Origin of the sequence: Aeromonas sp. s9 (assembly GCF_040907765.1) — a bacterium.
GTDB lineage: Bacteria > Pseudomonadota > Gammaproteobacteria > Enterobacterales > Aeromonadaceae > Aeromonas > Aeromonas caviae.
This window is the reverse complement of sequence record NZ_JBFOCK010000100.1, coordinates 1-92,826: the sequence shown is the minus strand read 5'-3', so window position 1 is coordinate 92,826 and position 92,826 is coordinate 1. Positions and strand designations below refer to the sequence as shown.

The window sequence follows — 92,826 nt, the reverse complement described above, 5'->3', positions numbered from 1 at the left end:
CAGATTGAGGCGGTGGCGATGGACATGAACACGGCGTTCGACCTGGAGGTGAAGCAACACTGCCCGCAGGCGGAGGTGGTCTACGACCTGTTCCACGTGGTGGCTCGCTATGGCCGAGAGGTGGTGGACCGGGTGCGAGTGGAGCAGGCGAATGCACTGAAAAGCGATAAACCGGCGCGAAAAGTGGTCAAAAGTGCGCGTTGGTTGCTGCTACGTAATCGGACGAAGCTGAGTGAAAAACAGGATGTGAAGTTGCAGGAGCTGTTGGCGGCGAATCAACCGCTGGCGATGGTGTACGTGCTGAAAGAGGCGTTGAAGGGCATCTGGTATGCGCCGAGCGTGTGGGAAGGATGGCGACGATGGCGGAGCTGGATGCGGCAGGTGAAGGAAAGCGGGCTAGCGCCGCTGCAACGATTTGGTCGAAATTTATCGAAATATATGCGGGGGATCCTGGCGAGTGCAAACTACCCGATGCACACGAGTGTGCTGGAAGGGGTGAACAACAAGATCAAAGTGATAAAGCGCATGGCATATGGATTTAGGGACTCAGAATACTTTTTTCTGAAAATCAAGGCGGCCTTCCCCGGAAAGCCGCGATGAACCTTTTTTTATGCCCGTTTTTCGCCATCTCAGGGGAGGGATAGCACCCTCACCCACATGGCCCCCTTGCCCACCTCGCTCCGTGGGCCCGGGGTGAGCTGGCCGCTTTCGGGGTCGATGGCATGCAGCGCCACCTCATGGGATTGCTGCCCGGTCGCGATGAGCCAGTGGCCGCTGTGGTCGATGGCAAAGCCCCGGGGACAGGCCTCGGTCGGGAAGTGGCCGAGGGCGGTGAGGGCGCCATCTTGGGGGGAGACGCCGAACAGGGTGAGCAGGCTGCTGGCCCGTTCGCTGGTGTAGAGAAAACGTCCATCCGGGGTCAGGTGCAGGTCGGCGCCCCAGCGCTCCCCTTCATAGCCTGGGGGCAGCATGTCCAGGCTCTCGCGCGCCACTATCTGTCCGTCCGCCTCCCTGTGGTAGCGATTGAGGGTGGCATCGAGTTCGTTGAGGCAATAGAGATCGCCGTTGTCCGGGTGCAGTGCCAGATGGCGGGGCCCGGCGCCGGGGGCGGTGTGAATGTCCCCCAAGGGATGGGGAACCAGCTTCTCGTCCACCAGGGCAAAGCGGCGCACCCTGTCCTCCTTCAGGCAGGCCACCAGCAGCTCCTGCTCCCCGTTTTGCCCCGCAAGCCAGGTGACCGAGTGGGCCGCCATCAGGTGGTCGAGACGCTGGTGAGGGGGCTGCATCCGGCCCGCCTGATCCTGGCGGGAGACGGTGACGTGGTTGAAGGCGTAGGAGGCGGCAAAGAAGAGGCGGCCGCTCCCATCGGTGCAGGTGTGGGAGGCGCTGCCGAGCAGTGGCGCCGAGGTCGGGGCCCCGAGCCGCCCATCGGCGGCGATGGGGAAGCTCAGCACCCGAAAATCGGGGCGCACCCCCGCATGGAGCCAGCGCCGGTCCGGGGTGATGACCAGGGGCTGCACCTCGCCGCCGGTCTGCACTTCCTGCAGCGGGGCGAGGGTGCCTGCCTCGAGGCGAAACACATGGATCAACCCGCTCACCGGGTTGGCCACATAGACCACTTGTTGCATTGCATCTCCTTTGCGACGGCCGTCCGTCGGGTCAAGGGAAAGGGGAGCCCCGGCGTCTCAGGCGGGGATCAGGATCTCGCGAATGACGGGCACCACTGACAGTGCCAGCAGGGCCGCCATCACCTGGTTGAAGCGGCGACGGGCAAGATCGTTTGCCAGCCAGCGCTTGAGCAGGGAACCGCACAGGAGCCAGAGTCCGACGCAGGGGAAAGAGACGATGAAGAAGGTCAGGGCGATGACGAGGTGCTGCTCAAAGGGGTCGCTCCCCGCGCTGGTGAAGGCGGCGATGGCGCCGGTGGCAACCACCCAGGCCTTGGCATTGACCCACTGGAACAGGGCTCCCTTGAAAAAGCCGAACGGGCGGGCCCCGTTGCTGTCAGCCATCCCGTCCGTCGGGCGGGCGATGAGCCAGGCAAGATAGAGCAGATAGAGGGTGCCCGCGCACTTGATGAACATGTGGAGTTCGGGGAAGCGGGTAAAGAGCTGGCCAAAGCCGAGCCCCACCAGCAACAGCATCAGGGTGAAGCCGACGCAGATCCCCATGAGCAGGGGCAGGCTCTTGCGTATCCCGACGCTGGCGCCGGCGCTCATCACCATGATGTTGTTGGGGCCGGGGGTGACCGATGCCGAGATGGCAAAGAGCACCACGGCGTAGAGCGAGTCCATTGGGTTCCTCGTGCAGACAGTCCGTTGTCTTCCCTATATTGGGGGCGATCTGCGCTTTCCAAGGCGGGGGGCGGGCAGAAAAAAACAGGCCCCGTGAGGGGGCCTGTGACGCGGGCGGGATCAGACGGGCTGGTTCCCCGCCGGCGGCAGCGCCGGGCGGGATTCCACCTTCTGTTCGTCTCCCTGCATGTTCTTGATGTAGACGTCCATCTGGTTGAACGCGATCTCGATGCCATGCTCGCGGAACAGCACGTCGATGCGGCGGTTCAGCTCGTCGATGGCCGGGTTGCGATCCCCCAGCTCGCTCACGAAGAAGCGCAGCTCGTGATCCAGGGTGCTGGGCCCGAAGGTGAGGAAGTAGACGATGGGGGCCGGGTCTTTCAGCACCCGGCTGTTCTCCATGGCGGCCTGCATCAACAGCTTGCGGGTCAGATCCAGATCCGAGCCATAGGCCACCCCGACCCGGGCGATGACCCGGGTGACGGTGTCGGACAGGGACCAGTTGATGAGCCGCTCTATCATCAGCTGCTGGTTCGGGATGATCACCTCCTTGCGGTCGAAGTCGGTGAGGGTGGTGGAGCGGATCCTGATCTTGTTGACCGTGCCCGAGATGGTGCCGATGGTGACGGTGTCGCCGATCCGCACCGGGCGCTCGAACAGGATGATGATGCCCGAGATGAAGTTGGAGACGATCTGCTGCATGCCGAAACCGATACCGACCGAGAGACCGGCGGCCAGCCACTGCAGCTTCTCCCACTGGACCCCCAGCATGGCCAGCGCCGTCAGGCTGCCCACCCCGATCAGGGCGTAGTTGAGCATGGTGGTGAAGGCGTAGGCCGTGCCCTGGGCGAGGCGCAGCTTGGAGAGCACCAGCACCTCCAGCAGGCCCGGCAGGTTGCGGGCCAGCGACAGAGCCGCACCAAACACGAACAGGCCGGTCAGCACGTCGCTCAGGCTGATGGGATAGAGCACGGCGTTGGCCCCGGTCCCCTCGCTCTTGTGCCACAGCACCACGCTGTCGAGGTAGGTGAAGACCGCCACCAGATCAGACCAGAGCCAGTAGAAGGCGACGCCGAACACCAGCAGCAGCATGATGCGGGTCAGACGCAGGGACTGCTGGCTGACCTCTTCCAGATCCATGGGCTGCTCTTCGATGGCTTCGCCCCCTTCCGCATCCTCCTGGGTCTTGTGTTCCCGCTTGGCGACCGCGCGGCGATAGGCCAGACGACGGGCCGCCAGCTCAAGACCGCGCAGGGCGGTGCGATAGACCAGACCCCAGATGATGATGAGGTAGAAGGACTCGATGAGCCTGCCGGTGAGTTTCAGGGCCGTGTAGTAGTAGCCAAGGGCTGCCAGTACCATCAGGGCCACCGGCGCCAGCGCCAGGGAGACGGCGGTCAGGGTCTGCAACATGCTCGCCTCGCCCTTGATGCGGGCGCGGGAGATGGGCAGCACCAGGTAGGCGGTCAGCCCCAGCAGCAGCATGGTCATGCCCTGGCCGATGACGTCGTTGCCAAGGGAGGAGGGTTCCACCACCGCCTTGGTCGACAGCATGATGAGGGGCAGCAGGGGCAGCCAGAGGTAGCGCATGCTGTTGCGCTTGGCCTGCAGCTCGTCCCGCGGCATGCGGAAGTGGGTCTCGCCGATGCCCCCCGGTCGCATCACCGACAGGTAGACGCTGAACACCAGGTAGCCGAGGGCCAGGTTCAGGGTGATCTGGAAGATGAGTTTCGGGCTCAGCAGGCCGCAATAGGCGAGCAGCAGGCCGGCGGCCAGGATGAAGAGGGTGCCCGGCAGGCGTTGCAGCACGGTGAACAGCAGGGCACGGGGGGTGTGCCACTGACTGTCCTGACGAAAACGTCCCAGATCCTTGACGATCTTCTTCTGGCGCTCGAGCAGGGTGCCGCGCTTCCACAGCAGCAGGCCCCCCACCAGCAGCAGGGGCAGTGCCAGCAGAGAGACTGCCAGCAGCATGTCGCCCCAACCGCTCCAGTCCGGTTTCAGCACCCAGTCGGAGGCCTGCTTGAAGGCCTGGGCCGGCCAGGTGATGAACCACTTGGCATCGATGGGCTTGTTGCTGCTCACCCAGAAGATGTGCTGCTGCAGGGTGAACTCGATGGAGGCATAGACCCGGGTGAGCTGCTGTTGGGTCAGCTGCAGGCTGATGGCGTTGGTGAGCTGGGCATCCATCTGGCGGTTGAGCTGATCCAGCAGGCCGATGCGGGTGTCGATGAGCTTGGCAAGGCTGGCCCTGTCTTCGTCGCTCACCGTCTCGCCGCTGCTGGCGATGAGGTTGTCCAGATACTGGTTCTTCTGGAACAGCTGGTCACGCTGCTGGCTCAGTTCGAACTGGGCCAGATGCAGGTCGGCGATCTGCTCCTCCAGGTTCTTCACCAGAGTGGAGGGGGCCGCTTCCAGTTGCTGGTAGAGCTGATAGAGGATGCGCGAGAGCAGCAGGTTGCCCTTGAGCATCTGCACCTGTTCGTTGAGGTTGCGCTCGGTCTGGGTGCCGCGCTCCAGCATGCTCTTCGCCTGCAGGTTCTTCTGGGCCAGGGTGTTGAGGCTGTTGGTGGAGCTGATGAGTTGCTGGCTGAGCTGGTAGTTGAGCTCCTGCTCTTTTTGCACCAGGGGGTTGTCTTCGGCGGCCACCAGTTCGCCGGTCTCTTCGGCGGTCTTCTCGGTATCCCCCAGGCGCTTGGCGCTGCTCTGCTCCTGCAATGCCTGCAGTTTCTGCTCTTCACTGGCGAGACGGGCACTCTGGTAGTCCCGTTGCTTGACCACCAGATCCTGCATGCTGGTGCGGTTGTCCAGCTCCTTTTGCAGGTTGGCCAGTTGCAGATCCAGCAGGGCCAGTTCGGCATTAAGCTTCATTTTCTCGGCGCTGCTCACCCCGTCCCCGGCGTTGAGGCGGGTGCGGATCTCCTGGCTACGCTGATAGGCGCGGCTCATGCTGGCCTGGGCCCGCTCCGGCAGGGTCTGCAGGTTGGTGATCTGGCTGCCGATGGTGCCAAGGGCCTCCTGGGCCGCCTGCATGTTGGCCATGATCTCGGGTTGGCGGGCATCGAGCTCCGCCAGGCTCATGGTGGCGTATTCGCTCTTGAGCTGCTCCGGGCTCTTGCCCTGGGTCAGGGCGTCGAGCTTGGCGCCGATCTCCTTGAGCTCTGCCGGCAGGGTGCGCAGGCGTTCGCTCTGGGTTTTGGCCTTGCTCTTCTCCTTGTCGATGCTGTCGAGGAGGGAGAGGGTATCAGTCAGGAACTTCTGGTCCGCCTGCTGGCTGGCCGTGGGGGTGTCCGACTTGCCGAGGGCATCGAGCGCCCGCTGCACGGTGGCGCGCTGGGGCAGATCCTGCGCCAGGGTGCTCGGGGTCCAGAAGGTGATGAGTAAACAGAGCAGCGGCAGCAGGGTGGCCGAGGCTCTTTTGAAGCGTGTTGAGAGCATAAAGCGTCCGGGTGATTATGCGATGTTCGGGGGATTTTCCACCAGGGTAAAATCCGCGTGGATTCTAGCACCGGCGCAAGAGGGGCAGCAGGGGGAGAGATAAAAAAAAACGGCGCCCGCAGGCGCCGCTTTCATCGGTTCAGGACTGATTACAGTACGTGAACGGAGGCGGTGTTGGTGGTACCGCTCGGTACCAGGGCACCGGAGACCATGACAACCACGTCACCCTTCACGCCCATGCCGATTTCCAGCGCAGCTTCTTTGCCGATGCGATAGAAGTCGTCGGTGGAGGCGATGGAGTCAACCACGTGAGCAACCACACCCTTGGTCAGCACCAGCTGGGCAGCGGTCTTCTTGTTGGTGGTGATGGCTAGGATCCAGGCTTTCGGGAAGTATTTGCGAATGGCCTTGGCAGACTTGCCGCCTTCGGTGGCAACCACGATCAGCGGGGCGTCCAGTTTCTCGGAGGTCTCGACCGCGCCTTTGCAGACCGCTTCGGTGATGCGCAGCTTGTTGCTGTCGTTGGCAGCAGACAGGTTGGAGGGCATCACGGCATCGGTACGCTCGCAGATGGTGGCCATGATGGTCACGGCTTCCAGCGGGTACTTGCCCTTGGCGGACTCACCGGACAGCATGACTGCGTCGGTACCGTCCAGGATGGCGTTGGCCACGTCGCCAGCTTCGGCGCGGGTCGGACGCGGGTTCTTGATCATGGAGTCCAGCATCTGGGTCGCGGTGATGACCACTTTGCGGGCTTTGTTGCACTTCTCGATGATCATCTTCTGGGCGAAGATCACTTCTTCTACCGGGATCTCGACACCCATGTCGCCACGGGCAACCATGATGCCGTCGGAGACAGCCAGGATCTCGTCGAAGTTGTCCAGGCCTTCCTGGTTTTCGATCTTGGAGATGATCTGGATGTTCTCGCCGCCGTGGGCTTTCAGGTGCTCACGGATTTCCAGCACGTCTTCTTTCTTGCGAATGAAGGAAGCGGCAACGAAATCAACGCCTTGCTCGCAACCGAAGATGAGGTCGCGCTTGTCTTTCTCGGCCAGGGCCGGCAGCTTGATGGAGACGCCCGGCAGGTTGATGCCCTTGTTCTCGCCCAGGTCACCGTTGTTGAGCACTTTACAGATCACTTCGCGCTCGGTGATTTCGATGACGTCTAGGCCAATCAGGCCGTCGTCAACCAGGATGCGGTTGCCGACGCGCAGGTCGCTGGCAAAACCGGCATAGGTGACGGCGACTTTGTCTTTGTTGCCCACCACGGTCTGGTCGGTGGTGAAGGTGAAGGTCTGGCCGGCGACCAGGGAGACGTCGTTGCCGCCTTCGAGCTTGATGGTGCGGATTTCCGGACCCTTGGTGTCCAGCAGGATGGCTGCGTGCTTGCCGGTTTCGGCCATGACAGCGCGCAGGTTGCTGATGCGACCACCGTGTTCGGCGTAGTCGCCGTGGGAGAAGTTCAGGCGCATGACGTTCATGCCGGCATCCAGCATCTTGCCCAGCATTTCTTTGGATTCGGTCTTGGGACCGATGGTGCAGACGATTTTGGTCTTTTTCATGTCAGTCTTCATGGTTAAGGAATTTCCGCCGTGCAATATACACCAGTTTTTGGATACTTTTTATGATCCAGAAACAACGTTTTGAGCGAAAACGGCCTCAATTTGAAAGATAACGTTTTCGCTCACAGCTCATTTTAGGGGCTAAAATAATTGATTTTCCGCAACTGAGGCCATTTGGTTCCCATTTCTGGCCCCGCATCCTGCCCGATCCCATGTTGTTAAATGACAAACAACAGGGTCCCCTTGCCGGGGCGATCCGGCCCGATGCCGTTGGCCGTCATCCAGTGTAGTCACTCCCTCCCGCGGCGTCAGGGCGAAGCAATGCAAGGCTGGAGCCGGTTGGCCTACAGCGGAAAAAAACGCCGCCCCTCCCGGCACGCCGGGAGGGGCGGCAGCCCTCTGGATCAGCCGAAGAACCAGTAGCCGCGGTTGACCAGCCGGGTCAGCAGTTGCAGGAAGCCCGCCTGATCGGCCAGTTCCACCAGCGCGTCCTGGGTGATGATGTCCTTGTCGCACAGGAGTGCGATGGCGGCCGGATCCTCGCTTGGCAGGGTCCAGGCTTCGCCGTCGATGTAGCAGGTGCGGCTCTCGCCGCTGAACCAGACGCTGCGCAACCCCGGCACCTTGATGGCGGGCTCCCCCTGGCTCAGCAGGTCGGCCACCTCGTCGGCGCTGTAGTCCGGCTCCACCGGATTGACGTCCAGATCGTGCTTGGCCTCGGAGATCATGGTGCCGAACCACTCCTTGAACAGGGTCTCGTCGTCGAGGGCCTGTTGCATCAGCTCCCGCAGGCGGTGCAGCTCATGGGGCTGGATCTCCCCGTGGCGGGCGCGGGGCTGGAGGTCCGGGTCGCCGTAACGGTCGGTGCGGATCTCGTTGTCGATCAGGTGATCGGCAAAGGAGGAGACAAGGGCCTTGGCGTCCGGCGCGCGGAAACCCACCGAGAAGTTCAGGGAGGGCTCGATGGCGTAGCCCTCGTGGGGGAATCCGGGCGGGATGTAGAGGATATCGCCCGGCTCCATGATGACGTCGATGATCGCCTCGAACGGCTCGCAGTGCAGCAGGGCGGCGTGGGCGGCGAACTCGTTCAAGGGCTTGGCATCGCCGACCCGCCAGTGGCGCTTGCCCTGACCCTGGGTGATGAACACATCGTAGTTGTCGATGTGGGGACCGACCCCGCCGTGAGGGGTGGAGAAGCTCACCATCACATCGTCAAAGCGCCAGCCCGGAATGAACTGGAAGGGCACCGCCAGCTCGTGCACCTCGGGTACCCAGTGGTTGCACGCCTGCACCAGCACGGTCCAGTTCTCTTCCCCCAGGTGATCGTAGGATTCGAAGGGGCCGTGGGCCGCCTCCCACTTGTTGTTGAAGCGGGTGACCAGGCGCGATTCAATCACCTCCTCCATGGCCAGACCCGCCAGCTCGTCCGGGCTGATGGGATCCTGAAAGTCGGTGAAACCGCCCTTGATGAGGAGCGGGCGCTTCTGCCAGTAGTGCTCGAGGAAGTGAGCGATATCCAGATTGAGTTGGTACATGGTGCTTCTCGTATCTTGTGAGAGGGCTTGCCCAAGGCGGGCTTGGGCAAGGGCTCTGAAATGGCCCGATAGAGGGTGATCATATCAAATGGGCCAAAATCAACGGGGGCCCTGCCGTCATGACAGAGCCCCCGCCGGTTCGGTTACATCACTTATTTCAGCAGATCAACCAGACGCTGGGCGTCGCCGATGTAGTTGGCCGGGGTCAGCTTCTTGAGCTCGACCTTGACCGCTTCCGGCAACTCCAGGGTGTCGATGAAGGTGCGCATCCCTTCGGCGTCGACGCGGCGACCACGGGTCAGCTCTTTGAGCTTCTCGTAGGGCTTCTCGATGCCGTAGCGGCGCATCACGGTCTGGATGGGTTCCGCCAGCACTTCCCAGTTGGCGTCCAGATCGGCGGCCATGGCGTCCGCGTTGGCTTCCAGCTTGGAGATGCCCTTCAGGGTCGCCTGATAGGCAATCAGGGAGTAACCCACCGCCACACCCAGGTTGCGCAGCACGGTCGAGTCGGTGAGATCACGCTGCCAGCGGGAGATGGGCAGTTTGCTCGCCAGGTGCTGGAACACGGCGTTGGCCAGACCCAGATTGCCTTCGGAGTTCTCGAAGTCGATGGGGTTGACCTTGTGGGGCATGGTGGAGGAGCCGATTTCGCCGGCGATGGTGCGCTGCTTGAAGTGACCCAGGGAGATGTAACCCCAGACGTCACGGTCAAAGTCGATCAGGATGGTGTTGAAGCGGGCCAGGGCGTCGAACAGCTCGGCGATATAGTCGTGGGGCTCGATCTGGGTGGTGTAGGGGTTCCAGGTCAGGCCCAGGGAGGTGACGAACTCCTCGGAGAACTGGTGCCAGTCCACATCCGGGTAGGCGCTGATGTGAGCGTTGTAGTTGCCCACGGCACCGTTGATCTTGCCCAGCAGCTCCACCGCCATGATCTGCTTGAGCTGGCGCTCCAGACGGTAGGCGACGTTGGCCATCTCCTTGCCCATGGTGCTCGGGGTCGCCGGCTGACCGTGGGTACGGGAGAGCAGCGGCATGTCGCGGTACTCGACGGCCAGGCGCTTGATCTCGCTGATGAGCTTTTCGCAATAAGGCTTGATCACCTCTTCCCGGGCGGTCTTCAGCATCAGGCCGTGGGAGTTGTTGTTGATGTCTTCCGAGGTGCAGGCGAAGTGAATGAATTCGCTGACGGCGGCCAGCTCCGGGTTCACTTCCACCTTCTCTTTCAGGAAGTACTCCACCGCTTTCACATCATGGTTGGTGGTGCGCTCGATCTGTTTGATGCGGGCGGCATCCTGCTCGTTGAAGTTGCTGACGATGCCGTCAAGCACGGCATTGGCTGCCTCGCTCAGGGCAGGGACTTCCGGGATCCCGGCGTGGCTGGCCAGTTTTTGCAACCAGCGCACCTCGACTTCGACGCGAAAACGCAGCAGACCGAATTCGGAGAAGATAGGGCGCAGGGCATCGGCCTTGTCGCCATAACGACCGTCAATCGGGGAAACGGCAGTCAGCGCGGACAGCTCCATGGGGTGAACTCCTGATGATTGGTGTGGGGGTTAAAATCGTTTGGCCAGTTCCACCATCTTCTTGCGGGCGAAGATGATCTGGGTACGGCTGCCGCCGAGCTGGCGCCACAGCACCACGGCGCGGATGCCTGCGAGCAGCAGGGCGCGCACCTTGTGCTGCACCAGGGGCTGCTGCAGGAAGAGCGGGGTGCCCGCCACCTGGATGCGGGGCCCGATGGGGCTGATAAGGTCGCTGTAGATGCTCGCCATGTTGGCCAGGATCTGCTCGTCGAGCAGATCGAAATGCTGTTGCTGGCGGCCGATCTGGCTGATCCGCTCCCCCAGCATGTTGAGGATGTCCTTGCGCTTGGCGAGCTTGCGCTCCAGCGCGATCAGGCTCACCACGTAGCGGGTCAGCTCGGCATTCTTCTGGCTGCCGTCGGCCCCCAGCTGTTCCACCAGGGCGCGATAGCCGTCGCGAATGGCCAGGTGGCTGCCGAACACTTCCAGCGGCTGCGTGGGGTTGGTGACCAGAATGCTTTGCAGGCTCTCGCGCAGGGAGGCTTCGTCGCAGGAGCCGTCACGGGCCACTTTCTGCACCAGATAGGCGGCCTGGCAGATGCCTGCGAAGGCCATGGTTCTGTCTTGGAATTTGTCGCTCATATCTTCATGGCCCTGTTCTGTTCTTTCACCGGCCGATGCCATGATCCGGCCTGGACGTTGCCAATCATGTATCGCTGCCTGGTACTGTTTTTCTTTGTCCCCTCTCCCTCAGGGAGAGGGTCAGGGTGAGGGTGGTTACCCCCTCATCCCCAACCCTTCTCCCACGAGGGGAGAAGGGAGTACAGCGCGGACGCTCGTGAGCGCCCAGCCCTTAGACCGGATGGCTGAAACGTTGTTCGATGATGCCACCGCCCAGACACACTTCCCCGTCGTAGAAGACGGCGGACTGGCCCGGGGTCACCGCAGCCTGTTTCTCGTCGAAGATGACCCGGATGGTCTCATCGTCGATGGGCTGGATCAGGCAGGGGATATCTTCCTGACGGTAACGGGTCTTGACGGTGCAGCGGCGCGGCGCGCGAATGGGGGTGCGATCCACCCAGTGCAGCTGGCTCGCGACCAGGCCGTCGGAGTAGAGGCGGGGGTGTTCCCCTTGTGCCACCACGAGCGTGTTGCGCTCCACCTCTTTGTCCACCACGTACCAGGCCTCTTCGGTGGCATCTTTGCGACCGCCGATGCCAAGCCCCTTGCGCTGGCCCAGGGTGTGGTACATCAGCCCCTGATGCTCGCCGATGATCTTGCCGTCCACGGTTTCGATGGGACCGGGCTGGGCGGGCAGGAACTTGGCCAGGAAGTCCTTGAACTTGCGCTCACCGATGAAGCAGATGCCGGTGGAGTCTTTCTTCTTGGCGGTGATGAGATCCAGCTGCTCGGCGATGCGGCGCACCTCGGGTTTTTCCAGATCCCCGACCGGGAACAGGCTCTGACCCACCTGGGCTTCGCTCAGGGTATAGAGGAAGTAGCTCTGATCCTTGTTGGTATCCAGACCGCGCAGCAGGCGCGGGCGGCCGGTGCTGTCGTCACGGCGCACATAGTGGCCGGTGGCGATGTAGGTGGCCCCCAGCTCTTCGGCGGCAAACTCCAGGAACGCCTTGAACTTGATCTCCTTGTTGCACAGGATGTCCGGGTTCGGAGTGCGACCCGCCTTGTACTCTTCCAGGAAGTGCTCGAACACGTTGTCCCAGTATTCGGCGGCGAAGTTGATGGTGTGGAGTTTCATCCCCAGCTTGTCGCAGACGGCCTTGGCATCAGCCAAATCCTGGGCGGCAGAGCAGTACTCGTCCGTGTCGTCTTCTTCCCAGTTCTTCATGAACAAGCCTTCGACCTGATAGCCCTGCTGCTGGAGCAGGTAGGCCGAGACGGAAGAATCCACGCCGCCGGACATGCCGACGATCACCTTGATTTGGCTGTTGTCTGTCATTAGTCGAAGTTACCAGTTCGTTTAAACGGGGCGTATTCTACCAGAGTTTTGCGCCCCCGGTCACATCTCCCTGCCACCGTTCCCCTTGGAAGCCCGGTGGCGGGAAATCGTTTTTCTTGTCTCGGCCCCATAGCGTCAAAAAGAGCGTCCAATGGCGCTTAGATAAAGGCCTTGAGGGCCGACAGCGGCAGGCGGGTGCCTGCCAGATAGTCCTGGATACACTGCCACACCAATGGGCTTCGCAGGGCGGGCTTGCACTCGGCAATCTCCTCCAGGCTGAGCCAGTGACAGGCCAGTACGTCACCGTCGGGATCCTCTGGATGGTGCTGACCGGGCGACTTTTCAAGGTCGAAGATGACGGCGGTGCGCACAAAGGTGGCCTCGCTGTCCGCCGGTTTGAAGAGGTAGACCCCAAGCCAGCCGGTGGGCGCGGCGGTGAGTCCGGTCTCCTCCTTCAGCTCGCGGCAGGCCGCCTGGATGAGATCTTCTCCCGGCTCCACGTGGCCGGCGGGCTGGTTGAAGCGGCGCTGGCCCGCAATCTCCTCTTCCACCAGCAAGAAACGCCCCTGCCAGTGCACCAGAGCGGCCACGGTGAGGCGGGTGGGCAGCGGTGGGTGATCGCTCATAAGGACTCCTTGTCTTGTTGGCTGTGCCCCGGCAGGGGCGCTCGATGCAGATCCGCTGTCGCCTTCATTCAGAGGGCTTGGTGCGAGCCGGACGGCGGGCGGTGGTGCGCCCGCCGCTGCGATTGCCGGGGCGCGGGTCTGCCCCGCGGCGCTCCCGCCCTTGGCGTGGATCCTGATCTGTTGGCCGGGCGGTGCGGGGGGCGCGGCGGCCAGTGCCCCCGGCTGCGGCGGATGCCCGTGGTTTGCCTTGCGTGGCGGCTGGTCGTGGCGCGGGTGCCAGCTCGGGGGCGGGCAGGGCGCGGCTCTCCCCCGGTGCCAGCCCATCGAGGGTCCACTCCCCGATGGCGTAGCGGATGAGGCGCAAGGTGGGGTGGCCGATGTGGGCGGTCATGCGCCGCACCTGGCGGTTGCGCCCCTCCACGATTGTTATCTCGAGCCAGCAGGTGGGGATCTCTTTGCGCTCGCGTATAGGCGGGTTACGTGGCCACACCGCAGGGTCATCCATGATGCGCGCCCCGGCGGGCAGGGTCATGCCGTCGTTGAGTTCCACACCGGCGCGAAGGGCGGCCAGTTTCTCCTCGCTCGGGATGCCTTCCACCTGCACCCAGTAGGTCTTGGGGGTCTTCTCTCCCGGCTGGGTGAGGCGCGCCTGCAACTTGCCGTCGTTGGTGAGCAGCAAGAGCCCTTCGCTGTCTCGATCCAGCCTGCCCGCGGCATAGATGCCGGGCTCGGTGATGTAATCCTTGAGGGTCTCGCGGCCCGCCTCGTCGGTGAACTGGCAGAGCACCATGTAGGGCTTGTTCAAGAGCAGCAGCTTGCGATCCGCCGGGGCGGGGGCCGGTTTGCGCTCGTTGACTCTCCCTGCGTGCCGGGCCTCCCGGCGTTCGGATAGGTGCACCGTGGTGGGCCCGCTGGCCGTGCGGCCTGCGTCAGGGCGGGCGGAGAGGGAGAGACGGGGACGGGCTGATTTCATCGCATGCCTACCAAAAACAGGGGATGGCGGAGTGTACCACAGGGGGCGGCCATCAGGGGGAGAGCGGGGCTTCCCTCTCGGGTCAGGGGGAGGCGGTGTCCGGCGCCAGTGCAAGGGAGAGGCGCAGCATGTCCTTGTGCTGGATGCCGTGCTCCATCAGGGGCTCGGGATAGTGGATGAGGAAGTGATCCTTCACGACGGCATGGACGCGAAAGCCGTGGCGCTGGTAATAGGTGAGCTGGTGGCCGAAGCTGCCGGTACCGAGTTCGACGCGGCCTATCCCCTTCCCGGTCAGGTTCTCCAGCACGAAGCGCAGCAGGCCGGAGCCGATGCCCTGCTGCTGGCGGTTGGGGGCAACGGCGATGTTGAAGATCTCGGCGGTTTGCTCCCCCACCAGGCCCGCCACGCAGGCCCCCACGACCTCGTTGTCCGCCAGGGCGGCAAAGCCCCAGGCCCCGGGCAGGTAGGCGGCGATGCGCGACGCGGCGGGATCGGCCTCCAGCAGCAGGGCCAGCGGCAGGTGGGCGGGGTTCATCTCGACAAACGTCATCCTTGTTTCTCTCCCTGTTTATGACGGCGCGCGGCGCGCAGCACGATGGCGTGCTTGACCGATGTGGTGGCTCGGGCGGCGTTCCTCTCGTACGGCATCTCGCCCGGTGTGGATGCCATCAGCTGGATCTGGGTCTGCCACTGCTGCTTGCTGTGGGCACGCCCTTGCCCCTGTGTCCCGATGGGGTTCACCCGCGTCTCATTGGGCGTCATGCCGGGGAACAAGGGCGCTGGTCCCCGGGAGCGGCGCCGGGCGGTTGAGCAGGAAGACCACCTCACCCCGGTAGTGGGGGGAGGCGGCCAGTGTTGTCTGCCAGGCGGGATCCCACTCCCCATCCTGCACCAGCCCTACCTTGAACGGGATGGTCAGGTGCGCCATGGCGGGCAGATAGGCCTGATAGCCCGGCACCGTGCGCGTGCCCTGATAGGTCTGGATCACCAGCTCGTCCACGGGCAGGCGATTGAGCTCTGCCACGTCCCCCGTTTTCGCCCAGTCGAGCAGCCCCGTCACGCTGAGCTTGCACCCGGGAGGCAGGGCACGCCGCAGTTGTTGCAGGGCGTTGCCATAGCGATCGAGCTGGCGGGTCGCCGCATCGAAGTCGATCTGGATGCCCGCCACCCTGGCCCCGGCCGCGCGCCACCCCTCGTAGAGGCGCACCAGCACCTGCTCGTGGGCGGGGGAGAGGGGGAGGGCGTTGACACGCACCACCAGCCAGACCTGCCCGGCCTTGAGGGGGAAGGGAACCCGCCCCAGCTTGACGAAGCGGGGGCCGCCGGGTCTGTCCAGGATCTCCCCCTGATGCAGATAGAGGGTGCTGGCCTGTTCCAGTACCGGCTGGTGGCGGGTGGCGGACCAGAGCCAGAAGGCGTCATAGGCGCTGGCATCGACACTGGCCTCAAGGGGGGTGGCCAGGGTCGTCAGCAGCAGCGCCAGCAGGGCGCGTTCAGGGGGGCTGCTCATGGCTCACCAGTAGTATTTGAGGGATCTGGCCCACACCGAGTTGCCATAGCGCTGCTTGAGGGTGTTGAACCAGGCCTGCCGGGTGCGTTTGGGGATCTCCTGGCTGTCGCAGCTGTTGTAGCCGGAGGGGGCATAGCACTGGATGGCGCGATAGAGGGCATAGCTCTTGTCTTCGGGCTCCGCCTTGGGGTTGGCCATCACGGCCTGATAGAGGGCGAGGCGACTCGGGAACGTGGGACGCTCGTCTTGCGCCAGCCCCCAGATCATCTCGCGATCCTGCCACAGGTCGATATGGGGATCCCGGCTGCGCAGGTACTCCCCGAAGCAGTTGAGGGCATGACCATCGTCGGGGCGCTGCACCAGAGTGCCAAGGGTCTGGGCCAGATCCCGGCAGTGGTAGCCCTGGGGCGTCCCCTCTCCGCGCCACTGGAACGCCGAGAGGCGCACATCCCCGTTGGGCACGGGCTCCCAGGGCGCGTCGGCGGGAGGGGTCGCCTCCTTGTAATCGGCGGGGATGAGGGCCACATCCTGCAAGAAGGTGGCCGGGTCGTTGGCGATGAGATCCCGCACCAGCAGGGTATGGAGCGCAATCTGCCGCTCCGCCGCGCTCGGGCCCTGACTGGCTTGCTGGCGCAACAGGGCGGGTTCGGCCTCCTGCTTGAGCACGGCCGCGCGGATGCGCAGCTGGGTGATGGGGCTACCCGGCTGGAAGATGGCGGCCGTGTTGCCGGTGCGTACCCAGTGATCCGCCAGCACGTTCTCCACGAACGCCTGCTGGGCCTGACCCAGGGGGGAGGCCACCAGCGCCATCAGGGCCTGCTCGGCCTTGTCGAAGGCCTTCATGCCCTGCCAGGCCCAGATGCGCAGCATCTGGTGGCTGAATGCCAGGGTGGCGTCCTCCTGCCCGGGGGAGGGCAGGGCCAGCACCTGCTCGAACTGCTTGTCCAAAAAGAGGACGTAGGCCTTGAGATAGGCCGCCTGCGCCTGGTGACCGGTTTTTTGCAGGTGCGCGATGGCGTCGTCCAGCTGGGCATCTTGCCAGTCCCGCGGCCGCTCATAGGTCGGTCTGAGACCCCGCAGGGCATTGACGAACAGCAGCGCCGGCTGGGCCGAGTCCTGATAGGCCGCCTGATGGCGATAGGCATCACCACTGAGCAGGGTGAGATCGATCTCGTTGACCAGAGCCTCCAGCGCCGGCAAGGGCTGGCGGGTTGCCATGGCCTCGTCATAGGCATCCCGCAGGGCGCCGAGATCACCGGACATCCACTGGATGCGTCTGAACAGTCCTCTGGTCGAGCTGGCGTAGCGCCCTTGCGGGTAGGCCACCAGATAGGCCTGACCCTGGGCCATGGCGCGGCGAAGGGCCTCCTTGTCGCTCCTGGTCACGTCCTGATCGCCGTATTCGTCCTTCGCCTCTTTCATCGCGAGGTTGATCTCCGTGCGCATCACCATGTAGGTCGCGCTCTCGGCCACCCAAGGGGCCTTGGCCTGCGGCAAGGCGGCAAAGCCTGCGCGGGCCTCCTCGAAGCGGCTCTCGTAGAAGTGCCGGGCAGCCTGCAGATACCCCTGCCACTCCAGGGCAGCACCGCTCATTTCGGTCGCGGGGGCCGGGCTCTCTTGCTGCCCCAGGATCAGCAGACGGCTTCGCAGCAGCGACGTGCGCTCCGGGGCGGGCACCTCGCTCTGCTCGAGGGCGTCCAGAAACGCGCTGACCGAGGAGAGGGAGTTGGAGATGGCGTGGCCGTAGAGGGAGTCATGGCCCGCGTAGTGCTCGAGCAGCGGGGGGAGGGACGGGTCGTAGGCGGCCAGCCGGCTGCCGAGCTGCTCGCGCAGCGCCGGGTCCTCCACCTCCTCCGGCTGGGGGAGGCGGGTGAGGTAGAACAGCGGCTGGCTGCGCTCGTTCAGCGGAGCTGCCGGCAGGGTGAAGGGGAGGGGGTGATGCTGGGCATCCCCCAGCAGCATCAGCAGGTTGCCCCGGGTGTCGTTCTCGTTGAGATAGAGCGGATAGGTGGGGAGAGGGCAGTCGGTGAGCCAGAAGCCGCACCCGTCACCGTCGCCGGAGGCGAGAGCGGGCAGTGCAACCAGCGTCATCGCCAGCACCGAGCAGTGGGTCAGAGATGTCATGGGATCGCTATCCGTTTGTGGGCCCGCGCCGTGCATGACGCCCGGGCCGGAAAAGGGGGTTCGCAGTGGCGGGCAATAGTACGAAAGAGGGTCACAAACGACAACCAATTCTGACCTGGTCTGCGCTCTCCCTGTCAAGACGCCTGCGCCATGCCCCTGTCCCGAGCGCGTGCTCTTTGCTGCTTTGCAGGTGTCAGCATCTGCCATCGCCATACATCGCCATACAAAAAGGGCGAATGTGGATACTTATATAGGGGGCTCTTCGGTGCGAAAGAGCGCCTTGCCGCAGGCGAGGCAGGTGTGGCGAAAGCGATGATCAGGCCAGCCGGTCTGGGGGTGGCCCAGCACCTTGTCGGAGCCGCAGGCGCAGCAGCGCGCCCCCAGTTCATCGTCGATGGCGCATTCGGGATGCTGGTGCAGGTAGTCGGCGCGGGTAGGCAGACGCAGCCAGTCGGGCTGGGCATGGCGCTGGTTCCAGAAATAGCACCCATAGAAGGTGCCTGCGGCGACGGGCAGGGCAAACCACCAGAAGAGATCCATGTCATGACTCCGACGAGAGGGGATGAGGGCGGCAACAACCCGCTCAGCAGGCGCGGTGCGGCCCCATTTTATCGGGGCGGGAGTGGGGCGGGATATGCCCGGATGGGTAACAAGCGAACCTGCTGGTGGTCGGGCTGGCAAGCCGCAGGGCCGGGGTTGGGGATTATCTATCCATTAAAGAGATGGGTTGCGTCATAACCTATCGCATTTTTGGATGGACAAGGGGGCCTTTCCGGTCGCAAAACCCGGAGAGCGGGGCGTTTTTGTGAAAAAAATGTGCATACACTCATCATGCCGATCTCAAGGGCGTCATTGAGCGAGTGATAAATATCAAGGTATTGATATAAATGGCAAAAATGGTGTTTTTATCAGGCGTTTTCAGGGTGAACGATGGGGTTTCATAAGGAGCTTTAACCCATTTTATAGATTGGTTTTTGCATAATCAATCGTTTATTTTGTTGGACAATTGGGGAAAACCTGGTGTCCAATCGGGTGAGCAGGTTGGCCAAACAGTGCCGTCAGCCAGTGTGTAACCCGAGATGTAAGGAGACATCCTGATGGAAAAACTTGACCAAAAAATCGACACCATGCGCCAGGAATTCGAGTCCCAGGGGCAAAAACAGGCCCAGGACAGATGGCAGGCCAGGGTCGATGAACTGCAACGGGAGCGCAGCGAAGCGCCCCAGCCGGAAGCGGCAGAACACTAGCCCCTGGCGGCCTTGTGGCCACCAAGTGAGCGCATAATGAAAAACCACCGCCCTGTTTGGGGCGGTGGTTTTTTTGCGCAGTGGCTAGAGGCGATAGAGGTTCTGGGCCGCATCGAACAGCTCCGCGCTCTCGCCGGTGCCGCCGTTGAAGACGGTGTGGAAGAAGCGCAGCACCTTCTCGTTGGCGAGGGCATCCCCTTCGAAGTAGGCGTGAGAGTCCCCCACATGGGGCTGATTGGTCACGTCCACATAGGTGGCCGTTCTGGCGTCCAGCCGCCGGGTGTAGTGGCCGAGCCTCACCTTTTGCTGCTCCCCCATCTTCATGCGCGATGCCATCAGGGCACCATCGCGCTCATTGATGGTGATGTAGAGGCGGTTGCGACACTGGATGCGGTCGACCCACTGGGCGTGAAGCTCGTTGTTGGTGTCGGCGGCGGCCATGATGATGTTGTCGAACAGCAGCTGGTTGGCGTGGTAGGTCGTGCTGCCCAGCAGGTGTTTGAACAGGTAGTTGCCCATGCTGTGCAGCAGCAGGTTGATGGTGAAGGGGCAGCGCTTGTTCACCTCCTTGGCGAAGTAGCGATCCCAGGCCTCGCCGTTGTCGGCGAACTTCTTCTGGGCCTTCTCTTCCAGTTGCGTCACATACTGGCCGTTGAACTCGTCGAGCAGCCCCTTCATCTTCTCCAGCACCCGGTCAAGGGCACCGGCCGAGGCCAGGGCATCGCGCTTGTCGCTCTTGTAGCTCAGCACGCCCCGGGCGCCGCCGCCATTGGCGGGCCAGCTGAAGCAGAGCACCTCGACGCCGTACCGGGCCTCGAGCCCCGCGGCCCGTTCCAGCACATCGTCAAGATCGTTGTTGAAGCCGTGTACGAACAGCAGCAGGTGTTTGCCGGTCTTGAGCTTCTGCTTGGCCGTGCTGCCGGTCCCGGCGCAGCGCTCCAGCAGCTTGCGCGCCACATAGGCGCTGGCCGGGTGGGGGAGGTCGGGGTCAAGGCCGACGCTGGCGGCCATCTCGGCGGTGATCTGATCCGGCAGCAGGTCCAGCTGCCACTGCTTGCCCTGACGCCGGGCCTCGGCGAGGCGCAGTTCGTTGGGGCCCTCTGCGGGTTTTTCGCCAAAGATCTCGCTGGGGGTCTTGCCCTGCTCGTTGACCATCCGGTTGGTGACGATAAACATGGTGTTTTCCTTGTTGTCGTGCTCTCTTCATGATCGGCCACGCCCCGGGCGCCCCGATCACTGGCAAAGAGCCTAGTCCGGATCCGGCTGCCTGTCCCCCGGCGCGCCTTGCCTCGCCAAAGGGGTTACGACGATGTAAAGGCGAACGGGATTTGGGGGAATGGCGCCTTCGGGGCGGCGAGGGCAGGGAGAGGCTGTCATCACTAGAGGAAGAGGCCCGGATGGACGGGGCCTGCGCCTCGTCAGGACCAGAGGGCAGCGAGGGAGTAGGGGATCCTCAGGCGCACTGTGATCCACTCCCCGACTATGGTCTGACATGCACGCCCGCTATTTGATTATGCAAATGGATGGGCTTAAGATGGCCGCGCGCAACGATCAGATTGATAACAAACGGAAGTTAGGAGATGCCGATGGAAAGCAAAGTAGTTATCCCGACCCAGGGCCAGAAAATCACAGTCGATGCCAGCGGCAAGCTGCAGGTTCCCCACAACCCCATCATTCCGTTTATCGAAGGGGATGGTATCGGTGTGGACGTGACCCCGGCCATGTTGAATGTGGTGAATGCTGCGGTCGAGAAAGCCTACAAAGGCGAGCGCAAGATCGCCTGGATGGAGATCTATACCGGCGAGAAATCGACTCATGTCTATGGCGAAGGTGCCTGGCTGCCGGCCGAAACCCTGGATTTCATTCGTGAATACTGCGTGGCCATCAAGGGCCCGCTGACCACCCCGGTCGGCGGCGGTATTCGCTCCCTCAACGTGGCCCTGCGCCAGGAGCTGGATCTCTACGTCTGCCTGCGCCCGGTTCGTTACTACGAAGGGACCCCGAGCCCGGTCAAGCACCCCGAGCTGACCGACATGGTGATCTTCCGCGAGAACGCCGAAGACATCTACGCCGGCATCGAGTGGAAGGCGGACAGCGACGAAGCCAAGAAGGTGATCGCTTTCCTGCAAAACGAGATGGGCGTGAAGAAAATTCGCTTCCCCGAGTCCTGCGGCATCGGCATCAAGCCCATGTCCAAGGCCGGTACCGAGCGTCTGGTCCGTGCCGCCATCGAGTACGCCATCGACAACGATCGCGACTCCGTGACCCTGGTGCACAAGGGCAACATCATGAAGTTCACCGAAGGTGCCTTCAAGGATTGGGGCTATGCCCTGGCCCAGAAAGAGTACGATGCCCAGCTCATCGACGGCGGCCCCTGGTGCTCCTTCAAGAACCCGAAGACCGGCAAGACCATCGTGGTCAAGGACGTCATCGCCGATGCCTTCCTGCAACAGATCCTGCTGCGTCCGGCCGAGTATGACGTCATTGCCTGTATGAACCTCAACGGCGACTACATCTCCGACGCGCTGGCGGCCCAGGTCGGCGGCATCGGCATCGCGCCGGGCGCCAACATCGGCGATGGCGTTGCCCTGTTCGAAGCCACCCACGGCACCGCGCCGAAATACGCTGGCCAGGACAAGGTCAACCCGGGCTCCCTCATCCTCTCTGCCGAGATGATGCTGCGCCACCTGGGCTGGACCGAGGCGGCTGACCTCATCGTCAAGGGGATGGAAGCGGCCATCGCCAACAAGACCGTCACCTATGACTTCGAGCGTCTGATGGAAGGCGCCACCCTGCGTTCCTGCTCCCAGTTCGCCCAGGACATGATCGACCAGATGTGATCCGGGTCGTTGAAATGCAAAACCGGCGCCATGAGCGCCGGTTTTTTTATGGAGGAGAGCAGGTCGTCAGGTGGTTTTTTCCACGTGCTGCTCGTAGATCTGCTGCCATTTGCTGGTCTCGGCCTCATCTCCACGGGCCTGCCAGAATTCGCAGATGGAGCTGGCGAGCTCGGATGCCATGGCGTGGTCTCCGTCACGGCGGCTCATCAGATATTGTCCCAACCAGCTTTGATATTGTTTCATCGCCCGATCTCCTTATCTAAGGTGCCCAGAGGGGAGTGCTCCTGGCGTCAAGGTAGCGCAGGAGCGATTCGAACTGGGTACATGTTGTGCTGCGCCCGGCAGGTGTTGGTCGCCGGATCCGGTGGTTATCTCACCGGAAAAAGGGGACAACGGGGCGCAGATGTCAAAAAACGGTCTCTATCGTATCACAAAATAACCAGTCGGTGGGGCTGGATGACAAATCAGGCTGTCCAGCAGTCTGGCCGTCTGTGTCATGGGGGCGAGGGCTGAGGTGCCATCTTGCTGATCTCGCAGCAGAAAAACCCGCCAGGTCGGCGGGTCACGGGGGCGAAAAAAAGATCAGATCCGGGCGCAGGCCAGGTATTTTTCCATCTCCTCGGCGGGCACCATGCCGCCGCCGGTGGCCCACACCAGGTGGGTGGCCCCGGCCATCTTGGCAGCATCCAGTCCCTGCCCACTCTGCCACTCAAGGTTGGCGGCCACTCGCCAGGGGCCTGCCATGCCCGCCAGTGCCGAGGGCTCGAGCCGGATCTCTTCATCCCGGGCCAGGAGCCCCAGCAGGTCGTACATCTCCTGATCCCTCAGGGTGTAGAAGCCCGCAAGCAGGCGTTCCATGGCGCGGCCGACAAAACCGGAGGCGCGTCCCACCGCGAGGCCGTCGGCGGCGGTGAGGTTGTCGATGCCAAGGTCTTGCACCGCAATGGCATCGTGCAACCCGGTGTGGACCCCGAGCAGCATGCAGGGGGAGTGGGTGGGCTCGGCGAAGAAGCAGTGCACGTTGTCCCCGAACGCCAGCTTGAGACCAAAGGCCACTCCGCCCGGGCCACCGCCGACGCCGCAAGGCAGGTAGACGAAGAGCGGATGGTCGGCGTCCACCCTGATGCCCATCTCGTCGAACTGCTTTTTCACCCGCTCGCCCGCCACCGCATAGCCGAGAAACAGGGTGCGGGAGTGCTCGTCATCGATAAAGAAACAGTTGGGGTCGCGCTCGGCCTCCTTGCGTCCCTGCTCCACCGCCACCCCGTAATCCTCGGCATATTCCACCACGATGGCGCCATGTTCGCGCAACTTGCGCTTCTTCCACTCCCGCGCATCGGCGGACATGTGGACGGTGACGCGAAAGCCGAGGCGGGCGCTCATGATGCCGATGGAGAGGCCGAGGTTGCCGGTCGACCCCACCGCGATGCTGTACTGGCTGAAGAAGTGGCGGAACTCGTCCGAGAACAGCGTGCGATAGTCATCCGTCTCGCGCAGCAGCCCAGCCTGGATGGCCAGGTGTTCGGCATGAGCCAGCACCTCGTGGATGCCGCCGCGCGCCTTGATGGAGCCGGAGATGGGCAGATGGCTGTCTTGTTTGAGCAGCAACCTGCCGGTGAGTTCGACGCCGTAGCGCGCATTGAGGGTCCCCAGCAGGGTCGGGATGGCGGCGATCCCGGACTCGATGATGCCGTGGCTGGCGCGGGTTTCGGGGAAGGCCTCGCACAGGTAGGGGGCGAAGCGGGCGAGCCGGGCGGAGGCGGTGGCCACATCGTGCCGGGTGAGCCCCACATGGGGCAATCCTTCCGCGAGGGAGGTGGCCCCCGGATTGAACCAGGTCACAGGGGTGAGGGCGATCAGCGGTTCGAGCAGGGGAAAGCGGGTGATGAGCCCGGCAATGTCGGTGTGTGTCATGAAAGCCTCGCGGGGTGGTGGCGGAATCATCCCATTGAACGGCGCCAGCGTTGCCGTGACAAATGATAAAACGCGTCGCTTGGATGAGCACAGTTGATGCAAATGGTCATCTACCCTGCTGTGTCTTCGCATACGGGTGAGTTGGGTCTTCCTGGTGAATGCAAACCTCGCCCTTCTGGTATCATCTGCCAGATAAAAGAGAGGGAGGCCCAACCATGCAACGCGATGAGCACCCGGGGGTGAGGAGCAAGCTGCTCAGCAGCCATCAGCTCGCCAGGCTCCACACCTTCGAGGCAGCGGCCCGCCACGGCTCCTTTGCGCTCGCCGCCGACGAGCTTTCCTTGAGCCCAAGCGCGGTGAGCCACCGCATCTCGGCCCTGGAAGAGGCGCTCGGGTTTTTGCTGTTCCAGCGCTTTCACCGCAAGGTGGCCTTGACCACGGAGGGGCAGCGCATCTTCTGGGCCCTCACCTCCTCCCTGGAGTTCATCAATCAGGAGGTGCTGGAGATCAGGGAGCAGGCGCTGTCGGGATCTCTGACGCTGCACTCGCGCCCCTCCATCGCCCAGTGCTGGCTGGTGCCAAGGCTCGCCGATTTTTCCCGTCTGCATCCTCACATCGAGCTCAACCTGCTGACGGGCAACGAGCACATAAACCTGCACGGCTACGGCATCGATCTGACCCTCAACTTCGATGCCAGAACCCCGACGGGCCTGGCCATTCACCCTCTGATGGATGAATTCATGGTGCCGGTGTGCAGCCCTCAATACGCCAGCGACCACGGTCTGATGGGGGAGGTGGGGAATCTGCAGCAGTGCCGCCTGCTCCATGACAGGCAGGCCTGGGGCCTGGACACCGACAGCGACGAGTGGCGCACCTGGGGGAGCCACTGGCATCTCTCCCTGGAGGTCTGCTCGTCACACATGGGATTTGATCGAGCGGATCTGGCGATCCTTGCCGCCACCCACCACGCCGGTGTCGCCATGGGGCGCAGGCAACTGGCAAGCCAGGCGCTGGCGAGCGGAGCGCTGGTGATGCCCTTCCCGGATATGGCGGTGCGCTGCGAGCCGCGTTATTACCTGGCGACCCTCCCTCATCGCCAGTGTCCCAAGATCCAGGCATTCATCCGCTGGATACAGGATCAGGCGCAAGGGGCATCCTGAAACGGGACCTAGTTTATTGTCTGCGAAGGTCATGGCCATGAGCGCACTATTTGTACAATAAGGGCCGGCACTGCTGCTAAATGACCTGGCGCAGAGCGACGCGGGTAAGAGATAACACCGTGTGCAACGGATGAGGTGAGCCTGAGATTAACCGGGGAAAATAGAAAATAAAGTCTGTGAGAGTATTCCCAATAAGTATCAGGCAGGGAATTAACCACGGTGAATAATGTCCATATGGTGTCAGAGCGCTGCCGGATGGTATAAAAACATTATGTTGTTATCCAATGGGCATGCTATTCTCAAATCGTGTTATCCCTGTGACATACAAAAATAATTCTGTGAGGAAGTAATGAACGAGTTTCTGAAGGTTCTGCTGAACATTCGCAGCTTGCGCGCTGCCATTCGTGAACTGCCGTTTGAGCAACTGCAAGAAGCGAAAGAAAAGTTTGACCTGGTATATAACGAGCGTGCCGAGTCCGTTGAACAGGAACGCGCCGAACAGGAAGAGCGTCAGCGCAAACTGAATGAATTCACCGAAATGCTGCAACAGGCTGGTATCGATCCCCGTGAGCTGATCGGCAGCGTGGCGGCTCCGGCTGCGGCGGGCACCACCAAGAGCAAGCGTGCTCCCCGTCCTGCGAAGTACAAGTACCAGGAAGACGGTCAGGAGAAGACCTGGACCGGTCAGGGTCGTATGCCCAAGGCCATCGCCGAGCAAGTTGCGCTGGGCAAGGATCTGAACGATTTCCTGATCTGATCGCCGGATCCGATTCTCGATAATGCCGCCTGCAGGGCGGCATTATTATTTTCAGAGTTCAGATGATGTCGCAGTAAAACCCAATTGCGCAGGTTACTCCGGTTAATTGGAGAGCCTCGTCTGGAATAGCCATAACCATCATGTGTCCAATAAAGGTGGCGCATCATCTTCCACGCCACCTCGCCACTTATACGCATTGAGGACTCATACAGCCCGTTTTTCTTCGTCCCTTGTGAGAAACGAACATGGATACCTGCTGTGACAGAATGAAATAGCGGCGGTGGATACTCATCTGTACGCCTGAGCGGCCCGTCACTTTTTCTTGCTGATGCATGACGCCCACCGCCTATTAATTTATCCCCCCTATTTATGGTCTGTTTGACACCGCTCTTCTGCGATATATCCGCACGATGCCGGACAACGTGCGGATGAGGCAGACACGGATTGGTGGCAAACAAATAAACCGAATGCTAGATGACGGGTTGTCCGAGTTCAGACTGAACGGTGTGTGCGTATTTTCTCCGGGTGCGGCGACGGGCCTGGACCGCCTCTGCCAGTATGGCAAGCAGGTGTTCACTCTCTTCCCAGCAGAGGCAGGCATCGGTCACTGACAGACCGTATTGCAGCTCACCCAGAGGAGCCGGTTTCTGGTTTCCCCCCAGCAAGAAGCTCTCGACCATGACGGCGGCGATGGCTTGGCTCCCTTCGCTCAGCTGGCGACAGAGCTCTTTGGCGACCTTCAGCTGGTTCGTGTGCAGCTTCTGGCTGTTGCCATGGCTGCAATCCACCATCAGGCGAGGGGGGAGTCCCTGACGGGTGAGGCGGTCTGCTGCCTCCGCCACATCGCTCTGGTGGTAGTTGGGCAGGGTGCCGCCACGCAGAATGATATGGCCGTCGGGATTGCCTTCGCTCTTGATCACCACCATGCCGCCCTGGCTGCCGGGGGCGGTGAAGAGATGGGAGGCGGTACTGGCCTGGATGGCATCGATGGCGACCCGGATATTGCCGTCCGTACCGTTCTTGAATCCCACGGGGCAGGGCAGTGCGGAGGCCAATTGCCGGTGAACCTGAGACTCCGTGGTGCGTGCCCCGATGGCGCCCCAGCTGACGAGATCGGCGAGATAGAGAAAGCTGGTGGTGTCGAGGAATTCGGTGGCGGTGGCGAGCCCCAGTCCATTGATGTCGAGCAGCACCTGGCGTGCCAGATGCAATCCCCGATTGATGTCGTTGCTGCCGTCCAGGTGCGGATCGAAGACCAGCCCCTTCCAGCCCACCGTGGTGCGCGGCTTTTCAAAATAGGCGCGCATGACTATCTGAAGGCTGTCTTCATAGGCGGTGGCGAGCCGTGCCAGCCGTCCGGCATAGTCCAGGGCCGCGACGGGATCATGGATGGAGCAGGGGCCAATCACGACCAGCAGGCGATCGTCTTCACCTGCCAGGATCCGGCGTGCCTGATGGCGCTGGCTGTCGATGTGCCGGGCCATGTCGGCCGGACAGGGGTGCTGCGCCAGCAGCTCGGCAGGGGTGGGGAGCGCCTCTATGGCGAAGGCGCGCATGACCGAATTCAAAACTGCCATCTGGAGTTACCTTGCTGTGCATGTGTGCGATGGGGAACCCGTATGCGCCATCCCGTTGGGAGCAGACAGGTTCACGGCTCATCGCAGTTGTTGAGAATGATTGTCATTATCTTGGTGTTTGTCTCAAATGCAAGCGCAATGAAATCGCCAGGCGAAGATGGGGGGAGAGAGAACGATGGCGGGGGAACCGCAGCAAAAGCAGGCCGCTCCCCGAGGGAAGAAGCCCGCCAGTCACAAGATAAAGAGGGGGTCAGCTGTCCATCACGGCGTGCCTGTCCTGGTGGTAGGCGTCTTCATCCTTGCCGCTGCGCCAGTAGGGGACTGCGTAGACCCGCTGGCGCTCGGCATTCAGGGTGCGTCTGACGTGGCGGCGCAGCGGCACGACCAGGCTCTCTTCCCCGCCAAACCAGAAATAGCTTCCCTCTGCGACCATGGGCTGGGCGGTGAAATGCGCCACCAGGGTCGCGGCCTGTTCCGGATTGCCCACGAACCAGCGCAGGTCGACGCCGGCCGGCAGCGACAGATCCTGCACGTCGTCCTGATGGGGGACCAGCAGGGCGATATGGCCGAGGGCATGGGCTGGCATCACTTCCACCATGGCGCTGATGGCGGGCAGGGCGGTGAGATCCCCCGCCATGTAATAGTGCTCGGCCATTTGCAGCATGGGGTCGGGGCCGCCCGGGCCCGAGATGGCGAGCCTGTCACCCGGTTTGGCGTGCAGGGCGAAACGACTGGCGGGGCCGGCCTCGCCGTGCAGGGCGAAGTCGATGTCGAGCTCCAGCGCCTCCCGGCGAAACGCACGTATGGTGAAGGTGCGAATGACGGGTTTCTGGGCGGGATCGAGCCAGCGAGGCCCCTTGTCGGTGGGGGTGGGCAACACTATCTCGCGCTGATCCGGTCGGGGCAGCATGATCTTGACATGAGCACCGCCACAGCTGAAGGGGTAGTCCACAAGCTCGGGGCTGGTCAGGCAGATTCGGCGCAGGTGCGGGCTCACATCCTGAACATGCTTGACGGTGAGCAGGCGGGGGCGATTGGCCGGGGCGGGTTGAGACATGGGCATACTCCTGGCTGATGATGGCGCCCATTCTTGATGAAATGAAAATTATTATCAATTGGTTTGTGGGCAGAATGGGTCGCGATTGACCTCCTCTGGATGTCCATCGCGATACCACACTCTCTGCCTGGGTCAGGTTCGATCGCTTCCCCCCAGCGCCCGATAGATGCCTGCCATGTTGTTGAGCTGGGTCTGCTGCTGTGCCAGCAGGGCGAGCTCGGCATCCCACAGGCGGTTCTGCTCATCCAGCCAGGGTTGCACCCCGGTGGCACCGGCCAGGAAACGGGCGCCTGCCAGCCTCTCGGCCTCCCGGGCATAGGCCCTCTGCTGCTCCAGATAGCGCAGCCGCTGATCCCCTTGCTGACGGGCTGCCAGGCCATCCTCCACTTCCAGCAGCGCGGTATAGAGCTGCTTGCGAAACTCGGTTTCGGCAATCTGGTAGTCGATGTCGGCGCTGGCGATGGAGAGCCGGGTCTTGTTGTACTCGAGGAAAGGGAGCGCCAGCGTGGCGCCCAGGGTGCCGACCGGATTTTGCAGCACTTGGGTCAGGGTATCCGAGGTGGTGCTGGCACCGCCGGTCAGGCTCAGGGTGGGATAAAAGCCGGTGCGGATCTCGTCTCCCCTCGCAAGGGTCTTGCGCAGCCTGAGTTCGGCGGCGCGCACATCGGGCCGCCGGGCCAGCACATCGGCGGGAATGCCGGCCGCCAGGGACGGGATCGGGCCCATTACCAGGGCGTCGGGAGCGTCAGCGAGCGGCCCGCTGCTGCGGCCCAGCAGCAGGCGAAGAGCATTGCCCGCCTGTGCCCGCTGCTGGGTGAGGGTGGCGAGCTCCGCCTGCTTGCCTGCCTTCTGCTGGCTGGCCTGTACCAGATCGAGTCGGGTCACGGCGCCCGCCTCGTATTTGGCGCGGGTCAGGCGCTCAATGCGCTCCAGATTGGCCAGTTGCTGGGTGCCCAGGGTAATGGCTGAACCGAGGTAGGCCAGTTGCCAGTATTGCTCCAGGGTCTTGCCGATGAGCAGCAACCGGGTGGCGGCCAGATCCTGTTCGCTGGCCTGTGCTTCCCAGCTTGCCTGATCCCTTGCCGCGGCCAGTCTGCCCCAGAGATCCACCTCGTAGCTGAGGTTGAGGGAAGGGCCCAGGTTGCTGCTGGCGCTGCCATCTTTCATGTTCTTGGTGCCGCTGGCCCCGAGATTGGCGCTGACCGAGGGGGTGAGGTTGGTGTCAGCCAGATCGGCGCCGAGCAGGGCATTCTTGAGCTTGAGCCCGGCCACCCGCATGTCCGGGTTGGCGGCCAGCACCGCCTCGACCAGGCGATCGAGTGCGGGATCCTGGAATCCCTGCCACCAGGGGCCAGCCTGCTGCGCGGTGAGACCCCGGCTCTCCTGCTGCCATGCTGGCGCCACGTCGAGATCGGGTCTGTGATAGGTGCTCTGCTGGCTGCAGGCACCGAGGCTGGCGGTGAGCATCAGGCTTAGCCCGAGCCTTGATAGGTTGTGCATCGTCATTCCCTCGCCAGTGCCTCCACCGGATCGAGCCTGGCCGCATTGCGGGCGGGCAGGTAACCAAACAGGATCCCGATGAGGGAGGAGCACCCGAAGGCCATCAGGATGGAGAAGAGCGAGAAGCGCATCTGGAAGCTTTCCACGAGCAGGGAGAAGAGAGCGCCGATGAGCAGGGCGAGGCCGATACCGAGCAGCCCCCCCAGCAGGCTGACCATCACCGCCTCGATGAGGAACTGTTGCAGTATGTCGGACTGGCGGGCGCCGACGGCGATGCGGATCCCTATCTCCCGGGTGCGCTCCACCACCGAGACCAGCATGATGTTCATCACTCCGACGCCGCCGACGATGAGGGAGATCACCGCGATGGCGGAGACCAGCAGTGTCAGGGTGGCGGTGGTCTTCTCCACCGATTTGACGATGCTGTCGCTGCTGAAGGTGAAGAAGTCCTTCACGCCGTGGCGCTGGGTCAGCAGGGCGACTGCCGCCTGCTCGGCCAGGGCGGGCTGGACGCCGTCTTTGACCCGGATGGTGATCTGGGTGAAGTGCTGCTGGGAGAGGAGACGGCTCATTACGGCGCTGTAGGGGAGCCAGACATTGACCGACTGGCTGCTGCGGCCAAAGCCGGTCTCCTGGGTGACCACCCCCACGATGCGCACCGGCAGGGTGCCGACCAGCACCACCTGGCCGACCGGGTCCACCTTGCCGAGCAGGCTCTCTATGGTCTTGCCATCCACCACGGCGACTGCCGTCCGGTTTCGAATGTCCCGCTCATCGAGCAGGCGCCCCTGGGTGAGCGTCATCCCCTTGACCCGGAAAAAGTCGTTGCCGACCCCGATCACGCTGCCGCTGCTGGTCTTGTTGCGATAGCGAAGCTGGCCCGACGTCGCTATCTGGGGGCTGGCACCCTCCAGATAGGGCTGGCCGAGCAGCGCGTCGAGATCCCGCTCGTTCAGGGTCTGGATGCTGGCGGCCTTCTCGTCTCCCCAGTCCTTGCCGGGGAAGATGTCGATGGTGTTGGTGCCCATGGCGTTGATGTCGTCGATCACCTTGGCGCGCGCCCCCTGACCCAGCGCCACCACGCTGACCACGGCGGCGATGCCGATGATGATGCCGAGCATGGTGAGGAAGGTGCGCATGCGATGGGCCAGCATGGCGTGCAGGGCCATGCGCCCCGCCTCCCGGTAGCGATCCCAGCCCCGGCTTGCGGTGCGGACGGCGGCGCCTGTGCTCTGTGCATCTTGCCCGACAGAGGGAGGAGCCAGCTGGCTGCCGTCACCTGGCTGCGGGTGGGCCGGCGTCCCGGATAGGGAGGGTGAGGCTGCGTTGTCATCGGTCGCCCGATGGCCGCTGTCCTCCACTACCCGCCCGTCACGCAGGGTGATGATGCGATCCGCATGGCTTGCCACCGCCATGTCGTGGGTCACCAGAATGATGGTGTGGCCCTGGGCGTGCAGCTCCTTGAGGATGGTCATCACCTCCTTGCCGCTCTGGCTGTCGAGAGCGCCGGTGGGTTCGTCCGCCAGGATCACCTCGCCGCCGTTGGCGAGCGCCCGGGCAATACTGACCCGCTGCTGCTGACCGCCGGAGAGCTGGCCGGGTCTGTGGTGGCTGCGATCCTGCAGTCCCAGGCGGGTCAGCAAGGTGCGGGCACGGGCCTGGCGATCAAGGCGGGCAGTGCCGGCATAGATGGCGGGGATCTCCACGTTGGCGGCCGCATCCAGATGGGGCAGCAGGTGATAGCGCTGGAAGATGAAGCCGAAGTGGTGGCAGCGCAGCCGTGCCAGGGAGAGGGCATCCAGGGTCGCGGTGTCCTGGCCGCGAAACAGATACTGGCCGCCGCTCGGGCGATCGAGGCAGCCCAGCAGGTTCATCAGGGTTGATTTGCCGGAGCCGGAGGCGCCGACGATGGCCACCATCTCCCCGGCATCGATGGCGAGATCCAGCGGGTGCAGCACGGTCACTTCGTGCTCTCCGCTCTGGTAGCGCCGCTCGATGCCCTTGAGACGGATCAGGGGCTCGCTCACGGCTCCATCTCCCCTTCATCGTGCAGGGCCGGCTTGCCCTGCTCCAGGATCACCTTCTCCTGCTCGGTCAGGCCGCTCACCACCTCAATCTTGATGTCATCCTTCATGCCGGTCTTGATGCGGCGGGTCTCTCTCTGATCCCCCGCCTTGAGCAGGCTGACCTCGTACTCGTTGTCGCCAGTCTTCTTGCCGAGGGCGGTCTGGGGAATGGCCAGTACCTGCTTGCGCTCGCCGAGCACGATGGTGACCTGGGTCGTCATGGCGACCCTCAACTGATGGCCGGGGTTGGGCACATCGAACAGGGCATAGTAGTAGATGGCCGCATTGTTGGTGGCCGTGGTGCTGGCCGTCTGCTCATTGATGTTGGTGGGTGCCAGCTCGACCGTGCGAAGGGTACCGTGGTAGCGAGTATCCGGATCCCCTATCAGGGTGAAATAGACCGGCATGCCCGCCTTGACACGGGTGACGTCCGCTTCGGAGATCTGGGCCTTGACCGTCATGGTGTCGAGATTGGCGAGTTTGAGCAGGGTCGGTACCGTCTGGCTGGCGGCCAGGGTCTGCCCCTGCCGGGTGACGATGGAGACGACGGTACCATCCATGGGGGCCTGAATGCGGTTGTAGCCGAGCTCTGTCTTGGCGCGCTCCACCTTGATGATGGCGTTGTCGATGTCGGCCTGGGCGCTTTGCAGCTCGGCCCGGGTGACGGCAAGCTGGGCTTCGGCGCTCTCCAGATCCGCACGAGAGCTCGCTTCCTGCCGAAACATCTGCTGCTGGCGGCGCCAGGCAAGCTCGTTCTGTTTGAGCTGTGCCTGCTTGATCTTGAGCTGGGCGCGGCGGCTGGCCAGCTCCGCCTCGGCGGTCTTGAGGTTGTTCTGGGCGATCAGGGGATCGATCTCCGCCAGCAGCTCTCCTTGTTTGACCTGTTGACCCGCTTCCACCGCGAGATAGGTGACCTGACCCGAGACCTGAGCCCCCACATCCACCTGCTCGATGGCCTGCAGTACGCCACTGGCGAGCACCGTCTGCTCCACATCCTGTCGGGTAACCGTTGCGGTCAGTACCGGGTCCGGTGTGTTGCCTGGCCAGGCCAGCCAGGTGACGAGAGGGATCAGCACAAGGGCGAGCAGGGCGAGCTTGCCGGGTTTTCGAAGAGCTTTCATTTATCACCTGAACGAAACGAGCGAAGGCGTGCAAGGGCCATATCGTGCAGCAAATGGCCCTCAAAAAGAAGCGAGCAATGTGTAAGAAATCGTGTGGTTCTGGCGGTGACGCAGTGGAGGAGGTCAAGCTGGGGGAGGGTGACGGCGGGGCGTCAGAAACAAGAAGACCCGCTCAGGGAGCGGGTCTTGTGGTGTCAACCGACGGCTTTGAGCAAGGCGGCGTGAGGCTCGTGGCAGATCTGGATATCGAGGGGCAGTTTGTAGAGGAGCAGACGGGCCAGCGAGCCCTCCATCCAGTGATGACGGCTGCCGACCAGCAAGAGGTCGGCGGGGTGAGCGGTCAGCCAGCGCTGGAGATCCGGCACCACGTCATCCACCACCAGGCACTGGTAATCCACCGGATGAGACAGCTGGGTGATGAGTTCACTGATGATCGCCTTGGCATCCAGGGTGCCCTGGGCGCTGCGCTCCTCTTGTGACAGGGACAGACTATTGCGACGGGTCTTGCTGCTGTGGGTCAGGTGCAACAAGGTCAGGTTGGCGCCCAGCCCTTGTGCCAGACGGCTCGCCTTGGCCAGTGTCTCCTGCTCGTAATCCTTGCCTTCCAGCAACAGCACAATATTGGTCGGGCTCATAAGCAGTTCTCCTTGGCAGGTGCGGGTCAGACAGCGGAAGCGCGCTCCCATCCTCCCTTCCCGCGAAATGTCAGCTCAAACGAACCCGGTGTGTTTGCATCAAGCGTCACCTTCTGTCGATGGCAACTGAAGGTACCGAGTCCGTTTACATCATCATAACAGACTGAGTTGAATGGAAAATGAAGGAGTGGGGCCGTTCGATATATGAATGAGTGCAACGAAGATGAGTGGCGTCCTGACCATGGCGATGGAAACCCGACTGGGTGATGACCAGGCTGGCAGGTTCAGACTGAGCATCAAGACACGTGCCGCGGATTAGCCAGGGCAGCCCCTCGTTCTTTCTTGCGGCTCACGGCATGGGTCAACCAGGCCGGCGCCGTCGGCAAGAGGTTTCAACTGGCCAGCGCGATGATGGCACGGTCAATCTGAAAGGGCCGACATGGACGGGAGGGCATCCCTCCCGCCCCGTGGTCAGCTTGCGAGCAACTCACGGGCGTTGGCCAGGGTGTTGTCGGTGATCTGATCGCCCCCCAGCAGGCGGGCCAGTTCGTTGAGCCGGGCACCCGGGGTGAGCGCCTGCATCTGGGTTTCCGTTGTCTTGCCGTCGGTGTGTTTGCTCACCACCATGTGCTGGTGACCCTTGCCTGCCACCTGGGGCAGGTGGGTGACCACCATCACCTGGGTGGATTCGCCGAGCTGGCGCAACAGGCGGCCCACCACGGCGGCGGTCGGGCCGCTGATCCCCACATCCACTTCGTCGAAGATAAGGGTCGGGGTGGAGATCTTGCGTGCACTGATCACCACGATGGCGAGGCTGATACGCGACAGCTCGCCGCCGGAAGCCACCTTGCCAAGGGGTTGGATGGGCTGACCCGGGTTGGTGGTGACCATGAACTCCACCCGATCGATGCCAAGGGGCGAGAGGCTGCTCTGGGCATCGGGTCGCACCTCGATGGCGAAGCGGCCATCTGGCATCGCCAGTTCGTGCATGCTGGCGCTTACCTTTGCGCCCAGCTCCTCGGCATAGCGCTGGCGGCTCTGGCTCAGGGCCTCGGCGGCCTGCACGAAGGCCTGGCGGGCCGAGGCCAGCTCGTCCTCCATCCCCTCGAGTCGCTCCTCGTCGGAGTTGAGGCGGGCCAGATCGGCGGCCAGCTCCTGATGGTGCAGGGCCAGCTCCGCCGGTTTGACATGGTGCTTGCGTGCCAGGTTGATGGCCTTGGAGAGGCGGCTCTCCAGCTCGTTGAAGCGCTCTGGATCCAGTTCCAGCCGGTCGAGATAGCTGCGCAGCTCGCTGTGGCTCTCCTGTACGCCGATCAGCGCTTCGTTGAGCATGCCGAGCACGTTGCCAAGCCGGCTGTCCATGCCGACCAGGGTCTCGGCCCTGTCCACGGCCGTCTGCAGCAGACCGGCGATGGTGGTCTCTTCATTGTCATAGAGCAGATCGAGGCAATACCCGCACTCCTGCATCAGCTCGGTGCCATTGGCGAGCCGCTGATGCTCCTCTTCAATCTCTTCAAACTCTCCCGGCTGAAGGGCAAATTCGTCCAGCTCCTGCACCTGGTATTCGATGAGTTGACGGCGGGCTTCCCGCTGCTGCTGCTCGGCCTTGAGCCGGTTGAGCTCGTTTTGCAACTGGCGCCACTGCTGGTAGTGGCGGCGTACATCGTCGAGGAGCAGATGATGACCGGCGTAGCCGTCCAGCAGGGCGAGCTGGTAATCGGGTTTGAGCAGCATCTGGTGAGCGTGCTGACCGTGGACGTTGACCAGCAGTTGACCCAGGTTCCTGAGCTGGGCGAGGGGGACGGGAACCCCGTTGATATAGCTGCGAGAGCGCCCCTCGGCGGACAGTACCCGCCGGACGATGCACTCACCGTCATTTTCAAGCTCGTTGGTGGCGAGCCAGGCCCGGGCGGCAGGATTACCCTCCAGCAGGAAGCGGGCACTCACCTCGGTCTTGTCGCTGCCCGGGCGCACCATGCTGGCTTCGGCGCGCTCCCCCAGGCACAGCCCCAGAGCATCGATGGCGATGGATTTGCCCGCCCCGGTCTCCCCGGTGATGCAGGTCATCCCCGGTTGCAGATCGAGCTCGAGAAACTTGACGATGGCGAAGTTGTTGACGGTCAGCTGGGTCAGCATGGTCTCATCCTGTATGGGTCAACATTACTGTCTATGCATCCAGTATATACTGGTCTTATATACAGTAAAGTGGGCAGGGAGGATTTTTGCGAAACAGGGGGAGGGCAAGGATGTCAAGGCCGCGGCATGGGTGTGACGCCGATCAGATGGCCTGCAAAATCAACCTGCGTACCTGGCATGGGCTGAGGCGATGCGAGAAGCCACCTTGAGGGGCTCTCTTGTGGTGAGTAGCGGGTTGAGACACACTCGAAACAGTCCTGGTTGAGCCTGGGCTGTGCACAGACCTCTTCGCAAGGATGCGTCACGATGATCCATACCCCGACCCTGCTGCTGATCTCCCTGGCAATCAACCTGATGTCGGGGCTGATCATGTTGTTCATCCACTCCCTGAAGCCGGGTCGAGGCAACTTTCTGTACTGGTCCCTCTCCGCTTTTCTCTTCTCCCTCTCCATCCTGCTGCTCAGTCTGGGGGTGTTGGGCGGCCATCCGGCGCTGGGCATCCGGGTCGGCGGCCTGGTCTCGCTCATGAGCATCCTGCTGTTGCTCGCCGGTTTTTGTGCGCTTTACGAGCGCGCATGGCATCCCCGTGCCGTGGGGGGAGGCGTGGCGGTGTTGCTGCTGCTCTATCTGGGACTGTCCAGCCTCGCCCCCGTGCGCATTGTGCTGGCCCTGATGGAGTCGATGTTGTACCTGTGGTGCGCCTGCCTCATCGTCTCTCTCGGCCGGCAACAGAAGCGGGTGCTCCATGTGGTGGCGCTCATTTACCTGCTGCATTTCACCATCCTGCTGAGTCAGGGGGGGCTGATCTTGCTGGGAGTCGAAGAGCGGATGGGGGACGGAGGTTGGCTCGATCTCATCTTCTTCATGCACATGGTGCTGACCATCGGCTCGGTGTTGTTGCTGCCTCTGGTGGCCTATGTGGAGACGGAGGAGGCATTGCTGGCGCTCTCGGAGCGGGATCCCCTCACCGGGGTACTCAATCGGCGTGGCCTCTTCAGGCAGGGAGAGGGTACTACGCCTGGCCAGACGCGCTGCGTGGTGGTCCTGGACATCGATCACTTCAAGCGGGTCAACGACCAGTTTGGTCACGGCTGCGGGGATGAGGTCATTCGCTATGTGGCCGGGGTGCTGGTGGCCGAGGTACGCAAGGGTGATCTGGTGGGGCGCATCGGTGGCGAGGAGTTCGCCATCATCATGGGGGGCGTGAGCGGCCAGATGGCCCGCGACATCTGTGACCGGATCCGCCGTCAGATAGAGACGGGCTCCCGGCAGGGGGCCTGCCTGCCGTGCGAGGGGGTCACGGTGAGCATGGGGGTCGTGTGCGCCAGTGCCGAGGCTGACCTGGCACTGATGCTGACAAAAGCCGATGCTGCCATGTACCGGGTGAAGGAAGCGGGGAGAAACGGGGTGCATCTGGCATTCGAGCAGGCACCGCCTCGGCTGGTCGAAAGCAGCGAGGGGTAGACCCTCGCCACCGGTGTTGCCTGGCTAGAAGAGCTTGCTGCCCCAACCGAGCTTGTTGCGCAGCACGTGGAAGTAGCTGTAATCCAGCGGATGCACCAGATGCAGCTTGTGGCTGCTCTTCTTGATGAGGATCTCGTCCCCCGGGTGGACCGCCAGGGTGACCTGGCCGTCGCAGCTCACCTGCATGGCGTCGTCCTGGTTGTCCGGCGAGACCAGCAGCCGCACTTCGCTGTCCGCATCCAGCACGATGGGGCGGCTGCTCAGGGTGTGCGGGAACATGGGCACCAGCGTGATGGCGTTTAGTTTGGGGGTGAGAATGGCGCCCCCTGCCGACAGGGAGTAGGCGGTGGAGCCGGTGGGTGTCGCCACTATGATGCCGTCCGAGCGCTGGCTGTACATGAAGCTGCCGTCGATGTAGACCTCGAACTCGATCATGTGGGCGATCTTGCCCGGGTGAAGCACCGCCTCGTTGACCGCGAGGTTGCTCGACTTGCGCTCCCCGTGGCGATAGACGGCGGCCTCCAGCAGGAAGCGATGCTCGCTCTTGAAGTGACCCGAGAGCACCTGCTCCAGGGGCAGCAGATAATCCTGGGGCGAGAGGTCGGTCAGGAAGCCGAGGTTGCCCCGGTTCACCCCGATCACCGCCACATCGAACCGTGACAGCACCCGGGCGGCCCCCAGCATGTTGCCGTCACCGCCGACGACGATGGCGAGATCCGCCTGCTCGCCGAGCTGCACCAGATCCATCACGTTCTCCCCGAGCAGCCCCAGGGTATGGGCCACCCGGCTCTCCAGCAGCACGCGAAAGCCGCGGCTGGTCAGGTACTGGTACAGGCCGGTCAGGGTCTGGTTGGCCCCCTCGTGATGGGGCTTGCCGATGAGGGCAACGGTTTTGAACGGAGAATCCATAGGTTATCGGGTCTGGGAGAGTCTTGGGGGGGAGTATACCGCGCTTTGCCGGGGATTTGTCTGCCTCCGTGGCGGTTGGTGCAATCGGCCCCGAAAAGGGGCTGCCTGGCACGCGGATGGGCGCCATTGTGCCCGATCTGCCCTTTTCCCCTTGAAAGCCGGGGCTGTGTCCCCATAATAGCGCCAACACAGGGTCTGCTGGCGCGTGTCGCTTGTCTGAACGCCAGCCACCCTCACACGCAACCCCTGAATATTGGAGATGTCATGAGCCACGAAGAACAAAAGGTTGAAGCGATGGAGCAAGTGGAAGCCCAGCCAGTCGAGCCGACCGATGTAGACAGTGAAGTGACAGCCGAGCAGGCCCGCATCGCCGAGCTGGAGGCCCAGCTGGAGGCGGCCCAGCAGGCCTCCCTGGAAGAGCGCGAGCGCGCCATTCGCGCCGTCGCCGAGATGGAGAACCTGCGTCGCCGTGCCGCTCAGGACGTGGAGAAAGCCCACAAGTTTGCACTGGAGAAGTTCGCCGCAGAGCTCTTGCCGGTGCTGGACAACCTGGAGCGCGCCATCGAGCTGGCGGACAAGGAGAACGACACCCTCAAGCCGATGATTGAAGGGGTCGAGCTGACCCTGAAATCCATGCAGAGCGGCGTGGCCAAGTTCGGCCTGGTGGCGCTGGACCCGACCAACCAGCCGTTCGACCCCAATGCCCACCAGGCCATGAGCATGGTGCCCAGTGCCGACGTGGCGCCGAACACCGTGATCGCCGTGATGCAGAAGGGCTACGAGCTCAACGGCCGCGTCATCCGTCCGGCCATGGTGATGGTCTCCAAGTCCGCTGACTGATCACGCTGTTCTCACCAAGCCCGCCGCTTGGCGGGCTTTTTGTTGGATGTGGCGCCAAAAAAACGTGTCTGGCGTCATTTGGCTGTCAGGTGGCCTGTATGCAGGTTTTTTCAGGGCCGGACTTGAAGCGCCGACTTGAGACCCCATATAGGTTGCAAGGCCACGGCGGCACAAAAAATTTGATGCCGGGAGCTTGAAAGCCACAGTGGCAGGCCCCACCTAGCCGTTAACGTATCAAGGCGAGCCCCTCGCCAGTTTATTCAAAGTATTTGGAGATTCGTCAAATGGGTAAAATCATCGGTATTGACCTGGGTACTACCAACTCCTGCGTCGCTATTCTGGATGGCGACCATGCTCGCGTGATCGAGAACGCGGAAGGCGACCGTACTACTCCGTCCATCATTGCCTATGCCGATGACGGCGAAATCCTGGTTGGTCAGCCGGCCAAGCGCCAAGCCATCACCAACCCGAAGAACACGCTGTTCGCCATCAAGCGTCTGATCGGCCGTCGTTTCGAAGATGACGAAGTACAACGTGACCTGAAAATCATGCCGTACGCCATCGCCAAGGCCGACAACGGTGACGCCTGGGTTGAAGTGAAAGGCAAGAAAATGGCACCGCCGCAGATCTCTGCCGAAGTGCTGAAAAAGATGAAGAAGACCGCCGAGGACTACCTGGGCGAGCCGGTGACCGAAGCCGTCATCACCGTACCGGCCTACTTCAACGACGCCCAGCGTCAGGCCACCAAGGATGCCGGTCGCATCGCCGGTCTGGATGTAAAACGCATCATCAACGAGCCGACTGCGGCTGCGTTTGCCTACGGCGTCAACAAGGTCAAGGGTGAGCGCAAGGTTGCTGTATATGACTTAGGGGGCGGTACCTTCGATATCTCCATTATCGAGATCGACGAAGTCGAAGGGGAAACCACCTTCGAAGTACTGGCGACCAACGGTAACACCCACCTGGGTGGTGAAGACTTCGACAACCGCGTCATCAACTACCTGGTTGACGAGTTCAAGCGCGAGCAGGGCATTGACCTGCGCAACGACCAGCTGGCTCTGCAACGTCTGAAAGACGCAGCCGAAAAAGCCAAGATCGAACTCTCTTCTGCCCAGCAGACCGACGTGAACCTGCCGTACATCACAGCAGATGCCACCGGTCCGAAGCACATGAACATCAAGGTGACCCGCGCCAAGCTGGAATCCCTGGTGGAAGACATGGTGAAAGACTCCCTGGAGCCGGTTCGTGTCGCCCTGAAAGACTCCGGTCTGGCGGTTGGCGAGATCGACGACGTCATCCTGGTGGGCGGTCAGACCCGTATGCCGCTGGTTCAGAAGACCGTGGCCGACTTCTTCGGCAAAGAGCCGCGCAAAGACGTCAACCCGGACGAAGCCGTGGCCATGGGTGCTGCCATCCAGGGTGCCGTGCTGTCCGGTGACAAGACCGACGTACTGCTGCTGGACGTGACTCCGCTCTCCCTGGGGATCGAGACCATGGGCAGCGTGATGACCGCGCTCATCGAGAAGAACACCACCATTCCGACCAAGAAGTCCCAGGTGTTCTCCACCGCCGAAGACAACCAGTCTGCCGTGACCATTCACGTGCTGCAGGGTGAGCGCAAGCGCGCCAGCGACAACAAGTCCCTGGGCCAGTTCAACCTGGAAGGCATCCGCCCGGCACCGCGCGGTCTGCCGCAGATCGAAGTGACCTTCGACATCGACGCCAACGGCATCCTGCACGTCTCCGCCAAAGACAAGGAGACCAACAAGGAGCAGAAGATCACCATCCAGGCCTCTTCCGGTCTGTCTGATGACGAGATCGAACGCATGGTACGCGAAGCCGAAGCCAACGCGGCCGAGGACAAGAAGTTCGAAGAGCTGGTGCAGGCCCGCAACCAGGCTGACGGTCTGGTCCACTCCGTGCGCAAGCAGGTCACCGAAGCCGGTGAAGCCCTGCCTGCCGACGAGAAGACCAAGATCGAGGCTGCCCTGAGCGAGCTGGAATCCGCCATCAAGGGTGACGACAAGGCTGCCATCGAAGCCAAACAGCAGGCTCTGCTGGAAGCGTCCCAGAAGCTGATGGAAATTGCCCAGCAGCAGGCTCAGGCGCAAGGCGCCGCCGGTGCTGACGCCGGTCAGTCCTCCTCTTCTGCCAAGGCTGACGACGACGTGGTCGACGCCGAGTTCGAAGAAGTGAAAGACGACAAGAAGTAAGCCCGACCCGGATGGGCGAAGTCCGCTTCGCCCATCGGCTCAGAATCTGTTCACGGTCTGTCGCGAGAGGCCGTCAGCAAGGTAAAGAGCAGCGCAGGAACCGGAGCGTATAGATATACGTGAGGATTCCGAGCAGCACATGAGCCTTGATCACGGCTTCGTAGTAAGAGTGTGAGCAGATTCGTCAATGAATTTACGGGCGTTGGGTAACCAACGCCCGTCTGCGTAACTGCTGATATAGCAACAGGATGAGTATGTCGAAGCGCGATTTCTACGAAGTGCTCGGGGTGTCGAAAGGTGCCGACGAGCGCGAGATCAAGAAGGCGTACAAGCGTCTGGCCATGAAGTATCACCCGGATCGCAACCAGGGTGATGCCGGGGCTGAAGAGAAGTTCAAAGAGGTCAAGGAAGCCTACGAGGTCCTGACCGACGAGAACCTGCGTGCCCGTTATGACCAGTACGGTCATGCCGGGGTGGATCCGAGCCAGGGTGGCGGCCACGGCGGCTTTGGCGGTGGTGCCGATTTCGGCGATATCTTCGGCGACGTGTTTGGCGACATCTTCGGTGGTCGCGGGGGCGGTCGTCGCGGCCCGGCCCGTGGCGCCGATCTGCGCTACAACATGGAGTTGACGCTGGAAGAGGCGGTGCGCGGGGTCTCCAAGGAGATCAAGATCCCGACCCAGGTCCACTGCGAAGTGTGCAACGGCTCCGGTGCCCATACCGGAAGCCAGGCCCAGACCTGCCCCACCTGCCACGGCTCCGGCCAGGTGCAGATGCGCCAGGGCTTCTTCGCGGTGCAGCAGCCCTGCCCCCACTGTCACGGTCGCGGCAAGATCATCAAGGATCCGTGCCGCAAGTGCCATGGGGAAGGGCGCTACCAGAAGACCAAGACCCTGTCGGTCAAGATCCCGGCCGGGGTCGATACCGGGGATCGCATCCGTCTCTCCGGCGAAGGGGAAGCGGGGGAAACCGGCGCATCGGCGGGGGATCTCTACGTACAGGTTCATGTGCGCGAGCACGAGATCTTCGTCCGTGACGGCAACGACCTCTACTGCGAAGTGCCCATCAGCTTCACCACGGCGGCGCTCGGCGGCGAGATTGAAGTGCCGACCCTGGATGGCCGGGTCAAGCTCAAGGTGACCCCGGAGACCCAGACCGGCAAGCTGTTCCGCCTGCGGGGCAAGGGCGTCAAGTCCGTGCGCTCCGGCCAGGTAGGGGATCTGATGTGCAAGGTGGTGATCGAGACTCCGGTCAAGCTGACCGAGACCCAGAAAGATCTGCTGCGCCAGCTGGACGACTCCTTCAGCGGCGCCGCTGCCAAGACCCACAAGCCGAAATCCGAAGGCTTCTTCGAAGGGGTGAAACGCTTCTTCGACGACCTGACCAAATAAACGCGACCCGCGTTACCCAAGCCGGCACGGATGTGCCGGCTTTTTTTTTGCCCGCCATCTGGCCTGGATCCCCCCTTATTGAGTGGATCCCGATGAGGGATCCTCCTCACAACTTCCGCCAATTCCCCCTGTACAAATGTTATCCCGCTCACACTCCTGCTGAAACGGTTTAGCTGGCATATTGAGTCAGCTAAAGCGGTTTAGCTATCCTCGGCTTGTCAACAACAACAGAGCCCGGACGGGCGACAGAAGACAGGTGAGGACGATGACGATGTTCAAGAGCAAGTTGGCGCTGGCCGTGGCGCTGGGATTGGGAATGAGCAGCCCGCTGTGGGCGGCGGATGGTGGTATCGAAGCCAGGCTGGCGGCGCTGGAGGCGCGGGTGCAGGCAGCCGAGGCGCGCGCCACCGCTGCCGAAGCGCGGGCCGATGAGGCCCAGAGCAAGGCGAGCGAAGCCCGCGAGACCGCCGCCGTGGCCAAGGCCCAGAGCGAGAAGGTGGACAAGCAGACTGCCGGTGCCCAGGGCTTCGAGTTCCACGGCTATGCCCGCTCGGGCCTGCTGGTGAACGGCAACGGCAACGGTGGCCGCGGCGGCCCCTACATCACCCCGGCCGGCTCGGTGGGCGGCGCCGTGGGTCGCCTTGGCAACGAGGATGACACCTACATGGAGGCCAACCTGCTGAAGACCCAGACCTTCGACGATGGCAGCTGGGCCCGCTACAAGCTGATGCTGGCGGACGGGGTGGAGACCAGCAACGACTGGACCGCCAGCGATTCCAGCCTCAACACCCGCCAGGTGTTTGCCGAAATCGGCGATCTGGCGAGCTTCAGCGGTCCTTTCCAGCACTCGGTGCTCTGGGCGGGCAAGCGCTTTGACCGGGACAACTTCGACATCCACTGGCTCGACTCGGACGTGGTCTTCCTGGCCGGCACCGGCGGCGGCGTCTACGACGTGCAGCTGGCCGACAGCTGGAAGGCAAACTTCTCCCTCTACGGGCGCGACTACGGCGACATCAGCGCGAGCGGTCTCTCCGACATCGAGAGCTACATCCTCACCATGAACAACCGCGTTGGCAACTGGCAGTGGATGCTGAACGGCCTCTCCGCCAAGGACAACGAGGCGCGCATCAATGACGGCGGCGCGGGCAGCGAAGCGGCGAACAAGGGGGCTCACACCCTGCTGGCCTACCACGCCGACAGCTTCTTTGGCATCAACCCCGGTTTCTCCAAGGCGGCGGTGCTGTATGGCCACGGTCTGGGTGCCGAGCTCAAGGGGCTGGGCTCCGACAGCGAGCTGCTGCCGGATGCCGATGCGGTGCGGGTCGCCGTGTTTGGCGCCACCGATCTTGCGCCGCGCTGGCGTGTGGCCCCGGCCCTGCTGGCCGAGCACAGCCAGGATCGTTACGTGAAAGGGGACGAGTACCGCTGGGTGACCCTCAATGGCCGCCTGGCCCAGGTGCTGAGCCAGAACGTCGAGCTGGTCTACGAGGCGACCTGGCAGTACATGGACCTCGATCCCAAGGGCTACAAGGGTCGTCAGGCGGTGAGCGGCGATTTCACCAAGCTCACCTTCGCGCCGACTTTCAAGGCGCAGACCGCCGGTTTCTTCGAGCGGCCCGAGCTTCGGGTGTTCGCCACCTGGATGGACTGGTCCTCCGAGCTCGACAACTACGCCAACTCCGATGCCATGGGCCAGAGCAACTTCACCGCCGGGGGCGAGTGGAACTTCGGCGTGCAGATGGAAACCTGGTTCTAGTTCGTTATCCCGATCACAAAAATGGCAGGCGGCCCCGGGATCTGTTGGTTAGCTAAAACGGTTTAGCTGATAATGCGGACCCAGAACCCGGGGCTGATCCCGGCAAATCCTGTGCAGCAGTGGAGTAGCAACAAGGTGACGAATCGTGTGTGGGTAATGGGGGATGCGGTAGTGGACTTGATCCCGGAAGGGGAGCAGCACTACCTCAAGTGTCCGGGTGGCGCACCGGCCAACGTGGCGGTGGGCGTTGCCCGGCTCGGCGGGGAGTCGGCCTTCATCGGCCGGGTCGGCGCGGATCCCTTCGGCCGCTTCATGGGGGAGACCCTGGCCAGGGAGGGGGTCGACATTCGCTACCTGATCCAGGATCCGGCCCATCGCACCAGCACGGTGCTGGTGGATCTCGATGAGGCGGGGGAGCGTAGCTTCACCTTCATGGTGCGCCCGAGCGCCGATCAGTTCCTGAGCCCCGCCGATCTGCCGGTCTTCCAGGCCGGGCAGTGGCTGCTGACCTGCTCCATTGCGCTCGCCAACGAGCCGGTGCGCAGCAGTTGCCTGCAAGCCATGGCGACCATCCGGGCCGTCGGGGGGCGGGTCTGCTTCGACCCCAACCTGAGGCCAGAGGTGTGGGGCAACCCTGCCGAGATGCTGCCCGTGGTGCGCGAGGCCATGGCCCTTGCAGACGTGGTCAAGCTCTCGGTGGAGGAGCTGCAACTGCTGAGCGGTCTGGACGATCTGGCGGCGGGGCTTGCCACTCTTTCAGGCCCGGCACTGGTGCTGGTGACCCGGGGGGCGGGGGGCGTGGTGGCCCGTCTGGGTGGCGAGTTGCTGGAGTGGGTGGGGCCCAAAGTGACGCCACTCGATACCACGGGGGCGGGGGACGCCTTCGTCGCCGGGCTGCTGGCGGCCTTGGCCGAACGGACCTCGCTGCCGACGCTGGCCGAGCTGCCCGCCATTCTGGCTCAGGCCCACGGCTGCGGGGCGCTCGCCACCACCGCCAAGGGGGCGATGACGGCACTGCCCACCCGCACCCGGCTGGATGAATTTTTGCGATCAGGCGCAGACGGCTGTTGATCTGCGGCTAGAAGCCCGGCTCGACAGCCCCTACTCTCATGTGATAAGGGCCCGCCAGCGTGGCGGGTCATAAGAGGAAGAATATGAATATCAGTGCGATAGCCCAGGATCTGGTGCCCCTGCTCGGGGGCAAGGAGAACATCGTCAGCGCCGCCCACTGCGCCACCCGGCTGCGGCTGGTGCTGGCGGACGACAGCAAGGTGAACAAGGCCGCCATCGACAAGCTGGAAGGGGTCAAGGGGTGCTTCAGCAACGCCGGCCAGATCCAGGTGATCTTCGGCACCGGCCTGGTCAACAAGGTCTATGCGGAGTTCGTCACCCTGACCGGGACCGGCACCGCCAGCAAGGCGGAGCTGACCGACATGGCGACGGCCAAGCTCAACGTGGCCCAGCGTCTGGCGCGGACCCTCTCCAACATCTTCGTACCCATCATTCCGGCCATCGTCGCCTCCGGCCTGCTGATGGGGCTGCTCGGCATGGTGCGCACCTACGGCTGGGTCAACGCCGACAGCGCCCTGTTCGTCATGCTCGACATGTTCAGCTCGGCAGCCTTCATCATCCTGCCGATCCTCATCGGTTTTACGGCGGCGCGCGAATTCGGCGGCAACCCCTATCTGGGGGCGACCCTCGGCGGCATTCTCACCCACCCGGCCCTGACCAACGCCTGGGGCGTGGCCGGGGGTTTCAAGACCATGGATTTCTTCGGCCTGGATGTCGCCATGATCGGCTACCAGGGCACCGTCTTCCCGGTGCTCCTGGCGGTCTGGTTCATGTCCCACCTGGAGAAGCAGCTGCGCAAGCGCATCCCTGACGCACTGGATCTCATCCTCACCCCGTTTTTGACCGTCATCATCACCGGCTTCGTGGCGCTGCTTTTCATCGGCCCCGCCGGACGGGTGCTGGGGGATGGCATCTCGTTCGGTCTGAGCGCCCTCTATGAGCAGGCAGGCTGGCTGGCGGGTCTGGTGTTTGGCGGGACTTATTCCCTTATCGTCATCACCGGCATCCACCACAGCTTCCACGCCATCGAGGCGGGGCTGCTGGCCAACCCTGCCATCGGCGTCAACTTCCTGCTGCCCATCTGGGCCATGGCCAACGTGGCCCAGGGTGGGGCTTGCCTCGCGGTCTACTTCAAGACCCGCGATGTGAAGATCAAGGCCATCACGGTGCCGGCGGCCATGTCCTGCCTGCTCGGCATCACCGAGGCGGCGATCTTCGGGGTCAACCTGCGCTACATCAAGCCCTTCCTGGCCGGTCTGTTCGGCGGGGCCTGCGGCGGCGCCTACGTGGTGGCGGCCAAGGTCGGCATGACGGCGGTGGGCCTGACCGGCATCCCGGGCATGGCCATCGTCCAGCCCATGAGCCTCATCCACTACGTCATCGGTCTGGTGATCGCCTTTGGCGCCGCTTTCGCTGCCTCCTACCTGCTCAAGTACAAGGTGGAGTGATGAAGGAAAGCCATCTCCTGAACCAGGTTGTCCGGTCCCTGCTGGCCGGACAGCTCAAGGCGGCGGCCGATCCCCATCGGCCCCGCTGGCATCTGGCAGCCCCGGTGGGGCTGCTCAACGATCCCAACGGCTTCATCGAGCACGACGGGCGCTACCATCTTTTCTACCAGTGGAACCCGCTCGGTTGCGAGCACCGCAACAAGGGCTGGGGGCATGTCACCTCCACCGATCTGCTGCACTGGCAGCACGAGCCGGTGGCGCTGCTGCCCACCGAGGCCTATGAGAGCCACGGCTGCTATTCGGGCTCGGCGGTGAGCGACGAGCAGGGGAGTCTGACCCTTATCTACACCGGCAACGTCAAATACCCGGACGGCAGCCGCACCGCCTACCAGTGTCTGGCCCGCGCCGACGGTGCGGGGGGCTTTGCCAAGCTGGGCCCTGTGCTGGACCTGCCCGCAGGCTACAGCGGCCATGTGCGCGACCCCAAGGTGTGGCACGACGGTCGGCAGTGGCTGATGGTGCTGGGGGCCCGCACCCTGGACGATCGGGGTGAGGTGCTGCTCTATCGCGGTGACACCCTGGATGCCTGGACGCTGGTGGGTTCCATCGCCGGCAGCGGGCGCGGCGGTCTCGGGGAGTTTGGCTATATGTGGGAGTGCCCGGACCTCTTCCCCCTGGGAGATCGCCATGTGCTGATCAGCTGCCCGCAGGGGATTGCCCCGCAGGGAGAGGATTATCGCAACCTCTACCAGTGCGGCTGGCTGGCGGGTGACTTCGACGGGACGCATTTCGCCCACGGGGCTTTCCATGAACTGGACCGGGGATTCGAGTTCTATGCCCCCCAGACTACCCAGGACAGCCAGGGGCGGCGCCTGCTGTTCGGTTGGCTGGGCTTGCCGGAGGAGAACGAGATGAGCCAGCCCACTCTCGAGCACGGCTGGATCCACCAGATGAGCTGCCCGCGGGAGCTGTTCTGGCAGGATGAGTGGCTCTGCCAGCGGCCGGTGGCTGAGCTGGGCGCCCTGAAAGGGGAGCAGACCCGCTTCGAGGGGGCGCCGGATGAGCTGCCTGCACTGGCCATCGACTCGGCCTGGCTCGATCTGGCGTTGTGCGGTGAAGGGCGCCTCGGGTTCGGGGCCGTGGTCGAGCTGTGCTGGCAGCCGGGGCGTCTTGTGCTGCGTCGCCAGAACTGGCAGAGCGGGGAGTGGGAGGAGCGAAGCGCCCCCTGGCTTGGGGGCAAGATCACCGTCTTGTGTGACCGCTCCAGCCTGGAGTGCTTCGTCGATGGCGGGCGCCAGAGCTTGTCGACCCGTTACTTCCCCGGCGAAAACCCAGTACTTTCCGCACGTTGCGGTGGTGATGGCAGCAAAATTTGCCTCGATCACTGGCCGCTGGCGACCTGCCTAGTACAATAGCCCGGTCTCAGTGTGCCGGGAGGTCAGGTGGAGAAGAAGAAACGGATCACGATTGCCCAGATAGCCACGCTTGCGGGGGTCTCCAAGGCCACCGCCAGTCTGGTGCTCAACGGCAAGAGTGCGGAATACCGCATCGCCGACGATACCCGCAAGCGGATCCAGGCGGTGGCGGACGAGTGCCACTATCAGCCGAGCATCCACGCCCGCTCCCTGCGGGAGGTGCGCAGCTACACCTGGGGGCTGGTGATCCCCGACCTCACCAACTTCGGCTTCGCCAGCATCGCCCGTGCCCTGGAGGCCCGCTGTCGGGAGGCGGGGATCCAGCTGCTCATCGCCTGCTCCGAGGATGATCCCACCCTGGAGCAGCGGGTGGTGGACAACCTCATCAGCCGTCAGGTGGATGGCCTCATCGTCGCCTCCAGCGGCCACAGTGACGACATCTATGCCCGCATCCACGACCGCTTGCCGGTGGTGCAGCTCGACCGCCACATCGGTGAGTCGCGCCTGCCCATGGTGATCTCGGACGCCTGCAAGGCTACCGCCGAGCTGGTGCAGGATATGGCCGAGGATTGCGGGGAGGAGATCTACTACTTCGGCGGTCTGCTGGATCTCTCCCCCAGCCGCCACCGGCTGGCGGGTTACGAGCTCGGATTGCACCGGGCCGGGCTGGAGGCCACTTCAGACCGGGTCCGCCACCGTGACTACCAGCCGAGCTCGGGCTATCAGCTGATGTCTGAGCTGGTGGACGAACTCGGGGCACCGCCGAAGGGGCTTTTTACCGCCTCTTTCACCCTGCTGGAGGGGGTGCTGCGCTACCTCAACGAGGCGGAACTGATGGAGACCGGCATGCGCCTGTGTACCTTCGACGATCACGATCTGCTCGACTGCATCCCCATGCGCATCGATTCCGTGGCCCAGGATTGCCCGGCCCTGGCCCGGGCCGCCTTCGAGATGATGCAGCAACTCATCGCGGGCAATCCCCCTGCCCAGACCGCCCAGGTCATTAACCCCAGGGTGCGCTGGCGCAGCCGCCGCTAGGCACACGGCTTCCCTTTCCTGTGAAAAGCCCCGCCGGGTCCGGCGGGGCTTTTTGTGCTGCGTCTGGTATGAGGGCGTCAATCGGTGATGCTGGCCCGCCAGAAGATCTGCTTGATGTGAGGGTGCTCCCCGAGCGTGTTCATCAGGGCATCGAGCTTGGTGCCATCGATGGCGGTGGCGAGCAGCGCCGCCGAGATCTCGAGATCCTGATCGCCGAAGGGGGTGATGTCGAGCTCGCTCAGGGGGTAGTGGGCCTGCTCCAGCATCTGCTCGAGCCAGGGCAGTACCTCCTTCTGGTGAGCGCGGCCGATGAGAGCGGTCACGTGATAGGTCACTTCGGTGTCCATGTTGTCCACCGGGTCACGGTTTATCTGGTTGACCAGGGGACGCAGCAGGGTGTTGGCGGCCAGCACGAAGAGGGCGCCGAGGATGGCCTCCAGGGCGAACCCGGCGCCGCAGGCGGCCCCGACCGCGGCCACGCCCCACAGGGTGGCCGCTGTGTTGATGCCCCGGATGTTGCCGGATTCCCGCATGATGACGCCGGCGCCGAGAAAACCGATGCCGGAGACGATGTAGGCCACCACGTGGACGACCCCGTAACTGCCGCCATGCAGGTCATAGATGCGCTGGGCCAGGTTGACGAACAGGGCCGCCCCCACGGCGACCAGCACGTTGGTGCGAAGGCCGGCGGTGCGCTGGCGGTACTGGCGCTCCAGGCCGACCAGGCTGCCCAGCACGAAGGCGAGCAGCAGGCTGGCCAGGGTGTCGAGCAGGGCGAGAAAATCGAGTTGTTGCCACATTCTCATGAAGGGTCTCCTTCTGGGGATGCCGACCAGCCTGCTCCCCCGGGTTGCGTGAGAGACGGGGGGCAAGGTCGACATCGTGGTGAATGCAAGGGCGCGACCCGCCTCCTGACGGAGCGGGATGGCGCAGAACAGGGTACAGGCCCTTCACGGTTGCCCGGGAAGGACCCGCCTCATTCGAGGGTCAATGCCTGGTGGCGTCGTCCCCGGCGCGGGGGCGCAGTTCCCAGCGTACCGGGTGGACAGCCCCGACCTGGTGGATGAACTGCACCAGATAGCGGCGCTGGGGCGGCGTGCAGTAGAGGCTCAGCACCAGCACGCGGCCTTCACCGCGCCCGGGCTGCATGGACTGCAGGGGACTGAGTCCGGCCGGTTGCAGGGTGTGGCTCACCGCCGCCAGCACCTGCTCCATGTCGGCTCTGTCTTCGCAGCGGATGTGCAGCCGATAGAGGTGCTGACGCCGTCTGCCACGTTGCCAGAGTGGTCGCAGGCCCCGTCCCAGTCTGCTCAGCAGGGAAGGGGATTTGTCAGCGACAGGGTTGTTTGAAATCAAGCGCATAGCAGCCTCCTTTTGGGAAGCAGAAACTATGCAGGCAAGGTGTCGGGGGATGAGTCCGCGTCACCTGACGTCAAGTGTGAAAAGCGGGGAAAAGAGGGATCCACTTCTCGCAGGGTGGCGAGTCGCGGCAGAGAAAAACCTGCGGCTAGCTCGCGACCAGGGTGCCGACGACGAGGGTCGGCGTGCGTCTGTCACTTGATGAGTTGCCCACCGATGGTCTCCGCTAGTGATAAAGAGGCGACATGGTAGCCGATACGGCGGCCTGGGTAAACCCCGAGCCCTTGATAGCAACATGTTGAAACATAATAAAAAAGAGATGAAAGCGCCGGTGAAGGGAGCCCTTTTCCCTTCACCGGCGGGCCCTTGGGGGGTTACCGGGTCTTGTCGATGCCCAGGTATTTGAGCATCAGTTTTTCATAGATGGGTTCGGTGTCGCCCACCTGCATCTTGTGCAGGAAATACTTCTCGAACGCTATCTTGGCCAGGTGGACCCACTTCCCTTTCTTGAACCAGGCGACGTTGCGCGGCGGGATCTGCGGCATGGCCACGAAGGCGGCCCCTGTGTCCCCCATGTCCGCCAGACAGATGGCATTCCACACCGCCCGGGTGACCGGGGGCTGGCCGTCCAGCTCCGCCTTGATGTTGTGGCTTAAGGTGCGCACCATGGCCTCGATCATGTAGCCGGTCTTGGGCACCCCGGTCGGGACCGGCGTCTTGTGCTGGGGCGGGATGGCGATGCAGACCCCGGCGGCGTAAATCTGCGGGAAGACAGGGTTGCGCTGGTGTTCGTCGACGATGACGAACCCGCGGGGATTGACCAGCCCCTCGAGGCCCCGCAGGGGGCTGATGCCGGCGAAGGCGGGCAGCATCATGGCATGCTTGTAGGGGAGGCTGTGGGTGCGCTTGACGTTGCCATCTTCATCCAGCTCCTCCACCGTCATCACCCCATCCCTGGCCGCCACGGTGCGGGCATTGCAGATCCATTGCATGTCGCGCATGCGCAGCTCGCTCTCCAGCATGCCCTTGGAATCCCCCACGCCGTTGAGGCCGAGGTGACCGATGTAGGGTTCGCTGGTGACGAAGGTCATGGGCACGTCCTTTCTCACCTTCTTGTCGCGCAGGTGGCGATCGAGGATGAAGGCGTATTCGTAGGCCGGGCCGAAGCAGGAGGCGCCGGGCATGGCACCGACGATCACCGGACCCGGTTCGTCGAGCAGCCCGTTGACACTGTGCAGGCACTCCTCTGCGTGGGAGAGGGTGCAGACGCTGGCGGTGCCGCCCGCCGTCGGGCCCGCTCCCTGCACCTCTTCAAAGGCGAGTGCGGGGCCGGTGCAGAGCACCAGAAAGTCGTAGTGCAGGTGCTGGCCATCGGAGAGGCGGATCTGCTGTTCGAGGGGTTGCAACCCGGTCAGGGCGGCGTGGATGAAGCGGATCCCCTTCTTCTTCACATGAGGCTCTATGGGGAGGGAGATATCCTTGCGCTCTCGCCACCGGACCGCAATCCACGGGTTCGAAGGGTTGAATTCAAAGTCGGGTTTGTCGTTCACCAGGATGACGTCGTGCTGCTTGCCGAGTTCGGCCTTGAGCTCGTAGGCGGCCGACATGCCCCCCAACCCTGCCCCGATGATGATGATGGTTGCCATAATGAGCCTCCGCTCTATTACACGGCTCCTGTGAGCCAATATGTCCGCCTGCCTACTTGAGCCCCATTCGCCTGAGCACGGCGGCGGCGGGACAGACCCCGGTGAACGCGCTCTGGATCAGGTTGACCCCGACAAAGACGCTCAACCAGACAAAGCCCGGGTGGACCCAGGCCGTGAGTAGCAGCGACAGCAGCAACATGCCACCCGCGACCACTCTGACTCCGTTATCGATGGTCATTTCTCGTCTCCTTTTTTGTTTAGTGATTGCTAATTTAGCGTTGTTTTATACAATAGAACAAATATCAGCAATTGCTAATTTAATCTTATGAGCCACTTCGACGAGATGAACCGACATGCGACTGCCGCCGCCGGCCTGCTCAAGGCGCTGGCTCATCCCGAACGCCTGATGGTGCTCTGCCAGCTGGTGGAAGGGGAGAAGGGGGTCGGGGAGCTGCTGGCCCACAGCCAGCTCGGGCAGTCGGCCTTCTCCCAGCAACTGTCGGTATTGAAGCGCCAGGGCCTTGTCCGTTCGCGCAAAGTCTCCCAGCAGATCTACTACTCCCTGGTGAGCGAGGCGGCGGCCGATGTGCTGGCGGCGCTGCAAACCCATTTTTGTCACTCAGATGAGGAAATTCGATGATGGAAAGCCAATGGCTGCTCTCGTTGGGGGGCGGCATGCTGGCGGGGCTCTCGGCCCTGATCCTGATGTTGTTCAACGGCCGGGTGGCCGGGATCAGCGGCATTCTGGCCGGTGCAATGCAGTACAAAACCCCCTGGCGGGTGCTGTTTCTGCTGGGATTGGGACTGGGGGCCTGGCTGGCGCTGACCCTGGGTTGGGCCACCATGCCCGCCTTTGATGCCTTGCCCGGCTGGCCCGTGGTGCTGCTGGCCGGCCTGCTGGTGGGCATCGGCACCCGTCTTGGCAATGGCTGCACCAGCGGTCACGGCATCTGCGGCATGGGGCGGCTGTCGACGCGCTCCGTGGTGGCGACGCTCACCTTTATGGGGATGGGCGTGGCGACCGTGTTCTTTACTCACCACATGTTTTGACGGGTTGATTGCCATGAAATTGCTGACAAGTGTGTTTGCGGGTCTGTTGTTCGGGCTGGGAATGGCCCTCTCCGGGATGATGGATCCGGCGCGGGTCACCGGGTTTCTCGATCTGGCCGGTGCCTGGGATCCCAGCCTGGCCTTCGTGATGGGGGGGGCCCTGGCTGTCTTCATGCCGGGCTACTTCCTGCTGGTGAAGCCCCGTCGTCTGAGCCTGCTGGGGGAACCCATGGCCCGGGTTCCCGCTCCCGTGCTGGATCGCCGCCTGATTGGCGGGGCTGCGCTGTTTGGTATCGGTTGGGGCCTGGTCGGCATCTGTCCAGGGCCTGCCTTGAGTCTCATTTCCAGCGGACAGCCCATGATATTGTTGTTCATCGGGGCCATGGCGGCCGGGATCCTGCTGGTGGACAAGGTCTGGAACAGGGTGCTGGAGAAGGCTCGCCAGCCCCGTACTGCCTGAGTTTTCAAGGTGCCCATGAGCCAGGGAAGGAGAATCATGATGAACACAATCCGGTTGCTGGTGACCACCCTGCTGGTCATGACATCCACCCTGGTGGCGGCCGAGGAGGCCAAGGGGCCGCTGACGCTGACCCCGCAGCGCGTCACCGACTGGCTCACCCTGAGCGGTACCGTGAGCGCCATTCATCAGGGGACGGTCGCGGCCCAGACCAGCGGCCGCGTCTCCCGCATGCTGGTGGATGTGAACGACGAGGTACAGGCCGGGCAGCCCCTGCTCGAGATAAGCGGCAAGGAGCAGTCTGCCGCCGTGACCGGCGCCGAGGCGCGGGTGGCCAGGGCCCAGGCCCAGCAGGTGGAGGCCGAGCGCCAGCTCACCCGTTATCAGGCCCTCATCGCCAAGGGGGTGATCACCCGGGCCCAGCTCGACAACGCCCAGGCTACGGATCGGGCCGCCCGCGCCGAGGTCAATGCTGCCGAGGCCGCCCTCATCCAGGCCCGGGAAGCCTACGGCTATACCCGTATCCTCGCCCCCTACGCCGGGGTGGTGACCAGGCGGCTGGTGGAGCTGGGGGAGACGGTGGCCCCCGGTACGCCGCTGCTCTCCGGTTTCTCCCTGGGCGAGCTGAGGGTGGAGCTGGAGCTGCCCCAGTCCGTGCTGGCTCTCGCCGGCCAGCCGTCGGATGTGCAGGTGCTGTTGCCCGGTGGCAAGGCCGTGACTCCCGTCAAGCTGACCCGCTTCAACTACGCCGACAGCCAGAGCCACAGTTTCCGGCTGCGCCTCGATCTGCCGCCGAACACGACAGGGGTGCTGCCCGGCATGTGGCTCAAGGTGCAGCTCAAACAGGGTGAGCGTCAGGTGTTGCAAGTGCCGGAGCCCGCCCTGCTGCGGCAGGGGGAGTTCAACGGCGTCTACCTCAAAGAAGGGGAAGGATGGGCCCTGACCCCGGTGCGGGTCGGCCACTGCGAGGCTGGGCTGTGCGAGGTCCTGGCGGGTCTCAAGGGCGGTGACACCCTGGCCCCCGATGCCTGGAGCCGTCAACAGGAGGTGCCCCATGAGTAGCGAGCTGAACGACAACCATGGCCGCCTGGGGCCGGCGGGTCGGCTGGCGGCCCTGTTTCAGGGCTCGGCCATCACCCCGCTGCTGGCGCTGGTGGGGCTCTTGCTCGGCCTCTTTGCCGTGCTGGTGACCCCCAAGGAGGAGGAGCCCCAGATCGATGTCACCTTCGCCGACGTCTACATTCCCTTCCCGGGGGCCAGCCCGGCAGAGGTGGAATCCCTCGTCACCACCCCTGCCGAGCAGGTGGTCTCCCAGATAAAGGGGATAGATACCCTCTACTCCTTCTCCCAACCCGATGGTGCCCTGCTGGTGGTGGTGTTCAAGGTAGGCGTGAGCCGGGAGCAGGCCATCGTGGATCTCAACAACCAGCTTGACTCCAACCGCGACTGGTTGCCACAGGGGATCGGAGTCGGTCAGCCACTGGTAAAACCCCGGGGGATCGATGATGTGCCCATCGTCAGTCTGACCCTCTGGAGCAAGCAACTGGGGGCCCCCGATCTGACCCGGGTTGCCCATGAGCTGGAGACCGAACTCAAGCGCATTCCCGGTACCCGCGATATCTACACGCTGGGCAGCCAGAGCGCCGTGCTGCGGGTGATGCCGGATCCGGCGGCCCTCAGCGCCCATGGCATCAGCTGGGGCGAGCTGAGCCAGCGTCTCTCGGCCGCCAATCAGGTGGGCAGCGAGCAGACCGTGGTGCAGGACAACCGGGAGATCAAGGTGCAGGTGGGGCAGTTCCTGCAAAGCGAGCAGGAGGCTCGAGAACTGGTGGTGGGGTTGCACGACGGCAAGCCCGTCTATCTCGGTGAGGTGGCCCGGGTGGCGCTTGGGGAAGAGACCCCGGTCCAGCGCAGCTGGATGGGGCAGGGGGATCGCAGTTATCCGGCGGTGACCCTGGCCATCGGCAAGCAGCCGGGGCAGAACGCGGTGGAGGTGGCCAAGCGGGTGGAGGCACGGGTCGAGAGCCTCAGAAACCGGCTCATCCCGGCTGGCGTCGAGGTGACGGTGACCCGTGACTACGGCGTCACCGCCGAGACCAAATCCAACACCCTCATCGGCAAGCTCATCTTTGCCACCACGGCGGTGGTATTGCTGGTGCTGGTGAGCATGGGGTGGCGCGAGGCGCTGGTGGTGGGGGTCGCCATCGTCATCACCCTGGCACTGACCCTCTTTGCCAGCTGGGCGTGGGGCTTTACCCTCAACCGGGTGTCCCTCTTTGCGCTGATCTTCTCCATCGGCATCCTGGTGGATGACGCCATCGTCGTGGTGGAGAACATCCACCGCCATCGCGGCCTGGGCAAGGGTTCCCTCAAGGATCTCATTCCGGGCGCGGTGGACGAGGTGGGGGGGCCGACCATACTGGCGACCCTGACCGTCATCGCGGCCCTGCTGCCCATGGCCTTCGTCAGCGGCCTGATGGGCCCCTACATGAGCCCCATCCCCATCAATGCCAGCATGGGGATGCTCATCTCCCTGCTGGTGGCCTTCATCTTCTCCCCCTGGCTGGCCAATCACCTGCTCAAGCGCGAGGGGCATGTCGCCCACGGGGAGGCCAAGGCCGGGCTCTTTCACCGGCTGATGACCCCCTTCCTGATGGGGGCGGGTGCCAAAAGAGCGAGACACAAGCTCTGGCTGGCCATCCTGCTGCTGGTGGCGGGGGCGGCTGCCATGCCGGTGGTGCAGTGGGTGGTGCTCAAGATGCTCCCCTTTGACAACAAGTCGGAATTCCAGCTGGTGCTCGACATGCCGGAGGGGGCGACCCTGGAGCAGACCGAGCGCACCCTGCTGGCGGTGGGTCGGGAGCTTGCCAGGGTGCCCGAGGTGAAGGATTACCAGATCTACGCCGGCACCGCCGCCCCCATCAATTTCAACGGGCTGGTGCGCCACTACTTCATCCGCAGCGGCGCCAACGTGGGGGACATCCAGGTCAATCTGGTGGACAAGCATGAACGGGATCGCAGCAGTCACGAGATTGCCCGGTCGGTGCGTGCGCCCTTGCAGGCCATCTCCAGTGCGACAGGGGGCAACCTCAAGGTAGTGGAGGTGCCCCCGGGACCGCCTGTCTGGTCACCCATCGTCGCGGAAGTGTATGGCCCGACGCAGGCCGCCCGTGAAGCCGCTGCCCGCGCCGTACAGGCCCGCTTTGTGGCCACGGCGGATCTGGTGGACGTGGACATCTATCTGACCGACCCCCAGCCCAAGTGGCGGCTGGTGGTGGATCGCGCCCAGGCGGCCCTGCTCGGGGTCGATCTCGGGGATCTGGTGAACACCCTCAATGGCGGGGTGGGTTATCAGAATGCGAGCTGGCTGCAAGGGCAAGGCGCCAAGTATCCGGTACCGATCCGCATCGAGCTCGCCCCCGGTGACAAGCGGGATCTGACCGGCATCCTGGCTCTCAAGGTACGCAGCCAGAGCGGCCAGCTGGTGCGGGTCTCCGAGCTGGTGAGCCGTCGTGACGAGGTGGCCCCCAGCTACCTCATGCACAAGAACATGCAGCCCATGGTGATGGTGGTGGCTGACATGGGCGGCCATACCGACAGCCCGCTCTACGGCATGTTTGCCGCCGGTGCCGACATCTCGCTGCCACAGTATTACGTGCATCAGCCCGACAAGCTGGGGGAGGTGGCGCTCTTGTGGGACGGGGAGTGGAAGATAACCTACGAGACCTTCCGCGACATGGGGCTGGCCTACGGGGTGGGGATGATCCTCATCTACCTGCTGGTGGTGGCCCAGTTCCGCTCCTATCTGGTGCCGCTCATCATCATGGCCCCCATTCCGCTCACCCTCATCGGGGTGATGCCGGGTCACGCCCTGCTGGGGGCGCAGTTTACCGCCACCTCGATGATCGGGATGATTGCGCTGGCCGGGATCATCGTGCGCAACAGCATCCTGCTGGTGGATTTCATCGAGCAGCAGCGGGCGAGTGGCATGGCGTTCGAGCAGGCGGTGATCGAGGCGGCGCAGGTGCGAGCCAAACCCATCATGCTGACGGCGCTGGCGGCCATGATAGGGGCGCTTTTCATCCTGGATGACCCCATCTTCAATGGCCTCGCCATCAGCCTGATCTTCGGGATCCTGGTTTCCACCCTGCTCACCCTGGTGGTGATCCCGCTGCTCTACTACAGCCTGCTTGTGCGCCGAAGTCAGAGGTAAACACAGGGGGCCAATGCCCCCTGTTTTCTGGCATCACACCGCCTCGCGGGCATCGCAGGTTTTCATCAGGGGGAAATAACGGCGATCCGCCTGGCTCATGTGACCCACGACCAGCTCCTGGATGATGAAGTTGAGCAGGGCGTCGTTGCCAAGGGTGCCCGCCTGTGCGGCCGCCATCAGCTGACCGGCTTTTTTCAGCAGATGCTGGTGCTCCTGGCGATGGGCCGCCAGCTCCTCATAGCCATATTGCGCGAGGACCTGCTCTTCGAGGAGGAAGTGCTGGCGCGCCATCTCGAATATCTGCGCCATGTCTGCCAGCAAGGCATCCGGATGGATGCCGGGATCCTGCATGTGCTCGAGCAAGCGGTTGGCCAGCAGGTAGAGCTGGCGGTGGTCCGCATCGATGCGGGGGTGGCCGCATGCGTGGGCGGGCTGCCATTGCAGGGTGCCGGGGAGGGGATCCTGCCCGGAGGAAAACAGGCAGACCCTGCCCCGGCCATGGTGCTTGGCTTGATACATGGCCTGATCGGCGTGGTGCATCAGGGTCTTGGGGTCGATGCCGTGATCCGGATAGAGGGCGACCCCTATGCTGCCGGAGATGCGCAGCGCCTGCTGCTCAAGCTGGAAGGGGTGATGCAGGCAGTGGTGCAGCTTGTCGGCGACCGCGAGGGCCGAGGCATCCGTATCGGGCAGCATGATCACGAATTCGTCCCCCCCAAGGCGTGCCACCAGATCTTCTTCCCTGACGCACTCCCCCATGCGCTCGGCCACCAGCTTGAGCAGCAGGTCGCCGGTTTCGTGGCCGAAGGTGTCATTGATGGGCTTGAAGTGGTCGAGATCGATGAAGACCAGGGCCAGGGGCTGCTGGGGAGCCTGCTCCAGGGTCTCCTTGAGCCGCTGTTGCAGCAGGCGGCGGTTGGCCAGGCCGGTGAGGGGGTCATAGAAGGCGAGGCGGCGCATCATCTCCTCCCGGGCCGAACGTTCGGTGACATCCCGGGTCACCCCCAAAATGGCGTCCGGTCTTGTGCTGGCGCTGCCATGCAAGGTGGTGACCGTCTCGATGGCCACCAGATGACCTTGCTTGTGGCGCAGCTGGGAGTGGATGACGCACCGGGTCTGCCCATGATCCCCCCGTTGCCAGGCCTCGAGGGAGGCGGTGATGCCGTCGCGAAGCTGTTTCCAGGACTCATCGGGGAGCAGCTGGCGCAGGGAGAGGGCAAAGAGTTCGGCGGGCTCATAGCCGCTCAGGGATGCGATGGCGGGGCTGATGTAACGAAAACGCAGGCTGTCGGTGTCCATGGTCCAGATCACGTCGCCGCTGTTCTCCGCCACGAAGCGGTAGTGCTGCTCGCGCTGGGCCAGTTCCCGGGTGAGCCGCTGTCGGTCACTGGCCTCTTCCCGCAGACGCAGATAGAGGTGCAGGAAGACGCCGAGCAGGGCCAGCAGGGAGAAGGAGATCAGCATGGCGATGGCCACGCTCCTGTCGAGCAGTTGGCGCTGCTGGCGAAGGCTCGCCTGGGTACTGTTGTAGAGGAAGGGGGTGAGGTTGGGCACCGCCTTGATCATCCCGGCCTCCTGGTAGGTGCGGGCGATCTGCTGCCAGCGATCCTGCTGCATGTAGCCGGGCTCGATGATGTCGGGCTGCATCAGGGCCCGGGTTTCACGGGCCTCGAAGGCGAGCGCCTCGCGCCCGGCCCCGCTGGGGTAGTGCTCCAGGATCAGGTTGATCATCTCCTCGGGATGATCCATGGCATAGCGCCACCCCTTGAGGCTGGCCTGCAAGAAGCGCTGGACCCGCTCCTGCTGGTTGATGACCTCACTCTCCGAGGTGAAGAGGTTGTCTCCGTAGAAGTCGTACCCGATGTCGCGGGGGCTGAACACCCGGTAGGGAATGCCCTGTTGCTGCAGGGTGAAGGGCTCGGTTGTGCTGTAGGCACTGATGGCGTCCGCCTGGCCCCTCAGCAGTGCCTGTACCCCCCGCTCGTAGGGCAGGGTCTCCCACTGCCGGCTGCGAGTGTAGCGATGCAGGTAGGTGAGCAGCTCGTTGGAGCCGGGTTCGAGCATCAGCCGCTTGTTGGCCAGATCGCCCGGAGTCTGGATATCCGGCCGCTCCAGGGTGATGAGCATCAGGGGGGAGTGCTGCAACATGGCGGCGAGCACCACCACAGGGCGACCTGCTGCCCGGGCCAGCAGCAGATCGCTGCCGCGGATGCCGAACTGGGCGCGACCCGTGGTGACTTCATTGATGACGTCGGTGCCCGGCCCCGCCTCCCGCAGGGTGACCTGCAGACCGGCCTCACGGTAGAACCCCTTGGCGATGGCGGCGTAGTAACCGGCAAACTGGAACTGGTGCTGCCAGGGAAGTTGCAGGATGACGCGCTCATCCGCCCTGAGGGGAGCCGTGGTCAGGGTGGCAATCATCACCCAGAAGGGCAGAAGCCAGCGTACAGGCTGGCGAGATGCATCGGACTCCGTCATACCGCTGTTCTCTCGGGAGGTGCTCTTCTGGCTAGAGTCAAACAATTTCCTGTTATTCGCAAGGGGAGCAAGCCCCAATAAGATGGGGCGCGGGAGGCATTAAAAGTCATTTTTGTGTCATTCATCACGTCAATGGGCGTCACGGCTCATTTTGAAACCTTGTCGACTCGTCACCGGCCCGGTGAAAAGGGCATTAGGTGTCATTCCAGGAAGGATGGCTGCCGCCTCTCTTCTCGCCTGTTAATGATAAACTGCGTGTTTTCGGCAATTCCCTCTTGTCTTCTCCTGTCGTATCAGAAGTTGATGCTCTTGTCCGTATCGGGTGTCGACCTGTGGCGGTCGGGGGACGCCTTCCTCCGTTCAGGGTGGTATGGTAGTCATCCGTTTCCTGTTTTCCGAGAAGGTCCTGTCATGTCTTCCTTGCGCCTGCTGCTCTCCGACTCCCACGATCCCCTGTTCAACCTCGCGGTGGAGGAGTGCATCTTTCGCCAGATGGACCCGGCCCAGCGGGTGCTGTTCCTGTGGCGCAACGACAATACGGTGGTGATAGGCCGGGCCCAGAACCCCTGGAAGGAGTGCAACACCCGCCGCATGGAAGAGGACGGGGTGACCCTGGCCCGGCGCAGCAGCGGGGGCGGCGCCGTGTTCCACGACCTTGGCAACAGCTGTTTCACCTTCATGGCGGGCAAGCCCGGCTATGACAAGAGCGTCTCCACCGCCATCGTCATTGATGCCCTCGCCAGACTCGGCGTGAGTGCTTTTGCCTCCGGGCGCAACGACCTGCTGGTGGCGACCCCGGACGGGGATCGCAAGGTGTCGGGTTCGGCCTACCGGGAGACCCATGATCGCGGCTTTCACCACGGTACCCTGCTGCTGGACGCCGATCTCGGCCGCCTCGCCCACTACCTCAATCCCGACCCCAAGAAGCTGGCGGCCAAGGGCATCAGCTCGGTGAGAAGCCGGGTGGCGAACCTTGGCGAGCTGTTGCCTGGCCTGGGTCATGAGCAGGTGGTGCAGGCCCTGTGCGACGCCTTCTTTGCCCATTACGGTGAGGTGGTGCCGCCCGAGCACATCTCCCCCGAGCGGATGCCCGACCTGCCCGGCTTTGCCGAGACTTTTGCCCGCCAACGCAGCTGGGAGTGGAACTTCGGCCATGCTCCCGCCTTCAGCCACCTGCTGGAGGAGCGCTTCCCCTGGGGCGGGGTCGAGCTTCATTTCGACGTGGAGAAGGGGGTGATAGGAAGGGCACAGATCTTCAGTGACACCCTGGACCCTGCGCCCCTGGATGACCTGGCCGCACGCCTGCCCGGGGTGGCCTATCGTCCCGAGGCCATCGACGCGTTGCTGCGTCAGTGGCGGGCGACGTTTTCGGCCAACTCCGAGCTGGAAGGATTCTCGGCATGGCTGCTGACCGCCCTGCGCTGACCTTGCCCATGACCAGGATCACAAGATGAACAGGGGAAAAGAGGGGAGAGGGGGCGCGGCGCCCATCAGGGCGCCAACATGACAAAAAGTAGGGCAGACCATTAGTTATTGTCTCTGTTGATAGAGGTGTCACTGGAGTATAAAAACCGCACCTCAGCAGTATCAATGGTATAAAAATGAATCACTTGGTCTATCTGAAAGATGAGGGCGTCAACGCCGTCTCCCCCGAATTCGCCCGCCGTGTTGCCACCGTCAAAGCCCACTTTTTCTCACGCAACCCCGACCTCTGGCCGGTGTTTCGCGAGCCCGGCTTTGCCACCCTCAACGAATTTCGCGCCCGTGGACTGGCGCCGGATGCGCGGCTCAATGCCTGGCCCGATGGCCGAGCCCGCCTGGCCGATCTCTGCGAAACCATGCCGGTGCCAGCCACCATGCGCACGCCGGGGGAGCCCATGGCGGAGCTGCTGTTTGCCGGCGCCCTGTCAAAGGATTGGGAAAACCCCTCCAGCGTCGAGAACGTCATCACCATGTCGGCGGATCCCGCCATCTATGGCGCCCAGATGGGCATATTGGCCAACCCCAACCTGGTCTACTCCGAATACGCCGGGGTGGCGGAGGAGCTGGAGAAGAAGGTGGTGCGCCAGATAGCGCTGCTGGCGGGTTACGACCCGGGCCGCGCCACCGGCATCTTCACCCAGGGGGGGACGTTTTGTAACCTCTACGGCTACCTGCTCGGCATCCGCAAGAGCCTGCCACAGGCCAAGCACAAGGGGCTAGGCCACTATCAGGATTACCGCATCATCAACTCCCAGGGCGGTCACTACTCCAACATCACCAACCTCTCCCTGCTCGGGGTGGACATCGAGAACAAGACCATCCGCATCCAGGTCGGCGAGAACAACGACATCGATCTCGACCACCTCGAGCGTACCCTGACCGCCTGCTTCGCCCTTCATCACGTGGTGCCCACCATCATGCTGACCATGGGCACCACCGACACCTTCGGGGTGGATAGGGTCAAACCCGTGGTCGAGCTGCGGGATCGCCTCTGCGAGCGCTTCGAGGTGGCGGTCAGGCCCCACATCCACGTGGACGCCGCCATCGGCTGGTCGATGATCTTCTTCCTGGATTACGACTTTGCCGCCAACCCGCTCGCCATCAACGCCGCCACCCTGGCGGGGATCGAGCGCAACGTGAGCCGCTTCGCCGAGCTCAGATATGCCGATTCGTTCACCGTGGACTTCCAGAAGTGGGGCTATGTGCCCTACACCTCCAGCCTGGTGATGATCAAGGAGCAGAGCGATCTCAAGGCGATGGAGAACGACCCGGAGAACTTCTCCTACTTTGAGCGGGACATTCAGGGTCAGACCCACCTGCAGTCCACCATCGAGTGCTCCCGCGGGGCGAGCGGCCTGTTCGGTGCCTATGCGGCCCTCAACTACCTGGGGGTGGAGGGCTATCGCACCGTGCTGGCCCACTGCCTGCAAAACGCCAACTACTTCCGCTTCCGGTTAAGCCAGCTCGGCAACGTCAAGCTGGTGGCCCAGGAGAACCAGGGGCCCAGTGTCGGCTTCAAGATCTACAACCCCGAGTGGGTACAGGACCCCGAGGCGGAGTTCGCCTTCGAGCTGGCCCGCAGCCCGGATGCGGCCTACAAGGCGCGGCTGGCCCGCAACACCGAGTATCACCGCAGCCTGTTCAAGGGACGCGGCAAGGTAGGGCTCTACACCAACTGGGTGGAGGCGGTGGCGCACTCGGAATACGACGAGCGCGGCAAGTATTCCTACATCGCCGGCGAGAAGGCGGTCTTTATGAACCCCGCCTGCGGCCGCGAACAGATCGACGCCTTTATCGCGCATATTCGTGGCTGAAATAGCCACATGTTGTGATGTCATAAATAAAGACGGCGGGATGATCCCGCCGTCTTTTATTGAAATGACTCCGCTTACTGTTTCTGGATGGCGGTCACGGTGAGCTTGCCGGCCGGATTCTCGGCATGAAAGCGCACCGCATCCCCCACCTTCAGATCCTTGAGCAGGGCCGGATCGGCCACTCGAAACACCATGGTCATGGGGGGCATCTTGAGGTTGGTGATCGCTTCGTGCCTGATCCCCAGCTTGCCATTCGCGGCATCAAGGTGGGTGATGGTCCCCTTGATCAGCGTCTGCTCGGTTTGCATGGCGGCCATGTCGTGACCCTCATGGTTCATTCCCTCCATTTGCGCTTGGTGGTTCATCATCTCCTCGGCCTGCAGGCCGGTGTGGGTGGCAAGGCCTAGCAGCAGGGTCAGGGTCAGCGTCTTGTAGTTCATGGTGTTTCCTCGTCGTTGATTCAGATTCTTGGTTGTCAAAAAGGGCGCTGCCACCGGGTTAGCCGGCGGGTTGGTGCTCGGTCGTGCTCAGGTGCCGGCTGCGCCACAGGTAGTAGGCGGCGGGCAGCACCAGGAGGGTCAGACCTAAGGCGCTCACCATGCCGCCAATCATGGGGGCGGCGATGCGCTGCATCACCTCGGAGCCGGTGCCGTGGCTCCACATGATGGGCAACAGGCCAGCGATAATGGTCACCACCGTCATCATCTTGGGGCGCAGGCGCAGGGCGGCGCCGTGGATCACCGCCCGGTGCAGGCCCGCCTGGTCCGGCTTGCCGCTGGCCACGAGGTCATCCCAGGCGTGGTTGAGGTAGACCAGCATCAGGACGCCGGTCTCCACCGCCACCCCCGCCAGGGCGATAAAGCCCACCCCGACCGCCACCGAGAGGTTGAAGTCCAGCAGCCAGAGGGTCCAGATCCCCCCCACCACCGCCAGCGGCAAGGTGGTGAGAATGAGCAACACCTCCTGGAAGCGGCGAAACGCCAGATAGAGCAGCAGCACGATAATGGCGACGGTTAATGGCACTACGTAGGCGAGGCGGGCCTTGGCCCGCTCCATGTACTCGTATTGGCCAGACCAGGTGAGGGCGTAGCCCGCCGGCAACACCAGCTGTTTGTCCACTTGTGCTTTGGCTTCATCAACGAAGGAGCCGATGTCACGGCCACGAATGTCGACGTAGACCCAGCCGTTGAGGCGCGCGTTTTCACTGCGCAGCATGGGGGCCTCGTCGCTGATGTAGACCCGGGCCACGTCCGCCAGGGCGATACGAGCGCCACTCGGAGTGACCACCGGCAACAGCTCGAGGCTCGCCACCGAATCGCGATAGCTCTGGGGGTAGCGCAGGTTGATGGGGTAACGCTCGCGCCCCTCGATGGTCTGGCCCACCTCCATGCCGCCCACTGCGGTGGCGAGCACCGCCTGCACGTCGGCGATATTGAGGCCGTAGCGGGCCGCCTTGAGCCGGTCTATGTCCACCTTCACATAGCGGCCGCCCGCTACCCGCTCGGCGTAGACCGATGAGGCGCCCTCCACCTTGCCGATGATCTGTTCCAGCTGCTGGCCGAGCTGCTGGATCACCTTGAGATCCGGCCCCGCAATCTTGATGCCGACCGGGGTCTTGATGCCGGTGGCCAGCATGTCGATGCGGGTCTTGATGGGGGGCACCCAGGCGTTGGTGAGACCGGGGAAGCGGATGAGGGAGTCTAGCTCCTCCTTGAGCTTTTCCGGGGTCATGCCGGGGCGCCATTGGTCGCGTGGCTTGAGCTGGATGCTGGTCTCCATCATCACCAGGTCTGCAGGGTCTGTGGCCGATTCGGCGCGCCCCGCCTTGCCGAACACGTTCTGCACCTCGGGCACGGTGCGAATGAGCTTGTCGGTCTGCTGCAAAATCTCCCGCGCCTTGCCCACTGAGATATTGGCCGCTGTGGTGGGCATATACATGATGTCCCCCTCATCGAGCGGCGGTATGAACTCAGAGCCCAGGTACTTGAGCGGCCAGAAGCCCGCCACCGTCACCACGGCGGCGATGGCCAGGGTGGTTTTCGGGCGGGCCAGGACGGCCTTGAGCAAAGGCACATAGCCCTGGCTTAGCCAGCGGTTGAGCGGGTTGGCCTGCTCCGCCAGCACCTTGCCACGGATGAAGTAACCCATGATCACCGGCACCAGCGTGATGGCGAGCCCGGCCGCGGCCGCCATGGCGTAGGTCTTGGTGTAGGCGAGCGGGTGGAACATCCGCCCCTCCTGCGCCTCCAGCGCGAACACCGGCAGGAAGCTGATGGTGATGATCAGCAGGGAGAAGAAGATGGCGGGCCCGACCTCGATGCTCGCCGCGGTGATGATGCGCCAGCGGTTCTTGTCGGTGAGCGCCTCCCGCTCCATGTGCTTGTGGACGTTCTCGATCATCACGATGGCGCCATCCACCATGGCGCCGATGGCGATGGCGATGCCGCCGAGGGACATGATGTTGGCGTTGATCCCCTGCAGGTGCATCACGATAAAGGCGGTCAAAATCGCAATAGGGAGGGAGATGACCACCACCAGGGATGAGCGCAGGTGGAACAGGAAGGCGAGGCAGACCAGCACCACCACCGCGAACTCCTCCACCAGCTTGCCGGAGAGGTTGTCGATGGCGCGCTGGATAAGGTCGGATCGATCGTAGACGGTGACCACCTCCACCCCCTCCGGCAGGCTGCTTTTCAGCTGGGCGAGCCGCGCCTTGACCCCGTCGATGGTGTGCTGGGCATTCTCGCCATAGCGCATGACGATGATGCCGCCCACCACTTCCCCTTCGCCGTTGAGCTCGGCCAGACCGCGCCGGCTCTGGGGCCCGGTGACCACATCCGCCACGTCGCCCAGCAGCAGCGGGGCGCCGCGCACAGTGGTACCGAGCGGGATCTGCTTCAGATCCTCCACGCTTTTCAGATAGCCGTTGGAGCGCACCATGTACTCCGCTTCCGCCATCTCGATGACGGAGGCGCCGGTCTCCTGATTACCCTGCTTGATGGCTGTCTCGATAAGGGAGAGCGGGATGCCGTAGGCGCGCAGCTTGTCCGGGTCGACCCGCACCTGATACTGGCGCACCATGCCGCCCACGGTGGCGACTTCGGAGACCCCGTCCACCGTCTGCAACTCGTACTTGAGGAACCAGTTCTGCAGGGAGGTGAGCTCGCTGAGATCATGCTTGCCGGTTTTGTCCACCAGCGCGTACTGATAGACCCAGCCCACCCCGGTGGCATCGGGGCCGAGCTGGGGACGGGCGGAGGCGGGCAGGTTGGGTGAAACCTGGCTCAGGTACTCCAGTACCCGGGCACGGGCCCAGTAGAGGTCGGTGTTGTCGTCAAACAGCACATAGACGAAGGAGTCGCCGAAGAAGGAGTAGCCGCGCACCGTGGTGGCCCCCGGCACCGCCAGCATGGCGGTGGTGAGCGGGTAGGTGACCTGATCCTCAACTACTTGGGGCGCCTGGCCCGGATAGGCCGTCTTGATGATCACCTGCACGTCGGAGAGATCCGGCAGGGCGTCCACCGGGGTCTGTTTGACCGACCAGAGCCCCCAGGCGGTGAGCATAAGGGTCAGCAGCAGCACCAGAAAGCGGTTGCCGATGGACCAGCGAATAATCGACGGGATCATGACTTCTTCTCCATCTCGGGCATCGCCATCTGATGCTGGCTATGGTCCATGCCTTCCATCTTCTCCATCTCATCCGACGCAGGCTTGGTGGTGTCGCCGTTTGCCGGCGCTTGCTCCTGATGGATGCTGGTGATGCGGTACTCATCCCCCTCCTGCATCACCTGCAGGTGCAGGGTCTGCCCCTCGACCAGCTTGCTGATATCGACCCCGTCGGCGACGGTGAACTCCATCTCCATGGCGGGCCACTGCCACTCGGGGATGGGCTGGTGGGAAACCATCAGGGTGCGGTTGGCCAGATCGATGCTTTCAACCTCGCCCTGGGTCCACACCTGGGCAGGGCGCACCGCCGTCATGCGCTGGAAGTCCGAATCGATGGCCGATTCGGAGTCGAGCAGAAACTGGGCCGAGCTGACGATGTTGTCCCCCGCTTCAACTCCCTCCCGGATGGCCACCTTGTCGCCAAACTGGGGGCCCAGGGTGACGGCGACCGACTTGAAGCTGCCATCCCCCAGCGCCAGCACCAGCCTGTCCTGGCTGCCGGTGCGGATCACCGCTTCGCTCGGTACCACCAATTGCGGCTCTCCCTTGCCCGCCTGAATGGTCACCTTGGCGAACATGTTGGGCTTCAGAAACTCGTCCGGGTTGGCGAAGCGCAGCCGCACCTTGAGGGTACGGGTGGCAGCATCCAGAGTTGGGTAGAGGTAATCGACCCGGCCCTGCCAGTGGCGGCCGGGGGCATAGTCGAGGGTCATGGTGACCGGATCGCCCACCTTCAGCTGGGCGGCCTGGCGCTCGAATACCTCGGCACTCACCCACACCTGCTTGAGGGGGCTGATGTTGAAGAGCGCCGCGGCGGGTTCCACATACTGGCCTTCGCGCACTTTGAGCTCGGAAACATAGCCGCTGCTGGGAGCATAGATGCGCACCGTCTCCTGCACCTGACGGCTGCGCTTGAGGGTCGCTATCTGATCCGCCGGTACCTGCAAGGACTTGAGCTTGCCCTCGGCGGCGCGCAGCAGCAGGGGGTTGGCGGTGTTGAGCGCCAGCAGATACTCGTGCTGGGCATTGACCAGATCCGGGGCATAGAGCTCGTAAATCAGGCTCCCCTTGCTCACCTGCTGCCCCTCGCTCTTGATGGCGAGGGTGCGGATCCAGCCCGCCATGCGGGCGTTGACCGCCTCCAGCTTGTCCTCGTCATAGCCAACGTAGCCCACCGTCTCGATCTGCTGGTGGATGGGGAGCTTCTCTACCTTGGCGAGCCGCACCCCCAGGTTCTGCTGGATCTCGGGGCTGATGGTGACGGTGCCCGGCGAGCCGTTTTTTTGTTCCTCATAGACGGGGATAAAGTCCATCCCCATGTTGTCCTTGGCCGGGCCGTCGCGCTTGTCGCGGGGATCCATGGGGTTGACCCAGTAAAGGGGCGTCTTCTCCTTGGCTGCAGTGCCAGCGGAGGTCTGTTTGGCGGCCCAGTAGCCGCCACCGGCGCCGAGGGCCAGCAGCAGGGCGGACATCAACAGTGTCTTGTTCATGACAAGCCTCCGACGCACGGGAGGCGAAGGGGGGACTGGCACGGCCGCGTGCAGGCAGACCGGATAACGGGGGGGAATGACATGGTATCTCTTCTCTTCTGTCAGGCCGCCAGTGTGGTGGTGTGCGCGGGCAGGGCATCACCACGAGGCGGCAAACGGGGCGCAGCTGTGTCAGCGCGCACGGCTCCCTGCGCGCGGGCCGGTTTGGCCGGGGCGCAGGGTCAGGCAAGGCGGCAGAAAACTGGCAAGCCGAGGCTTGTTGCCGCCGCGAGAGAAGCGCTTTCTAGTGGCGCAGCACCGACAACATCAGGTGTCGGCGTGGCCAGGAGGGAGGGTGGGTACCGCGGGATCGCAGGAAGGGATCCCGCAACCAGTTGTCCAGCAGGGGGGCGAGGCGCCACGAAGGGAGCAACAGCAAAGGAAGCAGCAGCAGTGACAGCAGCAGGCCGAGCAGGGGCGGCGCACTGGTGGCGCCGAAGACGCCGCTCTGCATCTGGCACTCCTCCCCGGGCGGGGCCGCCTCACTCTGGGGGCCGCCGTGGCAGGAGAGGGAGGCTGTGTCGGCCTGGTGCATGGCGGTGTGCTGCATCGGCTCGCTCTGGTGCCGTCCATGAGACAGGGGGGACTGCGCCGGAGTCAGGATGGATGCGGATGCGTCACTTGGCAGGGCGGTGGCCGCCCCATGCCAGCCGATGCACAGGGTGAGATTGCAGACGAGCATCAGCCCCAGCAACAGCCGGGCGATGAACGTGGTGGGCAATCTCGATGAGAGCATGGGTGGTTTCCCTGTGACGGATGGGCCGAATCTAAACCTTGCCGAAAGGAGAAGGTCAAGGCCTGGCAAGCGCCGTCTGCCTGGGAATTGACATGGATTAAGAAAGGGCGGGGCAGTGAACAAAAAAAGCCCCCGCATGGGCGGGGGCCGGGGCTTTTGGCGAGGGCTAGTCTGACGTGGGGATCAGGCGAAGCAGGTCCAGATGGGGGCGTGATCCGAGGGCTTGTCGATGCCGCGCAGCTCGTAGTCGATGCCGGTCTCGGTCACTTTGTCCTTGAGGGCGTCGGAGGCCATGATGAGGTCGATGCGCAGGCCCCGGTTCTCGTCAAAGCCCCTGGAGCGGTAGTCGAACCAGGAGAAGCGCTCGCACTCGGTGGGGTTGGCGGCGCGGAAGGTGTCGGTGAGGCCGAACCCCTTGAGGCGCTCCATCCATTCCCGCTCGATGGGCAGGAAGGAGCACTTGCCATCCCGCAGCCAGCGCTTGCGGTTCGCCTCGCCGATGCCGATGTCGAGATCCGTGGGGGAGATGTTCATATCCCCGATCAGCGCAATCTGGTCGTCCGGGGTGTGGTGGGTCTCGAGGTAGTGCTGCAGGTCTTCATAGAACTTCTGCTTGGCCGGGAACTTGGTCTCGTGATCCTGGCTCTCCCCCTGGGGGAAGTAGCCGTTCATCACCTTGATGACGGAGCCGTCTTCCCGCTTGAAGCTGGCCATGATCATGCGGCGCTGGGCATCTTCCGGATCGGTGGGGAAACCCTTTTGCACCTCGATGGGAGCCTGCTTGCTCATGATGGCGACCCCGTAGTGCCCCTTCTGGCCGTGGAAGGCCACGTGGTAGCCCATGGCCTCCACGTCCGCGACCGGGAAGGCTTCGTCGTGCACCTTGATCTCCTGCAGGCCGATCACGTCCGGCTGGTGCTTGTCGATAAGGGCTTGCAACTGATGAAGACGGGCGCGCAGGCCATTGATATTGAAAGAGATGATCTTCATGTTCGGGGTGCTCATGTCGTTTTTGTTCGTCGCTTATTGGACTAGGAATCCGCGATGGATGCAAGTTCGGGGGCTGTGACTGGCGCAGCGGCTCGGGAATCTGTTCACGATCTGTCGCGTGAGGCTGTCAGCAAGGTGACGCGCAGCAGAGGAACCTGAGTGCATATGTATACATGAGAGCGCCTGGCGACACATAAGCGAGCAGCACATGAGCCTTGGAAGCGGCCTCCCAGCAGGATCGTGGACAGGTTTCTAGCGGGTCATCTTCTTGACAAACACCACCACGAACAGTGCCTGCGTGAAGCTGCCGGTAAAGGCTTCGAAGGCGGCGAAGATCCGCGACAACCCCACCGGGGTGAAGTCCCCATACCCCAGCGTGGTGAAGGTCACCACGCTGTAGTAGAGGCACTCCATCAGGAAGATGGCGTTCTGCTCCAGAGGGGCGTCCGGGCGATAGATGAGGTGGGTGCCCGCGAAGTTGAGGCCGCAGAAGAAGTAAAAAATGCTGCAGATGACGATGAGCAGCAGGGAGAAGAGTACCACCCGCATGGGGGCCTCGCCGTAGCCGCAGAAGAGATCCACTATCCAGGAGGCGAAGCGGCGGTAGGACCAGAACGGCATCTGCAGGCGGCGCATGGTGAGCTCCTGCTGGATGTAGCGACCGGACATGGTGAAGATGCCCTGGGCCTCGGAGGCCTTGCGCAGATCCCGGTAGGTCTCCTCCGCCTCCTTGAATCAGACGCGGGCCTGCGCCGGGTCCCGCTCGCGGCGCCCCTTTCTGTCCTGCATCAGTCGCTTGCCCGTCTCCAGGTTGTCGAGGCGGGTGTTCTTCCAGCGGATGCCGAGCAGGTTGACGTCGTGCAGCTCGGCGCAGTGGAGGTTCGCTTCGCTCAGATCGGCCTTCATCAGGCTGCCGCCCTTGATGCGAATGCCGTAGAGATGGGCACCTCGCAGGTTGGCGCGATAGAGGTTGCACTGCTCCAGCAAGAATCCCTCCGGACCCTGCCTGTTCACCAGGTTGAGATCCGCCAGCTCGGCGCGGGCCAGTTGCAGGCCGTGGCACAGGCCTCCCTGGCGCACATAGCGCTCCAGCGCCTCGGCGGTATCAGGGGTGTTGTGGGCCGCAGCGGGGTCGTGCCAGCGGCAGAGATCATGATACCCTGCCTCTTCGGTGCAGTGGCGGCCATCGGCCACTAGGTATCGGCACATTGCCATGGTGTTGCCCCTCCCTTCCCTGAGTCAGTATCAGCATAGGTGAGGGGAGGAGGGGGGATATCAGCTGTGCTGATGATATTCCTGGCGCAGCTTGCGAAAACGTTCCTGCTGGGCGGGGTTGAGGGGGATGCCCTCCAGCACCTCCAGGGTCTCCTTGCACTCGGCGCCAAACTCCGGGCTCTTGCGGTTCTTCTGCATGAGTTGCAGCAGCACCTGGATCTTGTTGAGGGCGGCGCCGGTATTGGCGGGCGCCCGGCGCAGGGCCTCGCGAAAGTGGCCGAGGGCCTGCTCCAGCTCCCCGGCCTGATAGGCCTTGATGCCCAGATCGTTGAGCTGCTGATAGCGCTGGCGCCGCTCCTGCACCGTCTTGTCATCCCGGGTCACCTGGATGCAGGTGGTGAGCAGCCGATCCTCATCCTCCGCCAGCAGGGATTGCAGGCTCTCGGCGTACTCGAACTCCCCGAGCTGATAGAGGGCGAGTATGGTCTCGCCAAGGAGAGCCGGAGGCATGGTGGCGGGCTCGTCCAGCCAGTTCTGGTTGGCGCGATAGAGCATCTTCTTGCCCTTGAGCAGCTCCCCCAGGGCGATGCGCACCCGGGCCTGGCAGATCTGCTCGAACACCGGGTAGTTGAACTCCGACATCATCAGGGAGTCGCGGATGCGCGACAGGGCGGAGTTCACCTGCTTTTGCAGGTTGGCGATGTGGTAGCCGTCGTTGCTGTTGAGGGCGTACAAGGTGAGGGTCTGGATATAGGCCCCGAGATAATGCGGCGTGCGGTGGATCGAGTTGCGCGACAAGTCGATGAGGGCGAGCAGCACGTCCTTGGCCTGGGCGTAGTCGTGCCGTTGCAGGCACACCTCCGCCAGACGGCGGGAGAGCTGCACCGATTGGGGAGAGATGTCCACCGCCCGGCGCAGCTCCTGCTGGGCCTGTTCGTCATTGCCCAGCGCCAGCAGGGACTCCGCGAGCCAGAGGTAGGCCTCCACCATCAGGGGGGTGTGTTTCAGGGTGGCTTGCAGGTGGCTCACCGCCTCCTCGTGCAGACCCAGGGTATGGCACGCCTTGCCCAGGGTGAGGCGAGCCCAGCTGTTCTCCTGCCCCGCCAGCAGCTGGCGCATCAGGCTGCGGGCCTCCTTGGCCTGGCCCAGCTTGAGCTGGGTGTCGGCCTGCAGGCAGCGGCAGAAGTTGGCAAAGCGGGGCACGGCGTCCGCCTGTTTGGCACAGGCCTCCACCAGGGCGGGCAGGTCGTCCCGGGTGAGGGCGCTGAAGACGCTCTCCAGCGCCTGGCGCCGGGCGAGGGCGCGTTTGAGACGAAACGAGAACTGCTCCTGGGAGAAGGGCTTCATCAGGTATTCGTCGGGCTCGGCTTCCAGCGCGCTCAGCACCATGGCGCGGGAGCCGTCGCTGCTGACCATGATCACCACGCTCTGGGGCGGAATGAGTTGCTGATCCCGCAGGCTTTCCAGCAACTGGCGGCCGTTCTCGCCCGCCCCCAGCTCATAGTCGAGCAGATAGATGTCGAAGCTCTCTTTCTGGCAGCGGCGGCGGGCCTCGTCGGCGGAGTTGGTGTAGGTGATGCGGTTGATGCCGATGTTGATCAGCATCGCCTTCATCATCATCTGGAAGGAACGCTGTTCGTTGACCAGCAGGATGCGCTTGGGCTTGGGCTGGGGTTTCTTCTCGGGTACGGAGTCCGGTGTCTGCATCTGTCTGGCATCAAGGCGCTACGGGCTGGTGGGAGAAGTGTGCCACCAAAGTCCGCAGGCAGGCAATTGCACATGGGGAGGCCCCCCGGTTTTTCCCGCAGACCTTGGGTGAAAAAAAGGGTGTCTTGCCTTTGATCCCGGTCAAGGGAAGGCGAGTTGGCACTGGCAGGCGCTGTCCCGGTTTTTAGACTTGAAGAGCGTCAGCATGCGGGAGGCAACAGAGGGCAGGGTGCCCGTCTGCTCCCTTGCCCGCTCACAAGGAGGGATCAGATGAGTTTGCTACCGAGTCGCACCAGCCTGTTTGATGACCTGTTCCACGACATGGCCTCCGGCTTCTACATCCGCCCCCTGCACGGGGACCCGTTGCCCAGCCAGATCAAGCTGGATCTGCGGGAGAGCGGGGATGACTACCTGCTGCAGGCGGAATTGCCCGGGGTGGCGAAGGAGGACATCCACGTGGACGTGCACGGCAAGCTGGTGACCCTGAAGGCGGAGATCCGCCAGTTTGACAGCCAGAACAAGGATGAACGGGCCCTGCGCAGCGAGCGCTATTATGGCAGCGTGTCGCGCAGCGTCGAGCTGCCGGTGGAGGTGTCGCCAGAGCAGGTGAGCGCCCGCTTTGACAACGGCATCCTCACCCTGCGCCTGCCCAAGCAGGCGGCCAGCCCCGCGCCCCACCGCATCCCCATCGAATAGGCGGTCAGTGAACGAGGCCCCGCACTGCGGGGCCTCGTCATTCAGGGCTGCTTGCGCACCAGATAGGGAGCAAACTCGGGGGTGTGGCTGGCGGCAAAGCCCGTGGCGGTCTTCTCGATGAGATAGACCGCCAGCTTGTGCTCCCTGGCAAAGGCCATCGCCCGCTCGGGGCCCATCACCATGAGGGCGGTGTCGAGGGCATCGGCCTCCAGGGCCGTGGGGGTGATGACGGTGGCGGAGACCAGCTTGTGGGTCACGGGCTCGCCGGTGGCAGGATCGATGATGTGGGAGTAGCGCTTGCCGTCGAGCTCGTAATAGTTGCGATAGCTGCCGGCGGTGCTCACCGCCATGCCGTTCGGGGTCACCACATCCTCGATGGCGCCCGGTCTGTCAGAGGGCTCGACGATGGCCACCCGCCAGGGATTGCCCTTGTCGTTGTGCCCCTTGCTGCGCACCGCCCCCGCCACCTCGATGAGGTAGTTGTGGACCCCTTTTTGCTCCAGCAGCCCGGCTATCTCGTCGGAGGCCGCACCCTCGCCCAGGGTGGAGAGATCCAGATAGAGGTCTGGGATGGCCTTGCCGAGCAGGAAGTGATCCCCCTCGGGGGTCAGGGTGAGCTTGTCGATGCCGACCCGCTCCCGCGCCTTGGCGATCTGCTCTGCGCTGGGCCGCCTGACCGGGCGCTTGTCCGGCCCGAATCCCCACAGATTGACCAGGGGGCCCACGGTGACATCGAGAACCCCCCGGGTGAGGTGCCCGGCGTCAATGCCCTGTTGCACAATCTTCGCCATGGTGGCCGGGATGACCTGGGGGGGCAGCCCCGTTCCCTGATTGAAGCGGGAGATGAGGGAGCCCGGATCATAGGTGGAGATCTCCTTGTTCAGGCGTGCCAGCAGCGCCTCCACCTCCTGTTGCAGTGCTCCCTGTCCGCCGGGGAAGGGGTCGCTCAGGGTCACCGCATAATAGGTGCCCATGGTGTTGCCCTGGATGCGGGTCTGGGTCGGGGCCGGCTGGCAGGCGCCAAGCAGCAGGATCAGGGAGAGCAGCAGGGTGCGCGCCAGCGCAGGCGCAAAGGGGAACTTCATCTCTCATTCTCGCGGGAGTCATCGACGGGGGAGCAGCTTAGCCAACGGCTGCGGTGTTGGCGAGTGGCCGTGGGCGGGAAGGCCGCAAATAATTAAGCGGGACGGGGATGTGAGCAACCCGCTTTGGGCCCGGGGTCGGGAGAAAAGAAGTGACCGGGCCCTCAGGCTGGCCCAAAAGCGGTCGTCCTTCGGTGACATTTGAATATAATGAAGATCGATCCTGACAGCATCTTTGCGGGTCGCGCCCACGGGGGCGAGATGCCTGTGCTGTCATCCTTCGTCAATCAAAGGAGAACGTGATGAAAAAGGTGTTAACCCTGCTGCTTCTTGGCTCCCTCGCCACCCCGGTCCTGGCCGACGAGTGCGCACTGGTGATCGAAGGCAATGACGCCATGCAGTTCAACCAGACGGCGATGAGCGTGCCGGCCACCTGCAAGGAGGTGACGGTGACCCTCAATCACACGGGCAAACTGCCGGTGGCCAACATGGGCCACAACTGGGTGCTGGCCAACACCGCCGACTATCAGGCCATCGCCACCGCCGGCATGAGCGCCGGGGTCGATCACGACTACCTGCCCAAGGATGACCCCAGGATCCTGGCCCACACCAAGCTGGTGGGGGGCGGCGAGAGCACCAGCGTTACCTTCAAGACCGACGGCCTGGCGGGCAAGGATCTCACCTTCTTCTGCTCCTTCCCGGGCCACTTCGCCCTGATGAAGGGCAGCTTCAAGGTGGGGTAGTGCCAAGGACCGTGTCGCCGCCAGTACAAGCAAAAGCCGGGAAGGTCCCGGCTTTTTTGTCTTCGCTTGCGCTGCGTCGCGGTGCTTTCATGATCTGGTCTGGGGTGGCAAGGGGATGAGCGGCGTAGAATAGGCCGCAAATGGGCCAGTGGCCCGCCTACGCCCCTTCGGAAAAGAGAGCATGAATGCAGTGAAATGGATGCTTGGCTGTTGCCTGATGCTGCTGTGTGCCATCGCGCTGGCCGCCGAGCCCCCGGTGAAGAAGAGCCGGAGCGGCATCTGTCACCCCAAGGGCGGCACCTACTACAGCCGCACCAGGCACTATACCCCCTATGACACCATGCAGGCCTGCCTCGACAGCGGGGGCCGTGCCCCCCGGCGTTAAACGGCGGCTTGCTTGGGCTGCAGGGTAAAGAAGGCGAGGGTGGTCTTCTTGCCGCACTCGAAGCGGATGTTCTCCTCCCCCTGCACCACCAGGGTCTCGCCCGGTGCGACCTGCTGTCCCTGCACGGTGAGCTGGCCCTCCAGCAGGTGGCAGAGGTAGCACTTGTCCGCCTCCAGGGTGAGGCTGAGGGGGAAGGGCAGGTTCAGCACCCGCACGTTGGCGCTGATGCGCGCCGGGTGGTAGATGAGCCCGAGATCCGTCACCTCTTTTTTCAGCAGCTCGCAGCGGGTCTCGTTATCCCCGCTGAAGTGGGCCGCCTCGAAGGTGGCGTAGGGGTGGCCGTTGAGCACGAAACCGGCACCGCTGACGGGCAGCAGGATGCGCTGGTAGCCGGGAAAGCGGGAGAAACTCCCCGCTTCCTTGATGGGGGCCGAGCTCAGCCGATAGTCAAAGTCGAGCTTGTCCAGGGTCGAACCAGGGGGGGAGATCAGGATCTGGGCCGTGGTGCCCTGCCTGTTCTTCCAGGGCATTTTCAACTGGTCGGACTCTTTAATCAGGGTGATCACGATGGCGCCTCGGCGGGAAGGGGAGAGTGGGGCCAGTGATACCATCTCCGGGAGTGGCTCACAAGGCGCCGCCAGCACAGGCCGCGCTGGTTGGCCACAAATCAGGCAGCGGATCCCCTGACGCTGACCCTAATCGGTCGACTCAAGCCCTTTTTCTATCTTGTCCAGCAGTTGCTGCAACTGCGCTATCTCCGCCGGCGTCAGCAGGGAACACAGCCGTTCGTCGAGCCGTGCTGCCTCCTGCTCCCCCTGGTTGACCCGCTCGCAGGCCAGCGGGGTCAAGGCCAGACAGATGCTGCGTCTGTCAGTGGGATGGGGCCGCTTCTCGATGAGCCCCTGTTTCTCCATCTCCTGCAGCAGGCGCGTCACCTGCGCCTTGTCGCGGCCAGACCGCTGCGCGATGAGCTGCGGCGTGGCGGGATCCAGCGCATGGATCAGTTGCAGCACCTTGTAATGGAGGGGGCTAAGGGCGATCTGCTGTGCCCGGAAATGCTGCGTCATGGCGATTTTGTACTGATCAAGGATCCGGAAGAGGCGGTTTGACAACTTCATGGTTGATAAAGTCAACTTAAAAGGGTTTAATTGATTTTATCAATCATATGGGTAAAAGCCCAGCCCGAGAGGAGATGAAAGATGCCACACACCTATCGTGTACAGGTCCAGGCGCTGGACCGCGAGGTGCCCCCGTTGCAGTTCGACTGCCAGAATCACGACGACATCTTTGCCATCCTGGCGCTCAGCAAGGGGAAGCTGGCCATGTCGGAGCAGGAACATCAGGCGTTTATCGTCGGGTTGAAGCTGTTTGGCGAAGTCATGATGCAACATCGCAAAGAGGAGCTGTTCAAGGGGTTTCTCCCCCATTTCAAGCAATTCATGGGGCAACTGAAACGCACCGCCAGGGGAGAGGAGGCCGTGGTCGCCCCTTCCGAGTGACCCCCAGCCCTGACCCCAAGGGCGAGTGGTCCCGCCAGCATGCCTGATGCAAAGGAAACCCCGAGGTTGTGATCCCGGTGCTGTCAAAGCGGCGACGGCCCGCTACACTGGCAGCTCGTTTCACGGAGGACCCATGACCCACAAGATCATTCTGGATACCGATCCCGGCATCGACGATGCCATGGCCATTCTGTTTGCCGAGGCGCACCCCGCCATCGAATTGCTCGCCATCACCACTGTGTTTGGCAATGCCACCATCGAAAATGGCACCCGCAACGCCCTCTGGCTCAAGCAAAAATATGGCATGAAGGCGGACGTGGCCCGGGGCGCCGCCGCGCCGCTGCTACGCGAGCCCGTGGGCCCGACGACGGTGGTGCACGGCCCGAGCGGGTTTGGCGACGTCCAGGCGGGGGAGGTGACCCTCATTCCGGATCCCCGCCCGGCCTGGCAATACATCGTCGAGACGGTGAAGGCCCATCCCGGCGAGATCACGCTAGTGACCATCGGGCCCCTCACCAACCTGGCGCTGGCGCTCGAGGCGGCCCCCGAGGTAGCCGCCCTGGTGAAAGAAGTGGTCGTGATGGGCGGCGCCTTTGGCGTCAACGGCCATCGCGGCAACGTGACCCCCTATGCCGAGGCCAATATCCACGACGATCCCGATGCGGCGGACCGGGTCTTCACCGCCCCCTGGCCCCTGGTGATCATCGGGCTCGACGTCACCCAGCAGAGCATCTTCACCGCCGACTATCTGGATGCCCTGCGGGACGATGCGGGGGAGCCGGGCCGCTTCCTGTGGGATGTCAGCCGCTTCTACCTGCGCTTCTATTCCGAGCGCATCGGCATGGCGGGGTGCCATGTGCACGACCCCTCCGCCATCGCCTATGTGATCGATCCTGCGCTGTTCACCCTGCGCAAGGGGCCGGTGCGGGTCATCACCGAGGGGCCCGCCATCGGCCATACCCTGCAAAAATTTGACGACACCCGCCATCCCCATGACGAGTGGGCCCACTGCCCGGCCCAGCAGGTCGGGGTCGCGGTGCGGGATCGGGCCCTGCTCGCCCTCTATCGGGATACCCTGGTGGCCTGGGGCAAGGGGCGCCGATAAGGCCCGGCAGTGAGTGAAAGCGTGATGGCGGCCGGGTCATGATGAGGCGCCCCCGGTTATACTGGCGAACATCGGGTTGACGGGAGGAAGACGCAATGGCCTGGTTGTCTCTGTTGGTGGCGATAGCCCTGATCGGGTGGTTGATGACGCTGGGGCGCGGTGCCCTGTTCGAGGTCCGGCTCGCGCCGGGCAAGGTGGTGGTGAAGCGGGGCTCGGTGTCGCCGCGCTTTGTGACCCAGGCGACCCAGATCCTGCACCATGAGGCGGTGCGCGGGCGCATCCTGGGCCTGCGGGACGGCAACGGGGTGAGGCTGGTCTTCTCCCGCTCCATCCCCGAGCCCGTGGCCCAGCGCCTGCGCAACATCTTCCCCTACGGGGATTACCGGGGGCTCTCCCCGAGCCCTGACGGGCGAAAATCACGCTGAGCGGTCGCCGTGGCGACCCTCATTTCCAGACGCCGGGCCCTGTGCCCGGCGTCTGCATTTTCAGCGTTTCGCCAGGTGGCTCTGTTGCGGTCAGCGCGGCCCCTGCAAGGGCCTGATCGCCTCGACCAGAAAGTCGATGAAGGCGCGGGTCTGGGGTTTGAGGAAGCGGCCGCCACGAAACACCGCGTGGATCTCGTCCTGGCGATCCTCGTAGGGGGAGGCGAGCCACTCTGGCAGCAGCGGCAGCAGGGTGCCCTCGTCGATGCTTTGCTGCACCATCCAGCTCGACAGCAGCAGCACGCCGCACCCCGCGAGGGCGGCGCAGAGCAGGGGCGTGCCCCCGACCGAGGCGAGGTTGCCCTGCACCGCCACCTTCTCGCGCTCCGTGCCCTGCTGGAAGTACCAGTGCTGGCGCTGGCGCCCATGGCCGCGAATGAGGCAGTTGTGGTGGGCCAGCTCGGCGGGATGGGCGGGTTCGCCATGGCGGGCCAGATAGGCGGGGGAGGCGACCAGCAGCGAGCGGTTGGTAAGCAGATGGCGAGTGTGCAGGCTGCTGTCGGCGGGCTTGCCGATGCGCACCGCCACGTCCACGTTCTCGGCATCGAGATCCACCATGCGGTTGTCCAGCGCAACCTCCAGGCGCACCCCGGGGTAGCGGGCGAGGAAGTCGGGCAGGCAGGGAGAAAGCCAGGACGCGCCGAAGCTCTCGAACACCGAGACCCGCAGCGGCCCCTCTGGCGCCACCGAGAGGGGTTGCAGGGATTGCACCAGCTGATCCGCCTCCTCCAGCAGGGGCAGGGAGCGGGCGAGAAAATAGGCGCCCTGCTCGGTCAGCACCAGTTGGCGGGTGCTGCGCTTGAAAAGCGGGATCCCGAGCTGCTGCTCCAGGGCGTCGATGGCACGGGTCACGGAGGAGGGGGCCTGGTTGAGGGCGCGGGCGGCACGGGAGAAACTGCCCGATTCCACCACCTGGGCCAGGATGCGGATGCGATCCAGCATGGATTCACCTTTGCGATAAACGCAAAACTGTTGCAGGTTATGACGATATTCTAATCAACAATGGAAAAGTGAACAATCAGCTCACCGCCCCATCCGGGGTCCATCACAGGAGTCTTGCCATGTCACACCGTATCCAGCTCGCCAACCAGGTGCCCGCCGCCGTCTCGGCCATGATGGGCCTCGAGTCCTACCTCGGGGGCACCGACATTCCCCTGTCGCTCAAGGAGCTCATCAAGTTGCGCGCCTCCATGATCAACGGTTGCGCCTACTGCATCGAGATGCACGCCGACGTGGCGATGAAGCACGGGGAGAGCGCCCAGCGTCTGCTGGCGCTGGCCGCCTGGCAGGAGTCGCCGCTGTTCGACGCCCGGGAGCGGGCGGTGCTGGCCCTGACCGACGAGGTGACCCTGATCGCCGACAAGGGGCTCACGACGCAGACCTATGAGGCGGCGCTGGCCCAACTGGGGGAAACCCTGCTGGCCCAGTGCCTGATGCAGGTGGTCACCATCAACGCCTGGAACCGGATCGCCGTGGCGACCCGAATGGAACATGAACACTCCTGACTCCGACTCCGAGGGAGGGAGAGAAAACGATTATCAACGGGCCCGCACAAGGGCCCGTTTTGTTACGAAGTGTGCCTTCTGGCGCCAGGGGTTGCGACCGTTGTCGGGGGGACGGGAAGTTAATCATACATTCGTTTGATTAATTATTTTTTTAATCTTCCCCGAAAAATACCCATCCAGATCAAGGTGTGGAAAAATGACCTGTGAGTCGAAAAGGTGCTGTATGGCTCTTTTTTGATCGCAATGGCGGGTTAAAAACAGACCAGATGGATCTTTTTGGTTAATTGGTGGTCACTTTTGGTGGCGCGAGAGATTAACGGAAGATGAATTGCCGCGGTGTAACTTGAATAAATTGGTCATTGTCAAGGGATTAACATCTGATACCGCTTTCCATCACCTTTTGAACATTTTTGGGATTAATTTTTCATGTTGTTCACATGCCGGTCTGATGCAATAAAATGCTGCATTTTTTTATACCAATAAGCCTTCAAAAGATGAGGACATTGCATGAGACTCTTTGATGTGAAGAGGGGCTTGGGCGCTTTGCTGCTGCTCGCGACCGCCAGCTTGCTGAGTGGCTGCGACATGGCACTGATGAGCCCCAAGGGGCAGGTCGGTATGGAGCAGAAGTCACTGATACTCACCGCACTCGGCTTGATGCTGATCGTGGTGGTGCCCGTGATTGTCATGGCGGTGGCGTTCGCCTACAAATACCGGGCGTCCAACACCAGTGCCACCTATGCGCCGGACTGGGCCCACTCCAACAAGATTGAGGCAGTCGTCTGGACTGTACCCGTCATCATCATCGTCATCCTGGCGGTGATCACCTGGAAAACTTCCCACTCCCTCGACCCCTACAAGCCGCTGGAATCGGACGTCAAACCGGTTCAGGTGGATGTCATTTCCCTGGACTGGAAGTGGTTGTTCGTCTATCCAGAGCTGGGCATTGCGTCGGTCAACGAGCTGGCCTTCCCGGTCAACACCCCGGTCAACTTCCGGGTGACCTCCGACACCGTGATGAACTCCTTCTTCATCCCGCAACTGGGCGGCCAGATCTACGCCATGGCCGGCATGCAGACCAAGCTGCACCTGATTGCCAACGAGGCGGGCGAGTACAAGGGCATCTCCGGCGGTTACAGCGGTGCCGGTTTCTCCGGCATGAAGTTCAAGGCCATCGCGACCCAGGACCAAGCCGGTTTCGACGCCTGGGTAGCCAAGGTGAAGGCCTCTTCCAAGGCCCTGAGCACCATGGATGAGTTCAATGCTCTGGCCAAGAAGAGCGAAAACCACCCGGTGGAGTACTTCGCCAGCGCCGATCCCAAGCTGTTCGTCAACATCATCAACAAGTTCATGGGCGGCATGTCCCATGGTGGTCACGCCACCCCGGCTGCGGGCTCCGCGGATCACGAGGGCATGAACCACGAGGCCATGAACCATGACGCCGCCCCGAAAGCGGGTGCCATGGACCACGAAGGGATGAACCATGAGGCCTCGCAAGAGGACGCCATGGAGAACCAGGCCATGAACCATGACGCCCATGCCGGACACATGGCCATGTCGGCCGACAAGAGTGTGAAAGCAGGATCCGAGGAATAATCGATGTTTGGAAAATTGACACTCGAGGCTATTCCGTACCATGAACCCATCATCATGGTCACGATAGCCGGTATCATTCTGGGGGGCCTGGCCATCGCCGGTCTCATCACTTACTACGGCAAGTGGCAATATCTGTGGAAAGAGTGGCTGACCTCGGTCGACCACAAACGCCTCGGTATCATGTATCTCATTCTGGGCATGGTCATGCTGCTGCGTGGCTTTGCCGACGCCGTGCTGATGCGTGGCCAGCAGGTCATCGCCTCCGGCGGTGGCGAAGGCTACCTGAATGCGCACCACTACGACCAGATTTTCACCGCCCACGGTGTCATCATGATCTTCTTCGTGGCCATGCCGCTGGTGATCGGTCTGATGAACATCGTGGTGCCGCTGCAAATCGGTGCCCGTGACGTGGCCTTCCCCTTCCTGAACAACCTGAGCTTCTGGTTCACCGCCGCGGCCGTGGTGCTGATCAACGTCTCCCTCGGGGTCGGTGAATTCGCCCAGACCGGCTGGCTGGCCTATCCGCCCTTGTCGGGGCTGGAGTTCAGTCCCGGGGTCGGGGTCGATTACTGGATATGGAGTCTGCAGATTTCGGGTCTGGGGACCCTGCTGACCGGCGTGAACTTCTTCGCCACCATCATCCGCATGCGTGCCCCTGGCATGACCATGATGCGCCTGCCGGTCTTCACCTGGACCGCCCTGTGTGCCAACATCCTGATCATCGCCTCCTTCCCGATCCTGACCGTCACCATCGCCCTGCTCACCGCAGACCGCTACCTGGGTACCCATTTCTTTACCAATGACATGGGTGGCAACATGATGATGTACATCAACCTGATCTGGGCCTGGGGTCACCCCGAGGTGTACATCCTGGTGCTGCCGGTGTTCGGGATCTTCTCCGAAGTGGTGGCGACCTTCTGCAAGAAGAAGCTGTTCGGTTACACCTCCCTGGTGTGGGCGACCGTGGCAATCACCGTGCTGTCGTTCATCGTCTGGCTGCACCACTTCTTCACCATGGGGTCCGGCGCCAACGTGAATGCCTTCTTCGGCATCACCACCATGATCATCTCCATCCCGACCGGGGTGAAGATCTTCAACTGGCTGTTCACCATGTACCGCGGTCGCATCGAGTTCACCTCGCCCATGCTGTGGACCGTCGGCTTCATCATCACCTTCACCGTGGGTGGCATGACCGGGGTACTGCTCTCCGTGCCTGCCGCCAACTTCGTGCTGCACAACAGCCTGTTCCTCATCGCCCACTTCCACAACGTCATCATCGGCGGCGTGGTGTTCGGCTGCTTCGCCGGTATCACCTACTGGTTCCCGAAAGCGTTCGGCTTCAAGCTGGATGACGTCTGGGGCAAGCGTGCCTTCTGGTGCTGGATCACCGGCTTCTTCGTGGCCTTCATGCCGCTCTACGTGCTGGGCTTCATGGGCATGACCCGTCGTGTCAGCCAGAACATCGATCCCGAGTTCCACGGCTGGCTGGTGGTCGCCGCCTGCGGCGCCGGTCTGATTGCCCTGGGCGTGCTGTGCCAGGTCATCCAGATCGTGGTCAGCATCCGCGACCGCGAGAAGAACCGCGACCTGACCGGCGATCCCTGGGGTGGCCGTACCCTGGAGTGGGCGACGTCCTCTCCGCCGCCGTTCTACAACTTCGCCATCGAGCCGAAGGTCACCGGTCTGGACGCCTTCTGGGAAGCCAAGGCTGACGGCAGCGCTTACAAGAAGCCTGCCCAGTATGCCCCCATCCACATGCCGAAGAACTCCGGTGCCGGTGTCATCATCGCCGCCTTCAGCGTGGTGTTCGGCTTTGCCATGATCTGGCACATCTGGTGGATGGCCATCGCCGGCTTCATCGGCATGATCGCCACCTGGATCATCCACAGCTTCAACGACGATGTGGACTACTACGTACAGGTTGACGAGATCGAGCGCATCGAAGGTCAGCATTTCGACAACATCAACAAGGTGGCTTAATTCCATGGCGACTGACGTACTACATCACTCTCACGGTGCCCATGAGGATGGGCACCACGATGCCGGTGCCACCAAGGTATTCGGTTTCTGGATCTACCTGATGAGTGACTGCATCCTGTTCGCGACCCTGTTCGCGACCTATGCGGTCCTGGTCAACGGCACTGCCGGCGGCCCCACCGGCAAGGACATCTTCGAACTGCCGTTCGTGTTCGCCGAAACCATGCTGCTGCTGCTGAGCTCCATCACCTTCGGGTTCGGCATGCTGGCCATGAACAAGAACAAGGTCGCGGCGGTCAACACCTGGCTGTTCGTCACCTTCCTGCTGGGTGCCGGCTTCATCGCGATGGAAATCTACGAGTTCCATCACCTGATCGTGCACGAGGCGGGCCCGGATCGCAGCGGCTTCCTCTCTGCCTTCTTCACCCTGGTGGGGACCCACGGTATCCACGTGACCAGCGGCCTGGTCTGGATCATCGTGATGATGGTGTCGATCACCAAGAAGGGGCTGACCGAGCGCAACCGCACTCGCCTGATGTGCCTGAGCCTGTTCTGGCACTTCCTCGACGTGGTATGGATCTGCGTCTTCACCGTGGTCTATCTGATGGGGGTCATGTAAATGAGTCATTCCGTTGACAATCACGGCGCCAGCCACGGCAGCGTCAAGTCCTACATGATCGGCTTCGTGCTGTCACTCATCCTGACCGCCGTGCCGTTCTGGATGGTGATGGACGGCTCCGCCTCCCACGCCGTGGTGCTCGGCACCGTGGTGGCCATGGCGGTGGTGCAGATCTTCGTACACCTGGTCTACTTCCTGCACATGAACACCTCCTCCGAGGAGCGCTGGAACCTGGTGGCACTGGTCTTTACCGTGCTCATCATCGCCATCGTGGTCGTGGGTTCCCTGTGGATCATGTACAACCTCAACATCAACATGATGGTTCACTGAGCGGGTTGATGATGATGAAGCAATACCTGCAAGTGACCAAGCCGGGCATCATCTTCGGCAACCTCATCTCGGTTATCGGGGGATTCCTGCTGGCCTCGAAGGGGAGCCTGGATGTGCCCCTGTTCATCCTGACCATGGTGGGGGTGTCACTGGTGGTGGCCTCCGGTTGCGTGTTCAACAACTACATCGACCGGGACATCGACTGCATCATGGAGCGCACCAAGAACCGCGCCCTGGTGCGGGGGCTCATCGCCCCCGGTGTCTCCCTCTGGTATGCGACGGCGCTGGGCGTTGCGGGCATTGCACTGCTCTACTTTGCGGCCAATCCGTTGGCCGCCTTGCTGGCGGTGCTGGGCTTCCTGGTTTATGTGGGGATCTACAGCCTCTACATGAAGCGCCACTCGGTCTATGGCACCCTGGTCGGCAGCCTCTCCGGCGCCGCGCCGCCGGTCATCGGCTACTGCGCGGTGAGCGGGCAGTTCGACTCGGGGGCCCTGATCCTGCTGGCGATCTTCAGCCTGTGGCAGATGCCGCACTCCTATGCGATCGCCATCTTCCGCTTCAAGGACTACCAGGCTGCCAACATCCCGGTGCTGCCGGTGGTGAAGGGGATCCCGGTGGCCAAGCTCCACATCACCCTCTACATCCTGGCCTTCATGGTGCCGACCCTGATGCTGTTCCTCGGCGGCTACGCCGGGTACAAGTATCTGGTGGTGGCCACCGCGGTGAGCGTCTGGTGGCTGGGGATGGCGCTGTCGGGCTACAAGGCGGCGGTGGACGACTCCCTCTGGGCGCGCAAGCTGTTCATGTTCTCCATCGTCACCATTACTTGCCTGAGCGTGATGATGTCGGTGGACTTCCAGCCGGACGCAGCGCCGGTGCTGGTGAGCATGCTGCCCTGACGCTGGAGCTGACATGTTCTCCATCGTCGTCATCATCTTCACCTGCCTGAGCGTGATGATGTCGGTGGACTTCCAGCCGGACGCAGCGCCGGTACTGGTGAGCATGCTGCCCTGATAGTGTGAACTGCACCCCTGAAATGCATGAAATCCAGAGCCGGGAATCTTCCCGGCTCTGCTATTATGGGCGCCGCCCTGCGAGGGGCATCGCCGATTTTTCGGGGCGGCCGGGCGCCTGTCACCCCTTTCTTTCTCTCTTCTTTTTGACTCATCGAGGCCCTCATGAATGATTTCACCATGACGAGGGGCGAGCGACGCGCGACCTGGGCGCTCGGCTCCGTCTTCTCGCTGCGCATGCTCGGCATGTTTATGGTGCTGCCGGTGCTGACCACCTACGGCATGTCCCTGGCGGGCGCCTCCGAGGCGCTCATCGGGCTTGCCATCGGCATCTACGGCATGACCCAGGCCCTGTTCCAGATCCCCTTCGGCCTGCTCTCCGACAAGGTGGGGCGCAAGCCCCTCATCGTTGGCGGCCTGCTGATGTTTGCCCTTGGCAGCGTCATCGCCGCCCTGAGCGACGCCATCTGGGGGGTCATCGTCGGGCGCGCCCTGCAAGGGAGCGGCGCCATCTCCGCCGCCGTCATGGCGCTCCTGTCGGATCTCACCCGGGAGCAGAATCGCACCAAGGCGATGGCCTTCATCGGGGTGAGCTTTGGCATCACCTTCGCCATCGCCATGGTGACCGGCCCCCTCATCACCCATGCCCTGGGCTTGTCCGGCCTCTTCTGGCTCATCGCCCTGCTGGCCCTGGCCGCCATCGCCATGGTGCTCTGGGTGGTGCCGACCCCGGCGGCCCACCTGCAAAATCGCGAGTCCGCCATGGTGCGAGGCAGCTTTCGTACCGTGCTCACCAACCCTCGCCTGCTCAAGCTCAACCTCGGTATCCTCTGCGTCCACACCCTGCTGATGTCGAGCTTCGTGGCCCTGCCGCCCCTGCTGGAGCGTGCCGGGCTGCCCCGTGACAGCCAGTGGCAGGCCTATCTGTTCACCATGCTGATCGCCTTCGTGAGTGTGGTGCCCTTCATCATCTATGCCGAGAAGCACCGCCGGATGAAGCGGGTCTTCATCGGGTGCGTGGTGGTGATGCTGGCCGCCGAGCTGGTGCTCTGGCAGAGCGGCCAGCAGCTGTGGGGTCTGCTCGCCGGGTTGCAGCTCTTCTTCATCGGCTTCAACGTGATGGAGGCGCTGCTGCCGTCTCTCATCAGCAAGGAGTCCCCGCCGGGCTACAAGGGCACCGCCATGGGGGTCTACTCTACCAGTCAGTTCCTCGGGGTCGCCATCGGCGGCAGTCTCGGCGGCCTGCTCTACAGCCTGGGGGGCGGCCCCCTGGTGTTTGGCGGTTGCGCCGCCCTGGCCCTCGCCTGGCTCGGGGTGAGCCTCACCATGGCCGAGCCCCCCTATGTGAGCAGCCTGCGCATCGTGCTGCCGGAAGGGGTCGAGGCCACCCCGGCTCTGGAGCAGCGGATCCGCGCCTGCGAGGGGGTAAGCGACGTGCTGCTGGTGCGCGAGGAGCACTCCCTCTACGTGAAGGTGGACAGCAAGCGCCTGACCCGCAGCGATCTGGAGCGGCTGGTCTCTTTGTGATGGCTGGCTGCGCGGGGCGGCGCAGAGCGCGGGCTGATGGGCGGCTGCTATGCTGAGATCCTCACTCACAGGAGGAACCTCTGATGTCATACGTGGACGGATTCGTGCTCGCCGTGCCGACGGCCAACAAGCAGGCCCTGATCGATCATGCGGGGCAGTTTGACCCCATCTTCCTCGAATACGGCGCCACCCGGGTGCTGGAGTGCTGGGGGGACGATGTGCCCCACGGCAAGCAGACCGACTTTTACCGGGCGGTGGCGGCCAGGGAGGATGAAACCGTGGTCTTCTCCTGGGTGGAGTGGCCGAGCAAGGCGGTGCGGGACGACGCCATGGGCAAGATGATGCAGGACCCCAGGATGGACCCCGCCAATCCCCTGCACCAGACCATGCCGTTTGATGGCGCCCGCATGATTTTCGGAGGCTTCAACACCGTGCTGGAGCTCAAGGGCTGAGACCGGCCATCGGGGCTTCACCCTGGTGGCCGGAGCGCAAGGGCCGATAGCAACACCCTGGCCCGTCAGATGATGAAAAAGCCCGCCAGCCGGCGGGCTTTTTGCTGGGCGCCATGCCGGGGGATCAGCGCTCCACCAGCGGGGCCGAGCGGTAGCTCCACAGGCCATAGGTGCGCAGGGCGTCCCGGTAGATGCCAAGCAGCTCCTCCGGGCTTGCCTTGGCCAGGGCCGAGAGGGGCTTGTCCGGGTAGGCGACGCTGTCGATGCGGATGTTCGCCGGGCCGCTCTGCCAACAGGCGATTTCCAGCAGGGTCTGGCCCCGGCGCACATGGCTCGCCGAGCTCACCAGGGTGGCGAACTCAATCTCGTGGCGGGCGAGGGCATAGCCGCTGTAGAGGGCGTTCTCCACCGTGCTGGTGGCGTAGTTTTCCTCGATGATGCGGGAGCGGTCGATGCCCTTTTTCGCCAGCCAGTCCGCCATCAGCTTGCCCTCGGTCTGGCGGTTCTGGGGCACGCCGCCGGTGAGGATGACGAGGGCTGCCGGATCGGCCTGGGCCAGGGCGCGGGTGGTCTCGAGGCGTCCCAGCAGAATGTCGTGCATGGAGCCGTCGGGATTGAGGGCATAGCCCAGGGTGACGATGGCGCGGCGCCCCTTCTTCTCGCCCCGTCCCTGACGCTCCTTGAGGGGGGTGGCGACCACCCTGTCCACGGTGGCGAACAGCCGCTGCAAGTCGGCGGCGCGACCGGCATTGAGCTCGCCGACCCGCTTGAGGTAGCCATCGGATTTGGCCTGGTTGCCCTTGAAGCGCAGCCAGGTGGCCAGATAGGTGTTGATGTCCAGATCGTCCGGGGCGGCGGTGAGGGCCTGCTCGAACAGGGCGATGGCCCTGTCCACGTTGCCGTTGTAGATCTGGGCGTTGGCCGCCGAGATGAGCAGATCGGTGCGATAGGGCTCAAGCTGGTGGGCCTCCAGCAGCAGGGTAGTCACCTGCTCCATGTTGCTCGGCATCTTGGCGGTGAAGCCCGCATCGGAGACCCGGGCGGGTGAGTGGAAGATGCGGGCGGCGTCTGCCAGCAGCTGATCCACCACCTGGCGCTTGCTGATGAACTGCTCGTAATTCTGCTCCTTTTGCAGGGAGCGCACCGGGGCGGCCCAGGCATCGGATGAGACAAAGAGTGGCAGCGTCAGCAGGCTGGTGAGGGTCAGAGCAATCGCGGTTTTCTTCATCATGGGGCTCCCTGTGGGGTGCGGGGCGCGATGTCGTGGCTCGTCCCCTGAATGCTTTTCCAATAAAAACAGATGCTTGGTTTGCTGCTTACTCTACTCCCTTCCCGATGAAAAAAACGTGAACCGTTCCGGTTATCCCGATGCCCCCCTCAGCGCAGCCCCAGACGTTCCTGCAGGAAGGCCAGCCAGGCCTCCACCTTGGCGGGCAGGTGGCGGCGCTTGGGATAGACGCACCAGATGCCGTGCTCGGGCAGGGCATGGTCTGGCAGGACGGGCACCAGCCGCCCGATGGCGAGATCCCGCGCCACGATGAAGTCCGGCATGTTGCCGATGCCAAGCCCCGCCAGCAGCGCGGTGTGGATGGCATCGCTGTTGTTGACCTCGAAATTGCCCCTGGGGGTGATGGCCACCTCTCCTTCGGGCCCGTGCAGCCGCCACTGGGTGCCGCCGCGAAACAGGGAGTAGAAGAGGCAGTTGTGGCGCTCGAGATCCGCCGGGGTGCGGGGCGTGCCGGCCTGCGCCAGGTAGGCGGGGGCGGCGCACAGGGTGCTGAGACAGGGGGCGAGGCGGCGGGCGACCAGGCTCGAATCCTCCAGCTCGCCGATGCGCACCGCCACGTCGAACCCCTCGGCCACCAGATCCTGCCGGGCGTCGCTCATCTCCAGCTGCAACTGCACCTCGGGGTGGAGGGCGAGAAACTCGGGGACAAGGGGGACGATGTGGCGCCGGCCATAGACCATGGGCACCGTCACCCGCAGCAGGCCGCGAGGGGCCGATTGCAGGGCGCCGATGGCATCTTCCCCGTCGCTGGCCAGGCGCACTGCATGGCGCACCGTCTCGAAGTAGCGTTCCCCCGCCTCGGTGAGGGTGAGGGAGCGGGTGGTGCGATAGAGGAGCTGGCAGCCGAGGGCCTGCTCAAGCTGGCTCACCTTCTTGCTCAGCACCGACTTGCTGAGACCGAGCTGACGAGCGGCGCCGGAGAAGGTGCCCGACTCCACCACGGCGACGAAGGCCGGGAGCAGGGCGAAGGCTTCCTGGTTCATGTTGTTCTCGATATGGAAACAATTTTGTTCCTTGAGGGTAGATTATCCCCAAATCAAAAACAATTTACCCTGCTCGTCAGTTCAACCAAGGAGCAACCCCATGATCCCCCCGCTTGTTGACCGCGGCCCCGGCCGCCCCGCCCTCGGCCAGACACTTGGCCAGACCCTGGGCGCCCTGGCCGCCTTCGCTGCCGGCCTGCTGCTGGCGCTGATGATCGCCCAGAACGGCGCCCTGTCCCGCGTCACCGACCCCTGGCTCGCGAGCTGGCTGGCCCACGGGGTCGGCAGCCTGGTGGCCGGGCTCCTGTGGTGGCTCTCTCCAAGGCTCCCGACGCCGGAGGCGGCCCCGCCCTGGGCCTGGCTCGGCGGTCTGCCGGGGGCGCTCACCGTGGTGCTGGCGGCCCTCTGCCTCAACTCGCCCCTCGGCATGGCGGGCACCCTGGCCCTGCTGCTGCTCGGCCAGCTGCTGTTTGGTGCCCTGTGCGATGGCCTCGGCTGGCTCGGACTGGCTCGCCGCCGCCCCTCGGGAAAGGACGCGCTCGCCGCCCTGCTGGTGCTGGCCGGCGCCCTGCTTATCGTGCTGCATTAGGAGAGACACCATGACCTTATTGATCCTGCTGGGACTGCTGAACGGCGTGGCGGTGAGCCTGTCGCGCACCCTCAATGGCCGCCTCGCCAGCGCCCGGGGCGCCATGACGGCGTCGCTGGCCAACCACCTGCTCGGCTTCGGGCTGCTCGGCGCCCTGCTCATCCTCAAAGGGGCACCCTGGGAGCGGCTCGCCGGGCTCGATCCCTGGCTGCTGCTCGGCGGGGTGCTGGGGGCGCTGTTCGTCGCCATCAGCAGTTGGGCCATCGGCCGGATCGGCGCCCTGGCCTGCGCCCTGCTCATCGTCACGGGCCAGCTGGCGGGGGGCGCCCTGCTCGATGCCCTGGCCGGACGGCTGGCCGCGAGCGATCTGCTCGGCATCCTGCTGGTGCTGGCGGGGGCTGCGCTGCAACGCTGGCAGGGCGGCAAGTCGCACTCCCGAGGGTGAGTGGGGCGGTGATGGCCTGGGTAAGCCGGCAGGGATGGCAAGAGCGTCGCCCTGCCTGGATGCCAAAGGCGGCTCGCCTGCCGGATCAGGGCCCAGATGAAAAGGAATAAGGCGAAAGAAAGGGAGGGAAAGGAAGAAACAGGAAGGCAACAGAGAGCAAAGAAAGAGAGGCGCCTGTCACCCTGGGCCGCCCTCAACAGCAGAACACCGGCGCAAGGCCGGTGTTCTGAACAGCATGGCGGCGGGCCCGACGGGGCGCGCGGTCAGGGCGGCTTAGGCGTAGAAAGCCTCGACGGTGCCCTTGACGGTGATCAGCATGGGGTTGCCGTAGCGATCCTTGGCCTTGGGGGAGGGGATCTTCACCCAACCTTCGCTGATGCAGTACTCCTCGACATTGGTGCGCTCCTTGCCGTTCACGCGAATGCCGATCTCGTGCTCGAAGCACTCCGCCACATGGTGCGGGCTGCGCGGGTTGGCCGCCAGACGGTCGGGCAGTGCAGGTTTGTTGTCGCTCATTTTATAGACCTGAGAGTGATAAAAAGTGGGTCATTGTAGGCAATGCCCGTCATGGGCTCAAGGCTGGGTTGCGTCTGATTCGGGTGGACAAGGTCCGGCTATAGTTGCTGCCCGGGCAGCGGCTATAGCTAGCTCCGAAAGACGGGGGTTGTCATGTTTTTACTGATTTTCAGTCCAATCATAATTTGCTCTTTATATTTCAGGTTCACACCAAATTGGTTAAAAGAACACCCACCCTTCTATTAGCTAGCCATTGTACGTCTTGCTCAGAAAGATGGGTGTCCAAAATATTATCCGCATAATGCTAGCGTAACAGCTTGCGGAGTTTGAGTTGATGCTTTTGCTAAGGAAGGTGCGAACAAGTCCCTGATATGAGATCATGTTTGTCATCTGGAGCCATGAAAAAGGGTTCATCATGAGTCATCAGCTCACCTTCGCCGACAGTGAATTCAGCAGTAAGCGCCGTCAGACCAGAAAAGAGATTTTCTTGTCCCGCATGGAGCAGATCCTGCCATGGCAAAACATGGTGGAAGTCATCGAGCCGTTTTA

The 92,826-nt window shown here is 63.3% G+C and carries 79 protein-coding genes and 5 pseudogenes; 39 read left to right on the top strand and 45 right to left on the bottom strand.

Features of this window, described 5'->3' with window-relative positions:
- Positions 1-600: pseudogene (locus AB5Y54_RS19365) on the top strand (ISL3-like element ISAeme19 family transposase); the annotation flags it as partial.
- Between the two features lie 29 nt (positions 601-629).
- On the opposite strand, the gene AB5Y54_RS19360 reads toward AB5Y54_RS19365, so the two are convergent.
- The 15 genes from AB5Y54_RS19360 to AB5Y54_RS19290 form a co-directional block, all read right to left on the bottom strand.
- On the bottom strand, positions 630-1,628 hold the full coding sequence (locus AB5Y54_RS19360; RefSeq protein WP_368154210.1) for a beta-propeller fold lactonase family protein: 999 nt from the start codon (positions 1,626-1,628) through the stop codon (positions 630-632).
- Between the two features lie 57 nt (positions 1,629-1,685).
- Entirely contained in the window at positions 1,686-2,294 is a 609-nt protein-coding gene (locus tag AB5Y54_RS19355) for a LysE family translocator (RefSeq protein WP_279976701.1), read from the bottom strand.
- Between the two features lie 120 nt (positions 2,295-2,414).
- Positions 2,415-5,732 carry a mechanosensitive channel MscK gene (gene mscK / locus AB5Y54_RS19350; protein WP_113978176.1) on the bottom strand — a complete coding sequence of 1,106 codons (3,318 nt, stop codon included), beginning with the start codon at positions 5,730-5,732 and terminating at the stop codon, positions 2,415-2,417.
- A gap of 149 nt (positions 5,733-5,881) precedes the next feature.
- Positions 5,882-7,294 carry a pyruvate kinase PykF gene (gene pykF / locus AB5Y54_RS19345; RefSeq protein WP_010673615.1) on the bottom strand — a complete coding sequence of 471 codons (1,413 nt, stop codon included), beginning with the start codon at positions 7,292-7,294 and terminating at the stop codon, positions 5,882-5,884.
- A gap of 404 nt (positions 7,295-7,698) precedes the next feature.
- Positions 7,699-8,829, bottom strand: a complete 1,131-nt coding sequence (locus tag AB5Y54_RS19340; protein WP_102948718.1) for a cupin domain-containing protein — start codon at positions 8,827-8,829, stop codon at positions 7,699-7,701.
- A gap of 152 nt (positions 8,830-8,981) precedes the next feature.
- A complete protein-coding gene (gene purB, locus AB5Y54_RS19335) occupies positions 8,982-10,352 on the bottom strand; it encodes an adenylosuccinate lyase (protein ID WP_010673617.1) in 1,371 nt (456 codons plus the stop codon).
- A 30-nt stretch (positions 10,353-10,382) separates the two neighbouring features.
- Positions 10,383-10,994, bottom strand: a complete 612-nt coding sequence (hflD, locus tag AB5Y54_RS19330; RefSeq protein WP_010673618.1) for a high frequency lysogenization protein HflD — start codon at positions 10,992-10,994, stop codon at positions 10,383-10,385.
- 211 nt (positions 10,995-11,205) lie between these two features.
- Positions 11,206-12,312, bottom strand: a complete 1,107-nt coding sequence (gene mnmA / locus AB5Y54_RS19325) for a tRNA 2-thiouridine(34) synthase MnmA (RefSeq protein WP_010673619.1) — start codon at positions 12,310-12,312, stop codon at positions 11,206-11,208.
- 158 nt (positions 12,313-12,470) lie between these two features.
- Positions 12,471-12,938, bottom strand: a complete 468-nt coding sequence (locus AB5Y54_RS19320) for an NUDIX hydrolase (RefSeq protein ID WP_039039255.1) — start codon at positions 12,936-12,938, stop codon at positions 12,471-12,473.
- 64 nt (positions 12,939-13,002) lie between these two features.
- A complete protein-coding gene (gene rluE / locus AB5Y54_RS19315) occupies positions 13,003-13,911 on the bottom strand; it encodes a 23S rRNA pseudouridine(2457) synthase RluE (RefSeq protein WP_368154209.1) in 909 nt (302 codons plus the stop codon).
- 82 nt (positions 13,912-13,993) lie between these two features.
- Positions 13,994-14,461: a GNAT family N-acetyltransferase gene (locus AB5Y54_RS19310; RefSeq protein WP_323917652.1), complete on the bottom strand. Its 468-nt coding sequence runs from the start codon at positions 14,459-14,461 to the stop codon at positions 13,994-13,996.
- A complete protein-coding gene (locus tag AB5Y54_RS19305) occupies positions 14,458-14,652 on the bottom strand; it encodes a hypothetical protein (RefSeq protein WP_180320999.1) in 195 nt (64 codons plus the stop codon). The genes AB5Y54_RS19310 and AB5Y54_RS19305 overlap by 4 nt, the downstream gene beginning before the upstream one ends.
- 7 nt (positions 14,653-14,659) lie before the next feature.
- Positions 14,660-15,421, bottom strand: a complete 762-nt coding sequence (locus AB5Y54_RS19300) for a DUF3142 domain-containing protein (RefSeq protein ID WP_182957685.1) — start codon at positions 15,419-15,421, stop codon at positions 14,660-14,662.
- Positions 15,422-15,424: 3 nt separating this feature from the next.
- Positions 15,425-17,545, bottom strand: a complete 2,121-nt coding sequence (locus AB5Y54_RS19295; RefSeq protein ID WP_368154207.1) for a hypothetical protein — start codon at positions 17,543-17,545, stop codon at positions 15,425-15,427.
- Between the two features lie 246 nt (positions 17,546-17,791).
- Positions 17,792-18,085 carry a hypothetical protein gene (locus AB5Y54_RS19290; protein ID WP_042879347.1) on the bottom strand — a complete coding sequence of 98 codons (294 nt, stop codon included), beginning with the start codon at positions 18,083-18,085 and terminating at the stop codon, positions 17,792-17,794.
- A 557-nt stretch (positions 18,086-18,642) separates the two neighbouring features.
- Here AB5Y54_RS19290 and AB5Y54_RS19285 point away from each other — a divergent pair.
- The gene (locus AB5Y54_RS19285; RefSeq protein ID WP_010673628.1) at positions 18,643-18,792 is read left to right on the top strand and encodes a hypothetical protein; all 150 of its coding nucleotides are present in this window, start codon (positions 18,643-18,645) and stop codon (positions 18,790-18,792) included.
- 84 nt (positions 18,793-18,876) lie between these two features.
- On the opposite strand, the gene AB5Y54_RS19280 is transcribed toward AB5Y54_RS19285, so the two are convergent.
- A complete protein-coding gene (locus AB5Y54_RS19280) occupies positions 18,877-19,968 on the bottom strand; it encodes an alpha/beta hydrolase (RefSeq protein WP_368154205.1) in 1,092 nt (363 codons plus the stop codon).
- 410 nt (positions 19,969-20,378) lie between these two features.
- Here AB5Y54_RS19280 and icd point away from each other — a divergent pair, with 410 nt between their 5' ends.
- Positions 20,379-21,632: an NADP-dependent isocitrate dehydrogenase gene (gene icd / locus AB5Y54_RS19275; protein ID WP_010673630.1), complete on the top strand. Its 1,254-nt coding sequence runs from the start codon at positions 20,379-20,381 to the stop codon at positions 21,630-21,632.
- Between the two features lie 66 nt (positions 21,633-21,698).
- Here the strand turns inward: icd and AB5Y54_RS19270 are convergent, their stop codons facing one another.
- Together AB5Y54_RS19270 and dsdA are read right to left on the bottom strand one after the other, a co-directional pair.
- The gene (locus AB5Y54_RS19270) at positions 21,699-21,875 is read right to left on the bottom strand and encodes a hypothetical protein (RefSeq protein WP_010673631.1); all 177 of its coding nucleotides are present in this window, start codon (positions 21,873-21,875) and stop codon (positions 21,699-21,701) included.
- 339 nt (positions 21,876-22,214) lie between these two features.
- On the bottom strand, positions 22,215-23,546 hold the full coding sequence (gene dsdA, locus AB5Y54_RS19265; RefSeq protein WP_268426605.1) for a D-serine ammonia-lyase: 1,332 nt from the start codon (positions 23,544-23,546) through the stop codon (positions 22,215-22,217).
- A gap of 215 nt (positions 23,547-23,761) precedes the next feature.
- Between dsdA and dsdC the strand changes: the two genes are divergently transcribed.
- Positions 23,762-24,706 carry a DNA-binding transcriptional regulator DsdC gene (dsdC, locus tag AB5Y54_RS19260; RefSeq protein ID WP_113069943.1) on the top strand — a complete coding sequence of 315 codons (945 nt, stop codon included), beginning with the start codon at positions 23,762-23,764 and terminating at the stop codon, positions 24,704-24,706.
- A gap of 349 nt (positions 24,707-25,055) precedes the next feature.
- Positions 25,056-25,463: an H-NS family nucleoid-associated regulatory protein gene (locus AB5Y54_RS19255; RefSeq protein ID WP_010673634.1), complete on the top strand. Its 408-nt coding sequence runs from the start codon at positions 25,056-25,058 to the stop codon at positions 25,461-25,463.
- A 470-nt stretch (positions 25,464-25,933) separates the two neighbouring features.
- On the opposite strand, the gene AB5Y54_RS19250 is transcribed toward AB5Y54_RS19255, so the two are convergent.
- The 7 genes from AB5Y54_RS19250 to recN form a co-directional block, all read right to left on the bottom strand.
- Complete coding sequence (locus tag AB5Y54_RS19250; protein WP_128274167.1) at positions 25,934-27,040, bottom strand: 3-deoxy-7-phosphoheptulonate synthase; 1,107 nt, start codon at positions 27,038-27,040, stop codon at positions 25,934-25,936.
- Between the two features lie 250 nt (positions 27,041-27,290).
- Positions 27,291-28,097 (bottom strand): siderophore-interacting protein, encoded by an 807-nt coding sequence (locus AB5Y54_RS19245; protein WP_041214796.1) that lies wholly within the window; start codon positions 28,095-28,097, stop codon positions 27,291-27,293.
- Between the two features lie 132 nt (positions 28,098-28,229).
- Entirely contained in the window at positions 28,230-29,603 is a 1,374-nt protein-coding gene (locus AB5Y54_RS19240) for an efflux transporter outer membrane subunit (RefSeq protein WP_201997330.1), read from the bottom strand.
- Positions 29,600-31,624, bottom strand: a complete 2,025-nt coding sequence (locus tag AB5Y54_RS19235; protein ID WP_041213255.1) for a MacB family efflux pump subunit — start codon at positions 31,622-31,624, stop codon at positions 29,600-29,602. Before AB5Y54_RS19235 ends, AB5Y54_RS19240 begins: the two co-directional genes overlap by 4 nt.
- The gene (locus AB5Y54_RS19230; protein ID WP_113069947.1) at positions 31,621-32,784 is read right to left on the bottom strand and encodes an efflux RND transporter periplasmic adaptor subunit; all 1,164 of its coding nucleotides are present in this window, start codon (positions 32,782-32,784) and stop codon (positions 31,621-31,623) included. The genes AB5Y54_RS19235 and AB5Y54_RS19230 overlap by 4 nt, the downstream gene beginning before the upstream one ends.
- Positions 32,785-32,978: 194 nt before the next feature.
- Positions 32,979-33,419 (bottom strand): universal stress protein, encoded by a 441-nt coding sequence (locus AB5Y54_RS19225; RefSeq protein WP_049636816.1) that lies wholly within the window; start codon positions 33,417-33,419, stop codon positions 32,979-32,981.
- A gap of 471 nt (positions 33,420-33,890) precedes the next feature.
- On the bottom strand, positions 33,891-35,555 hold the full coding sequence (gene recN / locus AB5Y54_RS19220) for a DNA repair protein RecN (RefSeq protein ID WP_042014248.1): 1,665 nt from the start codon (positions 35,553-35,555) through the stop codon (positions 33,891-33,893).
- A gap of 306 nt (positions 35,556-35,861) precedes the next feature.
- Here recN and AB5Y54_RS19215 point away from each other — a divergent pair, with 306 nt between their 5' ends.
- Complete coding sequence (locus tag AB5Y54_RS19215) at positions 35,862-37,019, top strand: GGDEF domain-containing protein (RefSeq protein WP_368154201.1); 1,158 nt, start codon at positions 35,862-35,864, stop codon at positions 37,017-37,019.
- Between the two features lie 24 nt (positions 37,020-37,043).
- On the opposite strand, the gene nadK is transcribed toward AB5Y54_RS19215, so the two are convergent.
- On the bottom strand, positions 37,044-37,928 hold the full coding sequence (gene nadK / locus AB5Y54_RS19210; RefSeq protein WP_010673644.1) for an NAD(+) kinase: 885 nt from the start codon (positions 37,926-37,928) through the stop codon (positions 37,044-37,046).
- 264 nt (positions 37,929-38,192) lie between these two features.
- Here nadK and grpE point away from each other — a divergent pair, with 264 nt between their 5' ends.
- The 8 genes from grpE (at position 38,193) to AB5Y54_RS19170 (ending at position 49,100) form a co-directional block, all read left to right on the top strand.
- Positions 38,193-38,768 (top strand): nucleotide exchange factor GrpE, encoded by a 576-nt coding sequence (grpE, locus tag AB5Y54_RS19205; protein WP_029314044.1) that lies wholly within the window; start codon positions 38,193-38,195, stop codon positions 38,766-38,768.
- Between the two features lie 284 nt (positions 38,769-39,052).
- Positions 39,053-40,981, top strand: coding sequence for a molecular chaperone DnaK (gene dnaK / locus AB5Y54_RS19200; RefSeq protein WP_368154199.1), 1,929 nt, complete (start codon positions 39,053-39,055; stop codon positions 40,979-40,981).
- A gap of 254 nt (positions 40,982-41,235) precedes the next feature.
- Positions 41,236-42,372, top strand: coding sequence for a molecular chaperone DnaJ (dnaJ, locus tag AB5Y54_RS19195; protein ID WP_010673647.1), 1,137 nt, complete (start codon positions 41,236-41,238; stop codon positions 42,370-42,372).
- A gap of 265 nt (positions 42,373-42,637) precedes the next feature.
- Positions 42,638-44,128: a carbohydrate porin gene (locus AB5Y54_RS19190; protein ID WP_201933477.1), complete on the top strand. Its 1,491-nt coding sequence runs from the start codon at positions 42,638-42,640 to the stop codon at positions 44,126-44,128.
- Between the two features lie 111 nt (positions 44,129-44,239).
- Positions 44,240-45,199 (top strand): aminoimidazole riboside kinase, encoded by a 960-nt coding sequence (locus tag AB5Y54_RS19185; RefSeq protein WP_368154212.1) that lies wholly within the window; start codon positions 44,240-44,242, stop codon positions 45,197-45,199.
- A gap of 83 nt (positions 45,200-45,282) precedes the next feature.
- Positions 45,283-46,647, top strand: a complete 1,365-nt coding sequence (locus tag AB5Y54_RS19180; RefSeq protein ID WP_041214803.1) for a sucrose-specific PTS transporter subunit IIBC — start codon at positions 45,283-45,285, stop codon at positions 46,645-46,647.
- Complete coding sequence (locus AB5Y54_RS19175; RefSeq protein ID WP_069785325.1) at positions 46,647-48,062, top strand: sucrose-6-phosphate hydrolase; 1,416 nt, start codon at positions 46,647-46,649, stop codon at positions 48,060-48,062. Before AB5Y54_RS19180 ends, AB5Y54_RS19175 begins: the two co-directional genes overlap by 1 nt.
- A 27-nt stretch (positions 48,063-48,089) precedes the next feature.
- The gene (locus AB5Y54_RS19170; RefSeq protein ID WP_041213247.1) at positions 48,090-49,100 is read left to right on the top strand and encodes a substrate-binding domain-containing protein; all 1,011 of its coding nucleotides are present in this window, start codon (positions 48,090-48,092) and stop codon (positions 49,098-49,100) included.
- A 77-nt stretch (positions 49,101-49,177) separates the two neighbouring features.
- Here the strand turns inward: AB5Y54_RS19170 and AB5Y54_RS19165 are convergent, their stop codons facing one another.
- The 4 genes from AB5Y54_RS19165 to AB5Y54_RS19150 all read right to left on the bottom strand — a co-directional run bounded on the left by AB5Y54_RS19165 (position 49,178) and on the right by AB5Y54_RS19150 (position 52,343).
- Entirely contained in the window at positions 49,178-49,906 is a 729-nt protein-coding gene (locus tag AB5Y54_RS19165; RefSeq protein WP_041213246.1) for an MgtC/SapB family protein, read from the bottom strand.
- Between the two features lie 181 nt (positions 49,907-50,087).
- The gene (locus AB5Y54_RS19160; RefSeq protein WP_041214805.1) at positions 50,088-50,462 is read right to left on the bottom strand and encodes a hypothetical protein; all 375 of its coding nucleotides are present in this window, start codon (positions 50,460-50,462) and stop codon (positions 50,088-50,090) included.
- Between the two features lie 371 nt (positions 50,463-50,833).
- Positions 50,834-52,105, bottom strand: a complete 1,272-nt coding sequence (locus AB5Y54_RS19155; protein ID WP_039039227.1) for an NAD(P)/FAD-dependent oxidoreductase — start codon at positions 52,103-52,105, stop codon at positions 50,834-50,836.
- 52 nt (positions 52,106-52,157) lie between these two features.
- Positions 52,158-52,343: a DUF2892 domain-containing protein gene (locus AB5Y54_RS19150; protein ID WP_069785324.1), complete on the bottom strand. Its 186-nt coding sequence runs from the start codon at positions 52,341-52,343 to the stop codon at positions 52,158-52,160.
- An 87-nt stretch (positions 52,344-52,430) separates the two neighbouring features.
- On the opposite strand from AB5Y54_RS19150, the gene AB5Y54_RS19145 reads away from it, so the two are divergent.
- From AB5Y54_RS19145 to AB5Y54_RS19125, 5 genes are read left to right on the top strand one after another with little or no spacing between them, the layout of a single operon-like run.
- The gene (locus tag AB5Y54_RS19145) at positions 52,431-52,745 is read left to right on the top strand and encodes a metalloregulator ArsR/SmtB family transcription factor (RefSeq protein WP_041214807.1); all 315 of its coding nucleotides are present in this window, start codon (positions 52,431-52,433) and stop codon (positions 52,743-52,745) included.
- Positions 52,742-53,155: a YeeE/YedE family protein gene (locus AB5Y54_RS19140; RefSeq protein ID WP_042881673.1), complete on the top strand. Its 414-nt coding sequence runs from the start codon at positions 52,742-52,744 to the stop codon at positions 53,153-53,155. The genes AB5Y54_RS19145 and AB5Y54_RS19140 overlap by 4 nt, the downstream gene beginning before the upstream one ends.
- 13 nt (positions 53,156-53,168) lie before the next feature.
- Positions 53,169-53,615, top strand: coding sequence for a YeeE/YedE family protein (locus AB5Y54_RS19135; RefSeq protein ID WP_069785323.1), 447 nt, complete (start codon positions 53,169-53,171; stop codon positions 53,613-53,615).
- A gap of 39 nt (positions 53,616-53,654) precedes the next feature.
- Positions 53,655-54,674: an efflux RND transporter periplasmic adaptor subunit gene (locus tag AB5Y54_RS19130; protein WP_069785322.1), complete on the top strand. Its 1,020-nt coding sequence runs from the start codon at positions 53,655-53,657 to the stop codon at positions 54,672-54,674.
- The gene (locus AB5Y54_RS19125) at positions 54,667-57,825 is read left to right on the top strand and encodes an efflux RND transporter permease subunit (RefSeq protein ID WP_368154195.1); all 3,159 of its coding nucleotides are present in this window, start codon (positions 54,667-54,669) and stop codon (positions 57,823-57,825) included. The genes AB5Y54_RS19130 and AB5Y54_RS19125 overlap by 8 nt, the downstream gene beginning before the upstream one ends.
- 33 nt (positions 57,826-57,858) lie before the next feature.
- Here the strand turns inward: AB5Y54_RS19125 and AB5Y54_RS19120 are convergent, their stop codons facing one another.
- A complete protein-coding gene (locus AB5Y54_RS19120; RefSeq protein WP_279956044.1) occupies positions 57,859-60,246 on the bottom strand; it encodes a diguanylate cyclase in 2,388 nt (795 codons plus the stop codon).
- A gap of 468 nt (positions 60,247-60,714) precedes the next feature.
- On the opposite strand from AB5Y54_RS19120, the gene AB5Y54_RS19115 reads away from it, so the two are divergent.
- Both AB5Y54_RS19115 and AB5Y54_RS19110 read left to right on the top strand, forming a co-directional pair.
- Entirely contained in the window at positions 60,715-61,728 is a 1,014-nt protein-coding gene (locus AB5Y54_RS19115; protein WP_368154193.1) for a lipoate--protein ligase, read from the top strand.
- A gap of 176 nt (positions 61,729-61,904) precedes the next feature.
- Positions 61,905-63,599 carry an aspartate aminotransferase family protein gene (locus tag AB5Y54_RS19110; RefSeq protein ID WP_368154192.1) on the top strand — a complete coding sequence of 565 codons (1,695 nt, stop codon included), beginning with the start codon at positions 61,905-61,907 and terminating at the stop codon, positions 63,597-63,599.
- Between the two features lie 74 nt (positions 63,600-63,673).
- Here AB5Y54_RS19110 and AB5Y54_RS19105 read toward each other — a convergent pair whose 3' ends face one another.
- The 7 genes and pseudogenes from AB5Y54_RS19105 to AB5Y54_RS19075 all read right to left on the bottom strand — a co-directional run bounded on the left by AB5Y54_RS19105 (position 63,674) and on the right by AB5Y54_RS19075 (position 73,442).
- Positions 63,674-64,039 (bottom strand): copper-binding protein, encoded by a 366-nt coding sequence (locus tag AB5Y54_RS19105; protein ID WP_368154191.1) that lies wholly within the window; start codon positions 64,037-64,039, stop codon positions 63,674-63,676.
- 58 nt (positions 64,040-64,097) lie between these two features.
- Complete coding sequence (locus AB5Y54_RS19100; protein WP_202041557.1) at positions 64,098-67,226, bottom strand: efflux RND transporter permease subunit; 3,129 nt, start codon at positions 67,224-67,226, stop codon at positions 64,098-64,100.
- On the bottom strand, positions 67,223-68,755 hold the full coding sequence (locus AB5Y54_RS19095) for an efflux RND transporter periplasmic adaptor subunit (RefSeq protein ID WP_202041556.1): 1,533 nt from the start codon (positions 68,753-68,755) through the stop codon (positions 67,223-67,225). Before AB5Y54_RS19095 ends, AB5Y54_RS19100 begins: the two co-directional genes overlap by 4 nt.
- 283 nt (positions 68,756-69,038) lie before the next feature.
- Complete coding sequence (locus AB5Y54_RS19090) at positions 69,039-69,530, bottom strand: hypothetical protein (protein WP_223931989.1); 492 nt, start codon at positions 69,528-69,530, stop codon at positions 69,039-69,041.
- A gap of 183 nt (positions 69,531-69,713) precedes the next feature.
- Positions 69,714-70,520: an exodeoxyribonuclease III gene (gene xthA / locus AB5Y54_RS19085; protein WP_368154189.1), complete on the bottom strand. Its 807-nt coding sequence runs from the start codon at positions 70,518-70,520 to the stop codon at positions 69,714-69,716.
- A gap of 252 nt (positions 70,521-70,772) precedes the next feature.
- Positions 70,773-71,735, bottom strand: a pseudogene (locus AB5Y54_RS19080) (ion channel).
- 60 nt (positions 71,736-71,795) lie between these two features.
- Positions 71,796-73,442 (bottom strand): response regulator, encoded by a 1,647-nt coding sequence (locus AB5Y54_RS19075; protein ID WP_042014219.1) that lies wholly within the window; start codon positions 73,440-73,442, stop codon positions 71,796-71,798.
- A gap of 270 nt (positions 73,443-73,712) precedes the next feature.
- Between AB5Y54_RS19075 and AB5Y54_RS19070 the strand changes: the two genes are divergently transcribed.
- Positions 73,713-74,138 (top strand): Hsp20/alpha crystallin family protein, encoded by a 426-nt coding sequence (locus AB5Y54_RS19070; protein ID WP_039039212.1) that lies wholly within the window; start codon positions 73,713-73,715, stop codon positions 74,136-74,138.
- A 41-nt stretch (positions 74,139-74,179) separates the two neighbouring features.
- On the opposite strand, the gene AB5Y54_RS19065 is transcribed toward AB5Y54_RS19070, so the two are convergent.
- A complete protein-coding gene (locus AB5Y54_RS19065; RefSeq protein WP_053288286.1) occupies positions 74,180-75,223 on the bottom strand; it encodes an FAD:protein FMN transferase in 1,044 nt (347 codons plus the stop codon).
- 299 nt (positions 75,224-75,522) lie between these two features.
- Here AB5Y54_RS19065 and azu point away from each other — a divergent pair, with 299 nt between their 5' ends.
- Both azu and AB5Y54_RS19055 read left to right on the top strand, forming a co-directional pair.
- Positions 75,523-75,963: an azurin gene (gene azu, locus AB5Y54_RS19060; RefSeq protein WP_043155526.1), complete on the top strand. Its 441-nt coding sequence runs from the start codon at positions 75,523-75,525 to the stop codon at positions 75,961-75,963.
- A 181-nt stretch (positions 75,964-76,144) separates the two neighbouring features.
- Entirely contained in the window at positions 76,145-76,348 is a 204-nt protein-coding gene (locus tag AB5Y54_RS19055; protein ID WP_039039209.1) for a hypothetical protein, read from the top strand.
- Here AB5Y54_RS19055 and AB5Y54_RS19050 read toward each other — a convergent pair.
- Positions 76,345-76,914 (bottom strand): HutD family protein, encoded by a 570-nt coding sequence (locus AB5Y54_RS19050; protein WP_052815265.1) that lies wholly within the window; start codon positions 76,912-76,914, stop codon positions 76,345-76,347. The two genes, AB5Y54_RS19055 and AB5Y54_RS19050, sit on opposite strands and share 4 nt — an antisense overlap.
- 129 nt (positions 76,915-77,043) lie before the next feature.
- Positions 77,044-77,415: a MarR family winged helix-turn-helix transcriptional regulator gene (locus AB5Y54_RS19045; RefSeq protein WP_270668005.1), complete on the bottom strand. Its 372-nt coding sequence runs from the start codon at positions 77,413-77,415 to the stop codon at positions 77,044-77,046.
- 132 nt (positions 77,416-77,547) lie between these two features.
- On the opposite strand from AB5Y54_RS19045, the gene AB5Y54_RS19040 reads away from it, so the two are divergent.
- The 3 genes from AB5Y54_RS19040 (at position 77,548) to AB5Y54_RS19030 (ending at position 79,377) form a co-directional block, all read left to right on the top strand.
- The gene (locus tag AB5Y54_RS19040; RefSeq protein WP_042014216.1) at positions 77,548-77,847 is read left to right on the top strand and encodes a DUF3861 domain-containing protein; all 300 of its coding nucleotides are present in this window, start codon (positions 77,548-77,550) and stop codon (positions 77,845-77,847) included.
- 133 nt (positions 77,848-77,980) lie between these two features.
- Complete coding sequence (locus AB5Y54_RS19035; RefSeq protein WP_323904147.1) at positions 77,981-78,952, top strand: nucleoside hydrolase; 972 nt, start codon at positions 77,981-77,983, stop codon at positions 78,950-78,952.
- Positions 78,953-79,047: 95 nt separating this feature from the next.
- The gene (locus tag AB5Y54_RS19030) at positions 79,048-79,377 is read left to right on the top strand and encodes a DUF3634 family protein (protein WP_201901332.1); all 330 of its coding nucleotides are present in this window, start codon (positions 79,048-79,050) and stop codon (positions 79,375-79,377) included.
- 90 nt (positions 79,378-79,467) lie between these two features.
- Here AB5Y54_RS19030 and AB5Y54_RS19025 read toward each other — a convergent pair whose 3' ends face one another.
- Positions 79,468-80,376, bottom strand: a complete 909-nt coding sequence (locus tag AB5Y54_RS19025) for a LysR family transcriptional regulator (RefSeq protein WP_368154186.1) — start codon at positions 80,374-80,376, stop codon at positions 79,468-79,470.
- A 119-nt stretch (positions 80,377-80,495) separates the two neighbouring features.
- Between AB5Y54_RS19025 and AB5Y54_RS19020 the strand changes: the two genes are divergently transcribed.
- From AB5Y54_RS19020 to AB5Y54_RS18980, 9 genes and pseudogenes are all read left to right on the top strand, one after another.
- Complete coding sequence (locus AB5Y54_RS19020) at positions 80,496-80,939, top strand: carboxymuconolactone decarboxylase family protein (protein WP_368154185.1); 444 nt, start codon at positions 80,496-80,498, stop codon at positions 80,937-80,939.
- A gap of 507 nt (positions 80,940-81,446) precedes the next feature.
- Complete coding sequence (gene cyoA / locus AB5Y54_RS19015) at positions 81,447-82,535, top strand: cytochrome o ubiquinol oxidase subunit II (RefSeq protein ID WP_080767819.1); 1,089 nt, start codon at positions 81,447-81,449, stop codon at positions 82,533-82,535.
- 3 nt (positions 82,536-82,538) lie between these two features.
- Positions 82,539-84,515, top strand: coding sequence for a cytochrome o ubiquinol oxidase subunit I (gene cyoB / locus AB5Y54_RS19010; protein WP_041211612.1), 1,977 nt, complete (start codon positions 82,539-82,541; stop codon positions 84,513-84,515).
- Positions 84,484-85,131, top strand: a pseudogene (locus AB5Y54_RS19005) (cytochrome o ubiquinol oxidase subunit III); the annotation flags it as partial. The gene cyoB and the pseudogene AB5Y54_RS19005, both read left to right, overlap by 32 nt.
- On the top strand, positions 85,132-85,461 hold the full coding sequence (locus AB5Y54_RS19000) for a cytochrome o ubiquinol oxidase subunit IV (RefSeq protein WP_010673684.1): 330 nt from the start codon (positions 85,132-85,134) through the stop codon (positions 85,459-85,461). It abuts the pseudogene before it with no gap.
- Positions 85,462-85,469: 8 nt separating this feature from the next.
- Positions 85,470-86,363, top strand: a complete 894-nt coding sequence (gene cyoE / locus AB5Y54_RS18995) for a heme o synthase (protein ID WP_119197460.1) — start codon at positions 85,470-85,472, stop codon at positions 86,361-86,363.
- Between the two features lie 13 nt (positions 86,364-86,376).
- A pseudogene (locus AB5Y54_RS18990) lies at positions 86,377-86,478 on the top strand (protoheme IX farnesyltransferase); the annotation flags it as partial.
- A gap of 164 nt (positions 86,479-86,642) precedes the next feature.
- Positions 86,643-88,004: an MFS transporter gene (locus AB5Y54_RS18985; RefSeq protein WP_368154184.1), complete on the top strand. Its 1,362-nt coding sequence runs from the start codon at positions 86,643-86,645 to the stop codon at positions 88,002-88,004.
- Positions 88,005-88,087: 83 nt separating this feature from the next.
- A complete protein-coding gene (locus tag AB5Y54_RS18980) occupies positions 88,088-88,456 on the top strand; it encodes a DUF1428 domain-containing protein (protein ID WP_139736972.1) in 369 nt (122 codons plus the stop codon).
- 124 nt (positions 88,457-88,580) lie between these two features.
- On the opposite strand, the gene AB5Y54_RS18975 is transcribed toward AB5Y54_RS18980, so the two are convergent.
- Together AB5Y54_RS18975 and AB5Y54_RS18970 are read right to left on the bottom strand one after the other, a co-directional pair.
- Positions 88,581-89,684: an ElyC/SanA/YdcF family protein gene (locus AB5Y54_RS18975; RefSeq protein ID WP_368154211.1), complete on the bottom strand. Its 1,104-nt coding sequence runs from the start codon at positions 89,682-89,684 to the stop codon at positions 88,581-88,583.
- 149 nt (positions 89,685-89,833) lie between these two features.
- Positions 89,834-90,727 carry a LysR family transcriptional regulator gene (locus tag AB5Y54_RS18970; RefSeq protein WP_368154183.1) on the bottom strand — a complete coding sequence of 298 codons (894 nt, stop codon included), beginning with the start codon at positions 90,725-90,727 and terminating at the stop codon, positions 89,834-89,836.
- Between the two features lie 100 nt (positions 90,728-90,827).
- Between AB5Y54_RS18970 and AB5Y54_RS18965 the strand changes: the two genes are divergently transcribed.
- Positions 90,828-91,316 carry a DMT family transporter gene (locus AB5Y54_RS18965; protein WP_323920280.1) on the top strand — a complete coding sequence of 163 codons (489 nt, stop codon included), beginning with the start codon at positions 90,828-90,830 and terminating at the stop codon, positions 91,314-91,316.
- A 10-nt stretch (positions 91,317-91,326) separates the two neighbouring features.
- The gene (locus AB5Y54_RS18960; RefSeq protein WP_069785306.1) at positions 91,327-91,761 is read left to right on the top strand and encodes a DMT family transporter; all 435 of its coding nucleotides are present in this window, start codon (positions 91,327-91,329) and stop codon (positions 91,759-91,761) included.
- A gap of 273 nt (positions 91,762-92,034) precedes the next feature.
- Here the strand turns inward: AB5Y54_RS18960 and AB5Y54_RS18955 are convergent, their stop codons facing one another.
- The gene (locus AB5Y54_RS18955) at positions 92,035-92,277 is read right to left on the bottom strand and encodes a DUF3297 family protein (protein WP_010673692.1); all 243 of its coding nucleotides are present in this window, start codon (positions 92,275-92,277) and stop codon (positions 92,035-92,037) included.
- A 415-nt stretch (positions 92,278-92,692) separates the two neighbouring features.
- Here AB5Y54_RS18955 and AB5Y54_RS18950 point away from each other — a divergent pair.
- Positions 92,693-92,826, top strand: a pseudogene (locus AB5Y54_RS18950) (IS5/IS1182 family transposase); the annotation flags it as partial.

Coding starts and splice junctions, on each gene's coding strand:
- AB5Y54_RS19135 (WP_069785323.1), top strand. CDS start 53,169: ATGAAATTGCTGACAAGTGTGTTTGCGGGTCTGTTGTTCGGGCTGGGA.
- AB5Y54_RS18975 (WP_368154211.1), bottom strand. CDS start 89,684: ATGAAGAAAACCGCGATTGCTCTGACCCTCACCAGCCTGCTGACGCTG.
- recN (WP_042014248.1), bottom strand. CDS start 35,555: ATGCTGACCCAGCTGACCGTCAACAACTTCGCCATCGTCAAGTTTCTC.
- dnaJ (WP_010673647.1), top strand. CDS start 41,236: ATGTCGAAGCGCGATTTCTACGAAGTGCTCGGGGTGTCGAAAGGTGCC.
- AB5Y54_RS19165 (WP_041213246.1), bottom strand. CDS start 49,906: ATGAGAATGTGGCAACAACTCGATTTTCTCGCCCTGCTCGACACCCTG.
- cyoB (WP_041211612.1), top strand. CDS start 82,539: ATGTTTGGAAAATTGACACTCGAGGCTATTCCGTACCATGAACCCATC.
- AB5Y54_RS19145 (WP_041214807.1), top strand. CDS start 52,431: ATGAGCCACTTCGACGAGATGAACCGACATGCGACTGCCGCCGCCGGC.
- AB5Y54_RS19240 (WP_201997330.1), bottom strand. CDS start 29,603: ATGACGATGCACAACCTATCAAGGCTCGGGCTAAGCCTGATGCTCACC.
- nadK (WP_010673644.1), bottom strand. CDS start 37,928: ATGGATTCTCCGTTCAAAACCGTTGCCCTCATCGGCAAGCCCCATCAC.
- AB5Y54_RS19290 (WP_042879347.1), bottom strand. CDS start 18,085: ATGGATCTCTTCTGGTGGTTTGCCCTGCCCGTCGCCGCAGGCACCTTC.
- AB5Y54_RS19105 (WP_368154191.1), bottom strand. CDS start 64,039: ATGAACTACAAGACGCTGACCCTGACCCTGCTGCTAGGCCTTGCCACC.
- AB5Y54_RS19070 (WP_039039212.1), top strand. CDS start 73,713: ATGAGTTTGCTACCGAGTCGCACCAGCCTGTTTGATGACCTGTTCCAC.
- AB5Y54_RS18980 (WP_139736972.1), top strand. CDS start 88,088: ATGTCATACGTGGACGGATTCGTGCTCGCCGTGCCGACGGCCAACAAG.
- AB5Y54_RS19025 (WP_368154186.1), bottom strand. CDS start 80,376: ATGCTGGATCGCATCCGCATCCTGGCCCAGGTGGTGGAATCGGGCAGT.
- AB5Y54_RS19065 (WP_053288286.1), bottom strand. CDS start 75,223: ATGAAGTTCCCCTTTGCGCCTGCGCTGGCGCGCACCCTGCTGCTCTCC.
- AB5Y54_RS19320 (WP_039039255.1), bottom strand. CDS start 12,938: ATGAGCGATCACCCACCGCTGCCCACCCGCCTCACCGTGGCCGCTCTG.
- AB5Y54_RS19140 (WP_042881673.1), top strand. CDS start 52,742: ATGATGGAAAGCCAATGGCTGCTCTCGTTGGGGGGCGGCATGCTGGCG.
- AB5Y54_RS19230 (WP_113069947.1), bottom strand. CDS start 32,784: ATGAAAGCTCTTCGAAAACCCGGCAAGCTCGCCCTGCTCGCCCTTGTG.
- grpE (WP_029314044.1), top strand. CDS start 38,193: ATGAGCCACGAAGAACAAAAGGTTGAAGCGATGGAGCAAGTGGAAGCC.
- AB5Y54_RS18955 (WP_010673692.1), bottom strand. CDS start 92,277: ATGAGCGACAACAAACCTGCACTGCCCGACCGTCTGGCGGCCAACCCG.
- AB5Y54_RS19190 (WP_201933477.1), top strand. CDS start 42,638: ATGACGATGTTCAAGAGCAAGTTGGCGCTGGCCGTGGCGCTGGGATTG.
- cyoE (WP_119197460.1), top strand. CDS start 85,470: ATGATGATGAAGCAATACCTGCAAGTGACCAAGCCGGGCATCATCTTC.
- purB (WP_010673617.1), bottom strand. CDS start 10,352: ATGGAGCTGTCCGCGCTGACTGCCGTTTCCCCGATTGACGGTCGTTAT.
- AB5Y54_RS19250 (WP_128274167.1), bottom strand. CDS start 27,040: ATGGCAGTTTTGAATTCGGTCATGCGCGCCTTCGCCATAGAGGCGCTC.
- AB5Y54_RS19125 (WP_368154195.1), top strand. CDS start 54,667: ATGAGTAGCGAGCTGAACGACAACCATGGCCGCCTGGGGCCGGCGGGT.
- AB5Y54_RS18960 (WP_069785306.1), top strand. CDS start 91,327: ATGACCTTATTGATCCTGCTGGGACTGCTGAACGGCGTGGCGGTGAGC.
- AB5Y54_RS19075 (WP_042014219.1), bottom strand. CDS start 73,442: ATGCAGACACCGGACTCCGTACCCGAGAAGAAACCCCAGCCCAAGCCC.
- AB5Y54_RS18970 (WP_368154183.1), bottom strand. CDS start 90,727: ATGAACCAGGAAGCCTTCGCCCTGCTCCCGGCCTTCGTCGCCGTGGTG.
- AB5Y54_RS19295 (WP_368154207.1), bottom strand. CDS start 17,545: ATGACATCTCTGACCCACTGCTCGGTGCTGGCGATGACGCTGGTTGCA.
- AB5Y54_RS19280 (WP_368154205.1), bottom strand. CDS start 19,968: ATGTTTATCGTCACCAACCGGATGGTCAACGAGCAGGGCAAGACCCCC.
- hflD (WP_010673618.1), bottom strand. CDS start 10,994: ATGAGCGACAAATTCCAAGACAGAACCATGGCCTTCGCAGGCATCTGC.
- AB5Y54_RS19225 (WP_049636816.1), bottom strand. CDS start 33,419: ATGAGCCCGACCAATATTGTGCTGTTGCTGGAAGGCAAGGATTACGAG.
- AB5Y54_RS19055 (WP_039039209.1), top strand. CDS start 76,145: ATGAATGCAGTGAAATGGATGCTTGGCTGTTGCCTGATGCTGCTGTGT.
- AB5Y54_RS19215 (WP_368154201.1), top strand. CDS start 35,862: ATGATCCATACCCCGACCCTGCTGCTGATCTCCCTGGCAATCAACCTG.
- AB5Y54_RS19150 (WP_069785324.1), bottom strand. CDS start 52,343: ATGACCATCGATAACGGAGTCAGAGTGGTCGCGGGTGGCATGTTGCTG.
- mnmA (WP_010673619.1), bottom strand. CDS start 12,312: ATGACAGACAACAGCCAAATCAAGGTGATCGTCGGCATGTCCGGCGGC.
- AB5Y54_RS19110 (WP_368154192.1), top strand. CDS start 61,905: ATGAATCACTTGGTCTATCTGAAAGATGAGGGCGTCAACGCCGTCTCC.
- AB5Y54_RS19000 (WP_010673684.1), top strand. CDS start 85,132: ATGAGTCATTCCGTTGACAATCACGGCGCCAGCCACGGCAGCGTCAAG.
- AB5Y54_RS18965 (WP_323920280.1), top strand. CDS start 90,828: ATGATCCCCCCGCTTGTTGACCGCGGCCCCGGCCGCCCCGCCCTCGGC.
- AB5Y54_RS19175 (WP_069785325.1), top strand. CDS start 46,647: ATGAAGGAAAGCCATCTCCTGAACCAGGTTGTCCGGTCCCTGCTGGCC.
- AB5Y54_RS19020 (WP_368154185.1), top strand. CDS start 80,496: ATGTCACACCGTATCCAGCTCGCCAACCAGGTGCCCGCCGCCGTCTCG.
- AB5Y54_RS19130 (WP_069785322.1), top strand. CDS start 53,655: ATGAACACAATCCGGTTGCTGGTGACCACCCTGCTGGTCATGACATCC.
- azu (WP_043155526.1), top strand. CDS start 75,523: ATGAAAAAGGTGTTAACCCTGCTGCTTCTTGGCTCCCTCGCCACCCCG.
- AB5Y54_RS19355 (WP_279976701.1), bottom strand. CDS start 2,294: ATGGACTCGCTCTACGCCGTGGTGCTCTTTGCCATCTCGGCATCGGTC.
- AB5Y54_RS19360 (WP_368154210.1), bottom strand. CDS start 1,628: ATGCAACAAGTGGTCTATGTGGCCAACCCGGTGAGCGGGTTGATCCAT.
- AB5Y54_RS19310 (WP_323917652.1), bottom strand. CDS start 14,461: ATGACGTTTGTCGAGATGAACCCCGCCCACCTGCCGCTGGCCCTGCTG.
- AB5Y54_RS19030 (WP_201901332.1), top strand. CDS start 79,048: ATGGCCTGGTTGTCTCTGTTGGTGGCGATAGCCCTGATCGGGTGGTTG.
- pykF (WP_010673615.1), bottom strand. CDS start 7,294: ATGAAAAAGACCAAAATCGTCTGCACCATCGGTCCCAAGACCGAATCC.
- cyoA (WP_080767819.1), top strand. CDS start 81,447: ATGAGACTCTTTGATGTGAAGAGGGGCTTGGGCGCTTTGCTGCTGCTC.
- AB5Y54_RS19090 (WP_223931989.1), bottom strand. CDS start 69,530: ATGCTCTCATCGAGATTGCCCACCACGTTCATCGCCCGGCTGTTGCTG.
- dnaK (WP_368154199.1), top strand. CDS start 39,053: ATGGGTAAAATCATCGGTATTGACCTGGGTACTACCAACTCCTGCGTC.
- AB5Y54_RS19045 (WP_270668005.1), bottom strand. CDS start 77,415: ATGACGCAGCATTTCCGGGCACAGCAGATCGCCCTTAGCCCCCTCCAT.
- AB5Y54_RS18985 (WP_368154184.1), top strand. CDS start 86,643: ATGAATGATTTCACCATGACGAGGGGCGAGCGACGCGCGACCTGGGCG.
- AB5Y54_RS19285 (WP_010673628.1), top strand. CDS start 18,643: ATGGAAAAACTTGACCAAAAAATCGACACCATGCGCCAGGAATTCGAG.
- AB5Y54_RS19040 (WP_042014216.1), top strand. CDS start 77,548: ATGCCACACACCTATCGTGTACAGGTCCAGGCGCTGGACCGCGAGGTG.
- AB5Y54_RS19115 (WP_368154193.1), top strand. CDS start 60,715: ATGTCTTCCTTGCGCCTGCTGCTCTCCGACTCCCACGATCCCCTGTTC.
- rluE (WP_368154209.1), bottom strand. CDS start 13,911: ATGAAATCAGCCCGTCCCCGTCTCTCCCTCTCCGCCCGCCCTGACGCA.
- mscK (WP_113978176.1), bottom strand. CDS start 5,732: ATGCTCTCAACACGCTTCAAAAGAGCCTCGGCCACCCTGCTGCCGCTG.
- AB5Y54_RS19100 (WP_202041557.1), bottom strand. CDS start 67,226: ATGATCCCGTCGATTATTCGCTGGTCCATCGGCAACCGCTTTCTGGTG.
- dsdA (WP_268426605.1), bottom strand. CDS start 23,546: ATGACACACACCGACATTGCCGGGCTCATCACCCGCTTTCCCCTGCTC.
- AB5Y54_RS19160 (WP_041214805.1), bottom strand. CDS start 50,462: ATGCGCTTGATTTCAAACAACCCTGTCGCTGACAAATCCCCTTCCCTG.
- AB5Y54_RS19255 (WP_010673634.1), top strand. CDS start 25,056: ATGAACGAGTTTCTGAAGGTTCTGCTGAACATTCGCAGCTTGCGCGCT.
- dsdC (WP_113069943.1), top strand. CDS start 23,762: ATGCAACGCGATGAGCACCCGGGGGTGAGGAGCAAGCTGCTCAGCAGC.
- AB5Y54_RS19095 (WP_202041556.1), bottom strand. CDS start 68,755: ATGAACAAGACACTGTTGATGTCCGCCCTGCTGCTGGCCCTCGGCGCC.
- AB5Y54_RS19300 (WP_182957685.1), bottom strand. CDS start 15,421: ATGAGCAGCCCCCCTGAACGCGCCCTGCTGGCGCTGCTGCTGACGACC.
- AB5Y54_RS19270 (WP_010673631.1), bottom strand. CDS start 21,875: ATGAAACAATATCAAAGCTGGTTGGGACAATATCTGATGAGCCGCCGT.
- AB5Y54_RS19245 (WP_041214796.1), bottom strand. CDS start 28,097: ATGTCTCAACCCGCCCCGGCCAATCGCCCCCGCCTGCTCACCGTCAAG.
- AB5Y54_RS19155 (WP_039039227.1), bottom strand. CDS start 52,105: ATGGCAACCATCATCATCATCGGGGCAGGGTTGGGGGGCATGTCGGCC.
- AB5Y54_RS19180 (WP_041214803.1), top strand. CDS start 45,283: ATGAATATCAGTGCGATAGCCCAGGATCTGGTGCCCCTGCTCGGGGGC.
- AB5Y54_RS19035 (WP_323904147.1), top strand. CDS start 77,981: ATGACCCACAAGATCATTCTGGATACCGATCCCGGCATCGACGATGCC.
- icd (WP_010673630.1), top strand. CDS start 20,379: ATGGAAAGCAAAGTAGTTATCCCGACCCAGGGCCAGAAAATCACAGTC.
- AB5Y54_RS19120 (WP_279956044.1), bottom strand. CDS start 60,246: ATGATTGCCACCCTGACCACGGCTCCCCTCAGGGCGGATGAGCGCGTC.
- xthA (WP_368154189.1), bottom strand. CDS start 70,520: ATGAAGATCATCTCTTTCAATATCAATGGCCTGCGCGCCCGTCTTCAT.
- AB5Y54_RS19340 (WP_102948718.1), bottom strand. CDS start 8,829: ATGTACCAACTCAATCTGGATATCGCTCACTTCCTCGAGCACTACTGG.